The sequence below is a fragment of the Bacillus sp. PK3-037 genome (genome assembly GCF_054161355.1).
Map to the genome: position 1 here is coordinate 3,672,464 of NZ_CP096408.1, position 115,343 is coordinate 3,787,806.

89 protein-coding genes and 4 pseudogenes (2 of these 93 running past the window's edge) are annotated in these 115,343 nt (G+C 46.3%); 38 read left to right on the forward strand and 55 right to left on the reverse strand.

Annotated features, from left to right (window positions below):
• Nucleotides 1–786, forward strand: the 3' portion of a protein-coding gene (locus tag M1D69_RS18980) for a TetR/AcrR family transcriptional regulator (protein WP_458105195.1). Its footprint begins 93 nt before the window's first position; 786 of the gene's 879 nt are visible here — the last part of the coding sequence; its start codon lies beyond the left edge, outside the window; the stop codon is at nucleotides 784–786.
• An 18-nt stretch (nucleotides 787–804) separates the two neighbouring features.
• Nucleotides 805–2,223: an MDR family MFS transporter gene (locus M1D69_RS18985; RefSeq protein WP_458105194.1), complete on the forward strand. Its 1,419-nt coding sequence runs from the start codon at nucleotides 805–807 to the stop codon at nucleotides 2,221–2,223.
• Between the two features lie 48 nt (nucleotides 2,224–2,271).
• Here the strand turns inward: M1D69_RS18985 and M1D69_RS18990 are convergent, their stop codons facing one another.
• From M1D69_RS18990 to yclN, 4 genes are read right to left on the reverse strand one after another with little or no spacing between them, the layout of a single operon-like run.
• Nucleotides 2,272–3,225, reverse strand: coding sequence for a siderophore ABC transporter substrate-binding protein (locus tag M1D69_RS18990; protein ID WP_458105193.1), 954 nt, complete (start codon nucleotides 3,223–3,225; stop codon nucleotides 2,272–2,274).
• 21 nt (nucleotides 3,226–3,246) lie between these two features.
• Nucleotides 3,247–4,005: a petrobactin ABC transporter ATP-binding protein YclP gene (gene yclP, locus M1D69_RS18995; RefSeq protein ID WP_024120218.1), complete on the reverse strand. Its 759-nt coding sequence runs from the start codon at nucleotides 4,003–4,005 to the stop codon at nucleotides 3,247–3,249.
• The gene (yclO, locus tag M1D69_RS19000) at nucleotides 3,999–4,946 is read right to left on the reverse strand and encodes a petrobactin ABC transporter permease YclO (RefSeq protein WP_458105192.1); all 948 of its coding nucleotides are present in this window, start codon (nucleotides 4,944–4,946) and stop codon (nucleotides 3,999–4,001) included. Before yclO ends, yclP begins: the two co-directional genes overlap by 7 nt.
• Nucleotides 4,939–5,889, reverse strand: coding sequence for a petrobactin ABC transporter permease YclN (yclN, locus tag M1D69_RS19005; RefSeq protein ID WP_458105191.1), 951 nt, complete (start codon nucleotides 5,887–5,889; stop codon nucleotides 4,939–4,941). Before yclN ends, yclO begins: the two co-directional genes overlap by 8 nt.
• Nucleotides 5,890–6,271: 382 nt before the next feature.
• Between yclN and M1D69_RS19010 the strand changes: the two genes are divergently transcribed.
• The 3 genes from M1D69_RS19010 (at nucleotide 6,272) to M1D69_RS19020 (ending at nucleotide 8,141) form a co-directional block, all read left to right on the forward strand.
• Nucleotides 6,272–7,636, forward strand: a complete 1,365-nt coding sequence (locus M1D69_RS19010; RefSeq protein WP_458105190.1) for an aspartate kinase — start codon at nucleotides 6,272–6,274, stop codon at nucleotides 7,634–7,636.
• 152 nt (nucleotides 7,637–7,788) lie between these two features.
• Nucleotides 7,789–7,899, forward strand: a complete 111-nt coding sequence (locus M1D69_RS19015) for a YjcZ family sporulation protein (RefSeq protein ID WP_308400107.1) — start codon at nucleotides 7,789–7,791, stop codon at nucleotides 7,897–7,899.
• A gap of 149 nt (nucleotides 7,900–8,048) precedes the next feature.
• On the forward strand, nucleotides 8,049–8,141 hold the full coding sequence (locus tag M1D69_RS19020) for a YjcZ family sporulation protein (RefSeq protein WP_024120214.1): 93 nt from the start codon (nucleotides 8,049–8,051) through the stop codon (nucleotides 8,139–8,141).
• A 104-nt stretch (nucleotides 8,142–8,245) separates the two neighbouring features.
• Here M1D69_RS19020 and M1D69_RS19025 read toward each other — a convergent pair whose 3' ends face one another.
• From M1D69_RS19025 to yclJ, 4 genes are all read right to left on the reverse strand, one after another.
• Complete coding sequence (locus M1D69_RS19025) at nucleotides 8,246–8,368, reverse strand: PhrC/PhrF family phosphatase-inhibitory pheromone (protein ID WP_024120213.1); 123 nt, start codon at nucleotides 8,366–8,368, stop codon at nucleotides 8,246–8,248.
• On the reverse strand, nucleotides 8,352–9,500 hold the full coding sequence (gene rapC / locus M1D69_RS19030; protein WP_458105189.1) for a response regulator aspartate phosphatase RapC: 1,149 nt from the start codon (nucleotides 9,498–9,500) through the stop codon (nucleotides 8,352–8,354). Before rapC ends, M1D69_RS19025 begins: the two co-directional genes overlap by 17 nt.
• Before the next feature lie 183 nt (nucleotides 9,501–9,683).
• The gene (locus M1D69_RS19035; protein ID WP_458105188.1) at nucleotides 9,684–11,093 is read right to left on the reverse strand and encodes an ATP-binding protein; all 1,410 of its coding nucleotides are present in this window, start codon (nucleotides 11,091–11,093) and stop codon (nucleotides 9,684–9,686) included.
• Complete coding sequence (gene yclJ, locus M1D69_RS19040; protein WP_227534190.1) at nucleotides 11,080–11,763, reverse strand: two-component system response regulator YclJ; 684 nt, start codon at nucleotides 11,761–11,763, stop codon at nucleotides 11,080–11,082. The genes M1D69_RS19035 and yclJ overlap by 14 nt, the downstream gene beginning before the upstream one ends.
• A 211-nt stretch (nucleotides 11,764–11,974) precedes the next feature.
• Here yclJ and M1D69_RS19045 point away from each other — a divergent pair, with 211 nt between their 5' ends.
• Nucleotides 11,975–13,429 (forward strand): ABC transporter permease, encoded by a 1,455-nt coding sequence (locus M1D69_RS19045; protein WP_458105187.1) that lies wholly within the window; start codon nucleotides 11,975–11,977, stop codon nucleotides 13,427–13,429.
• 15 nt (nucleotides 13,430–13,444) lie between these two features.
• Complete coding sequence (locus M1D69_RS19050; protein WP_458105186.1) at nucleotides 13,445–14,125, forward strand: ABC transporter ATP-binding protein; 681 nt, start codon at nucleotides 13,445–13,447, stop codon at nucleotides 14,123–14,125.
• A gap of 102 nt (nucleotides 14,126–14,227) precedes the next feature.
• Here M1D69_RS19050 and M1D69_RS19055 read toward each other — a convergent pair whose 3' ends face one another.
• Genes M1D69_RS19055 through gerKA form a run of 3 tightly spaced genes read right to left on the reverse strand, consistent with a single transcriptional unit; the run spans nucleotide 14,228 to nucleotide 18,216 of the window.
• A complete protein-coding gene (locus M1D69_RS19055; RefSeq protein WP_326057918.1) occupies nucleotides 14,228–15,352 on the reverse strand; it encodes a spore germination protein in 1,125 nt (374 codons plus the stop codon).
• 22 nt (nucleotides 15,353–15,374) lie between these two features.
• Complete coding sequence (locus M1D69_RS19060) at nucleotides 15,375–16,598, reverse strand: Ger(x)C family spore germination protein (protein WP_458105185.1); 1,224 nt, start codon at nucleotides 16,596–16,598, stop codon at nucleotides 15,375–15,377.
• Nucleotides 16,588–18,216 carry a spore germination protein GerKA gene (gerKA, locus tag M1D69_RS19065; RefSeq protein ID WP_458105184.1) on the reverse strand — a complete coding sequence of 543 codons (1,629 nt, stop codon included), beginning with the start codon at nucleotides 18,214–18,216 and terminating at the stop codon, nucleotides 16,588–16,590. The genes M1D69_RS19060 and gerKA overlap by 11 nt, the downstream gene beginning before the upstream one ends.
• Nucleotides 18,217–18,342: 126 nt before the next feature.
• On the opposite strand from gerKA, the gene M1D69_RS19070 reads away from it, so the two are divergent.
• The gene (locus tag M1D69_RS19070) at nucleotides 18,343–18,564 is read left to right on the forward strand and encodes a hypothetical protein (protein WP_458105183.1); all 222 of its coding nucleotides are present in this window, start codon (nucleotides 18,343–18,345) and stop codon (nucleotides 18,562–18,564) included.
• A gap of 16 nt (nucleotides 18,565–18,580) precedes the next feature.
• On the opposite strand, the gene M1D69_RS19075 is transcribed toward M1D69_RS19070, so the two are convergent.
• Entirely contained in the window at nucleotides 18,581–20,335 is a 1,755-nt protein-coding gene (locus M1D69_RS19075) for a right-handed parallel beta-helix repeat-containing protein (protein WP_458105182.1), read from the reverse strand.
• 279 nt (nucleotides 20,336–20,614) lie between these two features.
• Here M1D69_RS19075 and M1D69_RS19080 point away from each other — a divergent pair, with 279 nt between their 5' ends.
• The gene (locus M1D69_RS19080) at nucleotides 20,615–22,093 is read left to right on the forward strand and encodes a peptide MFS transporter (protein ID WP_044161897.1); all 1,479 of its coding nucleotides are present in this window, start codon (nucleotides 20,615–20,617) and stop codon (nucleotides 22,091–22,093) included.
• 35 nt (nucleotides 22,094–22,128) lie between these two features.
• Here M1D69_RS19080 and M1D69_RS19085 read toward each other — a convergent pair whose 3' ends face one another.
• From M1D69_RS19085 to M1D69_RS19105, 5 genes and pseudogenes are all read right to left on the reverse strand, one after another.
• Nucleotides 22,129–22,974, reverse strand: coding sequence for an alpha/beta fold hydrolase (locus M1D69_RS19085; protein ID WP_458105181.1), 846 nt, complete (start codon nucleotides 22,972–22,974; stop codon nucleotides 22,129–22,131).
• A gap of 75 nt (nucleotides 22,975–23,049) precedes the next feature.
• A complete protein-coding gene (locus M1D69_RS19090) occupies nucleotides 23,050–23,514 on the reverse strand; it encodes a pyridoxamine 5'-phosphate oxidase family protein (RefSeq protein ID WP_277852459.1) in 465 nt (154 codons plus the stop codon).
• On the reverse strand, nucleotides 23,511–23,738 hold the full coding sequence (gene bsdD / locus M1D69_RS19095; protein ID WP_044161900.1) for a phenolic acid decarboxylase subunit BsdD: 228 nt from the start codon (nucleotides 23,736–23,738) through the stop codon (nucleotides 23,511–23,513). Before bsdD ends, M1D69_RS19090 begins: the two co-directional genes overlap by 4 nt.
• Before the next feature lie 17 nt (nucleotides 23,739–23,755).
• On the reverse strand, nucleotides 23,756–25,177 hold the full coding sequence (bsdC, locus tag M1D69_RS19100) for a phenolic acid decarboxylase BsdC (RefSeq protein WP_458106114.1): 1,422 nt from the start codon (nucleotides 25,175–25,177) through the stop codon (nucleotides 23,756–23,758).
• A 2-nt stretch (nucleotides 25,178–25,179) separates the two neighbouring features.
• Nucleotides 25,180–25,795 (reverse strand): annotated as a pseudogene (locus M1D69_RS19105) (non-oxidative hydroxyarylic acid decarboxylases subunit B).
• Nucleotides 25,796–25,883: 88 nt separating this feature from the next.
• Between M1D69_RS19105 and M1D69_RS19110 the strand changes: the two are divergent.
• From M1D69_RS19110 to M1D69_RS19145, 8 genes are all read left to right on the forward strand, one after another.
• Nucleotides 25,884–26,756 (forward strand): LysR family transcriptional regulator, encoded by an 873-nt coding sequence (locus tag M1D69_RS19110; protein WP_277852450.1) that lies wholly within the window; start codon nucleotides 25,884–25,886, stop codon nucleotides 26,754–26,756.
• 115 nt (nucleotides 26,757–26,871) lie between these two features.
• A complete protein-coding gene (gene tcyA, locus M1D69_RS19115; RefSeq protein WP_044161903.1) occupies nucleotides 26,872–27,678 on the forward strand; it encodes a cystine ABC transporter substrate-binding lipoprotein TcyA in 807 nt (268 codons plus the stop codon).
• Nucleotides 27,665–28,369, forward strand: coding sequence for a cystine ABC transporter permease TcyB (tcyB, locus tag M1D69_RS19120; protein ID WP_458105180.1), 705 nt, complete (start codon nucleotides 27,665–27,667; stop codon nucleotides 28,367–28,369). Before tcyA ends, tcyB begins: the two co-directional genes overlap by 14 nt.
• A gap of 13 nt (nucleotides 28,370–28,382) precedes the next feature.
• Entirely contained in the window at nucleotides 28,383–29,126 is a 744-nt protein-coding gene (gene tcyC, locus M1D69_RS19125; protein ID WP_105991514.1) for a cystine ABC transporter ATP-binding protein TcyC, read from the forward strand.
• Nucleotides 29,127–29,249: 123 nt separating this feature from the next.
• A complete protein-coding gene (locus M1D69_RS19130) occupies nucleotides 29,250–29,897 on the forward strand; it encodes a YczE/YyaS/YitT family protein (RefSeq protein ID WP_458105179.1) in 648 nt (215 codons plus the stop codon).
• Between the two features lie 131 nt (nucleotides 29,898–30,028).
• Nucleotides 30,029–31,024, forward strand: a complete 996-nt coding sequence (locus M1D69_RS19135; RefSeq protein WP_458105178.1) for a permease — start codon at nucleotides 30,029–30,031, stop codon at nucleotides 31,022–31,024.
• 3 nt (nucleotides 31,025–31,027) lie between these two features.
• A complete protein-coding gene (locus M1D69_RS19140; RefSeq protein WP_458110418.1) occupies nucleotides 31,028–31,885 on the forward strand; it encodes a TIGR03943 family putative permease subunit in 858 nt (285 codons plus the stop codon).
• Nucleotides 31,886–31,938: 53 nt separating this feature from the next.
• Nucleotides 31,939–32,613, forward strand: coding sequence for a 4'-phosphopantetheinyl transferase family protein (locus tag M1D69_RS19145; RefSeq protein WP_458105176.1), 675 nt, complete (start codon nucleotides 31,939–31,941; stop codon nucleotides 32,611–32,613).
• Here the strand turns inward: M1D69_RS19145 and M1D69_RS19150 are convergent.
• Nucleotides 32,608–33,942, reverse strand: coding sequence for an aminotransferase-like domain-containing protein (locus tag M1D69_RS19150; RefSeq protein WP_059353091.1), 1,335 nt, complete (start codon nucleotides 33,940–33,942; stop codon nucleotides 32,608–32,610). The genes M1D69_RS19145 and M1D69_RS19150 overlap by 6 nt on opposite strands.
• A gap of 123 nt (nucleotides 33,943–34,065) precedes the next feature.
• Between M1D69_RS19150 and M1D69_RS19155 the strand changes: the two genes are divergently transcribed.
• A complete protein-coding gene (locus M1D69_RS19155; protein WP_458105175.1) occupies nucleotides 34,066–35,007 on the forward strand; it encodes a DMT family transporter in 942 nt (313 codons plus the stop codon).
• 49 nt (nucleotides 35,008–35,056) lie between these two features.
• Complete coding sequence (locus M1D69_RS19160; protein ID WP_458105174.1) at nucleotides 35,057–35,587, forward strand: YcxB family protein; 531 nt, start codon at nucleotides 35,057–35,059, stop codon at nucleotides 35,585–35,587.
• 88 nt (nucleotides 35,588–35,675) lie between these two features.
• Here M1D69_RS19160 and M1D69_RS19165 read toward each other — a convergent pair whose 3' ends face one another.
• The 6 genes from M1D69_RS19165 to hxlR all read right to left on the reverse strand — a co-directional run bounded on the left by M1D69_RS19165 (nucleotide 35,676) and on the right by hxlR (nucleotide 64,112).
• Nucleotides 35,676–36,920: an MFS transporter gene (locus M1D69_RS19165; RefSeq protein ID WP_458105173.1), complete on the reverse strand. Its 1,245-nt coding sequence runs from the start codon at nucleotides 36,918–36,920 to the stop codon at nucleotides 35,676–35,678.
• A 105-nt stretch (nucleotides 36,921–37,025) separates the two neighbouring features.
• Nucleotides 37,026–37,754, reverse strand: coding sequence for a surfactin biosynthesis thioesterase SrfAD (gene srfAD / locus M1D69_RS19170; protein WP_458105172.1), 729 nt, complete (start codon nucleotides 37,752–37,754; stop codon nucleotides 37,026–37,028).
• Nucleotides 37,755–37,781: 27 nt separating this feature from the next.
• Nucleotides 37,782–41,609 carry a surfactin non-ribosomal peptide synthetase SrfAC gene (gene srfAC / locus M1D69_RS19175; RefSeq protein ID WP_458105171.1) on the reverse strand — a complete coding sequence of 1,276 codons (3,828 nt, stop codon included), beginning with the start codon at nucleotides 41,607–41,609 and terminating at the stop codon, nucleotides 37,782–37,784.
• Nucleotides 41,610–41,645: 36 nt separating this feature from the next.
• Nucleotides 41,646–52,397: a surfactin non-ribosomal peptide synthetase SrfAB gene (gene srfAB / locus M1D69_RS19180; protein WP_458105170.1), complete on the reverse strand. Its 10,752-nt coding sequence runs from the start codon at nucleotides 52,395–52,397 to the stop codon at nucleotides 41,646–41,648.
• 12 nt (nucleotides 52,398–52,409) lie between these two features.
• Nucleotides 52,410–63,173 carry a surfactin non-ribosomal peptide synthetase SrfAA gene (gene srfAA / locus M1D69_RS19185; protein WP_458105169.1) on the reverse strand — a complete coding sequence of 3,588 codons (10,764 nt, stop codon included), beginning with the start codon at nucleotides 63,171–63,173 and terminating at the stop codon, nucleotides 52,410–52,412.
• Nucleotides 63,174–63,749: 576 nt separating this feature from the next.
• A complete protein-coding gene (gene hxlR / locus M1D69_RS19190; protein ID WP_458105168.1) occupies nucleotides 63,750–64,112 on the reverse strand; it encodes a transcriptional activator HxlR in 363 nt (120 codons plus the stop codon).
• Between the two features lie 230 nt (nucleotides 64,113–64,342).
• Here hxlR and hxlA point away from each other — a divergent pair, with 230 nt between their 5' ends.
• From hxlA to M1D69_RS19215, 5 genes are all read left to right on the forward strand, one after another.
• Entirely contained in the window at nucleotides 64,343–64,975 is a 633-nt protein-coding gene (hxlA, locus tag M1D69_RS19195) for a 3-hexulose-6-phosphate synthase (protein WP_003224929.1), read from the forward strand.
• 5 nt (nucleotides 64,976–64,980) lie between these two features.
• Nucleotides 64,981–65,538, forward strand: a complete 558-nt coding sequence (hxlB, locus tag M1D69_RS19200; protein ID WP_458105167.1) for a 6-phospho-3-hexuloisomerase — start codon at nucleotides 64,981–64,983, stop codon at nucleotides 65,536–65,538.
• A gap of 108 nt (nucleotides 65,539–65,646) precedes the next feature.
• Nucleotides 65,647–67,371: a methyl-accepting chemotaxis protein TlpC gene (gene tlpC, locus M1D69_RS19205; RefSeq protein ID WP_458105166.1), complete on the forward strand. Its 1,725-nt coding sequence runs from the start codon at nucleotides 65,647–65,649 to the stop codon at nucleotides 67,369–67,371.
• Nucleotides 67,372–67,556: 185 nt separating this feature from the next.
• Complete coding sequence (nucA, locus tag M1D69_RS19210) at nucleotides 67,557–67,994, forward strand: DNA-entry nuclease (protein ID WP_458105165.1); 438 nt, start codon at nucleotides 67,557–67,559, stop codon at nucleotides 67,992–67,994.
• Nucleotides 67,995–68,020: 26 nt separating this feature from the next.
• Nucleotides 68,021–68,419: a competence protein ComJ gene (locus M1D69_RS19215; protein WP_458105164.1), complete on the forward strand. Its 399-nt coding sequence runs from the start codon at nucleotides 68,021–68,023 to the stop codon at nucleotides 68,417–68,419.
• Between the two features lie 35 nt (nucleotides 68,420–68,454).
• Here M1D69_RS19215 and M1D69_RS19220 read toward each other — a convergent pair whose 3' ends face one another.
• The 7 genes from M1D69_RS19220 to M1D69_RS19250 form a co-directional block, all read right to left on the reverse strand.
• Nucleotides 68,455–69,888: a glycoside hydrolase family 1 protein gene (locus M1D69_RS19220; RefSeq protein ID WP_458105163.1), complete on the reverse strand. Its 1,434-nt coding sequence runs from the start codon at nucleotides 69,886–69,888 to the stop codon at nucleotides 68,455–68,457.
• 72 nt (nucleotides 69,889–69,960) lie between these two features.
• Complete coding sequence (locus M1D69_RS19225; RefSeq protein WP_458105162.1) at nucleotides 69,961–70,689, reverse strand: AAA family ATPase; 729 nt, start codon at nucleotides 70,687–70,689, stop codon at nucleotides 69,961–69,963.
• Nucleotides 70,690–70,705: 16 nt separating this feature from the next.
• Nucleotides 70,706–71,044 (reverse strand): DUF3147 family protein, encoded by a 339-nt coding sequence (locus M1D69_RS19230; protein ID WP_059291983.1) that lies wholly within the window; start codon nucleotides 71,042–71,044, stop codon nucleotides 70,706–70,708.
• Nucleotides 71,035–71,454, reverse strand: coding sequence for a MarR family winged helix-turn-helix transcriptional regulator (locus tag M1D69_RS19235; RefSeq protein ID WP_458105161.1), 420 nt, complete (start codon nucleotides 71,452–71,454; stop codon nucleotides 71,035–71,037). The genes M1D69_RS19230 and M1D69_RS19235 overlap by 10 nt, the downstream gene beginning before the upstream one ends.
• A gap of 135 nt (nucleotides 71,455–71,589) precedes the next feature.
• A complete protein-coding gene (locus M1D69_RS19240; protein ID WP_458105160.1) occupies nucleotides 71,590–71,925 on the reverse strand; it encodes a YckD family protein in 336 nt (111 codons plus the stop codon).
• Nucleotides 71,926–72,006: 81 nt separating this feature from the next.
• Nucleotides 72,007–72,462: an RDD family protein gene (locus tag M1D69_RS19245; RefSeq protein WP_458105159.1), complete on the reverse strand. Its 456-nt coding sequence runs from the start codon at nucleotides 72,460–72,462 to the stop codon at nucleotides 72,007–72,009.
• 12 nt (nucleotides 72,463–72,474) lie between these two features.
• Nucleotides 72,475–73,611, reverse strand: a complete 1,137-nt coding sequence (locus tag M1D69_RS19250) for a zinc-dependent alcohol dehydrogenase (protein WP_458105158.1) — start codon at nucleotides 73,609–73,611, stop codon at nucleotides 72,475–72,477.
• Nucleotides 73,612–73,778: 167 nt separating this feature from the next.
• On the opposite strand from M1D69_RS19250, the gene M1D69_RS19255 reads away from it, so the two are divergent.
• Both M1D69_RS19255 and M1D69_RS19260 read left to right on the forward strand, forming a co-directional pair.
• A complete protein-coding gene (locus tag M1D69_RS19255) occupies nucleotides 73,779–74,642 on the forward strand; it encodes a transporter substrate-binding domain-containing protein (RefSeq protein WP_458105157.1) in 864 nt (287 codons plus the stop codon).
• Between the two features lie 9 nt (nucleotides 74,643–74,651).
• Nucleotides 74,652–75,332 (forward strand): amino acid ABC transporter permease, encoded by a 681-nt coding sequence (locus M1D69_RS19260; protein ID WP_458105156.1) that lies wholly within the window; start codon nucleotides 74,652–74,654, stop codon nucleotides 75,330–75,332.
• Nucleotides 75,333–75,379: 47 nt separating this feature from the next.
• On the opposite strand, the gene zinU is transcribed toward M1D69_RS19260, so the two are convergent.
• The 7 genes and pseudogenes from zinU to M1D69_RS19295 all read right to left on the reverse strand — a co-directional run bounded on the left by zinU (nucleotide 75,380) and on the right by M1D69_RS19295 (nucleotide 80,656).
• Nucleotides 75,380–76,573, reverse strand: coding sequence for a zinc metallochaperone ZinU (gene zinU, locus M1D69_RS19265; protein ID WP_059353080.1), 1,194 nt, complete (start codon nucleotides 76,571–76,573; stop codon nucleotides 75,380–75,382).
• Nucleotides 76,574–76,602: 29 nt separating this feature from the next.
• Nucleotides 76,603–77,151, reverse strand: a complete 549-nt coding sequence (locus M1D69_RS19270) for a hypothetical protein (RefSeq protein WP_458105155.1) — start codon at nucleotides 77,149–77,151, stop codon at nucleotides 76,603–76,605.
• Nucleotides 77,152–77,161: 10 nt separating this feature from the next.
• Nucleotides 77,162–77,335, reverse strand: a complete 174-nt coding sequence (locus M1D69_RS19275) for a hypothetical protein (protein WP_458105154.1) — start codon at nucleotides 77,333–77,335, stop codon at nucleotides 77,162–77,164.
• Nucleotides 77,280–77,723 carry a hypothetical protein gene (locus M1D69_RS19280; protein ID WP_458110435.1) on the reverse strand — a complete coding sequence of 148 codons (444 nt, stop codon included), beginning with the start codon at nucleotides 77,721–77,723 and terminating at the stop codon, nucleotides 77,280–77,282. Before M1D69_RS19280 ends, M1D69_RS19275 begins: the two co-directional genes overlap by 56 nt.
• Nucleotides 77,724–77,834: 111 nt before the next feature.
• Nucleotides 77,835–78,316 (reverse strand): annotated as a pseudogene (locus M1D69_RS19285) (L,D-transpeptidase).
• Between the two features lie 90 nt (nucleotides 78,317–78,406).
• Complete coding sequence (folE2, locus tag M1D69_RS19290) at nucleotides 78,407–79,321, reverse strand: GTP cyclohydrolase FolE2 (RefSeq protein WP_458105153.1); 915 nt, start codon at nucleotides 79,319–79,321, stop codon at nucleotides 78,407–78,409.
• Between the two features lie 129 nt (nucleotides 79,322–79,450).
• The gene (locus tag M1D69_RS19295) at nucleotides 79,451–80,656 is read right to left on the reverse strand and encodes an MFS transporter (protein ID WP_044161947.1); all 1,206 of its coding nucleotides are present in this window, start codon (nucleotides 80,654–80,656) and stop codon (nucleotides 79,451–79,453) included.
• A 183-nt stretch (nucleotides 80,657–80,839) separates the two neighbouring features.
• On the opposite strand from M1D69_RS19295, the gene nirB reads away from it, so the two are divergent.
• The 5 genes from nirB to cobA all read left to right on the forward strand — a co-directional run bounded on the left by nirB (nucleotide 80,840) and on the right by cobA (nucleotide 89,699).
• Nucleotides 80,840–83,158 carry a nitrite reductase large subunit NirB gene (nirB, locus tag M1D69_RS19300; protein ID WP_458105152.1) on the forward strand — a complete coding sequence of 773 codons (2,319 nt, stop codon included), beginning with the start codon at nucleotides 80,840–80,842 and terminating at the stop codon, nucleotides 83,156–83,158.
• A gap of 6 nt (nucleotides 83,159–83,164) precedes the next feature.
• Entirely contained in the window at nucleotides 83,165–85,297 is a 2,133-nt protein-coding gene (nasC, locus tag M1D69_RS19305) for an assimilatory nitrate reductase catalytic subunit NasC (protein WP_458105151.1), read from the forward strand.
• 120 nt (nucleotides 85,298–85,417) lie between these two features.
• The gene (gene nasD, locus M1D69_RS19310; protein ID WP_458105150.1) at nucleotides 85,418–87,835 is read left to right on the forward strand and encodes an NADPH-nitrite reductase; all 2,418 of its coding nucleotides are present in this window, start codon (nucleotides 85,418–85,420) and stop codon (nucleotides 87,833–87,835) included.
• A gap of 32 nt (nucleotides 87,836–87,867) precedes the next feature.
• On the forward strand, nucleotides 87,868–88,188 hold the full coding sequence (gene nirD / locus M1D69_RS19315; RefSeq protein WP_024120163.1) for a nitrite reductase small subunit NirD: 321 nt from the start codon (nucleotides 87,868–87,870) through the stop codon (nucleotides 88,186–88,188).
• Between the two features lie 59 nt (nucleotides 88,189–88,247).
• On the forward strand, nucleotides 88,248–89,699 hold the full coding sequence (gene cobA / locus M1D69_RS19320; protein ID WP_458105149.1) for a uroporphyrinogen-III C-methyltransferase: 1,452 nt from the start codon (nucleotides 88,248–88,250) through the stop codon (nucleotides 89,697–89,699).
• A 28-nt stretch (nucleotides 89,700–89,727) separates the two neighbouring features.
• On the opposite strand, the gene M1D69_RS19325 is transcribed toward cobA, so the two are convergent.
• A complete protein-coding gene (locus tag M1D69_RS19325) occupies nucleotides 89,728–90,738 on the reverse strand; it encodes an NAD(P)/FAD-dependent oxidoreductase (RefSeq protein WP_458105148.1) in 1,011 nt (336 codons plus the stop codon).
• 168 nt (nucleotides 90,739–90,906) lie between these two features.
• Between M1D69_RS19325 and M1D69_RS19330 the strand changes: the two genes are divergently transcribed.
• From M1D69_RS19330 to M1D69_RS19340, 3 genes are all read left to right on the forward strand, one after another.
• Complete coding sequence (locus tag M1D69_RS19330) at nucleotides 90,907–91,761, forward strand: alpha/beta fold hydrolase (protein WP_458105147.1); 855 nt, start codon at nucleotides 90,907–90,909, stop codon at nucleotides 91,759–91,761.
• Nucleotides 91,762–91,857: 96 nt separating this feature from the next.
• Nucleotides 91,858–92,742, forward strand: coding sequence for a permease (locus M1D69_RS19335; protein WP_458106112.1), 885 nt, complete (start codon nucleotides 91,858–91,860; stop codon nucleotides 92,740–92,742).
• Between the two features lie 4 nt (nucleotides 92,743–92,746).
• The gene (locus tag M1D69_RS19340; RefSeq protein WP_458105146.1) at nucleotides 92,747–93,598 is read left to right on the forward strand and encodes a TIGR03943 family putative permease subunit; all 852 of its coding nucleotides are present in this window, start codon (nucleotides 92,747–92,749) and stop codon (nucleotides 93,596–93,598) included.
• Between the two features lie 36 nt (nucleotides 93,599–93,634).
• On the opposite strand, the gene putR is transcribed toward M1D69_RS19340, so the two are convergent.
• From putR to M1D69_RS19380, 8 genes and pseudogenes are all read right to left on the reverse strand, one after another.
• Nucleotides 93,635–94,870, reverse strand: coding sequence for a proline utilization transcriptional regulator PutR (gene putR, locus M1D69_RS19345; protein ID WP_010332961.1), 1,236 nt, complete (start codon nucleotides 94,868–94,870; stop codon nucleotides 93,635–93,637).
• 153 nt (nucleotides 94,871–95,023) lie between these two features.
• Entirely contained in the window at nucleotides 95,024–96,445 is a 1,422-nt protein-coding gene (putP, locus tag M1D69_RS19350; protein ID WP_458106111.1) for a sodium/proline symporter PutP, read from the reverse strand.
• Between the two features lie 124 nt (nucleotides 96,446–96,569).
• Nucleotides 96,570–98,117 carry an L-glutamate gamma-semialdehyde dehydrogenase gene (pruA, locus tag M1D69_RS19355; RefSeq protein WP_458105144.1) on the reverse strand — a complete coding sequence of 516 codons (1,548 nt, stop codon included), beginning with the start codon at nucleotides 98,115–98,117 and terminating at the stop codon, nucleotides 96,570–96,572.
• Between the two features lie 16 nt (nucleotides 98,118–98,133).
• Nucleotides 98,134–99,045, reverse strand: coding sequence for a proline dehydrogenase PutB (gene putB, locus M1D69_RS19360; protein WP_458106110.1), 912 nt, complete (start codon nucleotides 99,043–99,045; stop codon nucleotides 98,134–98,136).
• Between the two features lie 188 nt (nucleotides 99,046–99,233).
• Nucleotides 99,234–100,016, reverse strand: a complete 783-nt coding sequence (locus M1D69_RS19365; RefSeq protein ID WP_458105143.1) for a nucleotidyltransferase domain-containing protein — start codon at nucleotides 100,014–100,016, stop codon at nucleotides 99,234–99,236.
• Nucleotides 100,017–100,097: 81 nt separating this feature from the next.
• Nucleotides 100,098–101,054 (reverse strand): cephalosporin C deacetylase, encoded by a 957-nt coding sequence (cah, locus tag M1D69_RS19370; RefSeq protein ID WP_458105142.1) that lies wholly within the window; start codon nucleotides 101,052–101,054, stop codon nucleotides 100,098–100,100.
• Between the two features lie 132 nt (nucleotides 101,055–101,186).
• A pseudogene (locus M1D69_RS19375) lies at nucleotides 101,187–101,459 on the reverse strand (LysR family transcriptional regulator substrate-binding protein); the annotation flags it as partial.
• 109 nt (nucleotides 101,460–101,568) lie between these two features.
• Nucleotides 101,569–102,129 (reverse strand): shikimate kinase, encoded by a 561-nt coding sequence (locus tag M1D69_RS19380; RefSeq protein WP_024120152.1) that lies wholly within the window; start codon nucleotides 102,127–102,129, stop codon nucleotides 101,569–101,571.
• A 408-nt stretch (nucleotides 102,130–102,537) separates the two neighbouring features.
• Here M1D69_RS19380 and M1D69_RS19385 point away from each other — a divergent pair, with 408 nt between their 5' ends.
• Nucleotides 102,538–103,326, forward strand: coding sequence for a sugar phosphate isomerase/epimerase family protein (locus M1D69_RS19385; protein WP_458105141.1), 789 nt, complete (start codon nucleotides 102,538–102,540; stop codon nucleotides 103,324–103,326).
• A gap of 54 nt (nucleotides 103,327–103,380) precedes the next feature.
• A complete protein-coding gene (tmrB, locus tag M1D69_RS19390) occupies nucleotides 103,381–103,974 on the forward strand; it encodes a tunicamycin resistance ATP-binding TmrB (protein WP_458106109.1) in 594 nt (197 codons plus the stop codon).
• Between the two features lie 83 nt (nucleotides 103,975–104,057).
• Here the strand turns inward: tmrB and nadE are convergent, their stop codons facing one another.
• Nucleotides 104,058–104,876, reverse strand: coding sequence for an ammonia-dependent NAD(+) synthetase (nadE, locus tag M1D69_RS19395; protein WP_101860186.1), 819 nt, complete (start codon nucleotides 104,874–104,876; stop codon nucleotides 104,058–104,060).
• Nucleotides 104,877–105,009: 133 nt separating this feature from the next.
• Nucleotides 105,010–105,606 carry a DUF1989 domain-containing protein gene (locus M1D69_RS19400; protein WP_044161986.1) on the reverse strand — a complete coding sequence of 199 codons (597 nt, stop codon included), beginning with the start codon at nucleotides 105,604–105,606 and terminating at the stop codon, nucleotides 105,010–105,012.
• A gap of 129 nt (nucleotides 105,607–105,735) precedes the next feature.
• On the opposite strand from M1D69_RS19400, the gene M1D69_RS19405 reads away from it, so the two are divergent.
• Nucleotides 105,736–107,076: an amino acid permease gene (locus M1D69_RS19405; RefSeq protein ID WP_458105140.1), complete on the forward strand. Its 1,341-nt coding sequence runs from the start codon at nucleotides 105,736–105,738 to the stop codon at nucleotides 107,074–107,076.
• 1 nt (nucleotide 107,077) lies between these two features.
• Here M1D69_RS19405 and M1D69_RS19410 read toward each other — a convergent pair whose 3' ends face one another.
• The 3 genes from M1D69_RS19410 to M1D69_RS19420 all read right to left on the reverse strand — a co-directional run bounded on the left by M1D69_RS19410 (nucleotide 107,078) and on the right by M1D69_RS19420 (nucleotide 109,076).
• A complete protein-coding gene (locus M1D69_RS19410; protein ID WP_458105139.1) occupies nucleotides 107,078–107,839 on the reverse strand; it encodes a YqcI/YcgG family protein in 762 nt (253 codons plus the stop codon).
• Nucleotides 107,840–107,908: 69 nt separating this feature from the next.
• On the reverse strand, nucleotides 107,909–108,538 hold the full coding sequence (locus M1D69_RS19415) for a LysE family translocator (RefSeq protein ID WP_458105138.1): 630 nt from the start codon (nucleotides 108,536–108,538) through the stop codon (nucleotides 107,909–107,911).
• A gap of 73 nt (nucleotides 108,539–108,611) precedes the next feature.
• Nucleotides 108,612–109,076: a MarR family transcriptional regulator gene (locus M1D69_RS19420; RefSeq protein WP_458105137.1), complete on the reverse strand. Its 465-nt coding sequence runs from the start codon at nucleotides 109,074–109,076 to the stop codon at nucleotides 108,612–108,614.
• A 112-nt stretch (nucleotides 109,077–109,188) separates the two neighbouring features.
• Here M1D69_RS19420 and bmr3 point away from each other — a divergent pair, with 112 nt between their 5' ends.
• On the forward strand, nucleotides 109,189–110,727 hold the full coding sequence (gene bmr3, locus M1D69_RS19425) for a multidrug efflux MFS transporter Bmr3 (RefSeq protein ID WP_019257408.1): 1,539 nt from the start codon (nucleotides 109,189–109,191) through the stop codon (nucleotides 110,725–110,727).
• 41 nt (nucleotides 110,728–110,768) lie between these two features.
• Here bmr3 and M1D69_RS19430 read toward each other — a convergent pair whose 3' ends face one another.
• The 3 genes and pseudogenes from M1D69_RS19430 to amyE form a co-directional block, all read right to left on the reverse strand.
• Nucleotides 110,769–112,394: an L-lactate permease gene (locus M1D69_RS19430; protein WP_458105136.1), complete on the reverse strand. Its 1,626-nt coding sequence runs from the start codon at nucleotides 112,392–112,394 to the stop codon at nucleotides 110,769–110,771.
• Nucleotides 112,395–112,425: 31 nt separating this feature from the next.
• A complete protein-coding gene (locus M1D69_RS19435) occupies nucleotides 112,426–113,391 on the reverse strand; it encodes an L-lactate dehydrogenase (protein ID WP_458105135.1) in 966 nt (321 codons plus the stop codon).
• 176 nt (nucleotides 113,392–113,567) lie between these two features.
• Nucleotides 113,568–115,343, reverse strand: a pseudogene (amyE, locus tag M1D69_RS19440) (alpha-amylase); it runs 206 nt beyond the window's last position.

A 115,343-nucleotide genomic window follows, 5' to 3' on the forward strand; every position in this document is an offset into this window, starting at 1 on the left:
GAATGTAAGATATCAAAAGCTTCGATATATAAGCTGTTTCAATCGAAGGAAGATTTGCTTTTGGAGCTGCTGACGTTTAACCAGAAGCAAATGGTGGCCGCGGCATCAAGACTGCAGGAAAATACCGCGCTGACACCGGAGGAGCGTTTGATTCAAAAGGTCAAAATGGAGCTGGAAGGATTCAGGCGGAATCAGCAGTTTTTTAATATGCTGACCTACGGAAACCCCAAGCTGCACAATGACCGTGTAAAACAGCATATCCATCAGACCAGATCGACGATTATCTGTTGGCACCGCGATTCGCTGATCCAGGCGTATGGAGAAACCATTCTCCCGTTTGTATGGGATTTGGTGATCATTCTTCACGGCATGATGCGTGAGTTTTTAATGCTGATCAAAATAGAAGAAAAACCGCTTGAGTTTGACCCGATCGCATCGTTTATCATCAGCACCCTCAATCAGATTGTCAAAAACAGAGAAACACGGCACTCCCTGCTTCCGCCTGAGACCATCGAGCTTTATATCCAATCGGCGTCCTCCTACCAGCCAAAGGATAAATCTCTCCTGTTATCAGAAAGCCTGAAAGAATTACATAAAGGCATCTCTTCCCTGCCCGCCGCGGATTATGATATCGATGAGCTGACATCCGCTGCAGCCATGCTGGAAGAGGAAGCAAAAAAGGAAGAGCCCCGCGCCTTTTTACTGAAATCACTGATTGGCTATCTGGAACAAACCGGTGTTTTAACACAGCAAATTTCTATGTTAAAAACACTGTTAATTACTTAAAGAAAAGAAGGGATCTTATTGGACACAAGTATTGAAAAAAAACCGTATAACCGTTCTGTCATTGTCGGCATTTTGTTAGCCGGGGCGTTTGTCGCCATTTTGAACCAGACACTGTTAATTACCGCTCTCCCCCATATCATGAGGGATTTTCATATAGATGCAAACCAAGCCCAATGGCTGACGACTTCATTTATGTTAACGAACGGTATTTTAATTCCGATTACTGCGTTTTTAATTGAAAAATTCACGAGCCGTACGCTTCTCATTACGGCGATGAGTATTTTCACTGCCGGAACAATCGTCGGCACGTTTGCCCCGAACTTTCCGGTTCTGCTGGCGGCCCGTATCATTCAGGCGGCCGGAGCCGGCATTATGATGCCGCTCATGCAAACAGTATTTTTAACGATCTTTCCGATTGAAAAGCGCGGCCAGGCTATGGGTATGGTCGGATTGGTCATCTCCTTCGCGCCTGCGATCGGACCGACTCTTTCAGGATGGGCAGTAGAAGCTTTCTCATGGAGATCATTGTTTTATATCATTCTTCCGTTTGCCGTGATTGATTTGCTTCTCGCTATCATTCTTATGAAAAACGTGACGACATTAAGAAAAACACAGATTGATATTTTATCAGTTATCCTGTCGACACTTGGATTTGGCGGACTGCTCTATGGCTTCTCAAGCGTCGGCTCTTACGGATGGACCAGCTCAACGGTTCTGATTTCACTGCTAGTGGGCGTGATCGCGCTGCTCTTATTTATTACAAGACAGATGAAGCTTGAAAAACCGATGCTGGAATTCCGCGTATTTACGTTTGGTATCTTCAGCTTAACAACCCTGCTGGGAACCCTTGTCTTTGCATTATTAATTGGTACAGAAACCATTCTGCCGCTGTATACACAAAACGTCAGAGACGTCACAGCCTTTGATACAGGGCTTATGCTTCTTCCGGGAGCCATTGTGATGGGCTTCATGTCACCGATTATCGGAAGAATTTTTGACCGTGTCGGCGGAAGAGGCCTGGCGATTGCAGGTTTCTGTATCATCTTCCTGACATCACTTCCGTTTATGCAGCTGACTGACCATACGTCATTGGCTTGGATTGTCGTTTTATATACCGTTCGTCTCTTAGGGACAGCGATGATTATGATGCCTGTGACAACAGCCGGAATCAATGCGCTGCCGCGCCACCTGATTCCACACGGAACAGCGATGAACAATACGGTTCGCCAAGTCGGCGGCTCCATCGGAACTGCTCTCCTGGTATCCGTGATGAGCAACCAGGCGGCACATGCAGGAACCACAAATGTAAAACACGCCGCTCTGCACGGCATGAATGCCGCTTTTATCGTGGCAGCCTGCATCGCGCTTGCCGGTTTACTTCTATCCTTTACATTAAAGAAACCTCAGCGCCCTGCCGAACAGCAGCCGGCACGCTGATCCTGTAAAAAAAGAGCCCCGCTTTGAGAGCGGAGGCTCTTTTTGGTGTTACTTCTCTAAACCGTCTTTCACTTCTTTAATCATTTGCGTCATTGACTCAAGTCCGCCTCCTGATAAGTACCAAGTAGCTGAATCAAGGTAAACGACATGATTATTTTTCACGGCGTTTACGTTTTTCACATAGTCGTTTTCAACGACTTGTTTTGTAGATGATGTTTCTCCGATTGCTGTACCGCGGTCAATAACAAACAGGTAATCAGGGTTTGTTTTTGAAATGTACTCATATGAAACGCTTTGTCCGTGAGTAGACGCTTTGATATTTTTATCAGCCGGTGTCACGCCGAATACGTCATGGATCAGGCCGTATCTTGATTTAGAACCAAAGGCGCTGATTTTTCCGTCATTTGCAAGGATGACAAGACCGTTTTTGTTTTGCTTTTCAGCTGTTTTCTTAAGATCCGCAATTGAGTTATCAATTGTTGCGAGCTCGTCTTTTACTTCATCTTCTTTATCAAAGATTTTACCGATTGTTTCTGCATCTGATTGAAATGATTCCATGTAGTTCGCTGTATCTACGCCAAGGTAAATGGTCGGCGCGATTTCAGAGAATTCTTTGTAAGACTCGGATTGTCTTCCTGAGATAATGATCAGGTCAGGCTCTAATTCCGCCACTTTTTCAAAGTCTGGCTCTTTTAAGCTTCCGACATCAGCATATTTGTCATCTTTAAATTTGGACAGATATTTAGGAAGGGCTTGTTTCGGCAGGCCCGCTACTTTATCATCAAGACCTAATTTATCTAATGTATCTAAGCTTCCTAAATCAAATACAACGACTTTTTTAGGGTTCTTTGTCACTTTTGTGCCGTTTTTGTCCAGCTGGTGTTTCACCGTCATTTGTTCTTTCTTCGTGTCAGAACCTTTGCTGCTTGAGCTTTGGTTTCCGCAAGCGGAAATGACAACAGCCGTCACCAATGCGATGAATAGAATTGCAAACTTTTTCATGCTCTTCACCTCTTCTGTATATTAAGAAAAATAAACACCTATTCTTTGGTTATCAATCGTCTGAATCGGGATGGTCATATCGTAGATTTCTTCGAGCACAGAGGTTTCAATCATCTCCTCCGGCGGCCCCTCTTTTACGATTCGGCCGTTTTTCAAAGCAACGATATGATCGGAGTAGACGGAAGCAAAGTTGATATCGTGAATGACGATTACGATTGTTTTTCCAAGCTCCTCTACCAGCCTCTTCAGAAGCTTCATAATTTCAACTGAATGTTTCATATCCAGATTGTTCAGCGGCTCATCCAGAAAAATGTAATCCGTGTCCTGGGCAATGACCATTGCGATAAAAGCTCTTTGGCACTGTCCCCCGCTCAGCTGATCCAAGTACTTATCCTGAATCTCCTCCAGCTTCATATAACTGAGCGCCTGGTTGATATGAACCCAGTCTTCCTCTGTCAGCCGGCCCTGTGAATAAGGGAATCTGCCAAAACTGACAAGGTCTTTGATGGTCAGTCTGATATTGATTTGGTTCGCCTGCTTTAAAATACTCATTTTTTTGGCAAGCTCTTTGCTGTCGCAGGTTCCGATCTCTTCTCCGTCTATGAAAATCTCACCGGAATCCTTTTTGGTCAGTCGGCTCATAATAGACAGCAGCGTACTTTTGCCGGCGCCGTTAGGACCGATAAACGAGGTAATTTTGCCTTTTTGAATCGTGACTGACGTCTCTTCAAGGACAACTTTCCCTCCATATTGTTTGCTTACATTTTTGACCTCTACCATGATTTATTCTCCTTTAACAGCAAGTAGATAAAATAAATCCCGCCGGCAAAATTAATAATAACGCTCAGCGTCGTTGAGAAGGTAAATACTTTCTCAACCACAAACTGTCCCCCGACTAACGCAATAATGCTGATGAAAACAGAACCTGCGATTAAGTATGAATGCTTATATGTTTTCAGAAATTCTCTCGCCAGATTGACGACAAGAAGCCCCAAGAACATAATCGGGCCGACAAGCGCTGTAGAAACAGAAACAAGGATCGCGATCACGATCAGCATCTGTTTGACAACTTTGTCGTAGTTAATGCCCAAATTGACGGCGTGTTCACGGCCGAGTGACAGCACGTCAAAAAATTTCGTGAAACGCCAGACATAGATACCGGTCAGCAGGAAGATGATGACGGCGAGCCATAACAAATCAGTGTTGATGTTGTTAAAGCTGGCAAACATTTTGTCCTGCACAACCTGAAACTCATTCGGATCAATCAGCATCTGCATAAACGAAGACAGGCTGCTGAACAGCGTGCCGAACACGATTCCGATGAGCAGAAGGAAGAAGATATTTTTCCCCTCACCTTTGAACATGATCTGATAGAGAACAAAAGAAAACAGCACCATCAGCAAAACAGAGATGATGAAGTTGATGTTTTTATTCATGATTACGATATTCATAGAACCGAACAAAAAGATGATGACGGTCTGAATCAGCATATAGAGAGAATCGAGGCCTAAAATGCTGGGCGTCAGGATGCGGTTATTCGAGATGGTTTGGAAGATCATCGTCGAAAACGCAATCGCTCCCCCAGTCAGCATAATGGCAGCGACTTTTTTGATTCTTCTCGGCAGTGTGTAATCCCAATTGCCTAAGTCATAAAACAGAAACAAACCGATACATACAACGGCTATACCAACGAGCAACGCCATTTTCATCTGGTTACGCATACGCTTTTCTCCTTAACAGCATAAACAGGAAAATGCCGCTGCCGATGATTCCGACCATCAGACCAATCGAGATTTCATATGGGAAGATAATGACTCTGCCCAATATATCGCAAAACAGAACAAAAACCGCTCCCAGCAGCGCAGTGTGCGGCAGGCTGTTTTTCAGGTTGTCTCCTCTGTAAATCGATACAATGTTCGGGATGATTAAACCGAGAAACGGAAGCATACCGACAGTCAAAATGACAAGTGACGTAATCAGGGATACGATAATGAGCCCGATGTTCACAACCCGTTTATACTTGAGGCCGAGGTTGACAGAAAAGCTTTCCCCCATACCCGCCACTGTAAATTTATCCGCATAAACATAGGCAATGATGACAAGCGGAATACTCAGATAAAGAAGCTCGTATCTCCCTTTCACAACTAAGGAGAAATCCCCCTGAAGCCATGATGACACGTTCTGGATCAGGTCATATTTATACGCGATAAACGTCGCGATTGAGCTGACGATATTCCCGAGCATTAAACCGACTAGCGGAATAAAGATGGTGTCGTTAAACTTGATTCTTTCAAGAATTTTCATAAACAGAAAATTGCCGGCTAAAGCAAAGACAAAAGCAATCAGCATTTTCATTAAAGGACTTGCCGATGTAAACAAAAGCAAGGATATTAAGATTCCCAGCCTCGCCCAGTCCATCGTGCCGGCCGTTGTCGGTGACACGAATTTGTTTCTGGTGATCTGCTGCATAATCAGTCCGCAGATGCTCATGCTCATGCCCGCGATCAGAATGCTGATCAGCCGCGGCAAACGGCTGGCAAAGAGCGTTGACGCCTCTTCTTTGCTTAAATCAAAGAGATCAAGCGGCGACAGATCTTCTACGCCGATAAATACAGAAGTGACTGCTAATATGATAAGCAGAAAAAATAAGTAACGTAGCTTCATGCTGCCTCCTTACATCCTCACAAAAAAGAACGTATCTCCTACTCCGCAAGGACTCAAAACAATATGGCCATATAGTAATTGATTATCATTATCATTTACATATTACCATTTTTCTAGTGTTAGTCAATATTCTTTAAAAATATTCACTTCGTTATCTATTCAATTTTACTAATCATTCAAACCCTTTTCCATCACAAATCGTTAGTCTGTTTACCATATTTATCTTCACTATGCTACAGGTTCGTCATCAGACCTGACATAATTCCTCTCTATAAATACAAATGTTCATTCCACAAAGAAATTTCTCCTTGATTTACAGAACTGAAAGAGGGATAATAAATACTAAATTTGTGTGAAAATTTTAACATTAGGAGATGTAAACATGAAGGTCGTTAAATTCGGAGGCAGCTCACTCGCTTCAGGCGCACAGCTTGAAAAGGTATTTCAAATCGTAACCTCAGATCCCGCGCGCAAAGCTGTAGTGGTTTCGGCTCCGGGCAAACGCTATTCCGAGGATACGAAAGTGACTGATCTCTTAATCGCATGTGCTGAACAGTATTTATCATCCGGCAGCGCCCCTGAGCTGGCGGAAGCGGTCATTGAACGGTATGCTCTGATCGCAAATGAGCTTCAGCTTGAGCCGTGTATTATAGAAAAGATCCGTGATGATTTGTTTACGCTTTTAGAAGGAGATAAAAGCAATCCCGTACAATATCTGGACGCAGTCAAAGCAAGCGGTGAGGATAACAACGCCAAGCTGATTGCCGCTTATTTCCGCCACAAAGGCGTGAAAGCGGAATATGTGAACCCGAAGGATGCCGGCCTTTTTGTGACAAACGAACCCGGCAACGCGCAAGTTCTTCCTGAATCGTATCAAAATCTCTTTCAGCTGAGAGAGCGTGAAGGCCTTATCATATTCCCCGGCTTTTTCGGTTTCAGCAAGGATGGCGATGTGATGACATTCTCACGGAGCGGTTCTGATATTACAGGCTCGATTCTTGCTAACGGACTTCAAGCCGATTTGTACGAAAACTTTACGGACGTGGATGCTGTGTACTCTGTCAATCCGTCTTTTGTTGAGAATCCAAAGGAAATCAGCGAGCTGACATACAGAGAGATGCGGGAGCTGTCCTACGCGGGTTTTTCGGTATTTCATGATGAAGCGCTCATTCCGGCATTCAGAGCGGGGATTCCTGTTCAAATCAAAAATACGAACAACCCGGCAGCACAAGGGACCCGCGTCGTCAGCAAACGCGATAACACAAACGGTCCTGTCGTCGGCATTGCCAGCGATACCGGCTTTTGCAGCATTTATATCAGCAAGTATTTAATGAACAGAGAAATCGGATTTGGCCGCAGAGCCCTTCAAATCCTCGAGGAACACGGTTTGACGTATGAGCATGTTCCATCGGGAATTGATGACATGACGATCATCTTAAGACAGGGCCAAATGGATGCTTCGGCCGAACGAAGCGTAATGAAGCAGATTAAAGAGAACCTTCATGCCGATGAAGTCATTGTCGAGCACAATCTGGCGCTGATTATGGTTGTAGGAGAAGCAATGCGCCATAATGTCGGCACAACGGCAAGAGCAGCCAAAGCCTTATCAGAGGCGAAAGTGAATATCGAAATGATTAACCAAGGATCTTCTGAAGTGAGCATGATGTTCGGCGTAAAGGAAGCCGAAGAAAGAAAAGCCGTCCAAGCATTATACCGGGAGTTTTTCGCGGGTGTGCTGGTCTCTTAATCTATAAAATAAAAGCGGGCGGCAGGGCCCGCTTTTTATATTGCCCGCCTTGATAGCCGAATTGTTCATTTTTTGCCTTGTCCACTATTATCCCTATCAATCCGGCCGTGTCCGCATATTTTGCAGTATCCATCTTAGGGAGGTGAAGCCTTATGTCAGGATACGCTAACGGCGGCGGTTACGGCATCGGTTCTTTCGCTTTGATCGTTGTATTGTTTATTCTATTAATTATCGTAGGTGCTGCATTTACAAGAGGCTTCTAAGTAGTATGCAGTACAGCGCCGTAAGACAATATCATTGTCATGCGGCGTTTTTTAGTTGTTTTCTTTATTTTTCAATCTATATTCTGAAAGCCCTGTCCGCCGCGTTTATGCAGCATATCATAAAGTAATCTCACAAGGAGGTGGCACAGATGTCTGGGTACGGAAACTCTTTTGCTTTGATTGTTGTGTTATTTATCCTCTTAATTATCGTGGGAACTGCGTTTTTTAACGGAGGCTACTAAGAAAAAGGAATCTCCATGAATCAGGCGGCGCCGTAAGATCCATATCCTGCGTTGCTGTTTCTTTAAAAGAAAACCCCTTCTCTTATTGAGAAGGGGCCTGGTTCTTACGTCATTCCTCTTTCTGTGACATGAAAGTCGGATGCTTCAGCATGTTCAGAGACGCCAACCGCTGTAAAAACAGCTGCTGCAGCCAAACAAATAACAAATAACTTAGATTTCAATTTCATACAAACCTTCACTCCTTTGTATTTGTTTTCTTGCCTCTTCAACTCTAAGAAAGTAGGAAGCAGACAGTTCAAACCATTTTTGTTCATAGTAATATTTTGCTACTTCTAGGCCTAAATCCTCTATATCAGCATACATATTTTTATTTTTTAAATATCGGAAACATCGCTCGATTCCTTCTGTATTGGGCTGTGCCTGATATAGGGATTGTAAAAACTCAAATTTTACCGCGTAGTCTGCATCGTCTGTTTCTTTAGCATATTCATAGCCCCTCTTGTGATATTCCGAGGCCTTCTCCTGTTTTCCGCGTTTATAATAAATAAGTGTTATTAAAAAGTATGCTTGAGGCAGAGAATTGGTGATTCTGCTGTTTTCAAAAGTGGAAACCGCTTTCTCAAAATGTTCAATGGCAGGGTCGAGAAGGTCTTGATTGTAATAACACAGCCCTAAATTATAAAGTGCTCTTCCGACCAATTGGGCTTTTTGTTCCGCTTCCGCCATCTCCAGCGCCAATCTGAAATGCCGTGCGGCTTGCTCAAAATTTCTCTCATCCATGAGGTTAACCCCGAACACAAAATGGCATTGGATAATCCGAACATTATAGGTTTCCTGCTCTACATAAATTTCGTATGCATTTTTGATATGAATCAATGAAAAGTACGTTTGCTTCATATAATAATAAGCTTCCGCGATTTTAAAATAAAATTCAGCCCGTTCAATATGATCGGAAACAAAAGAAAGTTTTTTCTCCGCCTGTTTGTAATATGTAATAGCTGAAATAAATTCCCGCTTATCAAACTCATACATTCCGCGGAAAAAATTCACATAGTAATCGAGAAGCCCTTTCAGATCAGCTTGGTTGCTGTCTATATTTCGTGATAATTCAGACAGGCTTGGCTGGTCTTCGATATTTAATTTCTCCAGCGGCTCAAGATAATCAAGCATAAGCTGGTGGCGAAATTCCATTAGTGAGTAATATAACAGCAAGTTGGAATCATGCTGCATGTGTTTCAGTTCCTGCTGGATTTCAGCTTTGAGCACCTCGGCATCCGGCACGCTGAAGGTCCGGATATATTTGTACCACTCGTTAATTTTTTGACCGACTGCTGAAGAAGGAATTACCCCGCTCTTCATTCCTTCACCCTCTCCCATCAAAAACTGTTTATGTCATATTTTATCATGTTTACAGACTGTCCTAACCCGAAAAACACGCAATCTTTATTTCGGGAGCACGCAATAAAAAAAGGAATACCGAAGCGATGTTAGAAAGAAGAAGGCGGCAGCATCTGACGATATGCCGCCTTACATGATTGATTGCTATTTTGTAGGTAAAGGAAGGCGGATAATGAATGTTGTGCCTTTCCCTTTTTCACTCTTAATATCTATTGTGCCTTGATGCATTTCAACAAGCTGCTTGACGATGGAGAGGCCGAGGCCGTATTCTCCGTACGCCGTGTTCGTTCTTGAAATATCAGCTTTGTAGAACCGCTCCCAAATATGCTCGATATCCTCTTTTGAAATGCCGATTCCCGTATCTTCAATTTCGATAATGGTCTCTTTATATCCTTCTGTTCCCCGCAGCCAAATGTCACCGTGCTGCGTAAATTGGATGCTGTTTTTCGTAATGTTCACGAGGATTTGAATTAACCGGTCATAGTCGGCATGAACGATCACGCTGTCCTCCACCTGAATCATCAGCCTATTTTGCTTTTCTTCCGCCTGCTGTTCAAGGTGCTCTTTCATGATTTCGAATACTTCAATCAGCGGAACGTCAAGCTTGTTCAGGGTGATTTGCTGTGATCTGATTTTTTCGTAATCGAGATTTTCTTTTACGAGCCGCAGCATTCGCTTCGTTTCCTCACTGATGAGCGAGAAGCATTTTTCTTTATTCTCCTCTGGAATCGTATCGCTGTTCAGCCCTTCAACCAAACCGTTAATGGTTGTCAGCGGCGTTCTTAATTCATGGGATACATCTGCAATAAACTGCCTTCTCCGCTTCTCAAGCCGATCGATTTCATCTCTCGACTGCTTTAATTTTTTCGCCATGATATTAAAGTCAGACGCCAGCACCCCGATTTCATCCCGATAGCCGTTTTCCAAGTGGATGTCATAGTCGCCGGAAGCTACTTTATCCGTTGCTTCTCTCAGCTTTTGAATGCGTTTCACATGGAATTTGGAAAGCAGCCAGCTGACGAGAATGGTAATGACAAGCGTGCTGATTATCGCGTAAAACATATAGAGATTGACCTGATTAATCATTTGCTCTACGCCGCTGATTGGAGAAATCAGCAGTACCGCGCCTTTAAATTCATTGTTTACAAAAATCGGCTGTGCAACAAGGGAAACCTCATCGTTAAAACGGCCATCCGCTCTGTTCATGACCACCTGCCCTTTTTTCAGCTTCTCCCACTCCGCTTTCTTCAGCTTTTCCCTTGGGCGAAAGTCTTCAGGGTAAAAATAAGGCTGCTGTGCTTCATTAAAGATGATAAACTGTGTCTTTCTTGTGCTTAAAATATCCTGATATGGATACAGCCGGCGCATATCAACCTGGCCGGCTTGAAATTCGCTAGCAATCTGCACCGCATATGACGTCAGTTCCTCTACTTTATTTTGGTAGGCAAACTCTTTCACAAAGTGAGAAAAAAGAGAAATAATGATAACAAATGCTAAAATTAATATGCTGACATGGCTCAGCAGCAGCTGATATAAATATTTAATCCTCATCAAATTTATACCCTACTCCCCATACAGTGTATAGGAAAGGCTTGTCCTCACTTGCAAGCTTTTTCCGCAGCCGTTTAATATGAACATCGACAGTCCGTTCGTCTCCGTAGAACTGATAGCCCCATACCTGCTCAAGCAGCTGCTCTCTGGAAAACACCTGCCGCGGGTTCTGCACAAGGTAATAAAGCAGGTCAAATTCCTTAGGCGTGAGGTTTTCAACAGGCTCCCCATTTAAAAATACTTCTCTCGTCTTTTTATTAATTTTAAAGCATTCCGATTCAATCGTATCTTCTTCCGCTGCCGCCTTGCCCGTCGCCTGATATCTTCTGTTCACGGCTTTGATGCGGGCAACCAATGTCAGCGGGCTGAATGGCTTCGTCACATAATCATCCGCACCCATCTCAAAGCCGATCACCTGGTCTGATTCGGTGTCTCTGGCAGTCAGCATGATAATCGGAACCGTGCTTGTCTCTCTTATTTTTCTGCAGATGGTTACGCCGTCCATAGACGGAAGCATAATATCCAGAATCACCAAATCCCAATTCTCTTCCGCAAAACGCTGATACCCCTCTAAACCGTCATGAACAAATTCAGCTTCAAAGCCTTCCTTAAAAAAGAACATCTCTGTCATCGTACAAACACTAACGTTATCTTCTATCATTAAAATTTTCATTGGATCCTCCGATTATTTGATGCTTTTTTATATAATAGCACCATTTTATACAGAAGATTTAGGGTTTCACAATTGTTAGTTTTTATTTCATCTACTAGAAATAGATTGTTCATATTTTTTTCATACCTTTGGACTACTATAAATTTGTCAACAAGTAGGCCAGCCTCACAGGCGGTGTTATCCATAAAAATACCTATACGGAGGAACATAAATGAATTTTATCAAACGGGCTTTTTGGAACATGAAGGCCAAAAAAGGAAAAACGTTTTTGCAGTTATTTGTGTTTACAGTCATTTGTATATTTGTTCTGTCTGGCCTCACGATCCAGTCAGCAGCTCAAAAATCCAGCGACCTTGCCAGACAGGAGCTGGGCGGAAGCGTTACGCTTCAAGTTGACCGCCAAAAACAAATGGAGAAGCAGCAGGACAGCGGTGAAAAACGCAGCTTCGAATCTACACCGATAAAAGTGTCTGATGCCAATAAGCTGACAGCGCTTGATCATGTGAAGAGCTACAACTTCATTACGTCAGCTTCAGCCAACGCCGGAAACTTCGATGCGATTGAAAGCTCAAGCTCTACTGATTCGAGCACAGACTCAAGCTCAAGCGATACAAAAGGCGCTCCAATGCAAGGCGGAAAACAAATGGTTCAAGCCGATCTTTCGATTGAAGGCGTCATCAGCACGTCGCTGTTAGAGGAATTCTCTGACGGAGATTCAAAAATCACAGATGGGCGCGCGATTACAAAATCTGATGTCGGCCAAAACGTCACAGTGATCAATGAAACATTAGCAGAAGAAAATGATGTAAGCGTTGGGGATTCCATCACAATAGAATCAGTAACTGACGAAGATACAACAGTCAAACTGAAGGTTGTCGGTATTTATAAAACAACGTCTTCAGGCGATGATCAAGCCCGGAATTTCTCATTCTTAAATCCTTACAATAAGCTTTACACACCTTACACAGCAACAGCGGCGCTGAAAGGTGACGACTATAAAAATACGATTGACTCAGCCGTATATGATATGGATGATGCGAAAAATATCGATGCCTTCGTAAAAGCAGCGAAGAAAACATCGATTGATTTTGATACATTCACACTGAATACAAACGATCAGCTTTACCAGCAAATGGTCGGCCCGATCGAAAATGTAGCTTCTTTCTCTAAAAATGTCGTGTATCTAGTGTCTGTGGCAGGCGCTGTCATTCTTGGCCTCATTGTCATGATGTCTATCAGAGAGCGCAAATATGAGATGGGTGTGTTAATGGCGATCGGTGAAAAACGGTGGAAGCTGATTGGCCAGTTCTTAACTGAGATTCTGATCGTGGCTGTTGTGGCCATCGGCATTGCATCAGTGACTGGAAATCTGGTCGCCAACCAGCTCGGCAATCAACTGTTATCCCAGCAGATCAGTTCATCAACTGATTCAACACAAACCGCAAGCGGCCAAATGCCCGGCGGCGGTGGCGGCATGGGCCACGGAATGTTCGGCCAAAGCTCTTCAAACGCGGACGTCATTGATTCACTGAATGTGGCAGTTTCGATGAACGATATGCTTGTTCTCGGCGGAATCGGAATGTTAATCGCTGTCATTGCAACGCTGCTGCCGTCTATTTCAGTACTGCGGCTCCACCCGAAAACGATATTGACAAAACAGGAATAGAAAGAGGCGAAACGAATGAGCTTATTAGAATTTCAACAAGTCGGCTACTGGTATAACGACAAAAGCCAGCCCTTGTTTCAAGATATCAATATCAGCTTTGAAAAAGGTAAATTTCATACAATTGTCGGCACATCAGGGACAGGAAAAACGACCTTCCTGTCTCTGGCAGGCGGACTTGACGCACCTAAAGAAGGACATATCCTTTATGGCGGAAAAGCTGTTTCTAAAATCGGGTTGACGAATTTCAGAAATAAATACGTATCAATTGTCTTTCAGGCGTACAATCTGCTTCCATATATGACAGCTCTGCAAAATGTGACAACCGCCATGGAAATCACAGGTTCAAAGGAAAAGAACAAAGAAGCATATGCGTTGGAGATGCTGGAGAAGGTCGGCATCAATGAAAAACAAGCCCGGCAAAAGGTTCTGACATTAAGCGGCGGACAGCAGCAGCGTGTTTCCATTACAAGAGCGTTTTGCTGTGACACGGACTTGATCGTAGCCGATGAACCGACCGGAAACCTTGACGAGGACACGTCGAAAGAAATTGTGCGGCTCTTTCAGGATTTGGCGCACAAAGAAAATAAATGCATCATCATGGTGACGCATGATGAACAAATTGCAAGGATCTCTGACATTACCATCAGACTTTCACGAGGAAGCGTTACTGTGACGGAAAACGCCGCAGTCGTTTAACAAAAACGCGCCTCTGCCAGTGCAGACAGGGGCGCAACCTATATCCCCCTTTTATATAGAAGTGAACGTAAAAAGAGCGGCGGCTGCATCCCCCCGCTCTTTTTATTGTTTCTGTTTTTCAGCCTGCTTTGATTTCTCTCTTCTCTTCTTTTTCCAAACAGCGAGGATAAACAGAAATAATGGAAACAGCAATTGAAAGGGCAAATGAATGTACAGCGGCACTACTTTCAGCCCTTCATTTAAATGCTCTGAAAAGTTGGTGGCAATTGCGATAGAGAGGATGAGTATGCCCAGTCCCATTGGATATGCCAACTGTGAAGGATTTTTTTCCTTAAAAAGAGTGGACGCACCCACCACCACCGCATACAGATAGAGGCTGACTTTGAAGAAGCCGCCGATAATCAGTGCCAGCATAAAAAAGATATCAAGCCGATCCAGAAATTCTTCCACTTTGATTGTCTGAATCGTACTTAAAAGCGGAAACTGCGATCGCAATGTCAGATCAACATCAAGCACACTGATATTAATCGCTACGGTAAGCGCCACAATCAATCCGCTGATGACTATAGCGAGCATCCCCACTTTTTTGACATTCTTGCGATCATTGAGATTAGGGAAAATCATTACAAATAAAACAATTTCACCGAACGGAACGTACATGGTTTGTGTAAAAACAGAATGAATAACAGGGAAAATCCCGTCTGCTAAAACCGGTTTTAAATTTTTCAGATCTATGGAACCCGATACAATGATCAGCACGAGACCGAGCGCACCCAATAGATACATTGCCCCGAAGAGAAGCTCACCCGCCCGCGCCAGCACTTCAATTCCTTTTCTGACGGCATATATGCAGACCATCATTAGTAAAGCATTTACGATGATAATCGGAGTATCATGGTAAGCAAATGTCAGCAGCATTTCTCCGAAATCACGCAGCACCCGGGCGGCAATATATGCAAAATATAAGATATAAAGAAACGAAAAGATCCAGCTCAGCTTTTTGCCGAGCATATCATCCATGTATTCTTTCGGGGAGAAATCCGGATAGCATTGATAGATCCCCTGATACAAGTAAAAAAGAAACAAACCAACTGCACAGCCTAACAGCACCGCTATCCAGGCATCCCGGCCCGCCATCGTTCCCGGTGTAATCAATAAGGAGCTGCCCAGCTCAAAAATGATCATCATGACAAACAGCTGCCTAATGCTGATTTTGGCTTTTTCCATCTGTCACTTCTCCTTTCTCGACCTATTCACGATTAAGCTGGTTTCTAAGCGGATTATTTCGCAGCCCCGTTCTTCTGATATACGTCTCCGCCTTTACATCGACAGACAGATCAGGCAAATATTCTTTGTCCCATGTATCCCTCATTTTTTTCCACTGCTTCGGATACTTCCTGTATATCGTGTCTCCGAATCCGATAAAGTCGATTTTATGTTCCTTTATGTTATTTACCGCATGGCTGATTTCCTTTTCCAGCTGTTTATTGAGTGCTTTTTCAATATCGGCTAACACCTTTGGATCAGACAAATGAAATGGATACTTTACTGCGTCTATTATGCCTTCAACCGTCACGTGAACATGAATGCGGGGACGGCCGTTTCGTATCTCCGGGTTAAGCTTTGTTGTCTGATGCGTGACCTGTAAGCTTACCGCATCTTTTGTCTTCTTCCAATCGGCATTAATAAACGTATGCTGGATTTGATTCTTAAGCCAGACAACCCCAACGCTTTCCTTATCTTCAATCCAATATTTTAAATATCCTCTTTTATCGAATACCGCCAAACCGTCCGCCTGAAGGATGGCTTGCGGGTCAGTCGCCTGTGTGTTTTCCAGGCTGACTCCTTTCTTATCGTCCCCGATCATCATGTATCCGGGGATCACCGGCGCTTCTGTTGTAATAGCAAGTGTTTTTAAGACATCTTGGATACTGGTTTTAATAACCCGCCCATATTGCGCTTGCGTAAAGTCGAGTGTTTTATTGACTTTATTGGACGGAATTTTATCAATCGGCGTAAGCGTTTTGACGATATTTTCGGCTTTCGTTTTATGGGCGATGACAATCGTTGCCGTGGTCCTGAATTCCGTATCGCGGTCAAGGTTATCTAACACAAAATTCAAACCTTCCTCTTTCGCCAGCTTTTCACTGATCACAACCAGGTTGGTATGGGCAAAATAAAGCCGCCGGGATACTTTCATAGAGGCTTTTCTGAGCGCTTCCGTCATGTTGCCGCCTACTATGGAATAGACGGATACAGGCGGCCTGTCTCCCGCACCGCCGCCCTGAAGCCCTCCGGCGACGTTTCCGGGATTAATAATCTGAAAGTGCAGTACGTAATTCCCTTCATTTGTCCGATCAATGCCGATGGCCGAAATAATCGCAAGATCTGTCAGCTCACGCTTATCCCAGCAGCCGGGCAGCACAATGATGCTCAAAAGCATGATAACGGCTAGTACACGTTTACGTATCATCTTGATCTCCTTCTCTCAACTCTTTGTTCACCATTCCGCGTGAACCATCCGGCTGAGGACGCTGGTCTTTCCCCTGACGGACCTTATCTTTTTTGCTGATGGATTCGGGCCTTTTCTGATCGGCCCACCAAGGAACACGGAACAGCGTGTCCTTCACGCCTTGTGAAGAAAAGGGCGCAAGCGGCGACATATAAGGAACACCAAAGGAACGCAGACTGCATAAATGAACAAACATCATAATAATCCCTAATACCAGCCCGTAAAAACCCATTACGGCAGAAGCAATGATAAACATAAATCGAATGAGGCGGGCAGATATCGCCATGGCAAACGCCGGCGTTGCGAAGCTGGCAATAGCCGTTATGGCAACGATGATGACCATGGCCGGAGACACGATACCAGCTTGAACAGCAGCTTGGCCGATAACAAGCGCGCCTACAATGGAAACAGCCGATCCTACAACCCTCGGCAGTCTGACCCCAGCTTCCCTGAGAATCTCAAAAGCAACCTCCATTGTGATGGCTTCAACAACGGCCGGAAACGGAACAATTTCCCGCTGGGCAGCAATGACGACTAACAGCTGTGTTGGAATCATTTCCTGATGAAACGTCGTGGCTGCCACATAAACAGCCGGCGCGACAAGTGAAATAAAAAAGATAAATATCCGCAGAATCCGTATACTTGTCGCAATGTCAAAGCGTGAATAATAATCTTCAACCGACTGAAAAAATTGAATAAATAAGGCTGGGGCAATCAAAACAAACGGTGTTCCGTCCACAACGATTGCAAATCTTCCTTCTAATAGATTTCCTGCGACGACGTCAGGGCGTTCCGTGTGATACATGGTCGGAAACGTCGTAAACGTTTCGTCTTCGATCAGCTGCTCAATGTATCCGGATTCTAAAATACTGTCAATGTCTATTCTTTTCAGGCGCTGCCTCACTTCCTTCAGCACCTTTTCATCACAAATGCCGTGAATGTACATCAGCGCGATATCCGTATTTGTCACAGAACCGATTTTCATTTTTTCGACCCATACATTGGGATTTTTAATGTATCGCCGAATCATGGAAATATTGGTTTGCAAAGACTCTGTAAACCCTTGGCGCGGGCCCCGGAATGACACCTGGGTGCTCGGCTCTTGTATGGAACGGTGCTCTCCCCCCTGGGTGCTGCAGATAAGCGCCTCATCAGAACCGTCCGCAAAAACCAGCGCATTTCCATGCATCAATTCAGTGAACAGCTTGTCCCAACTCTTTTCAGCTTTTACTCCGCCCAGCGGAAGCGTTTTTTCAAGGATCTGCTTTATCGCATGGGCGTTTTGGATGGTTTGATCCTGAATCAAAGGCTCGATTAACGATTCATGTATCGTGTTATTATCGACCAAACCCGCGACATAAATAATGGCCAGGTGAACTTCATCCTGTTCCCCTGCTTTCACTTCCCGAATAATGACATCAGAGCTGCTTCCGACTTTCTTCTTCATGTCCGCCACATTTTTCGCCAAACTTGAAGAAGCCAGAATCGGCCCTTCCTCTTTCTTCTGCTGATTCTTATCTTCTTGTTTCTGGCTGTCTCTCGTTTCGGTATTTTTCTTTTGCTTAAAAAATGACGGCATACACAAAATACCTTTCCTTATCGTTTTCTCATATTCTTCCTTTCAGCCTTAAGATTATGCATGTGACTGGCGGGCGGGTATAACTCTCTCATAAAGATAGACACTAAAAGCGGAGGGTGATGAAGGATGAAAATATTAAGCGTAACGGCTGTTTTATTAATTTGTTTGTTGGTGATTTCAGTTTTCATGGACATGCTTCAAGGATTCAGTTTAGGAAAAGCCATTTATAATAATATGTCCAGCTTCAAGATGACATCGTTTGCGGAATGGATGATGCTTTTATTTTTTGTTTTGATATTGGTGAGAGAGATATTCGTGATCTATAAATCGAACAAAAAGAGCCCCTAGAGCGAGGCGCTTTTGTTCAGACGATCATATTGCCGTTTACCTTATCTCCGCTGTTGTTGGTGATGGTTCCTTTGATGATTCGATTTCCGATGATGGCGGAATTGGTTGAGGTGTCCGTTTGAATGGCCACCGCCGTGCTTGCGGAGAGGTTATTGATGGTGTTTCCTGAAATGATAGAGCCTGAGGAGCCGTTGAGATAAATCACAATCGGTCTGCCGGCTGTTCTATTGACTGAAATGGTATTATCAAAAATGTCATGAACGCCGGTGCTGATATAGATGGTCACTAGAAGAGGAGATCTTTCAAAGTGGTTTCCGATAATAGAGGTTTTTGCACTTGTCGTACAGTAAATCGGGTAATTTTTAAAGTTTTTAAATGTATTGTTTTTAATAATTGCGCCAGCATTGTTTGTGACCGAAACGGCATACGATTCAAGGGCCGCTTCAAACACGTCGGGGTTAAGCGTATTTCCTTCGATCAACGCGCTTCCTTGAGCGATCCAAATGCCGCGGCTGAATTTTCTCAGCACATTGTCTTTAATGATCATATCGCCTCCTGAAATGTTCACCCCGTCGATGACTTGAATAAGACAGTTATTCAGAAATGCGGTATCATCAGACAGCACCGCTCGAAGGCCGGTACTGCGCCTTGTTTCAGAAAGTCCGTTTTGAATCTGGTTGCCGTCTACCTTTACATCGGAAGACTGATAAACCAATATCCCTGTGTTTTCAAAATTGCTGATTTTGTTGTTCGTGACAAGAACGCTCTTTCCTCTGACATCAATTCCGGTTGAAAATCCGGTAATGAGGTTGCCGGCGATCACTGCATCACTGCTTTCTTTTCCTTGTGAAACACCCAATCCGGTAATCCCGACTCTAGGCGCCGCAGCCGCGTCTTCCGCCCTTCTGAGAATATTCCCCTTAATGACCGTTTGAGTGCCGTACCCATAGCTGATCGTATTGTCTGAGTGGTTTCCTTCTATTGAAATGCCGTACCCGTTAAAATTGGTCACAGAACTTGAAACGTTTCCATTAAAATAGTTATTTCGAATCGAGACATTGAGCGGTTCCTCATAATCAATACTTCCTTCACCATATCCTTCAATGTCAATTCCGAATTTCGGCGCTGTTCCATTTCCCGTTCCGGCATCTTCAATCACGCAGCCCTCCACCGTAACTGTGTCACATCCGGTAATCGAAATGTTATTTCTCCTCGATCGCCGAACCTTACAGCGGCGGATGGTAATGTGCTCTGATGTTCGATAATCGTTATTTGTCTTTAAACCCCGCGGACTGATAATGATCCCATCTCCAGTAAAATCAGAAATGTTGACATCATCAACGACAACATTCGAACACCCTTCAATACAAATGCCGAAGCCCCATTCATGGGTTGACCTTATCCCCGCGGACGCATACGTATGCTCGTCGCGCTCGCCGATAATTTGTCCACCGGAAATGGTTATATTCTCTTGCTTGCCTACATAAAATGCAGAATACCCCCAAGAGCTGTTCGGAATGACTTTGATGATACACTCAGGGTCCATGACGATATGAAGATTGCCGGGAACAATAATCCCTGCGTTGCGAAACACCTGGTTCGCATCCCCTCCAAGCGTCCCGTCAATTAAATATGTTCCTTTCGGGAACCAGACTGTATGGTACCCCTTTGAAACAGCCGCGCTGAGGCATTGATTAATCAGTTCTGTCGAATCCGTTTTTCCGTCCCCTGAAATACCGAAATCTGCTGCATTCAAGATGAATTCAGCCAATGATCCAACCTCCTCCCGCATGATTGTTACCATGATATTCGCGGCAGCCCGATCTGCTTGTACATTTCTCTAAAATTTTATTAAAAAAGTATAAAGAAATACTATCGTTAGAAAATGCAACAAAACGAGACATAAGAAACAGGAAAAACTCACTATTTTCTACCTTTATAGTTTTTCCATTCTGGAACTTCTTGAAATGAGTATAATTTATATTGACACAAGTATTATATAAGAATATGATTTTTATAATACACTTTTTTAAGAAAGGGTTTGGCTGACATGGCTTCGATTGATAACGAAAGTATCATTAAAAGCGTCCCGCAAAAAGGGTTCTTTGGTCACCCGCGAGGACTATTTACGCTATTTTTCACCGAATTTTGGGAGCGTTTCTCTTACTATGGAATGAGAGCAATCTTACTTTACTATTTGTATACAGAGACGGTAAACGGAGGACTTGGCTTTGACAAAGGCACTGCGGTTGCCATTATGTCGATTTACGGATCACTCGTATACATGTCCACTATTATTGGCGGGTGGCTCGCTGATCGGGTATTCGGTACCGCAAACACCGTGTTTTATGGCGGCATATTCATTATGTTCGGCCACATTGCACTCGCCTATCCGGGCAGCGCGATAGCATTCTATATCAGCATGGTGCTTATCATTATCGGAACAGGCTTATTAAAACCAAACGTTTCGAGCGTCGTTGGAGATCTTTACACGAAAGAAGACCCGCGCCGCGACTCAGGTTTCAGTATTTTCTACATGGGGATTAACCTCGGCGGTTTACTCGCGCCGTTAATTGTCGGAACACTCGGACAGAAGTACAACTATCATCTCGGCTTCGGAGCTGCCGCGGTCGGAATGCTTCTCGGACTTATCGTATTTGCTTTGACAAGAAAGAAAAACCTCGGACCTGCAGGTTCCAATGTGCCGAATCCACTGTCTAAAAAATCTGCAATTGGCACCGGAATCGGTGTTATCATTGTGGCGATCGCAGTGATGATCTCTGTACAAACAGGCGTGCTGACGATCAACCGTTTCATCGACCTTGTAAGTATTCTCGGTATTTTGATTCCTGTTATTTATTTCATTATCATGTTTACAAGCAAAAAAGCGGACAAAACAGAAAAATCTCGTCTCGCCGCTTACGTTCCTTTGTTTATCGGTGCTGTTATGTTCTGGGCCATTCAGGAACAAGGAGCGACCATTCTTGCGGTATACGCTGATGAACGCATAAGACTTTCATTGGGCGGAATAGAACTTCAGTCATCTTGGTTCCAATCATTAAACCCATTGTTTATCGTCATTTTCGCGCCAATTTTCGCTTGGCTTTGGATGAAGCTTGGCAAACGCCAGCCGTCTACACCAGTTAAATTCTCAATCGGAATTATTTTAGCCGGCTTGTCATTTATCATTATGGTATTCCCGGCTATGCAAGGAAAAGAAGCACTCGTAAGCCCGCTGTGGCTCGTTCTCAGCTTCCTGCTTGTTGTGCTTGGAGAGCTGTGCCTGTCTCCAGTCGGTTTATCCGTGACAACGAAACTGGCGCCAGCTGCATTCTCTGCACAGACAATGAGTATGTGGTTTCTGACGAACGCAGCAGCCCAAGCGATCAATGCCCAAGTAGCCGGGTTGTTTGATAAAATACCGGAAACAACGTACTTCGGCACCATCGGCTTGATTTCTATCATACTCGGCGGCATTCTGCTGCTGATCTCACCGATCATCAAACGTGCGATGAAAGGTATCTTATAATAAAGAAAATCCCGCAGATCAGTTCTGCGGGATTTTTATTTGTCTATCCATTCCATTAAGCTTTGCCCGAAGGTTTGCGGTTCCTCCAGCATCGGCTGGTGCCCGCTCTTTTCAAAGATGATCTTCTTCACATGCGGATATATACCGTCAACGGCATCCCACAAAGACACAGGAGCAACCAAATAGTCATATCTGCCTAAACCGATATAGACAGGAACATGAACGTCTGCTAACCGCTGTATGAGGTTCATCTGCGCGAATGTATGTCCCCATAATCCATCTATGATCGGCATATTGGTGTCAACACCTTCCCATAAAGCTGCCGCATCCGGGCGCTCTTTATAAAAGCTTTTCGCTTCAGCGCGAATGCACATGTGCACGAAACGCCTTTCAGGATCTTTTTCTATGTCACCTGCTAAACTTGCAATATCTTTTTCGAAACGTTTCTTTCTCTCAGGGCTGGCTGTTTCCCTAAAAAACGTTTCACTGTCCCGCTGTCTCTTTTGACTGTTATCAGGCGCTGAATTAAGGATCACGGCCTTTCGCACATGCTCAGGGTACTTTCTGGCGTATTCTAATGCCATAAACGCGTGCCCCGAATGTCCCATGATGATAAAATCCTTGAGCTGAAGATGGCGTCTTATCGCTTCAATATCGCCTAAAACTGCATCCAGGCTTTGATCTTCCGGCCGCAGCGCCCGCGCCCGCTTGGCAAAACCCCTGTGATCGGCAAATATCCATTGATATTTCCGCTTGATATCCTCATGAAATAGACGCGGGTAGTAAACCGCACTGCCGATTACGAGAATCGTCGCGCCCTCTCCTTCAATACAATAAGATAAATCAAAACCGTCTGAATGACAGATCCCCTTTGTGACCATTCCTCACGCCCCCTTTGTCTTTATATGGCTCATTATACTAATAAAAGCCTGACGCATGGCGTCAGGCTCTTTCATTTATCGTTTTAATTCCTCAAGCGTTGCTTCCCATCTGTTCAGCACCTCTTCAGCATTGTGAAGCTGTATCCTGACGCCGGAAGTTATATCAGCGTACTTTGCAACATCCTCCTTAGCTGAAGCGATACGGCAGCCAAAGCGTTCCCTGTCATAGACCGCATCGTTCAGCGGCGGGAGCGGCTCACATTGCAGTTTCACGTAATGAGCGGCTCCTTTCCACCATGCAGTAAGCTGGGCTTGTCCCGTGCGAAGGATATTTCCCGCGGTCTCTGTGTTTTTCCACAGGGCGATCCGGATATCCGTCCGATTCAGGGCGATGATTTCTCCGGCACTGATCATAGCGGCATGCGGCCATCCGTCCTCCGATACCGTTTGCAGAACGAAGGCTTCATGCTGCTTTTCTTTCAGACGTTCCCCGTCAAGCAGCTCAAAGAGACTGTTTGATAGTCGGTTCACGCCGATCAGGCCTTTCGTTCCGGAACAGCGGGAACTTCAACCGCTGTTTCTGTTTCTTTTGGATCGATTTTAAAGGCCGGATTATATTTTTCCGGATTTGTAATACTTTCCGGTTCACATGATCTCCATGTAAAAAAACATGTTTGGCATTGATAGACTTCCCATGCTCCTTCTACAGGCGATTTGCTCATGACTTCTCCTTTTTTCGAATCGCATCGAGGACATGTATGCATGTCGAATCATCCTTTCCTTATTTATTCATCAAGTCCATTAGTTTTTCTTCCCATTCTTTTGTTGTTAATGGGGAATCAAGCGGCTGTGAATAATGGCCTCTTGTTTCCGGCGCAACAGGTGTTGTGGCATCAAGAATCATTTTGTGCGTGATTCCTGATGGATTTGATCCCGGGTCAAGCGGCAGGACTGATAAATCCGGTATAATGACCGCATCGTGTTTCGGGTGCATTTTTGTAGAGAGCGCCCACATGACCTGCGGCAGGTTGAATGGATCGACATCCTCGTCGACAACGATAACCATTTTGCAGTAGCCTAGTCCGTGCGGGGTTGTGAGCGCGCGCATGCCGACCGCTTTCGCAAATCCGCCATAGCGGTTTTTTGTTGATACAATCGCGATTAAACCGTGTGTGTACATGGCGTTCACAGCCACAATTTCATTCGGATACGCTTCTTTTAGCTGCTGATACAGCGGCACACAAGTATTAATGCCGATCATGTAATCGCATTCTGTCCAAGGCATGCCTAAGTATAAATGTTCAAAAATCGGATTGTTTCTATGATACACGCGTTTAATTTTGATAATCGGCATGCTGCGTCCGCCGGAATAGTGCCCTGTAAATTCACCGAATGGCCCTTCATATTCACGTTCTCCGGCAATGATTTCTCCCTCGAGCACCACTTCTGCTCCCCATGGAATATCAAGGTCAGACAGCTTTGATTTTACGATGCGGTACGGTTCTCCTTGGATTGCTCCCGCCATTTCGTATTCGGATTGATCATAGAGAAGCGGAGTGGATGCCGCGGTTGTAATGACCGGTTCACATCCGAGCGCAATCGTGACCGGAAGATTGATGCCGCGTTCTTCAGCTTGGCGCAGATGGATCGCAATATCGTGCTGCGGCACAGGCTGAATGCCGAGGCGGTCTTTTCCCTTTACCTGCATTCTGTATATGCCGACATTTTGTTTGCCGAAGTTGTCAGGGTCCTCAAGGTCGCGGGAGATGACGCATGCTTTGTCTAAATAGTAACCGCCGTCTCCTTGGTTAATCCTGAAAAGAGGCAGGATATCGAACAAATTGATGTCCTCTGTGATTTCATTTTCATGAAATGGCGCTGTTTCTTCGCGTTTGACCGGCATCGGAAACTGTTCATATCGCTTCGCAAATTCAAAAAACTGCTCTTTCACCGGTGTATCTTTCGGCAGTCCCAGCATCATCGCGTGGTTCGGCCAAGAGCCGATGACATTCATCGCGATTTGCGCATTGTTGTAGCCGTAAATATTGTTAAATAACAGCGCTGGGCTTTTATCGCCGAGGTTGCTGGCTGCCCGTGCAGCTGCTCCCAGATCAGGCTCAGGCTTTACCTCTTCATTCACCGTTAACAATTGTCCCTCTTTTTCAAGGGCAGCGAGAAATTCTCTGAAATCTTGATAAGCCATCATCAAGCTCCTCCTTTTTGTTTTTCAATTCCATTCCAGCGCTTTGCCTCAGAAAGGCGCAGGCCGAATTGGTCCAACGTTCTGAATACAATATGGTCGACCATTTCTTCTAAGCTGCTCGGCTGATTATAAAACGCCGGCATCGGCGGAAGAATAATCGTTCCCATTTTTGTGAGCGCAAGCATATTTTCGAGATGAATCTGGTTCAAAGGTGTCTCTCTTGTTAAGAGAACGAGCTTTTTCCGCTCTTTCAGCATGACATCCGCCGAGCGAGTAAGCAGATTATCCGCCATCCCGGTGCGGATGCTCGCAAGCGATTTCATACTGCACGGCGCCACAATCATGCCATCGGTATCAAACGAGCCGCTGGAGATGGCCGCCGCCTGGTCCTTATGTGAGTATGTGTATGTGGCCAGCTTTTCAACTTCTTTTAACGTGTAGCCTGTTTCATGTTTGATGGTAACGTTAGCCCAAGGAGACACAACGAGATGGGTTTCCACTTCCGCTGCCTTCAGCCATTCTAATAGCCGGACACCGAAGATAGCCCCTGTTGCCCCTGTCATTCCGACAACGAGTTTCAAATTTTGCCCCTCCTTCACGCTTGAATTCTGTCTTCATTTCAATCATACTCCTGATATATCCATATGAAAAATATTCGTTAAATCTATAATCAATACCTAAAAGGTATATAAAAGGAGGCCCTACTTTGGACATTCGTCAGCTGCGATATTTCATTACCATTGCCCAAGAACAAAAGATCACCTCTGCCGCCAAAAAACTCCATATGGCGCAGCCGCCGCTGAGCAGGCAGCTCAAACAGCTGGAGGATGAGCTGGGTGTTGTATTGTTTGACCGCAATAAGAAAAAACAAATGACCCTTACATATGAAGGAAGCATTTTTCTCAAAAGAGCCAAAGAGATTCTGCACAGGTTTGAAGATGCGGTCATTGAGGTACAGGAGCTGAGGGAGGAGGTTGCCGGCACGCTGGCTGTGGGTTCGACGATTTATTGCGCCGCTCTTATGCTTGAGAGAGTGACGCAAATGAAAGAAAGATATCCGCACCTCACCTTTAATATTTGGGAGAACGAACCGGCAACGCTGTTAGAGCTGCTGGAAAGCCGGCAAATCGACGCCGCTGTCACGACAACCATGATCAAAAGCGATACCGTCCAATTTAAAAAGCTTGACGACATTCCATGTGTGCTCGTTCTTTCTGATGATGCCGGGTATACATGCGGAGACACCATTCAAATGGAGGATATCCCTTCTTTCCCGCTGATTCTGCTGCGGCCTGTGAACGGAAAAGGCGTTTATAACCAGGTCATGAATGAATTTCAGCGTCTTCAGCTGGAGCCGCGTATTGTTTGTGAATGCCACGACTCAGCAACACTGCTCAGTCTCGTCTCATCAGGATTTGGCGCGTCCATTCTGCCCGTCACCATGATTCCTGTTCATATGAGAAACCACATTCACACAGTTAAAATCGAAAACAATCCCTTCGTTATGACACCGGCTGTCATGTGGAGAACTGACAGTTATTTGCCAAAACCGGTACAGCAATTTTTGAATTTATTTTAAGTGTTTTTGTCTCATGAAAACCAAATACTTGACTCATACTAAAAAAAAGTTATCCTTTAGATTTGTAAGCTATTTTTTCATTTCAACAAAATTAATCAGAAAAGTGGGGAATAGAATGAAAAAAGCACTTTTAGCTTTATTCATGGTCGTAAGCATTGCAGTCCTCGCAGCTTGCGGAGCAGGAAATGACAATCAGTCAAAAGATAACGGAAAAAACGGCGATCTTTGGGCTTCGATTAAGAAAAAAGGCGTGCTGACAGTCGGTACAGAAGGAACGTACGAACCGTTCACTTATCACGACAAAGACAATGACAAGCTGACTGGCTATGACGTGGAAGTCATCACAGAAGTCGCAAAACGCCTTGGACTGAAAGCCGAATTCAAGGAAACACAGTGGGACAGTATGTTTGCCGGCCTGAATTCCAAACGGTTTGACGTCGTTGCCAACCAAGTCGGAAAAACAGATCGTGAAAACCAATATGACTTCTCAGACAAATACACAACATCAAGAGCCGTTGTCGTGACGAAAAAAGACAACAACGATATTAAGTCTGAAAAAGACGTAAAAGGAAAAACGTCAGCTCAATCACTGACAAGCAACTATAACAAACTAGCTACAAATGCCGGCGCGAAAGTAGAAGGCGTTGAAGGCATGGCGCAGTCCCTTCAAATGATCCAGCAAGGCCGCGTCGACATGACGTACAACGATAAGCTTGCCGTATTAAACTATTTAAAAACATCAGGCAACAAAAACGTAAAAATCGCGTTTGAAACAGGCGATCCGCAGGAAACGTATTTCACGTTCCGTAAAGGAAGCGGCGAGGTTGTCGACCAAGTCAACAAAGCATTAAAAGAAATGAAAGAGGACGGGACTCTTTCTAAAATCTCCAAAAAATGGTTCGGCGAAGATGTTTCTAAATAATATCCCGGCACTGACGCTTGGCACGGCGATCCCGGGGGATCTGGTGCAGCAGTCATTCTGGCCGATACTTTCAGGGGGAATCTACTATACGATTCCCCTTACGATTCTTTCCTTTATATTCGGAATGATACTGGCGCTGATTACGGCGCTTGCCAGAATGTCGAAAGTGAGACCTTTGAGATGGGTGTTCAGCGTATACGTATCCGCCGTACGCGGCACGCCACTTCTCGTTCAATTGTTCATCATTTTCTATCTGTTCCCGGCCTTTAACATTACACTAGATCCTTTTCCAAGCGCAGTCATTGCCTTTTCCTTAAACGTCGGCGCCTATGCATCCGAAATCATCAGGGCATCTATTTTATCCGTGCCGAAGGGGCAATGGGAAGCTGGCTATACCATCGGCATGACACACCAGAAGACGCTGTTCCGCGTCATTTTGCCGCAGGCGTTTCGTGTGTCGATCCCGCCATTATCCAATACCTTTATCAGCTTGATCAAAGATACATCGCTTGCATCTCAGATTCTCGTCGCTGAGCTGTTCAGAAAAGCTCAGGAAATCGGCGCGCGCAATCTCGATCAGATTTTAGTCATTTATATTGAAGCGGCCTTTATTTATTGGATGATCTGCTTCTTGCTTTCGCTCGTCCAGCATGTCATCGAACGGCGTCTTGACCGCTACGTGGCCAAATAAGGAGGTTCCGAGTATGCTTTCCGTTAAAGGATTAAACAAATCATTCGGTCAAAATGAAATTTTAAAAAAGATAGATATGAAGATAGAAAAAGGAAAAGTCATCGCTATACTTGGGCCTTCCGGTTCAGGGAAAACGACGCTGCTTCGCTGTCTGAACGCGCTGGAAATCCCGAATCGCGGGGAGCTTGCATTTGATGATTTCTCCATCGATTTTTCAAAGAAAGTGAAGCAGTCGGATATCCTTCAGCTCCGCCGGAAATCGGGAATGGTGTTTCAGGCGTATCACCTCTTCCCTCACCGCACAGCCCTTGAAAACGTGATGGAAGGCCCTGTTCAGGTGCAAAAACGAAACAAAGAGGAAGTCAGAAAAGAAGCGATTCAGCTTCTGGAAAAAGTCGGATTGAAGGACAAAATGGATTTATATCCGTTCCAGCTTTCCGGCGGACAGCAGCAGCGCGTCGGCATCGCCCGCGCACTGGCAATTCAGCCTGAGCTGATGCTGTTTGACGAACCGACCTCAGCGCTTGACCCTGAGCTTGTGGGTGACGTACTGAAGGTTATCAAGGATTTAGCCAATGAAGGCTGGACCATGGTCGTTGTTACCCACGAAATCAAATTCGCCCAGGAAGTGGCGGACGAAGTCGTCTTCATTGACGGCGGCGTCATCGTGGAGCAGGGGCCGCCGGAAGAAATCTTCTCCGCTCCAAAAGAAGAACGGACCCAACGGTTTTTGAATCGGATTTTGAACCCGTTGTAACATCCAAAACAGGGCGCCTGCGGCGGCCCTGTTTTTTTGTTGAGCCCCTTTCGCCTATTCCGCCCTTTTGTCAGATATGCTACAATGACAATCGATTGATTTTTACGAAAGAAGGGACTTCACGTGAAGCGAGAACTTGTTCTGCGCTGGACATTTTATTTTGCCGGTCTGCTTATTTTGTCTTTTGGTATATCCCTTACGATAGAAGGAAAAGCGCTGGGGATCAGTCCGTGGGATGCATTTCATTACAGCCTGTTTCAGCACTTCGGGCTTACAATCGGCCAGTGGGCCATCATTATAGGGGCGATCATCGTTGGGTTGACGTCATTGTTTACGAGAGCTTGGCCAAAAATCGGAGCGATCCTGAACATGCTGCTGATTGGTATTTTTATAGATTTTTTCAATTTTCTTCTGCCTGCCCCTTCCACCTACACAGGCTCCGTCATCGTCTTCTCTCTCGGCGTGCTGCTGATCGGCTACGGCGTCGGTGTTTATGTATCAGCGGGCCTTGGCGCGGGGCCGCGTGATTCACTGATGATGCTGATTACAGAAAAAACCGGCTGGAATGTGCAATGGGTGCGGAACGGCATGGAAATAACAATTTTGTTTGCAGCATGGGGCATGGGCGGGCCAATCGGAATCGGAACCATTTTGACCGCCATCCTCACTGGGCTTATTTTGCGTTTTTCATTGCCGCAATCCACACAATTATTACAATATGCTGCGGCGAGACGGACAGCCGCTGCCAAAGCGACTCCGCCTTTGCACTAATCTGCTGTTTTAAAAAAACCGGACCAATTACATTTGTCCGGTTTTTTGCTTTTCACTCATGTTCTGCAAGCTTGTCTCATAGATTTGTACTATCTCATATAAGAGAAATACAAGGGACGGCAGGTATCATAATGGAAGTTATCCAACAATTTGCTAGACGCTCCTTCAGCATATTGCTCTTTTTCTTGTTACTCTATTGTTTCATCCTTCTTGAACCGGACAAGCTTTCTATTTCTGTTCCGAATTCACTGCTTAACGTCAATACCATTTTTCTGAGTATTTTACTTGAGTCCATTCCTTTCATCATGCTCGGCATCTTTTTTTCATCACTGATTGACTTGTTCATATCCGATCAATGGATGTCCAAATGGATCGTGAAGAACCCATATGGCGCAATTGGCTCCGCCCTCATGATCAGCATTCTTTCTCCCGTGTGTGAATGTGCGGTGATTCCAGTGGTGCGCCGTCTTATCCAAAAAGGCATGCCTCTGCACGTCGGTACGGTCATTTTAGTCGGAGCTCCCATCTTAAATCCGATTGTCGTATTGTCCACCTACTATGCATTCAGCAAGAATCTGGAGCTTGTCTATGCGCGCATCGGGCTGGCCGCCATCATTTGTATCATCACCGGCCTTATGATGTATTGGTTATTCAGAAAGCAATCAATGCTGAAAGCATCTACATCAGACGCGCGGACAGAATACACCCCGCAGCAGCACAGAAACCGCTTGAGATCTATCGTTACCCATGCGATTGAGGAATTCTTCGACATGGGCAGATATTTAATCGCCGGCGCATTTATCGCCAGTCTTTTTCAAACCTTTTTAAATCGGGGAGCTCTCGCTGAACTGGGAACAAGTGATCTGTCAGGTTCGGCCGTCATGATGGGACTAGCATTTGTCCTTTCACTCTGCTCGCATGCGGATGCTTTTGTCGCTTCTACGTTCGCCGGCACTTATTCTCACGCTTCCCTTCTCTCCTTTTTGCTGTATGGCCCGATGCTTGATTTAAAAAATACGTTTGTGTATGCTGCATGTTTCCAAAAACGCTTTGTGATCGCATTTTTTCTGATCATTTCAGCTTCGGTGCTTGGAATCGCATGGCTCTATGGTGTCATATTCGAATAAAGGGTGGTTGAATTGAAACATACTACAATGTATTCTTTTGAAGCTGTGGTTCGCGGACTTCTATTAATCGGCTTTGCTTTTATGACCTTAAAACTTTATCTGACAGGCGACATTTTACATTTCATTTCTCCCCGTATGATTTGGTTTACAAAGTTCTTTGTCTTAACTGCTTTTACACTCGGGATATTGTCAATCATGTGGCGAAAACAAGACAATCGGCACAGCTGCTCCGTCTGTGCATGCAGTCATCAGCATCCACAGACTCACCCATGGCTGTACAGCTTTTTTCTGATACCTATCGCATCAGGTTTCCTTTTTCCAAACCATGTTCTGACAAATGATATCGCCCAAAACCGAATGTTTTCCACAAATGGTTCGAAAAGCATTGATGACATCAAATCAGAAACAAAATCTGGTGAAGAAGGAACGGCTCCTACACTTCCAAGCGGCTATGAAAAAGAACTGGCACGGCAGATGGAGCAAGAAGAAATGATTTCTGTAGTGGATAAATATTATGTTCCGGTCGTTCATCTTTTGATGGAGAATCCGGAAGCTTATGAAGGCAAGGAGATTCATATCAAAGGTTTTGTCTATTTTGACGAACAGCTGAACCGCTATATTATCGGCCGTTATGGAATATCATGCTGTATCGCCGATGCCACTGTTTACGGGCTGCCGGTTGGTTTCTCTAAAAAACCTGATATTAAGGCAGGCGATTGGGTTTACCTAACGGGAAAGCTTACAACGATCAATCAGGACGGCGAACGCCTTCCAAACATTTCTGTGACAAACACACAAAAAATCAGCACACCTAAAAGCCCTTATGTATATGAGATCATCGAGGATCTTACTCCGAAATAAATCAAAATATGATAGGATGGTTTTGACAATCTTTTGCAGACGGAGGATCTAGAATGAAAATTTACGGAATTTATATGGACCGCCCGCTTTCACTGGCAGAATCGGATCGGCTGATGTCTTTCGTTTCCGCTGAAAAACGGGAGAAATGCAGGAGATTTTATCATAAAGAAGATGCTCATCGCACCCTGCTGGGAGATGTGCTTGTTCGCTCTGTCATCAGCGAGCAGTTCCAGCTGAATAAAGCCGATATCCGATTCAGCGCGCAGGAATACGGGAAGCCTTGCATCCCTAACCTCCCCAATGCCCACTTTAACATTTCCCACTCCGGCCATTGGGTCATCGGCGCGTTTGATTCAGATCCGATCGGCGTCGATATTGAAAAAATGAAGCCAATCAGCCTCGGGATTGCCGAACGTTTCTTTTCGAAGAACGAGTACAGCGATCTTTTATCCAAACATAAAGACGAGCAAAACGATTATTTTTATCATCTATGGTCTATGAAAGAGAGCTTTATTAAGCAGGAAGGCAAAGGCCTGTCGCTGCCGCTTGACTCCTTCTCCGTGCGCCTGCATGAGGATGGCCGAGTATCCGTCGAGCTTCCGGAACACCATACGCCTTGCTTTATCAAAACGTATGAGGTAGACCCCGGCTATAAAATGGCCGTGTGCGCCGCCCGCCCTGATTTCCCGGAGGACATCACGATGATCTCGTACGAAGCGCTTTTATAAATGGCTCATCAGCAGCTTAATGCCGCGTTCAATATCTTCAGTCTTCACATTGGAAAGATTGATTTTTAATAGATTTTCTTTCGGATAATCTGATAAATAATGGCGGTCAATCGTTTCAAGAAGGACCTCTTGTTTTTTCATCTTTTGAATCACTCTTGATGCCGGCAGATCCTCAGGAAGCACCAGATGGGTATGCATGCATGGGGCCTGGCCGCTGGAAAATAGAAAGCGGCCGCGGCTCGATTGTCCGTGAGTTTGAATGGCTTCATGAAGCCTGAGGGACCGTTCCTTATAGGAATTTCTGATTTTCTCCTTGTGCCTGCCGAACATTCCGCTTTTAATGTAAATTTCTAACGCGGCTTGGGAAATCATCGAGCAGTCAATGTCGTTCAGCTTTTTGTACGTAAGAAATGTGTCAGTCAGCGCATCTGGCAAAACGGCGGCCCCCACGCGAAGGCCGGGAAATATCATTTTTGAAAAGCTTTTTAAATAAATCACATGTGAGGACAGATCATATGCGTACAGCGGGTCTGCCTTTTTATTTTCCTCGAGATCACCGAGATAGTCATCCTCAACAAGATAGACGTCATAGGCTTCCGCCAATCTTACCAGCTCTCGTTTGTCCCGTTCGGCCAGTGAGCTCCCAAGCGGGTTATGGAAGCGTGGCATCGTATAAAAAAATTTGATCGGTTCTGTTTGAAACAGCCGCTCGACTTCCGCTAAATCAAGCCCCTGCTCCGTTCTTTTTATCCCGAATGCGGGGATGCCCAGTGTCTCCACTTGTTCAATCATCAAATGATAGCCCGGCTGTTCAATGGCGATCTTCTCTTTCCCATTGGGGAACGGCATTGCACATAGCAGGGATAGTGCCTGCTGGACGCCGGATGTGATAAACATATGACGCTCGTCCGCAAATACCTGCTGATCAGCAAACAGCTTTTGCAGAACACGGATGAGCGACGGGAGGCCCTTCGGCGTTCCGTAGAGAAACAAATCATGCTTGTATGTATCAATCGCTTTGTTGATGCAATGCTGAAAATCCACATACGGAAAAATATCAGGGTCCGGCGCAGACGTTGCAAAGTCGATTGGGCCTGACTTGCCGTGATGCGGCTTTCTCGTTTTTTTCACAAGATAATAACCGCTTTTCGGAACAGAATAGATGAGATGGCGTTTTTCCAGCTCTTGCAGCGCGCGGATCACCGTGCTTTTGCTGACTTGATAGCGGGCGGACAGCTGCCTGATGGAAGGCAGCCTGTCTCCTTCTTGATAGACACTGCTTTGCATCATTTCCTCTATCTGTATTAAGAGACTGATATACTTCTCCATTCTTTCTCCCCCTGTTTTGTACCGGTACAGTTCATCGTTTTTCTCATTGTACCGTTCCTATCCTCCCCATACAATAAAAGGGAGCGGCCGGCTCTATTATTTATATAAAGGAGCACTTCCTATATGTATAAAAACCAGCAAACCTCAGCTTATCTTGCAGCTATGTTAAACGCTTTAATTATCGGCTTATCCTTTCTTTTCGTAAAAATCGCGCTGCAATCGGCAGAACCATTTGATATTCTTGCACACCGGTTCACCCTTGCGTTTGCAGCGGCTACTATCCCTGTCTTATTCGGATGGGTGAAGCTGTCCATCCGTTTAAAAGATGTAATGGCTATATTGCCGCTCGCCCTGCTGTATCCGGCGCTGTTTTTCAGCTTTCAGGCATTCGGCCTGGTGTACTCGTCATCCTCTGAAGCCGGGATCATTCAGGCATCGATTCCGATTTTTACAATGGTCTTTGCCGCATATTTTTTAAAAGAGCGATCGACGTGGGCTCAAAAAGGGTTCACCGTGTTATCAGTTGCGGGCGTCATGTTTATTTTTGTGATGAAGGGCGTGAATGTTGAATCGGCCAGCCTAAAGGGATCTGTACTCATTCTCTTGTCCGCTCTGTCTTCAGCTATGTACAATACCGCCGCAAGAAAAATGACACAGCGTTTCCGGCTGGTAGAGCTCACCTACATCATGTCAGCGATCGGATTTGTCGTCTTCAATGCCATCGCCTTGGTTCGGCACGGCGCTTCCGGAACGGTTGGCACTTACTTCCATCCATTCCGGGAACCCGGATTTATTCTCGCGATTGTGTATTTGGGCGTGTTATCTTCGCTCGTGACTTCGTTTATGTCCAACTATGCGCTGTCCCGGATTGAGGCGTTTAAAATGAGCGCCTTTAATCATTTGTCCACCATCGTGACGATGATTGCCGGAGTTGTGGTTTTGAACGAAAGCCTAGCCTGGTATCACCTTGCCGGTGCGGTTTGTATTATCATCGGCGTGCTGGGAAGCAATGCCGGTCTCCGAAAAAGAAAGCAAACCGAAAAATCCATTTCTATGAACAAATGAGATGTTATGTTAGAGTTGAAGAAAAAATGGTTTGGGGTGCAGTGTAAGAATGATTCAACACAGTGTCTTCCTAGAGGGAGCCATTTCATTACAAGATATGAGATGTTACTTTTTATCCCGGCAAAGAATATCAGCATTGTTTTATTTTATTTATATTTTTCTTCTATCTTTATTGGTGTATTCGCTTTATGGATTTCCGATTACCGTTTATAACAGCGAAACACTTGAAGTGATATATAATGGTATTTTCATAGCGATTCTATCTTTGATCTTTACATTGCTTTTGATTGTTTTTCATTATATACGGCTGCGTACCAGCTATAAGAACAATAAACGGCTAAAACGCAAAAGGACATATACCATTAACCGGCAAGGCATTCAAATTCAATCCAAAAACTACGATACATTGTTTGAATGGGATGAAATAAGGGCAGTTGCAGAATATAAACACTTTTTCTCTATCAATACTTCTAGTCACCAGGTCATCTTAGTTCCTAAACGTTTTTTTGTATTCGAAAATGAGCTCCACTCATTCAGACAGCTTGTAAAAGAACATGTACGTGCCAAAAAAATAAAATGACAAATTTAAAAAGAGGGCTTTCCCTCTTTTTTTATGTTAATGAGATATGCCGCTCCATTGAGGAACATTCTCTTCAGCTAATGGAGATTTATCCCTCGACCCTCTCTTCGTTATGAACATGATTGTGTTTTTTAATTGGCACCAGCTCCAATAATGCTGATAAACTTACAAGCACCAAACACACAACAATAACCAGCAAATAATTATGATTCATGTCAAAAAATAATCCGCCCACATACACACTGAGAGCGCCGGCGATTTGATGGATAAAGAAATTGATGCCTAGGAGCGAGCCGATAAGCCCGGTTTGAAAGCTTTCAGAAATGGACGCAGCAGTCAGCGGGATCACGCCTGTGTAGCTGAGCCCGAATAACAGCGTAAAGCACAAGTACCAGAGCTCACTGTTATGAATGCCGAGTGCGGGAATGAGCAGGCAGATCAAGCTGATGAGACGAATGAAAAACAAAATGGAGAGCATCACGCTTCTGCTGCCAAGCAAATCTGACAGCCAGCCTGCCAATAATCCCCCGATGATAATAAACGCCCCGAATGCAGCCATCATTCCGTTGATATGAGAGACATGCGCATCCTCCAGCATTGGAACAAGATGAGCATCAATGATTCCCATCGTAAATCCGCACGTAAATACGCCGAAGTACAGGATATGAATGAGGCGGGACTGCTTTAACACCTTCCAAAATCCCTGCCAGTCATAAGATTTTTTCACGGACTGCCCTTGGACATTGGGCGGGTGCTTCATTCCGAAGGCCAAAAGAGGCAGCAGGACAGCCGCTAAGAAAATGCCCAATATTGTATACGCAGTTTGCCAGCCTGCATAGTAAGGAGCCGCAGCCCAAATCGGTGACAGCAGCAGCAAACCGGCTGAATTTGCATTGGTCAAAATGGCGAGCGCCAAGCCTTTATGCGTGTCAAACCAGCGGCTGATAAAATACTGTGTCGTCACGCCAACCGCGCAGGAATAGCCGATTCCGCCGAGCACTCCGTAGATCACGGAAAATATATGGACATTCGGCGAATGCGGGAGCGCCAAAAAGCTTGCGCTGATACAAATGGCACCGATCCCCATAATCTTTCTGACGCTGAACCGGTCAATAAAAAAGCCGACAAAAAACTGAACGACACCTGTTGTGATCATAAAAATGCTGACGGAAGCCGAAATCAGCGACCGATCGGCGTGAAAGGTCTCTGCCATCGGGAGCATAAAAAATTGAAAGGAATTTCTGAATGAGTTCATTCCGATGGCGAAGACAAACGTGAACAGCAATACTAACCATTTCATCTTAGGAGACGCGCGAAGGATATGCCGAGACATGTTTTCCTGACCTGCCTTTATTTGAGTATTGCGACTATTATATCATGAAAAAATTTACATTCTATATCAAAAAAAGCGAACAGCACAGCGCTGTCCGCTTTTTCATTAGGAACTGGAAATCGGATGCTGATTCAAAATCGCAAAAATCCGTTCCGCCACTTCCTCCGTATTTGACAGCAGAAACATATGCCCGCCGTCAAATTCATGGAACGTGATGTGTTTCGCCCACTTCTTCCAGCCTTCCGCATCCCGGATGCATTTTTCGTCATTCAGTCCGTTAAAGACGTGGACCGGCGATTGGATCGGTGTCATGTCGTTAAGCTCGAATTGTTCAAGAGCCCGGTAATCCGATCTGAACGAAGGAAGAAAAAATGACATAACTTCTTTATTTTCAACGAGCTCTGCGGGCATTCCGCCTAATTTGATAATATGATCGAGAAATTGATCATCAGGCAAATGCGATACTTTTTTCCGCTGAATATGCGGCGGCTGAATCGCAGAAATAATCACAGCCTGCGGAAAAATGCCTTCACGCTCCAGTTTTTGCGCCAGCCTGAAGGTAATCATCCCGCCCATGCTGTGCCCGAATAGCACAAACGGCCGATCTGGATGCAAATGTAATTCTCGCTTGTACAAATCAGTCAGCTGCTCGAGATCCTCAATTGCTGACGTCTGATTCGTGCCGTGCCCGGGCGGTTCAGCTGCAAGCATTTCACACTCCCCCTGCAAAAAAGCATGGAGAGGGCGAAATGACGCCGAGTAGCCGCCGGCAAACGGAAAACAAATGAGCTGCGTTTTTTCCGATGCATCAAATGATTTGAAAAGTTGGCTCATTGGCCGGCTCCCCCTTTCATCGCTTCCTTAAGAAAGCGTTATAGTTTGTTTATTAAGAAATTCGCGCAAAATCCCGGCATTCCTATCAAGACATTCGCCCTGCAGCATTTCGGCGTGTGTACCGAAGCCTTTTTTCACACGATAAGCGCCCGTTGTCGCCTCTTCCCACGATGAAAGCCATTCAGGCATTTCAAAGTCAAGATCAGAGGTCAGCAAATCAATGTCCGCCTTCACTTGGCCCGAGCTGATCAGGTTGACGTAGTATGAGTAGAAGGCATGTGTTTTTTTCTTGAGCCCCTGCTTGACGGCTTCGCTATTGAGCGCTTCATTGTCCCGATTTACATTCATCAGCGCCTCGACATCGTTTTCGACCGTGCGTCCGTCCAGATCACTGACGCCTTGTTTTTTATAGGAATCCACCATGATGATCCGCTGTACGGTGCGTCCCTGCTCTTCAAGTTTTTTAGCGGCTTCAAACGCCAGACTGCATCCTGCTGAATAACCGAACAGTGTCACAGGACCTTCCGGCTGAAGCTCCTTGATCAGAGCGGCATAACGGTCAAGACGGTTTTCCTCTTCAATAAAGTCAAAAGCGCACAGCTTGTTTGACGGCAAGTGCTTCGCCAGGTTCTGATACATTAAGCCATATCCCAATACCGGCGGGAATGCGAAAATGATGTCATCCTGATCCGAATTCATGATTGTAACGTTCTGAAGTCCTTCTGAGCCTCCGTTTTTCAGATATGCTGAAATGCCGGCAATCGTCGGCGCTTCAAACAAAAGCTTCACCGGAAGGTCAATTCCGAGCTCTTTTTTGATGCGAGAAGCGGCTGTCATCGCCTTTAAGGAATGGCCGCCAAGCTCGAAGAAATCGTCATGGATGCCGACTTGCTTTCTGCCGAGAATCTCGGACCAGATTTGCGCGATTGTTTCTTCCGTTTCATTTCGAGGCCCAATCCATTCTTGCGATATCTGATCTTGCTCCGGTTTTGGCAGCAGACGTTTATTGACTTTTCCGTTTGTTGTTAAAGGAAGCTCGTCCAAGAACGTAAATGTCTGCGGCACCATATAAGCAGGAAGCTGTTTTTTCAGGTGTGCCTTAACGTCTCCTGCTGAAAGCTGTGTCCGGTTCACGAGGTAGGCGTTAATTGATGCGTCCCCAGACTCGCGGCGGTCCACCACGACGACCGCGTCTTTTACTCCGGGATATTCCTGCAGCTGCTTTTCGATTTCTTCCAGCTCGATCCGGTGTCCCCGTATTTTCACTTGATCATCAATGCGGCCGGCGTATTCAATCGTACCGTCAGGCAGCCAGCGAGCGAGATCCCCTGTGCGGTAAAGTGTTTCTCCCGGTTTGAACGGGTTGGCGGTAAATTTCTGCTTGGTCAGCTCATCACGGTTAACATAGCCTTTTGATACGCCCATTCCGCTGATGCATAGTTCCCCGACCGCTCCGAATGGCTGGAGCTGATTTGATTCATTGAGAATATAAATACTCGCATTGCTGATCGGCTTTCCGATCGGCAATGAGGAGATAGACTCCGGAATCTCGTACACGACGTGAGCCGTTGCAAACACCGTGCCCTCAGTTGGGCCGTAGCAGTTAATCAGCTTGCCCGGCCCCATGATCCGCAGCGCTTTCCTGACGTGAGGCACAGACGCGCGTTCCCCGCCGAATAACACACAGCGAAGCCCCTTCAGCCAATCCTCTCCCGCATCTGTGAGAAGATTAAATAAAGCTGTGGTCGCAAACATAACGCTGACATTCTCTTGACGGATGAAACTCGTGAGGCTGTCTGTATCAAGCAGTGTATTTTCATCTGCGATAATCAGCCTTGCTCCATTCAGAATGGAAGCGTAGAAATCAAAGGTAAATGCGTCAAAAGCGTAATTCGATACAGATAAGAACGTGTCCTTTTCAGAAAACGTCATGTAGTCAACGTGCTTCACTAATCCTTGAATATTGGCATGCGTCGTGATATTTCCCTTTGGCTTTCCGGTTGTGCCTGATGTATACATGATATACGCCGCATCATCGGGTGCAATCGCGGTTTCAGGATCGCTTGCCTCTTCTTCAAAACGGATGGGATCATCAATGATGAGTGTTTGGCCTGCAAATGGCAGCTGATTCGCTTGCTCATTCATCTCTTGGTGTGTAAGCAGACATGCCGCCCCGCTGTCGGTCAGCATATATGAGATTCGGTCATCCGGCAGCTTAGGATCAACCGGCACATAAGCCGATCCCGCTTTTAACACACCGAGAATCCCAATCACCAGTTCCAGAGAGCGCTTCGTGTACAATGCAACAACTGAGCCTTTGCCTGCCCCTTGCTTTTGCAAACGGCGTGCGAGGCGGTTCGTTTCCTCGTCTAATTCGTGATAGGACAGCGTTCGGCCTGCAAATGTGAGCGCCGGTGCACTTGGATTGATGTCCACCGCCTCCTTGAACCAATCCGTCAGAGGTTTTGGCTCACACGTTTGAGGTGCCGGATTTAAGCCGTTAAGCAAGTACTCTTTTTCTTTTTCATCAATGAAATCAATGGTGCTGACAGGCTGATCCGGATGCTGAATAAGCTGCTGAATCGCTGTGAGAAGCTGGGATTTTAAGCGCAGCATAAACGCTTCATCAAACACATTCTCATTATAGGCAAGCTTGATCAGCATTTCGTCACCCGGGGAGGCCATCAAATTGAGATCGTAATTTGACTTCTCAAATACATGGACATCCTCCATATCGAATCCGTTTTGACTGCTATCTTCATTGCTTGCATCCTGAAGCGGATAATTTTCAAACACGATGATGTGGTCAATCAATTTCGGCTGGTTGGCTTGGCTTTGGATGTCATAAAGCGGCACATATTGATGCGGTTCTGACTCAAGTGACTGCTCCTGAAGCTGCTTGAGCAAACCGTTGAACGTCATGTTTTCAGCCAATTTCACTCTTCTTGGAACAACGTTGATAAACAGGCCGACCATATGTTCAACACCTTTGATTTCCGCGGGACGTCCGGAAACGACTGTACCGAAAGCCAAATCGTCAGACCGCTGATAACGGCTGATCAGTACGCTCCAGACTGCCTGCAAAGCGGTACTCAAAGTGGTGTGCTGAGATTTCGCAAGCTCAGTAAAAGCTTTCGTTTCCGCTTCCGGCAGTGAGAAGAGAAGTTCTTTCGGTTCGTACCCTTCCTTTTGTTTCTTTCTTTGCTCCGCAAACGTCGTCTGTCCTTCAAAGTCTTCCAAGTACTCGCGCCAGTAGCGGAGCGATGCTTGTTTATCCTGCTTTTCAAGCCACTTGATGTATTCCTTATACGGTTTGACAGGCGGCAGGCTGTACGGCTTTTGTTCGCGCAAAGCATTGTATACCTTAAACAGATCCTGCACGACGATGCCGAAGCACCATCCGTCCAAAATCATGTGGTGGTAGCTCCACACCCATTCAAAGCTGTTGTCAGCTTTTTTGAAGATGGCTGCCCTCATCGGAATATCCCGCGTTAAATCAAAGCCTTTGATCTTATCCTGTGCTTTGTATTCATTGATTTTGTCCGTTTGTTCACTTTCGGATAAATGTGTCAGATCCATTTCTTCTATATGAAATTGACGTTTTTTTAATACGACTTGAACGGGCCTTTTTACTTTTTCGTGAATGAACACGGTACGAAATACATCGTACCGGTCCATGATGACATTCATGCTTTCTTCAAGGCATTTGATATTGAAGTCGCCCTTTACTTTCATCGTAATTTGTTCAAGGTAAAAGCTCTGGCCGGGATTAAGGATGGTATGAAACAGCATCCCCTCCTGCATCGGCGATAGGTAATACATATCTTGAACCTGATCTTTGCTAAATTGACTCATATGTTTCGCTCCCGCCTTCTGTAATTCCCTTGCATTTTATTTCAAATTCTCCTCAAGCATATCAAAGATATCGCCCATCTCATCCATCTCAAGGTCTCCCGCACTGAAGTCGCTCGGTGTGAATTCCTTGTCCTCTTTTTCCGTACAATGGCGGATGATCAGGAGGAGGTTTTCTTTCAACCGCTCCATTTGTGCTTCGACCGTTGCTCTTTCATATTCCTTCTCATTGTAGGAGCAAGAGAGGACAAAACGTCCGTTTCGGATCATGCCGCTGAAGCTTAAAGCGTACAGAGCTTCTGATTCTTCGCTCACTTGGCGTCCCATATCGAAAGCGGACGGTTCAAAGAAATCCGTTTTCACTTCACTGTCGAATTGGCCTAAATAGTTAAAGCTGATTTCCGGTGTGAAGCCTTGCGCTCCCGCTTGTTCCGTAAAGTAGCGGAGAATGCCGTATCCGACGCCTTTGTCCGGAACGCGGCGCAGGTTTTCTTTGACTGCTTTGATGACCGCTGAAACATCTGTTTCAGACATGTCGAGCACAACAGGATATTGTGCCGTAAACCAGCCAACCGTTCTGGAGATGTTCACATTCGGGATGATGTCTTCCCGTCCGTGACCCTCAAGATTGATGCCGATTTTGACACCGTCTGTCCATTCTTTCATCGTTAATCCAAGCGCACTGAGGAGAATATCATTGATCTCGGTTCCATATGGCTGATGAACATCTGTTAAGAGATGTTTAGTGTCTTCTTCATTTAATTCGCAGATGACGGATGATGTATGTTTGACAATCCGCTCCTCTGTTTCATCATCCTTCGGTACAGCGGAAACCTCTTCAGCGTCAATTTGCGCCCAGTATTCAGCCTGCTGCAAAAGGTGTGCTGATTGGCTGAATGCCGCCAATTCTTCCGCCCAATCCTTGAAGGAGTTCGTTTTTTGCGGGAAGACGATTTGCTCTTCTTTCTCAGCCTGCACGTAGCCTGATGCAAAGTCTTCAAGTAAAATCCGCCATGATACGCCGTCGACCACGAGATGGTGTACAGCGATGAGCAGATGATCCCCCGCTTCCGTGCGGTATAGCTCTCCTTTCAGAAGCGGACCGTTTTGCAGGTCGAGACTGCTTTGCAGACTGTCAGCGAGAACCTTAATCTGGTTTTTCAGCATATCTTCATCTGAGCCGTACAGATCAACGATTTCGAAGCTGACCTCGCATTCGTCTATCCGTTTATACGCTTGAATGATGTCACCGTTTTCTTCACGGTAGACCATGCGAAGCGCGTCATGATGTTCAACCAGTGCCTGCAATGTCTTTTCAACCCGTTCCGGATCGAAGCCCTTCGCAGAATGAAGCATAACCGACTGATTCCAATGGTGTTTGTTTGTGAAGTTCTTTTCAAAGAACCAGCGCTGGATTGGCGTCAGGATAACTTCGCCCTCCACAGGGCCTTGGTCTGCCTGTTTGCCTTCGGCACGCTCCACATATTGTGTCAGTTCTTCAATCGTCGGGTGCTGGAAGAGATCCTTCATTTCCAGCTTCCAGCCGTGCTGGTTCAAGCGGCTCGCCATCTGGATTCCTTTAATGGAATCTCCGCCGAGCGAGAAGAAATTGTCGCTGACACCGACTTCAGAAATACCGAGCACGTCCTGCCAAATGCCGGCAAGCAGCTCTTCCATGTCAGTGGACGGCGCTTTGTATTCTCCGCTTCCTGCTTCGATATCCGGCTCCGGCAGCGCTTTGCGGTCTACTTTGCCGTTTGCGGTAACCGGAAGCTCGTTTAATGTCACCCAGAACGCCGGGATCATGTAGTCCGGCAGGGTTTCCTTCAGTGCTGATTTCAGCGCTTCTATGTCAGCTGTTTCCGGTGTGACATACGCCGCGATCGCTGTATTGCCGCCTTTATCTATTACAGCTGTCACTGCCGCGTCCTGTACCTCAGAAAGCTGGGCCAGCTGCACTTCAATTTCTGACAGCTCGATTCGGTAGCCGCGGACTTTGACCTGCTGGTCGATCCGGCCGATGTATTCGATGCCGCCGCCCGTCCATTTCACCAAATCGCCTGTTTTGTACATGCGTTCACCCGGCACGAACGGATCGGGGACAAACCGCTTCGCGGTTTCGTCTTCCCTGTTCAGATAGCCGCGCGCCAGTCCGCGTCCCGCCACACAAAGCTCTCCGGCTACGCCCTCCGGCTGAACCTGATGGCTTTCGCTGAGAATGTACACTCTCGTATTGGCGATCGCGCGCCCGATGGAAAGCGAGCCTTCCTCCGGATTGATTTCTGTGCTCGTCGCAACGACAGTGTTTTCGGTCGGCCCGTAGTTGTTGACAATCGTGTACGGCTGCTTAACCGCACGCTTCAGCTTGTCCCCTCCGGTCAAGAGCACGCGGAGTGACGTGTTCTCTAGCTCCATGAACTGTTCCGCCAGCTGTGTCGGCAGGAACGTGATTGTGACGTTGTGCGTTTCGAAATAGTCATTCAGGCGGGTGATATCAAGGCGAATCGCTTCATCAATGACATGAAGCTCAGCGCCGATCGTCCAGGTCGGGAACATCTCCCAAATGGAAGCGTCGAACCCGAAGCCCGCGTACTTCGCACTGCGGTCCTCCGCCGTCATGCCGAACGCGTCATGGTGCCAGAAGCACAGGTTCACAAGCGCATGGTGCTCGATCATCACACCCTTTGGCTGTCCGGTCGTTCCTGACGTGTAAATCATGTACGCCAAGTTCTCAGCTGTTACAGCCGTCTCTGGATTTTCCTCGTCGTTTTCATCAAGCGGCAGACTCAGGATCGTGCGGTTGCCGTCAAGAAGAATGACCTCGCCCGTGTAGCTGTCCGGCACTGTGATGCCTTCCTGTTTCAAGAGAAGTTTCGCGCCGCTGTCCTGTAGGATATAGTCAATCCGCTGATCCGGATAGTCAGGATCAATCGGCACAAATGCCGCTCCTGCCTTCAGGACACCGAGCACCGCGGCGGACATTTCAAGCGACGGCTTCGTGAGAATGCCGACGCGCTCATCCGCGCCGATGCCGCAGTCAATCAAAATCCGCGCCAGACGGTTCGCCTTCGCATTCAGCTCGCCGTACGTCCATGACTGCCCGTTATACGTGACAGCCGGGCGGTCTTTGTGGCGCTGAGCCGTTTCTTCAAACAGCTGATGAACCGTTTTGTCTGTCGGCACAGGCAGTGTTTTTCCTTTCCATGCCTCCAAGAGCGTTTGTTTTTCTGTCTCGTTGACGAGTGACAGGCCGGAAAGCGGCTGGTTTGGATTTTCCGCAACAGCCTGCAATAATCGCAGAACGTATTCGCTCCATTGCTCAGCAGTTTCTCTTGAGAATAGGTCAGTCGCATATTCCAGCTGCAGACCGATGCCGTTTTCGTCAGCGAAACCGCCTAATGTGAGGTCAAACTTGGATGTTCCTTGATGTGCCTCATAAGGTGAAATCGTGAGATCTTGCAGCTCAAGCTGTTCTTTATCAGGGTTTTCTGTCGTAACCATCACGTTAAACAAAGGATTCCGGCTCATATCCCGAGGGAGGTCTAACTGGTTGACCAGGTCTTCAAACGGATACTCCTGATGCTCAAGTGCTGACAGATTTGTCTCCTTCGCTTGCTCCAGAAGCTCTGCAAATGTCTGCTTTTCCCTTGCTTCCATTCTCAGTGCGAGCGTATTGACGAACATCCCCGGCATGTTTTGCACGTCGGCATTCGTGCGGCCTGCTGTAACCGAGCCGATCACGATATCCCGCTGTCCGGAGATTTTGCTTAAAAAGACATGGAAGACGGTGTGAAGCACCATATGCAAAGTCGTTCCCGTTTCTGCGAGCAGTTTTTCAATCGCCTTTGCCGTTCCGCTTTCCGCACGGAAACGGACGGTATCCCCTTCAAAGCTTTGAACAGGCGGTCGGGTGTAATCGAGCGGAAGGTCAAGCTCCGGCAGTTCGCCTGAGAGAACTGAAAGCCAGTATTGCTCATGCTCCTTCATCCGTTCTTTCTGACCGGCTTCATTTTGCCAAACAGCGAAATCTTTATAATGAAGCTTCGGCTCCGGAAGCTGTTCGCCTTTATAAAGCAGTGCCAATTCTTTAACGAAAATACCTCTTGATACACCATCCGCGATAATGTGATGCATATCCAATAGAAGCAGATGTTTTTGGTCTGCGATTCGGAGTAATGCCGCGCGAATGAGCGGAGCGCCGCTTAAGTCGAATGGCCGGATAAATTCTTTAATCTTCTGTTCCGCCTCGCCCTCTTCTGCATCAAACAAGTGAAGATCAATTGATGCCTCCTCAACAATGCGCTGGACAGGCTCTCCGTCTGCTTCCGTAAATGACGTGCGCAATGATTCATGACGGTTTACGAGCTGGTTGAGTGATTCCCGCAGGCGCGAAATGTGAAGCTCGCCTTCCATCAGAAGAACCGATGGCATATTATAGCTGATCGTCTGCCGGTCAAGCTGATTGAGCACGTACATCCGTTTCTGCGCGGATGACAATGGATACACATCCTGTTTGTCAGCAGGCTTCAGCATGTGATAGCCGCCTGATGCTGCCGATTCATCCATATAAGCCGCCAGCTGACGTACAGTCGGCTGTTCGAACAGCGCTTTAAGCGGCACGGTTTTCTCCAATTCTGCCTGTATATTGGCGATGAGCATCATTCCTTTTAGTGAATGGCCGCCTAAATCGAAGAAGTTGTCATCGATTCCGATCGCTTCAATGCCGAGTGTTTTCTGCCAGATGCGGCAAAGGCTTTCTTCAAGCGCTGTTTCCGGAGCAGCTGACGCTTCATATCTAGATTGCGCTGCGTTCGGCTTTGGCAATGCGTTTCTGTCGGTTTTCCCGTTTGCCGTGAGCGGGATGGCGTCGACCTGCACAAAGAAGGCAGGGATCATATGAGACGGCAGTATTTGTGAAAGCTGTTTCCGGAGCTCTGCTTTTTCAATGGCTTGATCCGCCGTATAATACGCGCAAAGCTCCTGAAGCCCGCCCTCAGAAACCGTTAGCACAACCGCTTCCTGAACGTCGCTGAGGCTGAGCATGACCGTTTCAATTTCTTTCGGCTCTATGCGGTAGCCGCGGATTTTCACCTGATCATCAGCCCGGCCGATAAATTCAATCATGCCATCAGCCAGTCTCCGGACGACATCTCCGGTCTTGTACATCAGGCTGCCCGGCGCATACGGGTTTTCCACAAATTTCTCGGATGTGAGCTGAGGACGGCTGAGATATCCTCTGGCAAGCCCCTGTCCCGTGATATATAACTGGCCGCTCGCTCCCGAAGGCACAAGCTTCAATGACTCATTTAAGACAAGTGCGCCGGTATTGGCAATCGGCCGTCCGATTGTCGGCCGTTTCGCGAATGTGTCAGGTTCAGTCAGGTCAACCCGTCCGGCAATGGAGCCGATCGTTGCTTCGGTCGGACCGTAGTGATTGATAAATTCGGTATGCCGATATACCTTGCTGAACGCTAAAACATCAGCCGGGATGATCTTTTCTCCTCCCAACACAATCAAGCGCAGAGATTCAAAGTGCGGCTCCTTTGTAAAGCTGGCTGTGTTCACCATCGTATGGAACAGAGACGGTGTCAGCTTGATATACGTGATGCCGTGCTCCTTGATATAACGGCAAATCTGATCGGGCGCCGTATATGTTTCTTTCGGCACAATGTGAAGCTCACCGCCTGCTTGAAGCACAGGGAAAATGCTTGTATACCCCAAGTCGAATGCGTAAGACGAAAGCAAGACAGACTTATCCGTTTCAGCCAGTCCCGCCTCTTTGCTAAACCAAGAAACATAGTTTGTCAGATTGCGATGCTCAATCTGCACACCCTTCGGCTTCCCGGTCGTGCCGGATGTGTAAATGATATATGCAAGATTCTGAGTCCCAGAAATCGGTTCCGGACGCTCCTTGCTTTCGTTCCGCCAATCCGCTTGATCGATGTTGATGGCGGTTCCTTGATATTGCCCTATGGCAGTCATATTTCTTTCATTCACGACTGTAAATCTCGCACCGCTGTCTTCTAATGAATAGCGGATTCTTTCCTCAGGCGTATCCGGATCAATCGGAAGGAAAGCTGCTCCCGCCTTCATGACACCAAGAACAGCTGTCATTAGGTCAGCTGAACGGTCCATGACAACGGCTACGATGTCTTCACTTCCTGCCCCGTGCGCGCGCAAATGATGCGCCAGCTGGTTTGCCTGTTCATCGAGCTCACGATAGCTCAGCTGGTTTCCGCCACAAATGACAGCCGGATGATCAGGTGTTTGCTGCACCTGTTTTTCGAAAAGTGACGCAAACGTGTCATTGCCAGAATGAGTGGTTTGTTTTTTCTCTTCAAGCAAAGCTGCCGTTTCAACTGGTGAAAGAATCTCCAAATCAGACAGCCGTACGTTCGGATTAACCGCAGCTGCTTTGATCAAATTGACGAAGTGGCTGCTCCAGCGGCGGATCGTCTCGTCCTTAAACAAGGCAGTTGCGTAGTCAAAGCTTAAACCGATTTCTTCTTCCCGTTCGACAGCTTCCAAGGACAGATCAAATTTCGCCACGTGATGAAGCATGGAATAGGAAGAAATCTTCAAATCTCCTAATTTCAAAGAAGGAATCTCCATGTTCTGCATGTTGAACATGACGCTGAACAGCGGGCTTCGGCTTGTGTCCCTTGTGAGCGGCAGTTTTTCAATCAGTTCCTCAAGCGGATAGCTTTGGTGCTCGAATGCTTGCAGACTGACCGTTTTGACTTCGTCTAGGAATTGTGCAAAGGTTTTATCCCCTGCAGGCGCTGTCCGTAATGCCACCGTGTTGACAAACATACCCGGCACACCTTGCAGATCAGGATGCGTTCTGCCCGCAGTCGGTGAGCCGACGATGATGTCATCCTGTGACGCGTACTTAGAAAGCAGTACATGAAATGCGGCTAAAAGGAACATGTACATTGTTGTGTCTGTTTCTGACAGCAGCGATTTGATCTGAGCCGTGATTTGTTTATCCAGCCCGAACATGACGCGCTCCCCAGAAAAGCTCCGTTCTGAAGGACGCGGGAAATCCGCCGGAAGATCAAGCACCGGCAGCTCGCCTTTAAACGTATCCAGCCAGTATGCTTCATCCTTTTGATGATCCGCATGTTCTTTTTGCCAGACAGCGTAATCTTTATAGTGAATCTGCGGGAGCTCCAGATCTGCGCCTTGATAGATTTTGGCGAGATCGCCGATGAGAATGCCTGTCGAGCTGCCGTCCGTAATGATATGGTGCATATCAATGAGCAGCAGATGGCGTTCTTCTTCAAGCTGGACAAGCTTCGAACGGACGAGCGGCGCGCGGTTTAACTCAAACGGCTGAATAAACGATTTGATCAGCTCTTCCGCGTCTTCTTCCCGTCCCTTGGCAGCCTCCAGCTGGAACGATATGTTTTTATGAACGGTCTGTACGACTTCTCCGTCGATCATGTCAAACGATGTACGGAGGATTTCGTGCCGGTTGATTAATTGCTGAATCGCGTTTTCAAGCCGGTCTTTATCTACTTCTCCCTCCAGCAAAAGTACAGCGGGGACGTTGTAGCTTGTGTTTGCTTGTCCAAGCTGATTGAGGATATACATTCTCCGCTGGGCTGGGGATACAGGATAATGCTGCTGATAAGGTGCTTGCCTGATCGGTTCAAACGTCTGCTCCTCCTTGCTTTCGTTCTCTTCCAAATACAGCGCCAGTTCTTGAATGGTCGGCTTTTCAAAGAGCACTTTAATCGGTACTTCCTTATGAAAATGCTCCTGGATTTTCGCCGTCATCATCATCGCTTTCAGAGAATGACCGCCGATCATAAAGAAGTTATCGGTAACGCCTGCTTTGACGCCGAGTATCCCTTCCCAGATCTCCGCTAATTTCTTTTCACTCTCTGTTTTGGGTGCTGCGTATTCCGGCTGCGCGGTTTCTGATTGAGGCGCAGGCAGTTCTTTTTTGTTGATTTTTCCGTTTGGCGTGAGCGGCAGGCTGTCCATCTGGATCAAATGGGCAGGAACCATATAGTCAGGCAATGATTGAGACAGCGTTTTTCTCAGCCCGCTCACAGACACTTCGCGATCCGCCGTAAAGTACGCGCAGATTTCATTTTCATCCGCTTTGTTTTTGCGAATGATCACGGCAGCCTCTGTCACATGTTCGGCCATGTTCAGTTTTGTTTCAATTTCGCCTAGCTCAATTCGGAACCCGCGCACCTTCACCTGGTTATCAATTCTTCCTAAAAACTCGATATTCCCGTCCGGAAGCCATCTCGCCAAGTCGCCAGTTCGATACATTTTTTCACCCGGTCTGAATGGATCCTCGAGAAATTGCTTCTTCGTCAGCTCTGGGAGGTTGACGTAGCCCCGTGCCACGCCGCTTCCGCCGACACACAGTTCACCGGGCGCGCCGATCGGCTGCAGGCGCTGCTGCTCATCCATGATGTATGCAGTGGAATTTCCGATTGGCTTCCCGATTGGAATTGAGCCGCTGTACTCGCGATCAATCAGAAAGCTTGTAGAAAATGTCGTATTTTCTGTCGGTCCGTATCCGTTCCACAGAGATAGCGACGGCGAGGCCTGTTTCACTTTACTTACAATATGCGGCACGAGCGCGTCTCCGCCGATAATTAAATGGCGCAGTGTGCCGAACATGCCGGCATCCTTTGCAGCAAGCTGATTGAATAATGGTGATGTCAGCCACATCGTCGTAATTCTCTGCTCACGGAGGAACGCTGAAAACCGTGTCGCGTCAAGCAGTGTCTCTTTTTTCACCGGATAAAGCGCAGCGCCGTTCAGCAGCGCGCCAAAGACCTCAAATGTACCTGCATCAAAGCTGACCGCTCCTGTTTGCGCCATGCGGTCCTCTTCAGTAACAGGAACGTACCCGGCATTTTTGACGAGGCGCAGAATGCTTTTATGTTCGATCATGACGCCTTTCGGTTTTCCGGTCGAACCTGACGTGTACATGATGTAAGCCAGGTCAGACGAATCGGCGGGCAGATTCAGATTGTCAGCCGTTTCATTCCCTTCAAAGACGCCTTCCAGCGGGAGAACCGGTACTTGCAGCTGATTAGCCTGTTTTGTATACGCCTCTCCAGCTAAAGCGATCCGAATCGAGCTGTCCTCCGCCATGAAACGGAGCCGATCCTCCGGAAGTGCGGGATCAAGCGGCACATATGCGGCGCCTGCTTTTAAAACAGCCAGCATGGCGGCAACAGTGTCTGCCGAACGGTCATTCATAATGGCTGCTGTTTCACCCTTTTGAAGACCTTGCCCGATGAGCTTTCTCGCCAGGCGGTTCGCCGCTTCGTTCAGCTTGCGGTATGTCAGCTCGGCTCCTTCATATACGAGGGCAGTACTTGCCGGTGTCCGCTTTGCTTGTTCTTCAAATACTTGATGAACAGCCATTCCTTCAGGGAGTTCTGATGAAGTGCTGTTAAAGATCTCCACAATTTGCCGCTGCTCTTCTTCTCCCACAAGCCCGTGCTCACGCACAAAAGCGTCCGGCCGCTCGACAGCGGCTGTCATCATGCGGGTAAGGTGCTCCGCTGTCCGTTCGATAAAAGCGGAATCAAAGGCAGCGCCGTTATATTTGATTTTGACGGTCCACGTTTTGCCCGGATACACAATCAGGTTGAAATCGAAGCTTGTTTGCTCAAATGCACTTTCTACCTTGATAGAAAATCCGAGGCGGTCTTCCATGCCGTTTTCAAGCTCTTGATCAAGCGGATAATTTTCAAAAGCGACGAGATGGTTCAAAAGACTGCTGTCCAAGGCTGAACGTTTTTGAATCTCGTAAAGCGGCACGTAATCGTAGCGCTCCGCCTCCACCGCATGCTGCTGAACGTCTGTGAAAATATCAGCGAATGTAGACTGCTGATCAACCTTTACACGCACAGGAATGGTATTGATAAAGAGCCCCGCCATTGTTTCAATTCCGTTGATTTCAGACGGCCGTCCCGATACGACCGTGCCGAAGACAACGTCCTTCGTAAAGTTGTATTTACTGAGAACAATGCCCCAAACAGCCTGAAACAGGTTAGGCCCCGTCACTTGATGGCGGTTTGCGGTTTGCTGAATGCGGGTAACCAGTGTTTCATCCCATGTAAATGAATATTCTTTATTGACGTATTCATCTTTGTTCTCAGACAGACGGCCCGGGAGCACGCTCGGCTGTTCAAAATCAGCCAAGCGTTCGCTCCAGTAGCCTTCCGCTTCTTCATTGTCCTGTTTTCCAAGCCATTTAATGTAGTCGGAATATGGCTTGCCCTGCCCGTTTGCAGGTGTTCGGCCTGCTCTGAGCGCTTCGTAGTTTTGGAACAGGCTTTTCATCAGCACGCCCATGCTCCAGCCGTCCATCATAATATGGTGATTGCTCCAGACAAGATACAGCTGATCTGCCTCAAGGCGGAAAACTGCCACCTTGAACAAAATGTCTTTGGCCAGGTTAAAGCCTTGGTGCTGAACGTCTTGTTTGTAACGCTCGATGTGGTCTTTCTGGCGATCCTCATCTGCATGACTAATATCTTCATAGTGCACCTTTGTCTTGCGTTCCGCTAACACAACCTGACGCGGCTTTTGCAGCTGCTGGTGCACAAATACCGTACGGAGAATATCGTATGACCGGATCAGTTCATTGACGCTTTTCTCAAAGATTTCCAGATCAAAAACACCTTGAATGCCAAGCTCTAATTGTGTGAAGTAAGAGGAAGAATGCGGATCAAGCATCGCATGATACAGCATTCCTTCCTGCATCGGTGTAAGTGCGTACACCTTTTGAATCGATTTTTTGCTCATATGCCACCTCTATTAAAAAATTTCCATTAATTTATCAAGCTCATCCAGCGTCAAATCGTCGTCGCCAAGGTCACTCGGCGTCAGTTCCGTGCCATCTTGAGATAGGCAATGTTCAATGATTCTATGAAGATGGGCCTTAAAGCTGTCACTGAATGTCTGTATCGTTTTTTCATGAAATTCGAGAGAGTGATAGGCCAGTGACATCGTCAGTTTTCCGTTTTCAATATATCCGACAACATCAAGCGCGTTCGGCTTTTCCGTTTCCGGGCTTAATGACTGTCCTGACGGCAGCTCTGATCTCGTGAATAAACCTGCATCCGACATGTCATCGAACTGACCTAAATAGTTAAAGCTGACATCCGGCTGAATGGAGAACGCCACATCTTCTTTATGCTCCGGCGCCGTTAAATAGCGCAAAATGCCGTAGCCCACTCCCTTATTCGGGATATGTCTGATGTCTTCTTTCATTTGCTTCAGCTGATAAGCCAGATCATCCGCATGCTTCATATCCAGCACCATCGGGAACATACTCGTAAACCAGCCGACTGTCCGGGAAATGGTCAGGTCTTCTACTATATCTTCACGTCCATGCCCCTCTAAATGAACACTCACTTGCTCCTGACCTGTCCACTCCTTCATCGCCAATCCGAATGCCGTCAGCAAAATATCATTCATTTCTGTGTGATAAGCCTCATGCACCTTGGTGGTAAGCTGTTCTGTCTCTTCAGCAGTCAGCGAAAATTCGATTGTCTTTGTATGTTTCATTCGCTGATCACTAGATTCGCGATCCTTCGGAAGCTTCACCGGGACAGTCTGTTCTTCAAGCTGTTTCCAATACTCTTTTTCTTTCAAAAAGGCCTTAGAATTTGCGAAGTCTTGTAATCTCTCCGCATACTCCGCAAACGAATGGGTTTTCTGCGGAAGAACCGGCTCGTTCCCTTGCTCCAGCTGTGTATAAACCGCGGCGAAATCCTCCAGTAAAATCCGCCACGATATACCGTCAACCACTAAGTGGTGAATCACAAGCAGCAAGTGATCTCCGTCTTCTGCCTGGAACAAGCCTGCTTTTAACAAGGCGCCTTCCTTCAAATCGATGCTGCTTTGCAGACGCTCCGCTTCTCTCTCTATGCGGTCTTCATGATCTATAGCCTGCCCCTCAAGCTTGGCGATCTCCAAGTGGACATAAGCAGCATCAAGCCCTTTATTAAACTGAACGATCTCCCCTTGTTCCTCTCGGTAGACCATGCGAAGCGCGTCATGATGTTCAATAAGTGCCTGCAATGTCTTTTCAACCCGTTCCGGATCGAAGCCCTTCGCAGAATGAAGCATAACCGACTGATTCCAATGGTGTTTGTTTGTGAAGTTCTTTTCAAAGAACCAGCGCTGGATTGGCGTCAGGATGACTTCGCCCTCCACAGGGCCTTGGTCTGCCTGTTTGCCTTCGGCACGCTCCACATATTGTGTCAGTTCTTCAATCGTCGGGTGCTGGAAGAGATCCTTCATTTCCAGCTTCCAGCCGTGCTGGTTCAAGCGGCTCGCCATCTGGATGCCTTTAATGGAGTCTCCGCCGAGCGAGAAGAAATTGTCGCTGACACCGACTTCAGAAATACCGAGCACGTCCTGCCAAATGCCGGCAAGCAGCTCTTCCATGTCAGTGGACGGCGCTTTGTATTCTCCGCTTCCTGCTTCGATATCCGGCTCCGGCAGCGCTTTGCGGTCTACTTTGCCGTTTGCGGTAACCGGAAGCTCGTTTAATGTCACCCAGAACGCCGGGATCATGTAGTCCGGCAGGGTTTCCTTCAGTGCTGATTTCAGCGCTTCTATGTCAGCTGTTTCCGGTGTGACATACGCCGCGATCGCTGTATTGCCGCCTTTATCTATTACAGCTGTCACTGCCGCGTCCTGTACCTCAGAAAGCTGGGCCAGCTGCACTTCAATTTCTGACAGCTCGATTCGGTAGCCGCGGACTTTGACCTGCTGGTCGATCCGGCCGATGTATTCGATGCCGCCGCCCGTCCATTTCACCAAATCGCCTGTTTTGTACATGCGTTCACCCGGCACGAACGGATCGGGGACAAACCGCTTCGCGGTTTCGTCTTCCCTGTTCAGATAGCCGCGCGCCAGTCCGCGTCCCGCCACACAAAGCTCTCCGGCTACGCCTTCCGGCTGAACCTGATGGCTTTCGCTGAGAATGTACACTCTCGTATTGGCGATCGCGCGACCGATGGAAAGCGAGCCTTCCTCCGGATTGATTTCAGTGCTCGTCGCAACGACAGTGTTTTCGGTCGGCCCGTAGTTGTTGACAATCGTGTACGGCTGCTTAACCGCACGCTTCAGTTTGTCTCCGCCTGTCAGCAATACGCGGAGTGATGTGTTCTCTAGCTCCATAAACTGTTCCGCCAGCTGAGTCGGCAGGAACGTGATTGTGACGTTGTGCGTTTCGAAATAGTCATTCAGGCGGGTGATATCAAGGCGGATCGCTTCATCAATGACATGAAGCTCGGCGCCGATCGTCCAGGTCGGGAACATCTCCCAAATGGAAGCGTCGAACCCGAAGCCCGCGTACTTCGCACTGCGATCCTCCGCCGTCATGCCAAATGCGTCGTGGTGCCAGAAGCACAGGTTCACAAGCGCATAGTGCTCGATCATTACACCCTTCGGCTGTCCGGTCGTTCCTGACGTGTAAATCATATAAGCAAGGTGATCCGCGGTTGTGTCGGTCTGCGGATTTTCCTCGTCGTTTTCATCAAGCGGCAGACTCAGGATTGTGCGGTTGCCGTCAAGAAGAATGACCTCGCCCGTGTAGCTGTCCGGCACTGAGATGCCTTCTTGTTTCAAGAGAAGTTTCGCGCCGCTGTCCTGTAGGATATATTCAATCCGCTGATCCGGATAGTCAGGATCAATCGGCACAAATGCCGCTCCTGCCTTCAGGACACCGAGCACCGCAGCAGACATTTCAAGCGACGGCTTCGTAAGAATACCCACGCGTTCATCCGCGCCGATGCCGCAGTCAATCAGAATCCGCGCTAGACGGTTCGCCTTCGCATTCAGCTCGCCGTACGTCCATGACTGCCCGTTATACATGACAGCCGGGCGGTCTTTGTGGCGCTGAGCCGTTTCTTCAAACAGCTGATGAACCGTTTTGTCTGTCGGCACAGGCAGTGTTTTTCCTTTCCATGCCTCCAGAAGCGTTTGTTTCTCTGTCTCGTTGACGAGCGACAGGCCGGAAAGCGGCTGGTTTGGATTTTCTGTTACTGCTCCTAAAAGCTGAAGCCAGTATTGCTTCCATCGTTCAATCGTTTCCGTTGTAAACAGCGCCGTATTGTATTCAAGAACAAATGTGAGCCCTTCGCCGGTTTCGTCAGCTGTCAGCGTGATATCAAACTTGGCCGTTTTCCGCTCAAACGGATGCGGTTCAAGCTCGACCCCTTTCATCGTTAAATCTTTAATGTTCGCATTTTGCATAGAAAATACTGCGTCAAATAAAGGGTTTCTGCTTTTGTCACGGTGAACCTGAACTTTTCCGATCAGGTCCTCAAGCGGGTAATCCTGCGCTTCAAATGCGCTAAGTGCTGTTTCTTTCACTTCGCCAAGATAATCCGCAAACGTCTTATCGCCCTTCGGATACGTGCGCAGCGCCAGCGTATTGACAAACATGCCGATGACGCGGCTGATGTCTGCTTGAGAGCGTCCGGCTACCGGCGAGCCAACAATGATATCGTTTTGCCCGCTCAATTTTGATAAAAACGCGCTGTAAGACGCTAAAAGAACCATATACAATGTGGAATCCGTTTCCTTCGCAAGCCTGCGAAGAGCATCTGCTTTTCTTGCATCTAATGAAAATGCAATCCGGTCTCCCTCAAACGTTTGAACCGCAGGACGGCTGTAATCAGTTGGAAGAGTCAGCACCGGCAGCTCTCCTTCAAGCTCCTTCAGCCAATGCTCCTCTTGCTTCCGGTAAAGCTCGGACTGAATAAACTGCTGCTGCCACACGGCATAATCCTTATATTGAATATGAAGCGGCTCAAGGCTTTCTCCGTCGTACAGCTTCGAGAGTTCATCAATCAGCACGCCGACAGACGCTCCGTCAGAAATAATATGGTGCATATCAAACAGCAGTAGATGCTCAGTTTCTGAAAGCTTGATCAGCCCCATTCTGAACAGCGGCAGCCGGTCAAGTGTGAACGGACGGATAAACTCAGAAACGATCCGCTCGGTCTCTTCTTCTGGTGCTTCAAAATATGCCATATCAAACGCTGCTTCATCCCAGATTCGCTGCACCGTTTCTCCGTCTTTTATTTCAAAGGTTGTTCTGAAGGCTTCATGGCGCTCCATTAACTGATTCATTACGCATTTGAGCCTTTCAACATCCAAATGACCCTTCAGGCGCAGAACCGATGGCATGTTGTAGCTTGTGTCCGCTCCTTCAAGCTGCTGAAGCACGTACATCCGTTTTTGCGGAGAAGAAACAGGATAAGTCTCTTGTTTTTTTGCCGGTCTGATACTGATCGCTGTTCCTTTTTCAGCGACGGCAATAGTCTGCGCTAAGCTTTCAACGGTCGGTGATTGGAAAAGATCCTTCAGAGAAAGCTCGGCGCCCAGTTCCTGATGAATCACGGCAAGCATCTTCATGCCCGCTAACGAGTGTCCGCCGATATCAAAGAATTGGTCATATATGCCGATCTGTTCAACCTGAAGCACCCGTGCCCAAATGTCTGCGACTTTTTGTTCTATTTCATTGCGCGGCGCAACATATGAAACACCGTTTGAGATGTTGGCGTCAGGAAGCGGAAGCGCACGACGGTCGATTTTTCCGTTTCCGGTCAGAGGCAGCTCATCCATTTGGATAAATACCGCAGGAATCATGTAAGCCGGCAGATCCTTTGCCGTATGCTCTCTCAGCTCTTGCGCTGTAATTTCACCCTGTCCGACAAAGTACGCGCAAAGCAGTTTGTCTCCCGCACCTTGATCGACGGCAAGCACAACGCTCTCCTGCACACGATCGTGGCTTTGCAGCTGGTGCTCAATTTCTCCGAGCTCAATGCGCTGTCCTCGGATTTTCACCTGGTGGTCGATCCGTCCGATAAATTCGATATCGCCATTCGGCAGCCATCTTGCCAAGTCACCTGTTTTATACATGCGTTCGCCTTGTTTAAACGGATGCGGCACAAATTTCTCCTCAGTCAGTTCAGGTCGGTTGTAATAGCCTTTCACGAGGCCTTCCCCGCTGACACACAGTTCTCCGGCGATGCCGGCAGGCTGAACATGTCCCGCGCGGTCAAGAATGTATACTTCCGTATTGCTGACCGGTTTTCCAATCGGAACGGACATCGTGCGCTCATCCAATTCATCAACCGGATGATACGTCGCGAAAACCGTGCTTTCAGATGGGCCGTACATGTGAAGCAGCTTGCCTTTTCCAACGGTCTGCAGCGCTTTTTTCACATGATCTACAGAAGCCCGTTCTCCTCCGAACATAATCTTGCGCAAAGTCGACAAGCATGTCGGATTCAAGTCCACAAGAAGGTGGAACAGAGCTGTCGTGATCATGAGAATGCTGATGTTCTCCCGCTCAATGACGCGAGAAAGACGAGCCATGTCCAGAACTGTTTCTTTCGGAACGAGGACAAGCTTCGCGCCGTTTAAAAGAGAACCGAACACATCAAACATAAATGCGTCAAATACATAGTTTGAGAGTCCGAGTATCGTATCCTGTTCCGTAATGCTGAGATAATTCGTCTGCTTAACCGTGCGCAGAATATTGGCATGTGTCACGATATTCCCCTTTGGCGTTCCTGTCGTTCCGGATGTATACGTCAGGTTGGCCATAGCCGCCGAATCAAACGGCAGAGCGAGGTTTTGCGCATCGTCGTGATAGCTATCATCCTCATCAGCGAGCACGATGACGCCTTCGAATTCCGCTTGTTCCGCTAACGCCTTTAATTTCTTCTGGGTGAGAAGCACTTTCGCTCCGCTGTCTTGGAAGAAATGCTGCATCCGCTGAATCGGGTGTTCCGGATCAATCGGTACATAAGCCGAACCGGATTTTAATACCGCCAGGATTGACACAATCATGTCCATTGACCGTTCACATAGGACGGCCGCTGTCCTGCTTTCGCCTGCTCCCATTGAAAGAATGCCGCGCGCTAAACGGTTGGCCCGTTCATTCAGCTCACGATATGTGAGCGATTGCCCTTCGTATTGAAGTGCCGGACGATCCGGCGTTTTGGCAGCCTGCTCCTCAAACAGCTGAACAATCGTTTTGTCTTTCGGATAAGGCGTTCTTTCCGGGTTAAACTGCTGAACTTGTGAAGCGGCTTCCTGTTCAGAAAGAAGATTGTATTCAGAAATTGGTTTCTCAGGCTCAGCCGCTACATCTTCAAGCAACCGCGCAAAATGCGTGAGCAGCCTGTCTGCCGTGCTTCGTTTAAACAGTTTTGTGCTGTAGTCTAAATCAAGATCAATGCCTTGTTCCGTTTCTCTTGCCTGAACCGTTACATCAAATTTGGCAATGTTGAAATTGGTCTCATGAATCGACAATGTCAAATCACCGACAGCCGGAATGCCCGCCGTTGCGTTTTGGAGACTGAACATCGTGTCAAACAATGGATGCCTGCTGATATCACGCGGTATGTTCAGGTCTTCAACGAGCCATTCAAATGGATAATCCTGATGAGAAAAAGCATCCAAAACCTGCTGGCGCACACGTGTGAGCAGGCTGTTAAAGGTCTCATCCTGCTTCACTTCGCTGCGAATCGCGAGCGTATTGACGAACATGCCAACAATGCCCTCTGTGTCAGAATGATGTCTGCCCGCTGACGGGGTGCCGACAACGATGTCATCCTGCCCCGTATATTTAGACAGGAGCGTATAGTAGGCTGACAGCATGACCATATAAAGTGTGGCGCCATTTTTTTCAGCTAAACGATACAGGCGATTCTTTAACTCCGCATCCAGCTTGATGGAAACCCGGTCTCCTTCAAAGCTTTGGACAGGCGGTCTCGGATAATCGGATAGAAGCTGAAGCACTGGAAGCTCACCCGCAAAGGCTTCCTTCCAATACGCCTGATCCTCCTGGTATCCTTCAGCAGCCTGCGCGCTTTGCCAGACGGCGTAATCTTTATACTGAAGACGGAGCTCAGGAAGCTGTTCACCGCGGTAAATCTGTGCCAGTTCCTCCAAAATAATGCCGATGGAAACACCGTCAGAAATCAAATGGTGCATATCAAACAGAAGCATATGACGGTTTTCTTCAAGCTCCATCAATCCGATTCTCAACAGCGGCGCTTTCGATAAGTCAAATCGGCGGACAAAAGAAGTCATAACCTCCTCATTTGAGCGGCCGCTTCTTTCAATCATCTCGATGTTGAACTGAACACTGTCATGAATTTTTTGTCTCGGCGTACTGCTTTCAAGCACAAATGACGTCCTCAGCGACTCGTGGCGGCTGATTAACCCGTCAAATGCGCGTTCCAGTTTTTGAATGTCTAAAGGCCCCTCTAAAATAGCTGCCGCCGGCATGTTATATCCGACTCCCGCATCTTCGAATTGGCTGATAATATACGTCCGCTGCTGCGCCAAAGAAAGCGGGTAATGTTCCTGTTTTTCAGCTGGCTCAATTGCCGCAAACGTCCTGCCTTCTTCACGCTCGGCCGCCTCAGCAAGAGCGGCGATTGTCGGATGCTCAAACACATATTGCAGCGGGATGTCTGCGCCCGTCTCCTTATGAATCTTTGTCAAAAGCGTCATGGCCTTCAATGAATGACCGCCCGTTTCAAAGAAATTGTCAAAGACCCCGGCTTTCTCAACGTTCAGCACATCCTGCCAAATCTCTGCGATTGCTTTTTCCATTTCGTTTCGAGGTGCGGTATAAGCTGTTCCGCTTACCGCTTTTACCTCAAGCGCAAACAGCTTGCGGCGGTCAACTTTACCGCTTGGTGTGAGCGGGATTTCTGTGATTTCTGTGATATAAGCCGGCACCATGTAGTCAGGAAGCTGTTTTGCCGCGTGTTCCCGCAAACGTGATGGAGCAAATTCGCTTCCCGCTTTTTGCACAACATACGCACAAACCTCAAGATTCCCTTGGTCGTCAGGCCTCGCCAAGACGACAGCTTTGGCAACATCAGGCGCCTGCTGAAGCACGGCTTCAATTTCTCCAAGCTCAATGCGGTATCCGCGAACTTTGACCTGATCATCTTCTCTTCCTAAATATTCGATCGTTCCATCCGGAAGCCAGCGCACCACATCTCCGGTACGATACATGCTGTCACCGGGCACAAACGGGTCTTGTGAAAATTTCTCAGCTGTCAATTCCGGAAGGTTTAAGTAGCCTCGTCCTACACCGTCACCCGCGATATACAGCTCGCCCGCCACGCCTTCCGGCTGCAGACGGCCTTTTTGATCCAAAATATACAAACGGTTATTCCCAAGTGCTTTACCGATTGGCACATACGCTGATTGAACTGAACTGTCCGGGTGGACCGGATGAACGGAAGCATCCACACACGTTTCAGTCGGCCCGTACACATTGGTCAAACAAGGAACGGCACCCGCTTCTTTAAACAATGTCAGAAGCTTGTCCGCCACAACAGAAGAAAGACCTTCCCCGCCAATCAGCAGGTGTTTGAGCTTAAGGCCGGTCAAATCTCCCGCAGCAATCAGCATTTGCAGATGGGCCGGTGTTCCGTCCGTCGCCTCAATCCCATGTCTGCGGTAATACTCAGCAAGAGCAGCGCCATTTGTCACCGTTTTCTTCGGTACAATATAAAGAGTCTGTCCCAAAAGGAGCGACGCGAAAATCTGTTTCACTGACGCATCAAAATGGAACGGCGCAAGCAATGCCATCCGCAGGGTCTGGTTCTCACTCTGATAAACGGTCTGTTGCAGAGATTCAACCAAGTGATGAACCTGGCGATGCTCGATCATCACTCCTTTTGGATGTCCGGTTGTTCCCGACGTATAAATAATGTAAGCAAGATGATCGGCATTCAGATTGACATCCGAAATAGCATCTGTACCGCCTGCAATCGCCTGATCAAAGTCAATAAGCTCAGCAGATGCACTTGGAGACGCAACCTTCGATTCAGTCAAGACGAAATCCGCACCGCAGTCCTCCAAAATAAATTGGATGCGCTCCGCCGGAAACTCGGGGTCAATCGGCACATAGGCTCCGCCGGCTTTTAAAATCCCCATAATGGCCGTGATCATTCGTTCAGAGCGTTCGAGCAAAACGGCAACCGGGCTGTCTGCACGGACACCCTTCTCTTTCAGCACACTGGCAATGCGTGATGATTGTTCATGTAACGTTCGATAGGACAATGCTCGATTTTCAAACACAACCGCAGGCTGATCAGCAAGCGATTCAGCCTTTTCTTGAAACAGCGCCGGAATCGTCATGTTCTTGCGGTAATTGACCGGTTCACCCCCAGCTCGCAGTAGCAGCCGCTCTTTCTCCGCCTCAGAAATCAGCGTCAATTCATCAATCGTATGATTCGGGTGCGCAAGTGCGTTCTCAAGCAATGTCATCATGCGTTCACAAACAATTTTGATTTCTTCGCGCGTCATTAAATCAGTACGGTAGTCAAAGTCAATTGTAAGTTTCCCAGTATCCCAGCGGTCCTTCACATGAATCGAAACATCATTTAATCCGCTTCCGCTGAAAATGGGCTCAGTCAAAAAGGCAAGATTTTCTTCTTTCTGCCACTGCATCACCTGATATTCAAGAGAAACAGTAAACAGCTTTGTCACAGAGCTTTTTGTTTCACGAAGATCATTGATGAGAAGATTATACGGGTACTTTTGATGGCGAAGAGTTTTCATTACATCCTTCATCCGGTCTTTAACAAAATCAAAAAACGCTTGTCCGCCGTCAATGTTTGCCCGAAGCGGAACCGTAGAAACAAACATGCCGAGCATCTGCTTCTCTTTCGCATTTGTCCGGTTGCCCATAAATGTACCAGTTACCACATCATTCTGCCCGCTGACTCTGTACAAGTAGGCGGCAAGCACCGATTGAAATACCGATAAAACGCTGACCTTATGCTCCTCACAAAAGGATAAAATTTGCTGATGCAGCGCCTCAGGCACATCTTGAGAGAATCTCTCAGCATCTAAACTTCCGCCTGCAGGAGCATTCCGTTTCAGGGAAACGAGTTCAGGCACCGTTTCAAATTGCTTGTTCCAGAACGCTTTATCTTTTTCAAACCGCTTCGATTGAGCATAGTCCTGTTCAGACAAAACATGATCGATAAATGAATGCGAGATCCCTTTTTTTGTTTCTGATCCGCCTGCTAATTCCAAGTAAATGTGCATGATGGCGTTTCCGAGGATGTTCATGGAGATCCCGTCAGAAATCACATGATGAACATTTACGTAAAACCATACTTCATTTTCTTTGATGGTAAACAGGGAAAATCGGAATAAATCACAATCGTACAGAGGCAGAGGTTTTTTCGTTTCCTCCCGGCCCCATTGTGAAACAGATTCTATCGCATTCGGATCTCCGGTGGTGTCAGTATGTTTTATATCAACAGGCCGATACTCGCTTATATATTGAACGGGCTCTCCATTTTCATCGAGACGCAAACGAAGACGCATTGCGTCATTTCTGCGGACAAACTCTTGAATCGCTTGCTCCACAAGCTTCCAGTCAATTTTTTCAGTTGAAACCAACTTACCAATCCCCGCAAGATTTGAAATACTCGTTTGAGGATAAAATTTTTCTGTATACCAAATTCGTTTTTGAGCATCCGTTAAAGGATAAAAAGTTATTTCCATATTATCTTACCTCCCCTAATCTTCAATAATCTGTAACATGTGCAGAATTATTTCTCTTTCGTATCCTTTGACAGCTTTTGAATCTAATGAACTAACTGCTCAAAAAGCCGAAAGTACTACTTTTCAAAAGCGTTGCATCCAAACAAAAAACACAAAGCGACCTAAATAACGACAGCCGTAAGCATTGATTGCGGTGTCAGGCACAGGCAGATAAAGACCGCAAGCCCTCTTGCCCTAAAGTGAAACATTTTTGCCTATTTCTTCATTGTTTTCAATATTTTTAACCTTTCTAACGTTCACTTTAAATGAAAAAAATGTTTTTATCACCGAAAAATGGGTGAAAAGTTTCATGCGGGATACCGAAAAGATTCCAGTTTATTCACTGGGATATTTTTGCGGGATACCGCAATAATTTCCACTAAACATTATTTACAGAAAAATAAAAATGTTTAAAATACAATCTCACGCTATTTCCCATTTATTGTTGAAACCCATTTACAATCTTTACATCCCATATGTTTACCGCGCAAAAACCGAAAAACAGTCAAAAAAAAGACACCCTTAGCCAAGAGCGCCTTACAACGATTCCTTCATGACATTTTTGTCGATATCAATCAATTCCATATAGCCTTTCCCCCACTCATACATGGCATCAAGAATAGGCATCAGGCTTTCTCCTTGCGGGGTCAGAGAATATTCAACCTTCGGCGGGACAACCGGATACACTTCCCTGTGAACAATCATATCCTGCTCAAGCTCTCTCAGCTGATTCACGAGGATTTTCTGCGTAATATCTGGAATCAATGTTTTTAATTCATTGAACCGTTTTGTTCCTTCTTTCCCCAAATGCCACAAAATGAGCATTTTCCATTTACCGCCGATCACTGCAAGCGTTAATTCCTTCTCACAATTAAACCGTTTGTCGTCCATCCGGCTCAAAAGAATCCCCCCTTAGTATACTTTTTATATGTTAGATACGTATCATCACTTACTTACTTTTTGGCAGACTCCTTTTTATTATACTCACTCATAAAACCAAGCGAAAGAAATCTGATTGCCTCTCCTCACAGTATCCTCCAAGTAACTAGTTGACTTCAAAGTGCCTACTTCTCAGCTAAAGAGGGAACCTATAGAATGAAAAATAATTCGAAAAAGGGAGTGGATCAACAATGGAATTACAGCTGGCATTAGACCTCGTCAACATCCCGGAAGCCATCGAGCTTGTCAAAGAAGTGGAACAATACATCGACGTGGTTGAGATCGGAACACCGGTTGTCATTAATGAAGGCCTTAGAGCCGTTAAAGAAATAAAAGAAACATTTCCGCAATTGAAGGTCCTGGCAGACCTGAAAATCATGGATGCCGGCGGATACGAAATTATGAAAGCGTCGGAAGCTGGAGCCGACATCATCACCGTTTTAGGGGCTACAGACGATGCAACAATTAAAGGCGCAGTAGAAGAAGCCAAAAAACAGAAGAAGAAAATCTTAGTGGACATGATTAACGTGAAAGACATCGAATCCCGTGCGAAAGAAATCGACGCACTCGGTGTTGACTACATCTGCGTCCATACTGGCTATGATCTTCAAGCAGAGGGCAAAAACTCTTTCGAAGAATTAACGACCATCAAAAATACCGTAAAAAACGCAAAAACCGCAATCGCGGGCGGCATCAAACTTGATACACTGCCAGAAGTGATCAAACAAAACCCCGACCTTGTCATTGTTGGGGGTGGAATTACAAGCGCAGCCGATAAAGCAGAAACAGCTTCAAAAATGAAACAGCTGATTGCCCAAGGATAAATCATATGAAAACGACTGAATACGTAACGGAAATTCTCAATGAATTACACCGTTCAGCGGCTTGTATTTCTAATGAAGAATGTGATCAGCTTGCCGATCACATTCTTTCGTCCCATCAAATTTTCACTGCGGGCGCGGGACGGTCTGGCCTGATGGCAAAATCCTTCGCGATGAGATTGATGCACATGGGCTTTAACGCTCATATTGCCGGTGAGGTTCTCACTCCGCCGCTCCGCGAAGGAGACCTCGTCATTATCGGCTCAGGATCAGGCGAGACAAAGAGCCTGATCCATACAGCAGCAAAAGCAAAAAGCTTACACGGAATTGTTGCCGCTTTAACCATCAATCCGGATTCGAGCATTGGAAAACAATCGGATCTCATCGTCAAAATGCCTGGCTCTCCTAAAGACCAGTCAAACGGAAGCTATAAAACGATGCAACCAATGGGTTCATTATTTGAGCAAACATTGCTGCTGTTCTATGATGCAATAATTTTAAAACTCATGGAGAAAAAAGGACTCGATTCTGAAACCATGTTCACTTACCACGCAAACCTTGAATAGTGTCACACAACCGGCCTGGAGATCAGGCCGGTTTTAATATCCCCTAAAATAAAACTTTAAACCCAAAAACCCGATAAGTAATATGACCTACAAACAAAGGGAGGAATTATGTTGAAAAAACAAATCAATCTAAAACTTGGAACTAAAATTCTCGGCTTGGTCTTCGCGGTTATTCTATTGTTTTCTCTATCAGTTGGCGCCGTGATGCTTAAGGACATTACAAGCAGCATGAAAAAAATGGCCACTGAAAAGGCGAAAGGAGATCTTGCTTTAAGCAGCACGTATATTGACGACGTGATTTTAGGGAACTGGGATGTAAAAAACGATAAGCTGTATAAAGGCGAGACACAAATAAACGGAAATGAAGAAATTGTTGATCTGCTTGGCAAAAAAACAGGTGACACCGTAACGATTTTCCAAGGAGATACACGGGTCGCAACCAACGTAATGAAAGACGGCGAAAGAGCTGTCGGCACTCAAGCTTCTGCTGAGGTCACTGACGCTGTTTTAAAAAACGGGAAGCAATTCTACGGACAAGCAGATGTGGCAGGCTCGTCTTATCAAACAGCATATATGCCCTTAAAAGATAAGGAAGGCAACATTATCGGTATGCTGTATACAGGAGCCAATCAAAGCATTTTAGCATCGCTTACCCAATCGCTGTTCACTCAATTCGCTATCGTTCTTGCTGTAGTTATTATGATATCTGTCATCCTTGTTTTGCTTTTCACCAGAAGAATCAACCGGCGTCTGAACGTATTAAAATTCGCCTTTGAAAGCGCCGGAAACGGAGATATGACAATAGAAGTTTCAGACAAGTCCGCTGATGAGTTAGCAGAACTGAGTGTCTCCTATAATAAGATGAGAATGAAGCTGAATCAGACAATCCAAACGGTACAGCAATCCGCCCTTCAGCTTGCATCAGCCTCTCAGCAGCTTTCAGCCGGAGCAGAAGAAACCAATCAAGCCTCCGAAAAGATCACAGAAGCTGTTCAGCAAATTGCAAACGGTGCCAAGCATCAAATCACACGAATCGAAAACAGTGAAAAATCACTGGAGCAAACAACAGCTGACATACGGCATATTTCTTCAAATACTGCTGCCATTGCTGACAAAGGACAGCTTGCGCAATCAAAAGCAGACATTGGCCAAAATGAAATTTCAAATGTTCAGGCACAAATGGATACCATTCACCATTCGATTGAAAAAAGCGGAGAGATCATTCAGCAGCTGGACGGCCGTTCTAAACAAATTGAACAAATTTTATCCGTTATCACCCAAATTGCAGATCAGACAAACCTGCTTGCTCTTAATGCAGCAATTGAAGCTGCCCGAGCCGGAGAACACGGTAAAGGCTTTGCAGTAGTTGCTGATGAAGTTCGCAAATTAGCAGAGGAATCTCAACGGTCTGTCGGACAGATTTCCACATTAATCGCTGAGATAAAAAATGATATGACTGAATCTGCGCAGTCTGTTGAACATGTGAAAACAGAAGCTGCTGAAGGTGTAAACATGATTCACCGCACCAGAGACGCATTTAAAGAAATTGCAGCCGCAACAGATGAAATCACTGCGGAAATCAGCGATTTATCAGCATCTGTTACCAACATTTCAGCAAGTACGCAAAAAATAAATGAATCCTTTGCCGCCAATACAACAGACATTAAAGAATCAACAGAGAGTACACGGCAGGCGGCCGCTTTAACAGAAGAGCAATTTGCCGCAATGGAAGAGATTACTGCAGCCTCAGAAACGTTATCTCAATTGGCTGAAGAGCTTACGAGTATCATAAGCCAATTTAAAATGATTGATCAACCTGAAAACAGCCTATAATCTAGTATCAATTTTTCAATTTGATAACGTTATTTTTTAAAAAATGAATATTTCGATCTGCTAAAATTACGATTTCAACAATAAACCCAAGGCAAAACAAAAAATTTTAATCTTTACACCCAGCCCTTTCTGCATTACTCTTGGGGCAGTTTTAAAGTTGCTGACGCGGGAGGTGATCATCACGAATGGACATTATAAAAACTTTACTTCTCGTAATAGTCGTCATAGCAGCTGCAGCTGTTGGCCTGATTAAGGGAGACTTTTTCTCAGACGATCAAAAAACGTCTCAAACAGAAGAATATGACGAAACACTGGCCTTCCCTTCTGAGCGTTACCCTGAGACAGCAAATCATATCAAGGACGCAATAAGTGAGGGGCATTCAGATGTGTGCACCATAGACAGAGACGGAGCTGAGGAACGCCGCGAACAATCATTGAAAGCCGTACCTTCCAAAACAGGATATGACCGAGATGAATGGCCAATGGCCATGTGCAAAGAAGGCGGTGAAGGGGCTTCTGTAGAATATATTTCTCCCGCTGACAATCGCGGCGCAGGCTCCTGGGTCGGGCATCAGCTGACCGATTACCCTGACGGCACAAAGGTTTTATTTACGATTCAGTAAACAGTTAAAAGAGGAGGAACAGCACATTGATCAAATCATGGAAGCCGCAAGAACTGACGATTTCATATCATCAATTTAATGTATTGCAAAAGGGTTCCGCACCTCCTGTAATGGATTGGACTGAGGAAGCGATTGAAAAAGGTTATACTGCGGCAGACGGGGCCATTTCCTTTGAGGCGCAGCGAAATACAAAGGCCATTATTCTTTTGCGCCTGAACAGTTCAGAAACAGTAAACTCCTACGAGAAAAAAGTGACTGTTCCTTTTCACGTCACAACAGACGGAATTGAAATTGAAAGCATCATGTCCAAGAGGCTGTCCTTTGACCTTCCTAAAGGAGACTATCAATTCACATGCTACACTGTACCGGCTGAGCTGTCAGATCTGCACGCTGACACTTATATCATTGATGCTGTTTCCGTCTAATGAAAAGCCCTGAGAGGAATACTCTCAGGGACTCTTTATACATTTTCTCCATTTGTCTTAATGACATCCTGATACCAATAAAAGCTTTTTTTCTTCAATCGTTTTAAGTCATGTTCATTCTCTTCGTCACGATTCACATAAACAAAGCCGTATCTTTTTTGATAACCGTTCAGCCAGCTTAACAGATCAGTAAAGGACCAGCTGCAATATCCAATCAAATCGACTCCGTCACTAATGGCCTGTCTGCATTGCTCAAGATGCGATTGCAAATAAGTAATTCTATAATCATCATGTATAGTGCCGTCTTCAACTTTATCGAATTCTCCTAAACCGTTTTCTGTAATAAACACAGGCAGCTGATAACGTGTCGTAATACGGCGAAGCCCGATACGCAATCCTACCGGATCAATCGTCCAATCCCAGTTGCTCGTTGTTAGGTTCGGGTTTTTCTTAGTTTTAAATAGTCCCGGCATCCCTGTTTCCTGATTGGTCCCTTTTTGTCCCGTCGTATTCATTTTCCCTTCTGAAACACCGTCGAGCGGATTTCGTTCGTACGTAATCGTTTGATAATAGTTGACACCTACAAAATCCGGCTTCCCTTTGGCAAGCAGCTCCATATCACCCGGTTCGACTGTCGGCGCCCATCCTTGTTTTTCTAAATAGCGGAAAGGAATTTGCGGGTAGGTTCCCCAGCAGTACATGTCCAGCCACCAATTATTCATAAATTCTTCAGCATTTTCAAATGCCGTAATGTCCTCTGGATGACTGGTTAAAGGGTATGCGGGAGAATAAGCAAAGCTTGGTCCTATTTTGCCTTCGGGCACATATTTTCTGAAGGACTCAATGGCTTTCGCATTTGCCAGAAACGCAATATGATTAGCTTCGTAAAATCGTTTTCTGTCCTTCACGCCAGGCGGATGCATAGCTGTTAGAAAGCCGTGATTAAAATTGTAGTTTTGTTCATTTAACGTTACCCAATACTTCACTTTCTGCCCAAAGCGTTTATAAAGAGTAATGCAGTAATGATTAAAATCCTCTATGATGTTTCTCGACTCAAATCCGCCATACTCGTCCATAAGCGCCTGAGGCAAATCCCAGTGATATAAAGTCAAAACCGGTTCTATGTTATGAGAAAGCAATTCATCAATCAAGTTATCGTAAAATGCCAGACCGTCTTCATTGATTTCTCCTTTTCCTTTTGGAAAAATACGCGGCCAGCTGACAGAGAATCGATATGCCTTCAGCCCCATCTCAGCCATCAGAGCGACATCTTCCTTATAACGGTGATAATGGTCAACCGCAACATCACCATTGGTGCCCTTAAACGTTTTGCCGGGGATTTTCGTAAACACGTCCCATACAGAGGGGCCTTTGCCATCTTCGTTCCAAGCTCCTTCAACCTGGTAAGCTGCTGAAGCCGATCCCCATAAAAAATGTTTCGGAAAAGATTCTGGATGTTGATGGATCATTGTGTTAATCACTCCTGAAATATTTGATAAGCCTATCATAGGCTATGAAACGCGTTTCATAGCAACACGATGTTAATCCCGGAACAGCTCAGCTAATATTTTCTCTCTTTGTTCAAGAAAATATCTGGTTAACTGGACGTGTTCAGTGCTTTCGTATTCTGTATGATGAATACTGCCCCCGTCAAAGCTGAAAATGTCGGCATTCGGATAACCCAGCAAAATTGGAGAGTGAGTGGCAATGATGAACTGTACATTTCCGCCTTTCACTAAATCGTGTATGACTCTCAAAAAAGCTAACTGCCGTGAGGGAGAAAGAGCGGCTTCAGGCTCATCTAAAAGATAAATGGCTTTTCCTTTAAAACGATGTTGAAACAGCGACATAAAAGACTCACCATGCGATTGCTTGTGCAGCGGCCTTCCGCCATAGGAGAGATATGGCTGCGGAGCATCCCGTTCCACTTCATCAAGATGAAGAGAAAGCTGATAAAACGATTCTGCTCTTAAGAAAAAACCATTTGTGATCTTAGGAAGCCATGATAAACGTATGTAATCTCCCAAATGAGAGTCTGACTCCTGCAATTCATAAATATTATTACGGCTGCCGCCCGCTGTATTAAATTCACACTTATCAGCAATTGCTTCAAGCAACGTTGATTTCCCCGAGCCATTTTCCCCGACAAAAAAAGTCACTTCTCTGGTAAATGAAATGTCGTGTAATTGACTTACAGCAGGGATAGTGAATGGGTATCTGTCAAAGGACGGGATCTTATCTCTAAGGAGTGTTACTCTTTTTAAAAACATAGCTTCTCCTCTCGTGTTAAATGAATATATTTAAAAAAATCTTTTGCAGTAGCAAAAAAGCCATCCATCCTAAGATTCCAAAGCATAACGCTAACCAGAATGGTACATTAGCTTTCAATAAAATCACCATTATCGCGAGCAAACAAACCGTAGCAGGTAGTCCCTTGAGCACACCAGACGCAAATTGACTCAATTGTGCTGTATTTTCGCCCTGCATTTTCATCCAGAAAAGGCTTAACAAGCTGACCAAGGGCAAAGCTGCAATAATCCCTCCATAGGTTGGATGTCTTTTTGATATTTCAGTAACGAATCCAATAATCAGTGCTGAGATGATTACTTTACTGATTACCGCCATTGTTTAGCTTCCTTGCTTAAAATTTCAAATGCTTGTTGAATCAATTCCTTTTCCGATGAGCTTATTCGTTCAATTATTTCTTTTAATTTCTCTTTGTCCAGCTGTGTATGCTGTTCAAGAACAGAGCGCCCTTCCTTTGTTAAAACTACCAATACCTTTCGTTCATCTTGCTGACTTCGACGTTTAGCTGCCAATCCCTTTTGAATCAACCGTTTTGTATGTTCAGATGCTGTATTATGAGAGACAGACAAATACTCTGCTAAAGCTCCTATTGTTGCCTCACCTTGCTTTTCAATATGCTGCATGAGTCGTATCGCCTGATGAGAAATGTTATCTTTTTGCTTGTAGTGTAATGAATAGTAGATATCGGTCCACTGCTGATTTAGTTTATTTATGAAATCCAGTTTCATTTTTCACACCTCTCTTTATATCTTATAATACGATATATTCTTTTTTAACGATACAACTTTATAAAAAACTTCAATATCATATTGGATAATAACTTGAATCAAAAAAGCACCCAACCTCAATTGGATGCTTACAGCCTAATGTCTCTTTTCAAATTTATGCGGATGAGGATGAGGCTTCGGAACAAAGCCGTTTTGTTTCATCATTTCAAAGTGTTTGACCATGTGGTTTTTGATGTGATCTCCTCTTTCTTTAGGCAGAACTCCGTATTCTACATACTTTGAGATGACATCCTTGCGTTTTTTTAATATGTCTGCTTCCAGCTGTTCAATTTCTTTCTTTTGCTGTTCAGTCAGTGTAACGTTTGCAGGCGGCTGCGGATTCTGTTTTTCCGCTGCTTCAGCTGTGCCAGTTAAAGAAATAACAGCCGCGGCAATGAGCATTCCGATGATATTGACTTTCACTTTTTTCATCCAGTTTATTCCTCCTAACTTTTTTTCATATATTTTGCTTCATTCTGTTTTTTATGCATACAAAATAGAAAGAGCGAACCATTATTCGCTCTTTCTGATCTCTTCGTCCGTATATAGTTCTTCTTCTCCCGGTGATGCGTAAGTAACGTATGTTCCTGCGATAAAATCATGCAGCGTCCGTTTGTCTTCTCTCAGCCCGATCATAAACAGGCTGACAATTAAACCAAGCCCGAAGGTTATGCCGTAAACCAGTCCGGCAATGATAACTCGCATAATCATGGTTACAAGGCCGACCTGTGACCCGTCTTTTTTTACGATTCTGATTCCGCAAATCCTTTTTCCGATGAGATAGCCTTGCCAAAATACCGGCAGCAAAATAGAGTACAGCAAAACAACCAGGCTGATGAAGATGCTGTCGTTCGGGTCTTTTCCTGTGATCAGCCAATAGATCAGCAAAAGGGGCACCGAGACAATAATGTAATCCAGTAATGAAGCTCCTAGTCTGATCCAAAATCCGGCTGGTTTGTAGATGTTCATGTAACTCCCCCATTATGGTTTCAATATGACTTTGATGTTGCCGTCTTCTTTCTTATCGAATATCTCATATGCTCTAGGAGCATCAGCAAGACTTAATTTGTGCGTAATGATATCAGCAGGATCAATTTCTTGCTGCTCAACCATTTGATACAGCATCGGCATCAGATGAATGACGGGTGCCTGTCCCATTTTGACAGATACATTGCGGGTGAAGAAATCGCCGAGCGGAAAACCGTCCGCTTGAGAAATATATGCCCCTGTCAGCTGAACTGTGCCGAACTTTCTGACTGCTTCAGACGCGGTGAGGATCGGGCTGATGGTTCCGAACTGGTTCGGCTTTTCAGACGCTTTTTCTTTCGAAAGCGGGGTCCCGTCCATACCGACACAATCAATAACGACATCCGCTCCGCCGTCCGTTTCATCATAAAGAAGCTTCCCGATCTCATCATGTTCTGTAAAGTTGAACGTTTCCACGCTGTTTGTCCGTTTTGCATGCTCCAGGCGATGAGGAACTTGATCAACGGAGATGACGCGTTTCGCTCCCTTCATCCAAGCGAATTTTTGCGCCATTAATCCAATCGGCCCCGCTCCCAGAATCAAGACGGTATCGCCTTTTTTCACTCCGCTGTGCTCCACGCTCCAATATGCTGTCGGCATCACGTCGGATAGAAACAAGACCTGTTCATCCTTAAGCTCACTGTCGGCAGGAACTTTGAAGGATGAAAAATCAGCAAACGGCACCCGCAAGTATTCAGCCTGTCCTCCGGGAAAATTGCCGTTATCTTTAGAGAAACCAAATAAACCGCCGGCATCGGTATGCGGGTTTGGATTTGATTCGTCGCACTGGCTCTCCATTTGATTCTTGCAATAAAAGCATTCGCCGCACCCAATGTTAAACGGAATCACGACACGATCGCCTTTTTTTAGTGATTGAACCTCGCTTCCGGTCTCTTCAACTATTCCCATCGGTTCATGTCCGATAATATAATCCGGCGCAGCCGGAATCCCGTTTTTATACAAATGAAGATCAGAGCCGCAAATACCTGTTGCCGTAATGCGGATAATAGCATCTCTTGCATCCTGAATCCGGGGAGCTTCAACCTCTTTCACTTCCACATGCTCTTTCCCTTGGTATGTCAGTGCTTTCATCCTTGGCCAACTCCTTTTTTATGACTCCTTCCCTTCCCGGCTGCTTTTAAACTCGCAGCTTCATTTGTATACACAATTCGAACTTTTTGAAAACGCCATCAACATATTGCAACCCCTTATGTTCAATGCTATCTTTTTAGTTGATTAACAGATTGGGGGAAACATAGGTGAAATCATTGAAGCAATCCAAAGCCGTTATATTCAGTTTCACAATGGCTTTCTTTCTTATATTGGCAGCCTGTTCCGGCAAAAATGAAGCCGATTCCAAGGATACAGGCTGGGAGCAGATCAAAGAAAAAGGAAAAATCGTCGTTGCTACGTCCGGCACACTTTATCCTACGTCCTATCATGATACCGATTCAGGTAAGGATCAACTGACAGGCTATGAGGTTGAAATTGTTCGAGAAGCGGCTAAACGTCTTGGACTCAAAGTCGAGTTCAAGGAAATGGGCATCGACGGGATGCTGACAGCGGTGAACAGCGGCCAGGTTGACGCTGCCGCCAATGATATAGATGTGACAAAGGACCGCGAGATGAAGTTTGCGTTTTCTTCGCCTTATAAATATTCATATGGCACAGCAATTGTCCGAAAAGATGATTTATCAGGGATTAAAACACTGAAAGATTTAAAAGGGAAAAAAGCGGCTGGCGCAGCGACAACTGTCTATATGAACGTTGCCAGAAAATACGGCGCACAAGAAGTCATTTATGATAACGCGACCAACGAGCAGTATTTAAAAGATGTTGCCAACGGCCGCACTGATGTCATCTTAAACGACTATTACCTACAGACACTGGCACTCGCGGCATTCCCGGATCTTAACATAACGATCCATCCTGACATCAAGTACATGCCGAATGAACAGGCGCTTGTCATGAAAAAAAGCAATACTGAGCTTCAGAAACAAATGAACGAGACGCTGAAAAAGATGAGCAAGGACGGCACTTTGACAAAGCTGTCGAAACAATTCTTTAATAAAGCGGATGTATCAAAGAAACTGGATGTCGACGTTCAAGACGTTGACTTGTAATCAGACGCCATGATGTACAACATTCAGTGGGAATATATTTTCAATACACAGCTGGCGATTGAATCGTTTCCTTATGTCATAAAGGGTATAGGGTACACGTTGCTTATTTCTTTTGTCAGCATGTTTGCGGGAACGGTAATCGGGCTGTTTATATCGCTCGCCAGAATATCTAAGATTGCCCTGCTGAGATGGCCGGCGCGTCTCTACATTTCTTTTATGCGCGGCGTTCCGATTTTGGTGATCCTGTTTATCCTTTATTTTGGATTCCCTTATATCGGCATTGAATTTTCTGCCGTTACGGCCGCCTTGATCGGCTTTAGCCTCAACAGCGCCGCTTATATTGCGGAAATTAACCGTTCAGCCATTTCATCCGTTGAAAAAGGGCAGTGGGAAGCCGCATCCTCGCTCGGTCTTTCCTATTGGCAGACGATGAGGGGCATCATTTTGCCGCAATCGATCCGCATTGCGCTGCCTCCGCTTGCCAATGTATTGCTCGATTTGATCAAAGCATCCTCGCTCGCCGCGATGATTACCGTGCCGGAATTGCTCCAGCATGCGAAAATCATCGGGGGCCGAGAGTTTGATTACATGACCATGTATATTCTGACCGCACTCATTTATTGGGCCATCTGCTCCGTTGCGGCGGCTTTTCAGAATATCCTTGAGAAGAAATACGCGCATTATCTTTAAACAAACGTTTCATTAAAAAAAGCCGCTCCGCAGGAGACGGCTTTTTCCTATTGATTCAGCTTCCATTTAAATGGATCTTCAAACAGCGACCAATCGGAATCAAACTCATATTCAGTCAGCAAACATTGATCCAGCTCCTTCGTAATGGCGTCTTCATCCAAGTCTGTTCCGATAAACACCAGCTGCGTCAGACGATCGCCGAATTCCGGGTCCCAATCCTCTAATATTTCCGGCTCCTGCTGTTTGATTTGCTCCTGCTCAAGCTTCGGCATCGCCGCCACCCAATAGGATACCGGCTCAATGGTTACGGACGGACCGGCTTGGGACATCAGAAGAGCGAGGCTGTTATGCGATGCGCACCAGACGATACCTTTGGCGCGGACAACATTTTTAGGCATTTGATCCATCCATTGATAAAAGCGCGTTGAGTGAAACGGCAGCCGTCTTTTATAAACAAATGAAGAAATGCCGTATTCCTCGGTTTCCGGGGTATGGGCTGCATGACCTGCCGTCAGCTCTCTTATCCAGCCGGCAGATCCGCTCGCTTCCTCGAAGTTAAATAGCCCCGTATGTAAAATCTCCTGCGGCTTGACGTTCCCTTTGACAGCGCGAATGAATGTAGCCCTTGGCTGCAGAGTGCGAAGGACTTTCTCAAGCTGTTCAAGCTCTTGCTCGCTGACTAAATCACATTTATTTAGGATCAGAACATCGCAAAACTCAATTTGATCGATTAACAGGTCGGCGATTTCTCTTTCATCCTCTTCCCCAAGTGCTTCTTTGCGGTCCAGAAGGCTGTCACCCGACTGATAGTCATGCCAAAAACGGTTCGCATCGACCACTGTCACCATCGTATCTAACTCACAAAACTTGGTGAGATCGATTCCCAGCTCTTCGTCAATATAAGAAAATGTCTGGGCCACAGGGATCGGTTCGCTGATTCCCGTCGATTCGATGACGATATAATCAAACCGTCCGTCTTTTGCCAGCTTCTCCACTTCGACTAACAAATCCTCGCGAAGTGTGCAGCAAATGCAGCCGTTTGACATTTCCACTAGCTTTTCATCTGTTCTGGAAAGCCCGCCTTCCTGCTTGACCAACCCAGCGTCAATGTTTACCTCGCTCATGTCATTTACAATCACGGCTATTTTTAAGCCTTCGCGATTTTGCAAAATGCTGTTGAGCAGTGTTGTTTTTCCCGCGCCAAGATAGCCGCTTAGTACAGTAACCGGAATTTTTTTCATTGTGATCATATCCTCTCAAAATAGAATCATTACGATTTAAATGACGTATGTGTAATAGTGATTGCCGCTTTTCGCGCCCCGGAAATATTTCTCGCTGTCGGCCCGATTTCAATTTCCGCAAAGGCACCCATCACGTATAACCCGTTCCCCCATTGCAAATCCTTGCCGACAATCGGAAAGCCGCATCCGGCAAAAGGCAATTGCTCTGCTTGCGCTGCTTTTTGAACCCACTCGAATCGGCTGATGTCAGAGGCAAAGCCTGTTGCCAGCGCGATATGTTCGAATGTGTATGACGATTCATTTTTCTTCAGCTGTATGTGCAGCCGGCCGTCAGCTGTTTTTTGACATGACACCACTTCATCCTGAATGACCTTTATCCTGCCCTCTTCTCTATAAACAGCAAGCTTTCTTGAGATGTCCTTCGGGAAGGAGCCGCGATGTCTGGCGTTTGTGATCCATTGCCTTCTCTTTTGGCAGTCTGGCGTTTTGCTGAATCTTTTCATATACTTCGGGCCAAGCCAGCCCGGATCACTGTCAAAATCATAGGTGCGGAATGGATGCCTCGCGAACATCGTCACGTCGTGCCCGTCATCCGAGAGCTTTATGGCCGTAATGAGCCGCCGTGATCCCTCCGCCCACAACTGCCGCTTTCACGTCTTCCTGTCTTAACCCTTGCACATCCCTGTCAAACACATGATAAATGCCGTCATTCTGAAATGGCTGAGCCCACTCCGGCCAGCAAGGCTGTTGTGAAAAACTCATGGCTAGTACAACTCTTTCGCCTATGATTGTTTCGGAGGCATCTGCCCTCACTTCCCACAATCCGTTTTTTTCTTCTCAAGTCTGTCACCATGCCTGTCTTCCACGCCTGATCAATATGTATCTCATCCAATACAGTTTCACAACGCTCATTTAAAAGCGATAAAGAGGGGCGCTTATACCTCCCGAAGAATACCTCCGGCCACTGGCTTTTATCCGCATACGTTTGCAGGCTGAACGGCTCGGTATCCATGTGATGGACCGATGGAGAGCGTAAATCATTCATCCGAATGCGGGCCGTATTTCGCTTCCAGCACTCAAGGGGCTGTTCATGAGGATCAATGACCGCAAGATCCTGGATAGGCACCTTTCCGCTCTTCACCAGATGCACAGCCAAGGTCGACCCTTGAATTCCGCCGCCGATGATAAGTCATTTACCAAAACGTAATTATTACGATTTAAATCGTATGTTCTTTTTTCCTTTTTGTCAACTGCTTTCTATTCAGCTGATCACAACTTTTGTGTGTTTAGGTATGTTTTCGTATATCCATTTCGCATCTGGAATGGATAGTCTGATACAGCCATGGGATGCTTTTGCCCCTAATTTTTTCGCTTCCTTGTCAATGACTTTTTTCTCCTTTGTCATGGGTACGCTGTGAAAAAGAAATTCTCCATGGTTTTTCCATGAGACCCAGTATTCCGCCCCTTCCTGATATCCTTCAGAGAAAAACCATTCTCCCCGTTCAGGCTCGATATGAAATGTGCCTTTCGGTGTGGAATCATCATGGGTTTGATCGAGTCCTGATGAAACGATCATCGTATAGATGGTTTTGCTTCCGGCTTTGATGTAAGCCTTCTGCTGTTTACGTCTACATCAATCCAGACATTTTTCAGCTGCTTGATATCGGGGTATTCTCCGCCGGAAGGCTTTGTCCAATCAATGCTTGTTTTTTCTGCCGCTATGTGTTTGTTTGTTTTCTTCATTTGAGATCCCGCTTTCTCGTCCGCATGATAAGAGCAGGCTGACAGCAGAATTGCCGGTGCAAAAACAGCAATTAATAAGAATGGCAGTTTTCATAGACATTCTTCCTGTTTCGAAAACCTAAGCTTCGCATAGGCATCGTGCAGATGAATCGATTCTTCATTTCTGCATTCAATATCAAAGGCCGACACCCATTCAAGCTCATATAAGTCTGCGGCAATGAGACGGGCCAGATCCTCAACAAATCTGGGATTTTCATATGCGGTTTCCGTTACGGCTTTTTCATCCGGCCGCTTTAGCACCGGGTGCAGTCTCGCGCTGGCATTTGATTCTGCAACGTGAAGCAAATCGGCTTTGACATCGACTGGGAGCAGTGCCATTGGATGAATATCGGCCAAAATGCTGACCGTTCCTCTCTGATTGTGGGCGCTGTATTCACTGATTTCCTTAGAGCAAGGGCAAAGAGTCGTTACTTTCGCTGAGATACCGGCCCGCTGTTTAAACGGCTGATCTTCGTGATAGGTGACAGACATCAACATCTCAGCATGCATCAGCCCCGCTTTCCCAAGCCTTGGACTCTTTCTTTCGAAATACCACGGAAACCGCACTTCGACGGAAGCTGAGATTTGATCCATGTTTTCTGCAAGCTCTTTCGTAAATTGCTGAAGAGAAGAAAATGAGAGAATCCAGCCGTTTTGATGATAGCGTTGAAGCTGCTCTGTTAACCGACTCATATTGATGCCCTTCTGATTCCGCTGCAGGCTGGCGGTCATGGTAAAATTCGCTGCTGTCGTTTGCTGACAAGGCTTCATCGCTGAGGCTACAGTGACCGGGTGAGACACATTGGTGACACCTACTTGCTGAATACCAAAAAAATAGTCTTTTCTGGTATTCTGAAGATCCTTCATGTTCTCCTTTTCCACAGGCTTTTGTCCTTTCACGGGACTGACCGATCCAAAATATCGAAGACGCTCCGTTTTTTCCGGTAGCAGAATGTGTTGTGCCATTCAGAAAACTCCTTCCGTTTCAAATCGTAATAATTACTATTTATTCTGATCGGTTCACGAGTTAAAATCAAGAAAAAGTTGAAAACAGCAAAAAAAGACACGCGCACTCGCGTGTCTCCCATCCAAACATTAAACATCCGCCGGGCTGCTTTCCGCGCTCCAGCTTTTTCTCCAGTAATATCCTGCGGCAATCACAAGCACAAACGCCAGCAATGCGATACAGGAAAACGTGATAAATCCGATGGCATATGTGCCTGTCATCTGTTTTAATGACCCTAAAATGTTTGGCAGAAAGAACCCTCCGATGCCTCCTGCTGCGCCGACGATCCCCGTCACCATTCCAATTTCTTTCCGGAAGCGCTGCGGGACGAGCTGAAACACTGCTCCGTTGCCCATTCCGAGTCCCATCATTCCGACAAATAAAAGGATGATAACCATCGATAGAGACGGCAGACTGCTGACTCCGGCCATGCAAAGAGCCACGATGACAAACAGAACAGAAAGAACCTTCGTGCCCCCGACTCGATCGGAAATCCAGCCCCCTACAGGCCGGAAAAAACTGCCCGCTGCTACACATAATGTGACGAAATCTCCCGCGTGAATTTTTGACAGCTGGTATTGATCAACGAAGAATATCGCCAAAAAGCTGGACAGCCCGACAAATCCTCCAAAAGTGACGCTGTACAGCAGACAGAAAAACCACGTTTCCTTCTGTCCGAACACCTGCAAGTAGTTTTTTAGCGGCTGCGGCGCCGGTTGTTCAGGAGAATTCTTCGCCATGAAAACAAACAGAATAAAGACAATGATCAGAGGAAGAAGCGCAATTCCCATCACACTGTGCCAGCCGAACTGCTCTGCAAGCCGGGGGCCAAACAGTGTCGCAAACAAGGTGCCGCTGTTACCCGCACCCGCTATCCCCATCGCCAGTCCCTGCAAATGAGGCGGATACCACCGGCTCGCCATAGGAAGCGCAACAGCAAAGCTCGCACCGGCCACGCCAAGCAGAATGCCGATCCCGTAAAGCTCAGTCAGCGTACGGCCGCCAAAAGTTCCCCAGAGCAGCGGGATCATCGTCACCAGCATTCCGGTCACAGCTGTTTTTTTCGGCCCGATTCTGTCCGTTAATACGCCTAATATGATCCGAAACACAGATCCCGATAAAATCGGCACAGCCACGATAAGCCCTTTTTCAAAGGGAGACAGGCCAAAATCCTGAGAAATATAAACACCAAGCGCCCCAAGCATAACCCATATCATAAAACTTACATCAAAGTATAAAAACGAGCAGAGCAAAGTGGACGGGTGACCGCTTGTTTTCAGTTCCGACAGCTTCATAACATTCCCCTTTCTTGTTCCTATAAAAATTTCAATTTTCTGAATCAAGAATATATGACCTTATTTTTTCGGAAAAGACATGTGTAAGCTAATGTGACACGTTTAATGCGTTAACTGAGCATTGTGCCATAATTTTTGATAGGAGAAAAACTTACAAGCTGAGGCAAAGGAGAGGTCTGGCAAATGAAGAAACAAAGATTAATTGTAGCAGGGAACGGAATGGCCGGAATTCGCTGTATTGAAGAAATATTAAAGCTTCATCGTGACATGTTTGAGATTGTCATTTTCGGCAGCGAACCGCATCCCAACTATAATCGCATTCTCTTATCCTCCGTTTTACAGGGGGAGGCATCGCTCAATGACATTGTGCTGAACAGCAGTGAATGGTACGCCAAGCAAGACATAACACTTTACACAGGAGAAACAGTCGTTCAAATCAACACAGACTTGCAGCAAGTCATCACAGATCAAAAACGCAGCCTGTCCTACGACAAATTGATTCTGGCAACAGGCTCCTCCCCTCATATTCTCCCCATACCCGGGACAGACAAAGAAGGTGTTTACGGCTTTCGGACAATAGAAGACTGCCAAGCTTTTATCAGCATGGCGGAACGTTATCAAAAAGCAGCGGTCATCGGCGCCGGCTTATTAGGCCTTGAGGCGGCTGTCGGCCTGCGGCATCTGGGCATGGATGTCAGCGTCATTCACCACTCTCCCAGCATTATGCAAAAACAGCTCGATCAAACAGCCTCTCGTCTGCTTCAGTCTGAACTGGAACGAAAAGGCTTAACCTTTCTTTTAGAGAAAGACACAGCATCCATTACAGGAGGCTCACGGGCAGATGGTATCCGGTTTAGCGACGGCTCTTCGATAAAAGCAGACGTGATTGTGATGGCGGCTGGTGTAAGATCCAATATCCAATTGGCTGCATCAGCAGGAATTTCCGCAAACCGCGGCTTCATCGTCAATCAATTCATGCAGACGAGCAAACCGAATGTGTATGCCGTCGGGGAATGCGCCGAGCACAACGGAATGGTATACGGATTGGTCGCGCCTCTTTATGAACAAGGAAAAGTCCTCGCACAACACATCTGCGGCGTTCCATGTGAAGGGTATCATGGCTCTGCCCAATCTGCAGCCTTAAAAATAGCGGGAATTGATGTGTGGTCGGCAGGAAAGGTGCACGAAGACGCAGGCACGACGAGCATTAAGCTTCATGATGAACATGCCGGCTGCTACAAAAAAGCGCTCTTTGAGAACGACAAACTGGCTGGTGTGATTTTATTCGGAGACACACGTGATAAACAGAGGCTTCTCGACAGCCTGCTCAAACAAAGAGACATTTCCATTGTCAAAAAGCAGCTGATCGAACCGGATCAAAGCGGCATTTCATTTGCATCCATGCCTCCCGCTGAACCCATTTGCCAATGCAACTCGGTGACAAAAGGTTTGATTGAAGAAGCGGTGCACACGAAAGGCTTAACAACGGTCGAAGAAGTTAAGCAGTGCACAAAAGCATCCGGCTCTTGCGGAGGCTGCAAGCCGCTCATTGAAGACCTTCTGAAATACATGGAAAGCAGCGAATATACTGAACCAGCCGGTCAGCCTTCGTTTTGCGGCTGCACTGATTTGACGGAAGATGAAGTCATCGCCGAACTGCACCGATGTCATTTCCCCGATCCTGCTGAGGCAATGAATCAGCTTGGCTGGAAAACGAAAAACGGCTGCCGCGTTTGTGTTCCGGCGCTTCACTATTACATGGGATTGCTGCAGCCTGGGTATATCCAGTATCTTGACACATCGCCCGAAGATACATGCACCCTCATTCCGCAAATGTACGGCGGGCTGACAAATGCGAAGGAACTAAGAAACATCGCAAACATCATCGAGACATACGGCATCCCCAATGTTTCAATAACTCACGGCCAGAGGCTGAAGCTTTCCGGAATCCGTCCGAATGACCTTGCAAACATCAGAAAAGAACTGCACATGCCGGCTTTCTCTCATCAGCACCGCCGCTCGCTGCAAAGTGTCATAGCATGTACGTGCGGGGAAGATCGCTCTATTCAAAAGCTGGCAAGCCATATCGAAAGACATACTGACATGCTTTCCATGCCCGATCACATATCCATCAGCTTGTCGTGTGAAAAAGACTGCACCGCCGCAGCTATACAGGATATCGGCGCCATTCGAACACAAGAGGGCTGGGACATTTACACTGGCGGCATCCGGGGTGGGCATGCCCATGCCGGAATGCTGTTTTGTGTGACGGATAGCGAAGAAAATACTGCCATTATGATGAAAGGCCTTCTCCAATATTATCGCGAAACGGCTCACTACGCAGAAGCGGTTCATCAGTGGATTGACCGCCTCGGCATCATTCATATCAGAGAGGTATTATTTGAACAGGATTTGCGGACGCAGCTGCTGGAAAACCTTCAAACAGACCTGTCATTGATACAAGATCAGCCTATACAGGCTGGCGCACTTAAGAAAGGATGAGGCATTTTGACTGAACGACTGCTTAGATATTTCCGCGAAAAACAGCAAGACGTCCAATCAGAAAAAACATACGACACCCAATGTCCGTTTTGCAGCATGCAATGCAAAATGCAGCTTGTGGAACAAACCATCGTCACACGGAAAAAGTATACAGCCATCGGCATCGACAATCCCACGACACAAGGCCGTTTATGCATGAAAGGGATGAACGCCCACCAGCATGCCCTGCACTCCTCCCGCATCACCCGGCCGCTGCTCAAAAAAAACGATGAGTTTGTGCCTGTTACCTGGGCTGAAGCGCTGAACTATATAAAAGAGCAAGTCACCCTGATCCAAGACAAACACGGTCATGATGCGATTGCTGTCTACGGAAGCGCCTCGATTACGAATGAAGAGGCCTATCTGTTAGGAAAGTTCGCACGAGTCGGCTTACAGACAAAATACATCGATTACAACGGCCGGCTATGTATGTCCGCCGCAGCAACCGGAGCCAACCAAACATTCGGAGCAGACAGAGGCTTGACGAATCCCTTAGCGGAAATCCCCCACACCCGAGTGATCATTTTGGCCGGCACCAATATCGCGGAATGCCAGCCGACCATCATGCCGTATTTTGAACAAGCAAAAGAAAACGGGGCTTATCTCATTGCCATTGACCCCCGGGAAACAGCGACGACAAAAATAGCCGACCTCCATCTGAAAATCAAACCCGGAACAGACGCAGCCCTTGCCAACGGTTTAGTCAAAATCATCATAGACGAACAGCTGATAAACGAAGAATTCATTCGCACGCGCACAACCGGCTTTGATGAGCTCAAACAGCATACCGGCGCTTTAAATCTGGAAGACATCGCCGAGCAGACAAGCGTTCCTTTAGAGCAAATGCGAAAGGCCGCTGTAAAGTTTGCCAAGGAAACGTCCGGCATGCTGTTTACAGCCCGCGGGATCGAACAGCAAACCGACGGAACCGCGGCTGTGAAAGGCTTCTTAAATGTGGTGCTGATCACAGGAAAAATCGGCAAGCCTTACTCGGGCTACGGAGCGATCACCGGACAGGGCAATGGGCAAGGCGCCCGAGAGCATGGCCAAAAAGCCGATCAGCTTCCCGGCTACCGTTCCATCGAAAACGAAGAACATCGGGCTTATATTGCAAAAGTGTGGGGAGTCAATCCGGATGAGCTCCCGCGAAAAGGCGTCTCAGCCTATGAAATGATGGAAAAAATCAACGATGGAGACATTAAAGGACTGTTTCTAATGTGTTCCAATCCAGCAGTCTCCAGCCCAAATGCCAACCTTGTCAAACAGGCGCTGTCGAAACTGACATTCTTTGTTGCGATCGACTTGTTTCTATCTGAAACTGCGAAATTCGCTGATGTCATTTTGCCCGCATCCTCTTACTTAGAAGACGAAGGCACCATGACAAATGTAGAAGGCCGCGTGACATTAAGAGAAGCAAGCCGCCCCTGCCCGGGAGAAGCAAAGCATGATTGGCAGATCATTTGCGAAATCGCGTCCGCTCTCGGAAAAGGCCGTTATTTTTCCTACACGTCTGCGGAGGATATCTTTAACGAATTGAGAGAAGCAAGCCGCGGCGGAATCGCCGATTATTCCGGCATCACATATAACAGGCTCAGACAAGAAGGCGGGATTCACTGGCCGTGTCCGGAGCCTGATCATCCCGGAACCGGGCGCTTGTTTGAGGACTCATTTGCACATCCGGATCAAAAAGCGGCACTAAGTGTGATCCCAAACGAACCCGTTGTTCCAAAAGATAAGCCGACCGCCGAATATCCGTTGTTTTTAACGACCGGAAGGGTCATGTCTCATTATTTAACAGGTGTCCAAACGAGAAAAAGCGCCTCTTTGGCCGCAAGACATTTTGAATCATTTATGGAAATCCATCCGAAAACAGCAGCAGCCTACAATATCGAAGACCGCGTTCTCGTGAACATCGAATCTCCTCGCGGAAGCATCACCGTCCGCAGCAAATGGTCAGAACACATCAGAAAAGACACAGTATTTGTTCCCATCCACTGGGCGGATGCCCAAAACGTAAATGATTTGATTGGCGACAGCCTAGATCCAGCGTGTAAAATGCCCGGTTTTAAGGTATCCGCCGTCCGAGTCAGACCTATTTAAAATTTTCATAAAATTTTTAGAAATTTTCGTATTTTTTGTTACATTTTATAACATGCATCTTAAATATTTCTTTTTGCTGTGCTACGCTGGAAAAAACATTGATAAGGAGCGGATCATCTGATGGGAAAAAAACAGCTAGTTCTTGTTGGTAATGGAATGGCCGGGGTAAGGGCCATTGAAGAGATACTGAATGTTTCAAAAGACGAATTTCAAATCACAATTTTTGGTTCCGAACCGCATCCCAACTACAACCGAATCCTTTTGTCAAAAGTGCTGCAAGGCGATACAGATATCAAAGATATTACGTTAAACGATTGGAACTGGTACGAAGATAACAATATACAATTGTATACCAATGAAACAGTTATTAAAGTGGACACCGAAAACAAAACCGTCATCACCGATGCAGACAGAATACAGCCTTATGATGAACTGATCCTGGCTACGGGTTCTGTCCCTTTTATCCTGCCGATTCAGGGCGCAGACAAAAAAGGCGTCACAGCTTTCCGGGACATAAAAGATACAGACACGATGCTCGCCGCGTCAAAACAGTATAAAAAAGCAGCCGTCATTGGCGGGGGCTTGCTTGGCTTAGAAGCTGCGCGCGGCCTGCTGAATCTCGGTATGGAAGTCTCCGTTATCCATCTCGCTCCCTTCCTGATGGAACGCCAGCTTGACGCAACGGCCGGACGCCTGCTGCAAAACGAATTAGAAAAACAAGGAATGACCTTTCTGCTTGAAAAGCAAACAGAAGAAATTCTCGGAGATGACCGGGTCGAGGGCGTCAGATTCAAAGACGGCACAAGCGTTGAAGCCGATTTAGTCGTCATGGCCGTCGGCATCCGCCCGAATACAGCGCTTGGGACCGAAAGCGGAATTCCAGTCAACCGCGGCATCATTGTCAACGATTATATGCAAACCGAAATCCCGCACGTTTATGCGGTCGGTGAATGCGCTGAGCACCGAGGAATCGCATACGGACTCGTGGCGCCGCTCTATGAACAGGCGAAAGTGCTCGCTAAACATATCTGCGGTGTTGAAACGAAACCTTATGAAGGCTCCGTTCTCTCCACTCAACTGAAAGTATCAGGAGTCGAGGTCTTTTCTGCCGGTGACTTTAACGAATCAGACGAGAAAAAAGCGATCAAGGTCTTTGATGAACAGGATGGCATTTATAAAAAAGTCGTGCTGCGAGGCAATCAGATTGTCGGGGCCGTTTTATTCGGCGACAGCAGTGAGGGCAACCGCCTGTTTTCAATGATTCAAAAAGAAGCAGATATCTCTGAAACCTCTAAAATCTCAATTTTACAGCCTCTCAACCAAGAAGCCGGCACAAGTCTGACCGCTGCCATGAGCAATGATGAAATCATCTGCGGCTGTAACGGCGTGTCAAAAGGAGCAATTATTCAAGCCATCCAGGAACAGGGCTGTTCATCAACAGATGAAATCAAAGCTTGCACCGGCGCGTCCCGCTCATGCGGAGGCTGTAAGCCGCTCGTAGAAGACATCCTTCAGTATACGCTGGGATCAGACTTTGACGCATCAGCCCAAAAAGAAGCGATTTGCGGCTGCACCTCATTGTCGAGAGACGAGGTAGTCGAAGAAATCAAAGCCAAAGGGCTGTCACATACAAGAGAAGTCATGAACGTGCTCGGCTGGAAAACGCCAGAAGGCTGTTCCAAATGCCGTCCGGCTCTGAACTACTACTTAGGCATGATCAACCCGTCCAAATATGAGGATGACAGAACATCCCGCTTTGTTAATGAACGGATGCACGCCAATATTCAAAAAGACGGCACCTACTCTGTCGTACCGCGGATGTACGGCGGTGTAACCAACTCTCAAGATCTTCGCAAAATCGCTGATGTCGTCGACAAATACGAGATCCCGCTCGTCAAAATGACAGGCGGCCAGCGAATTGACTTGATCGGCGTGAAAAAAGAAGACCTGCCAAAGGTATGGGCCGATCTTGATATGCCGTCAGGCTACGCGTACGGAAAAACACTCCGCACGGTAAAAACATGTGTAGGCGAACAATTCTGCCGCTTCGGCACACAAGATTCCATGGCCTTAGGCATCGACCTTGAGAAAAAATTTGAAGGACTCAACACGCCTCATAAAGTGAAAATGGCCGTATCTGCCTGCCCGCGAAACTGTGCAGAGTCCGGCATTAAAGATCTTGGCGTTGTCGGCATCGACGGAGGCTGGGAGCTTTACGTCGGCGGAAACGGCGGAACCCATTTGCGTGCCGGCGACTTGCTGATGAAGGTGAAAACAAATGAAGAAGTCTTGGAATACGCAGGCGCTTATCTTCAATACTACCGGGAAACGGCAAACTACTTAGAACGCACGTCCGCATGGCTGGAGCGCGTCGGTTTATCCCATGTCCAAGATATTTTAAACGATCCGGAAAAACGGCAGGAGCTGAACGATCGAATGAATGAAACGCTCTCGGTCCACAAAGATCCGTGGAAGGACTTCCTGGAAGATAAACAAACCTCTAAAGAATTATTTGAAAATGTCGTGACCACATCATAATGACAGAAAAAAAACATTGAGGAGGAATGGACATGGTGAACAAAGACGTCACAAAAGTATGTATCGGAAAAATCGAAGAATTGCCTGAACAATTAGGAAAAACAGTGTATATTGAAGATAAGGAGCTTGCGGTCTTTAAGCTTTCAAACGGGAGCATCCGCGCCATTGAAAACCGCTGTCCCCATAAGGGCGGCGTCCTTGCAGAAGGTATCGTCAGCGGCGAATATGTCTTCTGTCCGATGCACGACTGGAAAATCTCCTTGGAAGACGGAATCGTTCAAGAGCCGGATCACGGCTGTGTCAAAACATACGAAACGCTGATCGAAGGAGAATACGTTTATCTCGTATATTGATCAAAGACCGGATCACTTTCAAAGTGATCCTTCATTTTTTACAGTGACGGAAGGATGACATGATCATGAAAAACGGAATCGTATATTTTGTGGGCGCCGGACCTGGAGATCCAGGGCTCATCACCATAAAAGGAAAACAGGCGCTGGAGGAAGCGGATGTCATTTTGTATGACCGGCTCGCAAACCCAAAGCTGCTCGAATACGCATCACCAGACTGCCAGTTCATTTATTGCGGAAAACTGCCGGACCGCCATTTTATGAAACAAGCAGAGATCAATGCCCTGCTGATTGAAAAAGCGTCGGAGGGATTAACTGTTGTCCGTTTGAAGGGCGGAGATCCCAGCGTGTTTGGCAGAGTCGGCGAGGAAGCAGACGCTCTCCACCAGCATGGCATCCGCTATGAAATGGTGCCGGGCATCACCTCGGGAATCGCAGCGCCGCTTTATGCGGGAATCCCCGTCACGCATCGGGATTTCGCTTCGTCTTTCGCCATGATTACCGCACATGATAAATCCTTAAAAGGAACGCCGAACCTTGACTGGGAAGGGCTTGCCCGAAGCGTTCAAACGCTTGTGTTTTACATGGGGGTCAAAAACCTTCCATTTATTTGCCAGCAGCTCATCACGTACGGAAAATCTCCTTCTGTCCCTGTCATCGTGATTCAATGGGGAACGTGGGGCCGCCAGCGGAGCGTAAAAGGAACGCTGCAGGATATCCATCAAAAAATACAGGAACAGCAAATCACAAATCCCGCCATTATCGTCATCGGTGATATTGTAAACGTTCAAACACACAGCTGGTTTGAAAGCAAACCATTCATCGGGCAGCATATGATGATAGTCACTCATGGCGAAGATGAGCATACGCTGGCAGACAAGCTGCGCGATTATGGTGCCGATGTCATCGAATGGCCGAAATGGCGGACTGAAAAAATGCCTGCCAACGAGGATATGCTAGGACAGATCAGCACCTTTGAGGATATTTTCTTCACATCACGCCGTGCGGTTTGCGAATTTTTTGAAGCGCTCGCGTCCAAACGAATCGACATTCGCCAGCTGACCGCACGCCTGAGTGCAGCGTCAGAAGCAGGAAAGGCAGAGCTTATAAAACGCGGCTTCATCATATCCGAGCACCATCACAATTCACCTAAAAAGCTGATTGTCGGCAGCCGTCATTCTGTAGAAGAAATGCAGAAATCAGAGTCCTGTTTGTGCTATATCACCCATGAAAACGTCATAGATGAGCGATTCACCAGCATGACCGAACGGACGATCAATGAGTCTCCTCTGCACATGATCATTTGCCCCGGCAAGCAGTCCGCTCAGCATTTGATCAGCGCAGGAGAAGAAATCGGCATTTCACCAGAACCGTCAGCAAGCCGCCCCCCTGTCATCTGTATAGGCGATGGCGCGCCCGCCGCTGCATATGGGTTTACTGCCGTACAAGACCAAGAGCAATTATTTGCGTTTATACAAAATGAGCAAGTGGAGAAAAAACTCCTCCACAGCTGATGATACAGCCCTTTTCCAAAGGGCTTTCTTATTTATGAACCAATTTTTTGTGGTGGGTGGAATACATCGCCATATTTTCCGCCTGAGGGTCCAGATAAGATTTCGCACTGTTGACGGCAGTCGGGCCTTCCGTAAAGCCGCCGGCAATCAATCTGAGCTTGCTTTCATAATAAGCCGCGTCCCCCGCAACAAACACGCCCGGAAGATTCGTCCGCATATGTCTGTCAGCTTTAATCCGGCCTTCTTCAATCTCGAGACCCCACTCCTTCATCGGGCCGAGATCAATTTTGAACCCATGATTAATAATGAGCTCATCAAGCTCGATTTCCTCGGTATGTCCAGACTCAGCATGAAGAACGGTGACGCTTTCGATGCGTTCTTCAGTGCCGCTGAGATGTTCCAGCCGATAAGGAGTAAGCACCCGCACAGATGACTGCTTCATTTTCGTCACGCTGCTTTCCAGTCCGCCGAATTCCTCCCTGCGGTGCACGACAGTAACAGACGCCGCAATCGGTTCCAGCTCATTAGCCCAATCGACCGCAGTATCTCCCCCGCCGGAAATCACCACTCTTTTGCCTTTAAACGCCTCAAGCCTCTCCACTTTATAATGAAGGTTTTTTCCTGCATATCGGCTCGCATCCTGGCTGTCAAACTCATTGACCTCCAGCGTGCCCATGCCGACAGCCAAAATAACGGTTCTTGTATAGTGCTTCTCCCCCTTAGAGCTAGTCAGCACCATGGTTCCGTCATCCAGACGCTCAAATCCGGTCACTCGCTGATTCAGCACAATATCAGGGTCAAACGTCGCCGCCTGCTCCTTCAGCTGTTCGATCAGCTGCTTTCCCGCAATTCCCGGTATCCCGCCGATATCGCGAATGATTTTCTCAGGAAAGAATAAAGACACCTTGCCCCCGAGCCGCGGCAAAAACTCGATCACTTTCGTTTTCAGCTCCCGCATGCCGCAGTAAAAAGCCGTAAACAGCCCGATCGGCCCCCCGCCTATAATCGTGACGTCATACACCTCTTGATTTTCAGCCATCCGTCCTGCCTCCCGTTCCAATCTATCATTAACGTTATATCATTTAATTGAGAATGAATATCAATAAAAAGTATATCATATTTTCCGTGCCTTTGTTTATTCATTTCTTCTCCTTGTGGTAAATTGTTGAAAACCCTATAATAGGCAGAAAACAAATGGGAGAAACAGATGAAAAGACGAGTCGAAACGATCACTTTCGAAGGACAGACACTAGAATATTCTGTGACAGGCAAGGGAGCCCCCATTCTTGTCATGCATGGCGGGCATTCAAATTGTTACGAGGAATTCGGCTACACGTCGCTGGTCGAGCACGGGTACTCCATCATCACGCCTTCAAGGCCCGGCTACGGACGAACGTCAAAAGAGATTGGAAAAAGTCTTGCCGACGCCTGCCGTTTCTATGTGAAGCTATTAGATCATTTACAAATCGACAGCGTCCATGTGATTGCCATCTCAGCAGGCGGCCCAAGCGGCATATGCTTTGCCTCACATTATCCAGAAAGGACAAACACTCTGACCCTGCAATCCGCGGTCACCAAAGGATGGCTCACCCCTCAAGACACAGAATACAAAGTTGGGAGAATCCTCTTCCGCCCGCCGGTGGAAAAGTGGATATGGAAGCTGACTTCTTCTCTGAATAACGCCTTCCCGCGTTTGGTGTTTCGCGCCATGAGTCCGCAATTCAGCACGCTTTCGTTTCAGCGAATCAAGTCCATGATGGATGAAAAAGACATAGACGCATTTCGAAAAATGAACAGCCGGCAGCGCTCAGGTGAAGGATTTCTGCTCGACTTGCCACAAACCGCCGCTGTCTCTTCAAAAGAGCTGCAGGCCATCACATGCCCCGTACTGATTATGCAAAGCGTTTACGATGGATTTGTCGACTTGTCACATGCACATCATGCAAAAGAACACATTCCTAACGCCGCCCTCTGTTTGCTTCACTCATGGGGGCACCTGATTTGGCTCGGAAAAGAAGCTGCAGAAACAGACAGTATCCTACTCGGCTTTTTGGAATCCTAATCAAAGTGAAACGATCCTTTCCCCTCCTCCGTCAAACAAGCAGTGCCTTTTTTCTGGTAACATAAGAGGCAGCTTAACATGAGCGGAGGTTTTATTGTGACAGCACAATCATCTTTTCTTCAGCTGAATTCTATTTTTATCAGCATTTTAATAGAAGCCATTCCGTTTATTCTGATTGGCGTCATACTTTCCGGAATCATTCAAATGTTTGTTTCTGAAGAAATGATTGCGAGGATCATGCCGAAAAACCGCTTTCTCGCCGTTTTATTCGGTGCGCTGGCCGGCGTTTTGTTTCCCGCCTGCGAATGCGGCATCATCCCGATTACGAGGCGGCTTCTGTTAAAGGGAGTTCCTCTGCATGCGGGCGTTGCTTTCATGCTGACCGCGCCTATCATTAATCCTATCGTTTTATTTTCTACTTATATTGCGTTCGGGAATAGATGGAGCGTGGTCTTTTACAGAGGCGGACTGGCTCTCGCCGTTTCGCTGATCATCGGGGTCATCTTATCCTATCAATTTAAGGATAACCAGCTGTTAAAGCCCGATGAACCCGGGCATCGCCATCATCATCACCACACCCTGCTTCAAAAGCTGGGAGGGACCTTGCGTCACGCCATTGATGAATTTTTCTCCGTGGGGAAATATTTAATCATCGGCGCCTTTATCGCAGCCGCGATGCAGACGTACGTCAAAACATCCACTCTGCTTGCGATCGGACAGAATGATGTATCTTCTTCCCTCGTGATGATGGGGCTTGCGTTTGTCTTGTCGCTTTGTTCAGAAGTGGATGCCTTTATTGCGTCTTCCTTCAGCAGCACATTTTCTTTAGGCTCGCTCATCGCCTTTCTCGTCTTTGGCGCGATGGTGGATATTAAGAATCTATTGATGATGCTTGCGGCCTTCAAAAAACGGTTTGTTTTCCTGCTGATGACGTACATTGTCGTGATTGTCTTAGCGGGATCACTACTGGTAAAGGGGTGATTGGATGTTTCGTCTATTGGTGCTGATGGGATTTACGTTTTTCTTTTATCATCTGCATACCTCAGGAAATCTAACAAAATATATCAATATGAAATATGCCTATCTTTCCTTTATTGCGATCTTCCTGCTGGCCATTTTGACAGCTGTTCAAGCATATTTGTTTATCAAATCGCCTGAAAAAGGCGGGCATCATTCTGACGATGATTGCGGCTGCGGCCATGATCATGACCATGAACAAAACAAACCATTTTATCAGCGGTATTTGATTTATCTTGTTTTTCTATTTCCTTTGGTGTCAGGCATCTTTTTTCCGATTGCGACGCTTGACTCATCCATCGTCAAAACAAAAGGGTTCTCGTTTAAGGCGATGGAGAGCGGAGATCACTACTCCCAAACACAGTATTTGCGGCCTGATGCCAGCCTGTATTACGCGCAAGACAGCTATGACAAACAAATGAAACAGCTGTTTAATAAGTATTCCAGCAAAAAAGAGATTGCTCTGACCGATGATGATTTCTTAAAAGGAATGGAAACCATTTATAACTATCCGGGTGAATTTCTCGGACGGACGATTGAGTTTCATGGATTTGCGTATAAAGGAAACGCGATTAACAAAAACCAGCTCTTCGTATTGAGGTTTGGCATTATTCACTGTATCGCTGATTCCGGCGTTTACGGGATGCTTGTGGAATTTCCGAAGGACATGGATATTAAGGATGATGAATGGATTCATATCAAAGGCACTTTGTCCTCAGAATACTATCAGCCATTCAAATCCACCCTCCCTGTCGTGAAAGTGACGGACTGGAACACCATTAAAAAACCTGATGATCCGTATGTTTACAGAGGATTTTAATTGAAGACGAAACCAGTACAAGTACTGGTTTCTTTTTTATTTCTTTTTCATTAGCATCAAATCAAGATAGAGCTGGCATCGCGTTCTGAAATCGCTTAAATCGATGGATGTCATCTCAAGAATCTGCTTGATGCGGTAATTTAATGTGTTTTGGTGAATAAACAGCTGTTCTGCGGCTGGTTTTGTTTTGCAATTGTTGAGGAGATAGATTTCCAGCGTCTTCAGCAGCTCGGTGCTGCTTTCTTGGTCTTTCGCTTTTAGTAAAGCCAAATCCTTATTCTCGTATTCCAAAAAGTCATTTTTCTGTTCAATGCTTTCTAAATAACGATAAATACCGAGCTTCTCATATTCATATGGAATGTTTTCCTGGTTGCCGGTTATTTCTGCGGCTTTAATGACTTCCAATGCTTCTGTATAGCTTTTGCCAAGTTTTAAGATGTGGTCATATTCGTTTCCGATACCGATATAAATAGGGGTAGGAATTTTTTGAAAGTGAAAATGTGTTAACAGCTTGTTAATGAATTCAGCAGCTGCTGAGGAGGCGGAGCTTTTTTGGGAAAAACTCGCTACGACGATGACAATATTTGATTCGATCGTTAAGACATGACTGACTTTATCCCGCAAATTCAGGTACGACCTGATATTTTCCTTTAAATCTTCCACCGCTTCCCCATCCCCATTCGCGGCGTGCAGGATGACAACTGAAAACACAGAAGGCAGCACAGTGTTGATTCTCTCAGCTTCGCGCCTGAGCTCCTTTTCAGAAATAAATTGCTGATAGATCGCCCGTTTGATGAGGTCCTCAGCTCTTTCTTCCTTTTCCTGTTTCAGCTTGTTCGCTTTATAAATAATTTTTCCGACATGGAAGGAGGTCTCGTACAAAAAGTCGAGCTCTTCGTCTGTCAAATCACGATCCAGTTCCTGAATCCAGATGTAGCCCATGACTTCCCCTTTATGCTTCGCACTCACGACTACTCTCTGATTTAACCCAATGCTTTCAATTTTATTGACGCGAAAAGGCTCAGGTTCTGTTTTCAGCTTTTCAATGATCCCGTCCTTCAAAAACCTCTCAAAAATCTGGACCGGACATTTTTTTGAAAAAATAGTCTGCTGGTTCGCAGAATCAAAATGGTTAATATAGTAAGAATTGTAGGCTAACAAAAAGAAATCCGCGCTTTCCAGTATCACTGGTTTTTGCAGTTCATAGCTGATAAAGTCAATCAGCTTATCAACATCTGAAAATGAAAAAACTCTCTCTAAAAGCTCTTCCATACCTTTTTTCTCCTATACTTTTTTTACTTTAATCATATCCATACGGGGTCTTTTTGTATAGAAAAAAATACGTTTGTTTCCAAAAGAAAACACAGCGGTCTTAAAAGGAGAAAAGAGGAAAAAGGGATATCCCCTTCCTCCTCCTTTCGATCTTTATTGTGACATCGTATCTTGGTAGTCTTTAAACTGGTCTGTAACATCTTGTGACGGAGCCTGCGTCAATACGCTGACGAAAAAGACCGACAACAGACTCGCAGCAAAACCAGGTATCATTTCATACAGAAAGCCCGAAAGACCGGCATTCGCCCAAATGATTACAGTCGCTGCCCCTACAATCATGCCGGCGAGTGCCCCCCATTTGGTCATTCGTTTCCAAAATAAACTGAGCAGTACAACCGGTCCGAATGATGCACCGAAGCCCGCCCACGCGTAGCTGACCAATCCAAGGATGGTATTGTTTTTCTCCCATGCCAGAACTAACGCGACAATTGAAACAGCCAGCACAGCCAGACGCCCTAAAAACACCAGTTCTTTATCAGAAGCTGAGCGCCGGAACATCGACTTATACAAATCTTCTACCAAAGAGCTTGATGTGACAAGCAGCTGGGAAGAAATCGTACTCATGATGGCCGCTAAAATCGCAGAAATCAGAAAACCTGTGATAATTGGGTGGAATAAAATGTTTCCTAATTGAATAAAAATCGTCTCCGGGTCCTTCAATGTCATGCCCCGCTGATGGTAATAAGCGATTCCGCCCAAACCTGTCAGCACTGCGCCGACCGCCGAAAGAATCATCCATCCCATTCCGATTCTGCGCGCTCTTTTTATCTCTTTGACAGACGTAATCGCCATAAAGCGCACAATGATATGCGGCTGGCCGAAGTAGCCCAAGCCCCAGGCAAACAATGAAATGATGCCAAGAACACTGGTTCCTTTAAAAATATTAAACATATCAGGGTCCACAGAGCGGATCTCAGCAGTTGTATCACCTATTCCCCCGGTGTGGGAAAACGTAACGATAGGAACGAGAATAAGTGCTGCAAACATAATGATCCCCTGAACAAAATCTGTCCAGCTGACAGCCAGAAAGCCCCCAAACAGGGTGTACGCGACAACAACACCAGTCACAACCCACAAGCCGGTGTGATAATTCATCCCCAGGATGCTGTTGAATAAGACGCCGCCGGACACCATTCCGGAAGATACATAAAATGTGAAAAAGACTAAAATGACAATTCCTGAAAACAGCCTGAGGAGCTTTGTTTGATCTCCGAAACGATTTTCAAGGAATCCGGGAATCGTAATCGAATTCCCCGCTTTTTCTGTATATGTTCTCAGCCGCGGCGCGACGTAGAGCCAGTTTGCCCATGCTCCAAGGCAAAGTCCGAACACAATCCAAACCCCGCTCAGACCTGTTGAAAACATGGCGCCCGGGAGCCCCATCAGCAGCCAGCCGCTCATATCGGCAGCGCCCGCACTGAGAGCGGTTACAGCAGGACCTAACGAACGTCCTCCCAGCATGTAATCCGTCAGATTCGACGTCCGCTTGTAAGCAAAGTAGCCGATCAGCAGCATCCCCGCCATATAAATACAAATCGAGATAATCAGCTGTGTGTTTTCTATGGCACTTCCTCCTCTTTTTTATAGTATATGGATGAAATGGACATCCCCGCAGGGAGGATGCCCATTTAGTCCCGCTTTAGAACATTTCACTGATTGTTTTTGCCTGCATGTGCAGTGCCAAATAATCCGGCCCGCCTGCTTTTGAATCCGTTCCGGACATTTTGAAGCCGCCAAACGGATGGTAGCCGACGATAGCACCTGTACAGTTGCGGTTGAAGTACAGGTTTCCGACATGGAATTCCTGTTTCGCACGCTCGATGTGCTTGCGGTTGTTTGTGATCACCGCTCCCGTTAAACCGTATTCAGTATTGTTTGCCACTTCTAAAGCTTCATCAAAGTTTGACACTTTAGAAAATGCAACGACAGGTCCGAAAATTTCTTCCTGCATGAGTCTTGCTTTCGGATCAAGGTCAGCGAAGATCGTCGGTTTGATGAAGAATCCTTTTGAATCATCACCAGTGCCGCCGCTTACTAATCGGCCTTCCTCTTTCCCGATCTCAATATAACTCATAATTTTATCATAAGAACCCTGGTCAATGACAGGTCCCATGTAAACATCTGCGCTGTCAGGGCTTGCCGTTACTTTAGACTCTGTGATTTCAATAACGCGCTCTAATACTTGATCATACACTTTTTCATGGACAACAGCACGTGAACCCGCAGAACATTTTTGGCCCGCAAAGCCGAATGCAGATGTAAAGATGGATTGAGCCGCCAATTCAATGTCCGCATCCTCATCGACTACAACTGTATCCTTACCGCCCATTTCAGCAATAACACGCTTTAAGTGCTGCTGGCCTGGCTGAACTTTTGCCGCGCGTTCGAAGATTCTCGTACCGACTTCTCTTGATCCCGTAAACGTGATAAGGCTTGTTTTTGGATGATCAACAAGGTAGTCACCGACTTCCGCTCCGCTTCCAGGAACAAAGTTGACAACGCCTTTTGGCAGACCGGATTCTTCAAGCACCTCAACGAATTTCGCAGCAATGACAGGCGTTGCGCTCGCAGGTTTAAGAACAACTGTGTTACCGGTAACGATCGGTGCTACTGTTGTTCCCGCCATAATCGCGAACAAGAAGTTCCAAGGCGGAATAACGACTGTTACGCCAGTCGGCGTGTATACATATTGGTTTTTCTCGCCTTCACGGCTGTTGACCGGTTTGCCTTTTGCCAGTTCAATCATTTGGCGTGCATAATATTCCATGAAGTCAATCGCTTCAGCAGTATCGGCATCTGCCTCGTTCCAAGGCTTCCCTGCTTCTTTTACGAGCAAAGCGGAGAATTCATGCTTTCTGTTGCGGACTTTGGCAGCCGCGCGGAACAGGACAGCCGCTCTTTCTTCCGGAGACGTGTATCTCCACTCTTCAAAGGCTTGAGCCGCAGCTTCAATGGCTTGCTCAGCGTGCTCTTGAGAAGCTTTTGAGACTCTGCCGACTACCTCTTCTTTATTAGCCGGGTTAATGGAAACGATCTTCGCTTCTGTTTCCACTCTTTCACCGTTGATGACAAGCGGGTAGTCTTTTCCTAAATATTCGTTTACTGTCGCAAGCGCTTTTTTAAACGCTTCTACGTTGTTTTGGTCTTGGAAATTTGTGAATGGTTCATGTTTGTAAGGTGTTGTCATTGTAATCTCTCCTTTTTTACTTCTTTGTCATTCCTTTGAAAGCAAATGCAATGTTTGACGGACGTTCTGCCAGGCGTCTCATAAAGTAGCCGTACCAATCCTCTCCGTAAGGCAGGTAGACTCTCATGTTATAACCTTCTTTTACGAGGCTGAGCTGGGTTTGCGATCGCATGCCGTACAGCATCTGGAATTCAAACATGTCAGTGGAAATGCCGTTTTCCCTGGCAAGCTGCTTTGTATAATCGATCATTTTATCGTCATGTGTCGCAATCGCTGTGTAGTGACCATGTAAGAGCTGCTTTCGGATGATTTTTTTGTAGTTCTCATCGACATCGCTTTTTTCCGGAAAAGCCACTTTTTCTGATTCCTTATATGCTCCTTTTACAAGACGAAGGAACGGTTTCAAAGAATCCAAATCGTCAATATCGTTTTCCGTCCGGTACAGATAGGCCTGTAACACCGTGCTTACATACTCGTATTTCCTTCTGAAATCCTTGAAAATATCAAGCGTTTTCTGGCATCTGACCTCGTCTTCCATGTCTATGGTGACCATGACTTTATGCTTCTCGGCCGTCTGGACGATTTTCGTCATATTTTCATACACCAGATCCATATCTATATCGAGACCTAAAGACGTCATCTTTAAAGAAACGTGTGAGTTCAGCTGCTGATCCGCAATGGTCTCAATGGTTTGGATGCATTCTTCCGTGCGTTCCCTTGCGACCTCGGCGCTGTTCACAAACTCGCCTAAATGATCGACAGTAACTGACAAGCCTTGGCTGTTAAGCTGTCGAATGGTCGGGATTGAACTGTTAAAATCATTCCCGCCGATAATTTTACCCGCTGCCACCCGGCTTCCCCAGTTTCTCGCCATCTTATTGAGAAAGCCGCTTTTGGATAAAAATAAGAAAAAATCTCTTGTGATCACTTCCAACCTCAACACCCCGCAATCTAAGAAGTATTTGTATGAGTTTATTGTAAATGGACAAAACCGACGTTCACAATATTCTCAAAATACAAAGATTCTGATTATTTTTGTGGGTTTCTCACAATCAGATAGTTAGAAAGTCGGGGGACTTCCTGTCGAAAAATGGAGAGAGGAAGCGACACTAACCATCAGCTTCCTCCGTCATTCCACACTTCTTCAACAGTATTCAAAAGCAGACGATTCAACTCAGGCGTGATATCTTTTTTGATGATTTTCAGCGTTTTCGCCGCTTCCATAATCCTTTCAATTTCCGTTTCAATGAATTGGTGAATCACATGAATTCTTGCTTCAAGATCCAGTTCTTCACCTTTTCTTTTGCGCTCAAGCAAGGTTTCCATCTCTGTTCTCAGTTCGGGTTCCGTAATCAGTTCATTCATCAAGACAGTAAAATCCATCGGCGGAATGGTTCCGTGCTTTTCAATCCACTTGCACGCCAGTATCGGCCGCAGCACGTAAAAATACTTTTTGATTTTCACCTCTTGCCCTTGCAGGTAATCCTTGACGTTTCTTTTTGCCATATTGATATAGTGATACACACTGGCTTCAGGCTTAAACGCTGTGCTTCGCAGCTTTCTCAGCTGCTCTGCAGTCGTAAAAGCTTCGTAATACACAATGTCTGAGGACAGCCACTCAAGCAGCGGAGGGTTTGATTTTTTGAAAAGACGCAGCGTTTTTCTCAGTTCCCAGCCGCTGATATCCAGCAAATCGTGGATCGGCTCTTCAATGACATCCCGCTCCTGCTCAATTGAAAAATACCACTCCTTTTTCGGCACATAAATAAAGCGGACATCATAATCGCTGTCTTGCGACGGGAATCCCCAAGCACGGCTCCCTGATTCAACGGCATACACGATTTTAACGCTGTATTCCTGCTCAATTCGTTTTAGTTCATCAATGATTCTTTGTTTCATATCTATTCGTCTCCCGTCTTTTCTCATTCCGGCTGTTTGCAGAAAAAAACCGCCCGATGATGCGGCGGCTCTTCACGTCTGTCAGCCTTTAAGATGCTGCTTAAAGAAGGCAAGCTTTTCCGTTTGAAAGGCAGGGATATACTCATGCCCAAAGTAGCGGTACACCTTCAGCTCTTTTTCTGTCTCCAGATGGTTATAGGCCGCAAACACAGTAGAAGGCGGCGTAACCTTATCAATCAGCCCGATCGACATCAGTACAGGCACCTTCACCCTGTCAGCCAAATTCATAATATCGAAATACGTTAGTGTATTCATGGCCCGCTCTTCTGTTTCCGGGCTGCCATTTCTTCTGAAGAAGGAATTAATTTCAAGGTACGGCTGTTCAAGCGCCACATCAATGGCCCGATCGAAATTACTTAAATAAGGATAATCAGCAACAGCGGCTTTCGGAATATCTGACAGAGCCGCTGCGGCAATCGTCAAGCCTCCGCCCTGGCTTCCGCCCGTCACGCCGATTCTCGTTTCGTCGATTTCATCAAAGCTGCTGATGACTTCAAGCGCGCGGACGGCGTCCAAATAAACTCCCCTGTAGTAGTATGTATCTTTATCAAGAATTCCTTTCGTCATCCAGCCCAGTGCGTGTCCGTGCGGAGAAACACTGGTGTCCTCGCTGCCCTGCTGGCCGCGGACAAGCATGCCAAACGCAGCGTATCCGTGCAGCGCCCAATTGACCATTTCATGAATTTCTCCGTCATAGCTTGCATTGTAGCCGTGATATTTCACGATCGCCGGATGCGGGCCTTCTTTGTCAGGCACCGCATACCATCCGGCAATGCTGGCATTTCCAACACTTTTATATGTGAGGCGGTATACCTTCACCCCATCAGCAGGATAATCAACCGGCTGTAAGTCAGGAACTGCTGGAACTTTGGCAAGCTCATTCAAAGAGGATTTCCAAAACGCAGAAAAATCTTTTTGGGCAGTTTTGTCAGGCTTATACGTTTGCAATTGGTCGAGCGGCATATCGAATAGTTGCATTTCCGATTATCCTCCTTTGTTTAATAAGATTTAGTTTATTCTATACTATCACGTTTTGAATCTATTTTCTAAATTTTTTAACATCTGTTTTGTGATTCAATCCCTCGATGTGAATTCGTTCTAACACCATACTTACTCTTCTTGGTCAAACGTTTGTTTAACCGATTCCCGGCTCAGTTCCATAAAGGCCTGAGCGGTCAGACTGACATAGCGGTTCTTTAAAAATACAAAAACCAGAGTGCGTGAAGGCGCGGATTGAAGAGATAAATAGATGACACCCGGGTCTTTGTCTCTTTTGACCATATTTGGCGCAAGTGTTACCCCCAAACCGTTTGCCACAAGGGATTGCGCGGTTTCGATGTGGCTCGTTTTAAACGCCGCGTGCGGCTTAAAGCCGCTTTCCGCTACAAAAAACACCTCCAAGCCTTATTTCGGATAACAACGATCCGTTTTCAAACATGAAGGTGTTTTTTATTTGTTTCATCTTATGGGATCAGTCCCTCCCGCACGGCTTTTACATTGGCTGATAAAGATCCCAACCGATTTTTAACGTCTCCACAATATAATCTGCAATCTCTTCAGGAGCAAGGTTGTCTGTTTCCACTTTTGAATTGTGCTTGTCATAGATGACTTTTCTCTCGTTAAACAGCTGCTCCATTTCATCCATTGACCGGTTATGCAGCACCGGGCGGCTTTCGATCAGCAAATCCGCGCGCTGCTTCCAGTTCTCCCAGGACAGATCGAGGTGAAGCACCAGACAATGTTCGAGACAGCACTTTCTGATTTCCTCTTGCTTAAAAGAGCCTCCGCCAAGTGAGACAATTTTAAATCTTGTATGGTGGCATAGATTCAGGATATATTCTTTTTCTGTTTTCCGGAAAAAGTCCTCACCTTTTTTTTCAAACATCTCAGGGATCGACATGTTGAAATCCTTTTCGATTTCTTGGTCAATATCGATAAAATCTCTATATAATTTCTTAGCGACCAATTGGCCGATTGTCGTTTTTCCTACACCCATGAATCCAATCAGGACGATATTTCTTTCTCTTACTGGGATGGCTCGTTTAGCGTTCATCTTCGGCGAAATCCTCCTAAGGAATGAAAGTTTATCTTCATTATATGCTGATTTTGCGAATATTTATATAGGTACCGGCTCGGGCAACCTCTATTTCATCGTCATCCGTTCAAGCTTTCAAACTAACAGAACCGCTCCGTTATACGAGTTTGCCGCTCCGCAATCAAGATGTTATTAGCCGTGATGCAGCATAAAAGATGTAACATGACGAAACGTCGTTTTTGAGCAGTCGGCTCCTTTTCTTTTTTGCGTTCAATCACCTTCTTGTCCGGATGACATTCATTGTACAACATTTTCAGAAACAATTTAATACTTCGACGCAAAAAAGCATTAAATGGTTAAACGCCCTTCCTCTCTCTGCGTTTATCCGTTTTTCATCAGGGAAAAAGATGACGGGAGGGATGCGAGATGAAAATAAGCTTTTGTACAACCGGATGTAAAAAGCAAAATGTAATGGACGTCATTTCCTTTGCGAAGGAGCAGTCCTTTGACGGGATTGATTTGTGGTACGGCCACATCGAACAGTATGAACAGGACTTCGGGCCGCTGGACAGCCTTTATACCCTGCTGCAGCAGCATAAACTGAAGGTGCCCGCGGTCAGCTTATACACCGATTTTGTGACACAAGGAGAAGAAGAAACAAAAGAAGCAGTGAGAAAAGGGCTTCGGGCGGCGAGACAGCTACACAGCCCGCTTATTCGCGTATTTGCCGGCAATCAGGCGTCAAACAGAACGTCACCGGAAAAATGGCTGCGTGCGGTTGAACAATTCCAGCAGGCTGCGCAAATGGCAGACGACTATGAGGTGAATATCGGTCTGGAAATTCACTATGATACGTATGCCGATACACCTGAAGCTGCTTTAAGATTTTTGAAGGATGTCGGCCATCCGAGACTCCGAACGATTTTTGACGGGTCAAATCTGCACGTGAACCGAATTGACCAGCTGCCCGCTTTAGAAAAAACCTTTCATACGATCAGCCATATCCATTTGAAAAACTACCGCTGGAACTTTGGTAACTGGTATCTGAGCGAGCCAACTCCGCTTTTTCAAGGAGATCTCGATCAAAAAGCATTTTTAAAAGAGCTGATGAACAGACAATATGATGGTTTTGTTTCTCTTGAGTATTTTGGAGAACATGCCTTTACGCATATTAAGGAATCGTTCCGCGAATATACGTCTGTTTTTTCCCGCTGACTCTTCGATCGAAGGGTCTTTTTTTGTATCATAAACAAAAAGGGGGATATCATGATGATCATTTGGATAAATGGGGCTTTCGGTTCCGGAAAGACACAAACAGCGTTTGAACTGCACAGAAGGCTGAAACCGTCTTACGTATATGATCCTGAAAAGATGGGGTTTGCGATGCGTTCGATGATACCGCCGGATATCGCTAAAGATGACTTTCAAAGCTACCCTCTGTGGCGGGAATTCAATTACAGCATGCTTTCCTATTTGTCAGATACATATCAGGGCATCATCATTGTGCCCATGACCATTACGAACGATCAATACTTCCATGACATTATCAGCAGGCTGAGACAGGACGGCCGGATCATTCACCACTTTACCCTGCTGGCTTCAAAGGAAACATTGCTGAAACGCCTGCGCACCAGAGCGGAAGGAAAAAACTCCTGGGCCGCAAAACAAATCGACCGCTGCATCAACAGCCTGTCTGATAGCCTCTTCACAGAACATCTCCATACAGACCAAATGTCTATCCAGCAGGTCACAGAAACGATCGCTGCCCAAGCAAATCTGCCGCTTGAGCCTGATTCGAGAGGCAGCCTGCGAAGATTCACCGACAGATTGATGGTGAAGCTGAATCATATCCGCATCAAATAAAAGACGTTTTGAAACCATGTCCCTGATACATGCAAATGGATCAATAAATAAAAAGCCCACTCCAAGAGTGGGCTTTTATCATATTATTTCCACCAGTCATCAAACATAGAAGCTGGGACCTGGCGCTTATGCTCCGTCACGCTGTAGCGTTTCTCCAGCGCTTCTGACGCCTTCGCCGATACTTCTTTTCCTTCGAGATAATCATCAATCTCATCGTAGGAAATGCCAAGCTCAGTTTCATCGGACTGCTGCGGCTTTTCATCCAGCAGATCGGCAGTCGGTTCTTTTAAGTATAAGCGTTCCGGGGCATCCAGCTCTTTCAGCAGGCTTCTTCCCTGACGCTTTGTTAAACCTGTCAGCGGCAGGAGATCTGCGCCTCCGTCACCGTATTTCGTAAAGAAACCAGTCACGGCTTCGGCCGCATGGTCTGTTCCAATCACAAGAAGGCCTTCTTGGCCGCCGATCGCGTATTGAGCAATCATTCTCGTTCTCGCTTTTACGTTTCCTTTATTAAAGTCTGTCAGCTTATCGCCTGTCTCTTGCTGATATTGATCCGCAAAAGCGCTGACTGTTGATTGAATGTCAAATTTCCAGGATTTATCCGGCTTGATGAATTTCAGAGCGAGCTGAGCATCATCTTCATCCTGCTGTGTGCCGTGCGGAAGACGGACCGCGATAAATTGAGCATCTCCGCCCTCCTCGCGAATGCTTTCCACCGCAAGCTGAGCAAGTCTTCCCGCAAGTGTTGAATCCTGTCCGCCGCTGATGCCAAGCACAAGTCCTTTAGCGCCGGTTTTCTTTACATATTGTTTTAAAAAATTGACTCTGTCCTCAATTTCTTGCTTTGGATCAATTGAGGGCTTCACATGTAATTCTCGCATAATCTTTTCCTGCATGCTCATCCCAATCATTCCTCCTGTACATTTTCGCTTGTTTCTTACTGTTCATTTCCCCGAATCAATGAAAATGAATCATGACTGTTATGTATCCATATTAACTATAGCACAGGTCTTATTTCATAGTGAATAAGAGAGATCAGCTGACTTCAACCCGTATGGACGTCACACTGTCGCCATTGCACTTTCCTTTTTCAATCGGGCAGGAAGAAAACGCGACAACCAAATCCATCTCCGCTCTGAGTCTGACGTAATCCCCGGCATTTGACAGCGGCGTTTCCACAGACAGGTTCCCCTTCTCATCCAGAACGGTATTCATAAAAATCGCAAACGGATAATGCATATGCGGCTTCGGCACGCCGAACTGCTCAAGCGCCCGGTTCATATTGTCATAACACGTATCCTGGAACTCGTCCTTTTGTTTTCCGTATAACAGCCTGTTCATATCAGGACGGCAGGCGGGCAGAAGCAGGTCATGCTTGCCGACTGTATCCTCAATGAGCGTCAGCATCGGTTTATACAAATTAGAGTAAATATGATCGTTGACCTTCACATGAATGGAATGATTGGCATCAATGGTCGCTCCCTGATCAAGATGCTCATAAAAATCCTTTGCGTGGTACGCCACAAAATCAGCAACCTGCTGCCCCTCTACATCAACCACCTTCAAAATCTGGCCCTTTTTCAGCTTCAGGCCGAGCCCTTTCTTCGGCTGAACGATATATTGCTGTGTCATTCGCTTCGCTCCTTTTTCTATTAGTATGAACGTTTACCATCTCCTCCATGTAAAAAGAGGCAAAAATCCGATGCATATAAGCCTTGCGCGGGTTGCAATCTAACCTTAGATAAAAGGGGTTGAATGTAAATGAGTCAAACAAAAAAAGACCAAGAAAAAGGAAATCTGGCTTGGTGGCAGCTTTCATTAATCGGGATTGGATGCACAATCGGAACAGGATTTTTTCTCGGTTCCAGCATCGCAATTGTGAAAAGCGGATTTTCCGTTCTGCTTTCATTTCTAATTGGAGCGATCGGCACGTATTTTGTATTCGAACAGCTTGCCAAGCTTTCGGCAAAACACCCTGAAAAGGGCTCGTTCTGTTCATATGCGCGAAAAGCGTTCGGCAGGTGGGCCGGCTTCAGCAACGGCTGGGTGTACTGGTCATCTGAAATGCTGATTACCGGAAGCCAGCTGACAGCCATTTCGTTATTTACGAAGCATTGGTTTCCTCAAGTGCCGCTGTGGGTATTTGCTTCCATCTATGCTGTACTGGGGCTTCTCATTATTTTTACCGGACTTTCTGTTTTTGAAAAAACAGAAAACGTGCTGGCAGTTATCAAAACAGCCGCTATCTTCATGTTTATCGTGATTGCCATTCTGGCTTTGTGCGGCATATTGTCAGGCGGAAAGCCGGAGGTGCAGATTCCGAATGAGACGAAAGAATTTTTCCCATTCGGAGCTATGGGGCTGTGGACAGGCCTGATTTATGCATTTTACGCGTTTGGCGGCATTGAAGTCATGGGGCTCATGACGGTTCATTTAAAGAAGCCGGAGGAAGCCTCAAAATCAGGAAAGCTGATGCTGGCAACGCTGGCGATTATTTATATCATTTCAATCGGGCTTGCTTTGCTACTAGTTCCTTTACACAAGTTTACAGAACAGGACAGCCCGTTTATTACGTCTTTAAAAGGATTTCATCTCGAAGTGATCCTTGATGTTTTCAACGGCATTTTTATTATCGCGGGTTTCTCGACCCTTGTCGCTTCACTCTTTGCCGTGACAACATTGCTTTGTACGATGGCCGATGACGGCGACGCGCCGAAATGCTTTACTCTAAAAGAAGGCAAAAAAATATGCTGGCCCGCGCTCGGATTAACATTTGCGGGGCTTATCGTGTCTATCGTACTGTCTTTAGTGCTGCCTAAAAATATATATGAGCACATGACAACAGCGGCCGGGCTTATGCTTTTATACACTTGGCTGTTTATCCTGTTCTCCAGCAAAAAGCTGACCGATCCGGCAGCGATGGCGAAAACGCAAATTTATTTGGCGACAATTCTGATCGCGGCGGCTGTGTCCGGCACGCTGTTTGAAAAATCAAGCCGACCCGGATTTTTTGTCAGCTTGGGATTTCTAGCTGTCATTGCCGTCGTCACCTTGATCTATCAAAAAAAGCAGGGACACAAAGACCGCCCTGCCAGTTCGTGAACTATTTCATTTTGTTAAACATGTTCTTTAAATATGAAAACGGACATTTTGATACCTGTTTTTCATCATCCCGCAGAAAATATTGTTTCCATTCCCGGTTATCCTTTCCTCCGTACCAGCCTAAATGCGGATGAACCGGAGCTTGATCATAAGCCTGTAAACGGGATCGGATCAGCCTGCTCATGTTTCGGCCAGATGCGGTTGAACCATTTAGATCTTCAAACACCCATCTTGGCTGGAACGTGATCATAAAATAAGGAAAGCTTCGGCTTCTCCTCGCATCATGAGCCGGCGTTGCACACAGAATAAAATACGGCTCGCCGTCAAAACAAAACTCCCATTTATAATGCTCTGGATCGGCCGGAATATCTGCCGGCCACTCTTTTTCATCTTGTTCGCTCAGTCTATTTAAAAAGCGCCAAAACAGCTCTTCATACGCTTCAATGGAATAATGCTCAGCCAAATCCTCCGGTGTATCAAATAACACAACCAATGACGTATACTTCCCGGTGTCTCGCGAGATATTCCCATACTCCGCAAGCAGCGGCGCCAGTTCCTCCACCGTACCGTTTTCCCTAGGATCTCCTGCAAAGGCAATGCGAAGCTGATCAGCCAGAAATGCCTGACGGCCGGGAATACACGGGAACGTATCCGCGTCATCCGCCACAGTTTCTGCTAATAGCTCAAAAGCGATTCTTTGCCATTCCGGGAACTCAGCTTGATTCCGTTCCAGAAAACTTTTGGTGTAAATCCCTTTCACCATTGATCCACCTCCAGTATCATCTGGATACTATATTAAAACGGAAGGCGGCAGGTGACTGTCCTTTTTGACTCAGCCCAATAACTGTTTGATACCCTGATAGCCGAAGTAAAAGCCAAATACAAGGAGAGATATACCGGCGATTCCGGTCAATCCTCTCAATAGCTTTTCATGAAGCAGGTTTCTGAACATGCTGGCGGTAATCGCCATGCAAAAATCCCAGATTAAAATGCCGATCATGATGCCGGAGCTATAGATAAGAAGCTGATTCATATTGTAGGCCTCTGCTGTTTTCGCAAGTATGCTTCCGTAAATCCCAAGCCAAAAAAGGATGCTCAATGGATTTGACAGTGAAATGAGAAAACCTGAAGCGAACGTTTTCCTGTATGACGCTTTTCCCCGTGTGCTTCGCACATCCATCGGTTCTCTGACATTTTTCAGTGTTTCAATTCCCGTATAAGTCAGTACAAAAAAGCCAAAGAGCCACAAAAACGTTTTCACAAACGGAGCGGTCAAAAACTGTGACAGACCGAAATAGATGAAAAGCATGTACAGTCCGTCAGCTGTCATGGCGCCTAAACCAAAAATCCACGCATGCCAAAACCCGTTTTTAATGCCTTTATCAATTTGCGCCGCATTGACAGGTCCCACAGGCGCAGACAAGGACAGCCCCAGCACAATATAACTCAAAAAAATGTTCACCGGCCCGTACTCCCCTCTCTTACTCAACTTGTACAATTTATTCGGGAACGGGCCAAGCTATGCACAATTTCGCTTACTGTTTCAGACGTTCAAGCTCTTCTTCCATAATATCGGCAGCTTTGCCTACGAAGCTGAAAATGAGTTCCAGTTCCTCTTCCGTATACTCGCGGCACAAATCCATCGTCGACTCTGACAGAGAGCGGAACAAATCCTTTACATGTTTTTTCGAAGCGGTCAAAGGGACGATCATGACTCTTCTGCGGTCGTTCGGGTCCTTTTCACGAGCCACATACCCCGCTTTTTCTAACCGATCAACAAGCGCTGTGACAGAACCTGTGCTGAGGCCTGTCTTTTTCCCCAGCTCTCCGGCCGTCATCGGTCCCGCTTCATTTAAGATGTCAGCTGATTTCAAATCGGTGGGAAACAGACCGAGAGCCTGAGCGGCTGCCTGATGAAACAGAACCGTTCTTGTGCCCAATTTCCGAAAAAGCTGAACGGCAGTCTTTTCCAACTCACTTTTGGAATTTCTTGTTGACAACTGACAGTCCTCCCTATAGAATCAAATTTATCTTGATAATCGAGATATTCAATGATCAAACTATTATCATGATATCAGAACTTACATAGAAAAGTAAGAGGAGGTAGAACAAATGGACACAACATCAGCAAAACAGGCTTCCACCAAATTTGTGGTCCTCGGTCTCCTGCTGGGCATCTTGATGTCTGCAATGGACAATACGATTGTTGCCACCGCGATGGGCAGCATCGTAGCCGATCTTGGGAGCTTTGATAAATTTGCTTGGGTGACGGCATCCTATATGGTGGCGGTCATGGCTGGAATGCCGATTTACGGCAAGCTTTCCGATATGTACGGCCGAAAACGTTTTTTCCTGTTTGGACTTATTTTTTTCTTAATCGGGTCGGCTTTATGCGGCATTGCACAGACGATGAATCAGCTGATCATCTACCGGGCCATTCAAGGGATTGGAGGCGGCGCGCTCCTGCCGATTGCCTTTACCATTATCTTTGATTTGTTTCCGCCGGAAAAACGCGGAAAAATGTCCGGCATGTTCGGTGCTGTATTCGGATTATCCAGTGTTCTTGGGCCGCTGTTAGGCGCGATCATTACAGATTCGATCAGCTGGCACTGGGTGTTTTACATCAATGTGCCAATCGGTGCATTGTCATTGTTTTTCATTATTCGCTACTACAAAGAATCTTTGGAGCACAGAAAGCAGAAAATTGACTGGGGCGGCGCGGTTACCTTAGTCGTATCCATTGTATGCCTGATGTTCGCACTTGAGCTTGGCGGCAAAACATACGATTGGAATTCCATTCAGATCATTGGTCTGTTTATTGTATTCGCTGTTTTCTTCATTGCCTTTTTTATAGTGGAGAGAAAAGCGGAAGAGCCGATTATTTCTTTCTGGATGTTTAAAAACCGTTTGTTTGCCACAGCGCAGATTCTCGCTTTCCTGTATGGCGGAACATTCATTATTTTAGCGGTATTTATTCCGATTTTCGTTCAGGCGGTATACGGCAGCTCAGCGACAAGCGCGGGCTTTATTTTGACGCCGATGATGATTGGATCAGTCATCGGAAGCATGATCGGCGGGATCTTCCAAACGAAGGTCAGCTTCCGCAATTTGATGCTGATATCTGTTATCGCTTTCTTTATCGGCATGCTGCTTCTTTCCAATATGACGCCTGACACAGCACGGGTATGGCTGACCGTCTTTATGATGATTTCAGGATTTGGGGTTGGCTTTAACTTCTCCTTGCTGCCGGCGGCATCGATGAATGATCTTGAACCCCGTTTTCGGGGAACGGCCAACTCTACAAATTCATTTTTGCGGTCATTCGGCATGACCTTGGGCGTCACCATTTTCGGAACGGTGCAAACAAACGTATTCACAAACAAGCTGAGCGAAGGCTTCAGCGGCATGAAAGGCTCAGCAGGCTCAGGCGCCGCGCAAAATATCGGCGACCCGCAGGAGATTTTTCAAGCAGGAACACGTTCCCAGATTCCTGAGGTGATCCTGAATCGCATTATTGACGCGATGTCATCAAGCATCACATATGTCTTTTTGCTCGCTTTGATTCCAATTGTCCTCGCGGCGGTCACCGTTTTGTTTATGGGAAAAGCCAGAGTGAAAACAACAGCGGAAATGGCGAAGAAAGCAAATTAACAAAAAAGCAGTACATGGCTGACATGTACTGCTTTTTTCGATTACAACCCTAATCTTGCAAGAATAAACGTCCATATACAAATGATCAATAACAGAATCAGGCTGTACACCACTGTCCGTTTAAACAGTTTAGATTCCTTGCCAGTCTGTCCGACCGCTGCGGCGGCGATGGCGATAGACTGAGGAGAAACGAGTTTCGCCATCACCCCTCCCGCCGTATTTGCAGCTAACAGCAAATCAGAACCCGCACCGATCTGCGCTCCAGTGACAACCTGCAAATGTCCGAACAAAGCGTTATTGCTGACAACAGAACCGGTAATGAACACGCCGATCCAGCCGAGAACAGGACTGACAAACGGGAACAAATCTCCTGTTTTCGCCAGTGCCAACCCAATTGAAGAGCTGAGCCCTGCGAAGTTGGCCAGATTGGCAAACGCCATCACAAAGCAGATCGTGACAATCGGCATCCACAGTTCCTTCCCTGTCTCCTTCAAGCAACTGAAGCCATCCCGATAAGAGAAGTTTTTGCTGAACAGTCCTGTCACGATGACCGCGGCTAAAATCGCTGTACCGGTCGCTGACAGCAGATCGACTTTAAAGACTGCATCTAACGGCATGGCAAGTGGCGCAATCGGCGGCATTTTCATAATTTGCTGATGCAGAAAAGGCATTTTCAATAATAGTGTTGTCTGATATAACAGCCCGCCTTCTTGGAATAGCGCTTTGAAGGCAGGAAGGCTCCAGATTGTGATCGCGGCAGTTAAAATGTAGAAAGGAGACCATGCTTTCGCAATGTCAGCGGCACTGTATGCCTTTTTCTCACCAGTCTCGCCGGCTCCTTCCTCCCGGTAAATCTCTTTCGGCTGCCATTTGCGGAGGAAGAGCGCAAGTCCGCCCATGCTGAATAAAGCCGCCAAAATGTTTGCTAATTCCGGTCCAAGCACCGCCATTGTCAGTGTCTGAACCGCTGTATACACACCGCTCACAACCAACAGGGCAGGCCATGTCTGTTTGATTCCCTTCATTCGGTCTAATAGGAATACAAGCAGAAACGGAATCAAAAATGAGATCATTGGCAGTGTCCACATCAATGTCCGTGACAGCTCAAGAGCAGACAAATCACCAATCTGTGCCCCTGTGATTACAGGAATTCCAATCGCACCAAAGGCTCCAGAGGCTGCGTTCGCAATCAAACAGAGCGCCGCCGCTTTTAACGGTTTAAAACCAAGTTCGACGAGCAGCGCCGCACTAATCGCAATCGGAACACCAAAACCGGCCGCGCCTTCCAAAAACGCGTTAAAACAAAAACCAATTAATAATAGCTGTATTCTTTGGTCAGGCGAAATGCCGGCAATGCTGGAACGAATAATGGTAAATTTCCCGGTTTTCACTGCGATTTTATACAGCCACACCGCCATCAGAACGATGTAGCCAATCGGCCACAAACCGCTCCCGATTCCTAGTAAAACAGAAGAAATTGCTTTTTCAACCGGCATATGAAATGCCAAAACGGAGACGAAGAAACTGACGGCTAGGGTAAGAAATGCCGCAAGAATGCCTTTCATTTTAAAAACAGTTAAAGCCAAGAGAAAAAAGAGGATCGGAGTGAGCGCCACAAGTGCGCTCACATACTCGTTTCCAAACGGATCATACAACTGCTCCCACATTGACAATCAGCCCTTTACTCTATAGTTGCGATTAGTTGATCTTTTGTTCTGCAAAATGCGGTTTCAAGATGTTTTTAAGGACGCCGGCGCTGTGAAGGAACTGTTCTTTTTCTTTCTCATTTAAGTTCAGCTCAGTGATGCCTGCAACACCTCCGCGGTTTACGACAGCCGGAACACCGATGTATACGTCATCTGCGCCGTATTGTCCGTCCAAATATGTGCTGACAGTTAAAATGCTGTTTTCATTATGAAGAATGGCTTTAGTAATGCGGGCAAGGCTCATCGCAACACCGTAATAAGTCGCACCTTTTTTCTCAATGATATGGTAAGCGGCGTTTTTCACGTCATCTACGATCTGGTCAAGCTCCTCTTGTTTGTACGCATCGTTATTCTCAACGAGTTCACTGACTGGCACTCCGCCGACATTTGCGTGGCTCCAGACAGGAAGCTCTGTGTCACCGTGTTCTCCGATAATATGCGCGTGCACGTTTTGAGGGGCTGCGCCAAAGTATTCGCTCAGCATGTAACGGAATCTCGCAGAATCTAGTGTTGTGCCGCTTCCGATCACCCGCTCTTTTGGCAGGCCACTGAATTTCCATGTAGCGTAAGTCAGAATATCAACCGGATTTGTCGCGATTAAGAAGATGCCGTCAAATCCGCTCGCCATGACTTCATTGACGATGCCTTTGAAAATCTTTAAGTTCTTTTCTACTAATTCTAGGCGTGTCTCACCAGGTTTTTGGTTTGCTCCGGCGCAGATGCAGACAATATCAGCATCCTTGCAGTCTTCATATGTTCCGTAAGATGTTTTGACCGGTTGCGGCGCAAACGCCTTTCCATGGTTTAAATCCATTACATCGCCCATTGCTTTTTCTTTATTTAAATCAATGACCACAAGCTCATCTGTGATCGCTTGGTTAATTAACGCAAATGCATAACTGCTTCCAACAAAACCCGCTCCGATTAAAGCTACTTTATTTACACGTTCATTCATCATTTATCCTCATCCTCCAGTGTTTGTTTATCTTTGATGTTTGTTTGTGAAGTATTTCACATTTATATTGTGCAACATTTCACAAACTTTTGCAAGAGAAAAGATTTGTCTGATTTATGAACAAAAAAGAAACCATCTATGATGGTTTCTTTTGGGATTTTTCCGCTGATCGCTTGCCCTCACTGAGGAAGAGAACCGCTTAATCCAGAGTTGTTATATAAACCATTTTGCACATAATCAAAGCCAGGATGATTCTGGCCGGGCACTTGGGCACTGCTGCCATTATTAAAAATCACTTTGGCGTTGGTTGTATCCGTATCCGCAGGCAGCGTCAGTGTGTAAATTCCATCTGCATTCTTAGTCATTGCTTTACCTGGCCAAGACCCGGTCAATTCGATTGCCCGGCCTCCATCATGTTTATAGATATAAGCATTTACTTGGCCCCAATGATTCGGATTTTGATAGCCAATTGTTTTGGCCGCAGACGGGTCTCTTTTTACAAAGCTGTACTCCTGAGACCTCGTTACGCCATCACTGTTCGTTCCTGTTAACATGATGTCGTATGTTGTGCCAAATGGATCTCCTTTTCCGATTGTGAATTGGTCTCCATCCTTAAACGCTGTCTCTTGCCCATTATTGATTTGATACACGGCTTTTGCTGTATTCGCATCTGCACGCAGGGTGATCGTCAGTTGATCATTGAAAGAATGGGTTACCCCTGTTTTGACATCCTCAAGGAAGACATGAGGCGCATTTGCAATATCGTCAGGATAAAGAACAGCCACTGATCTGGCATTGATCGTGCCTGTCAGTTTACCGTCTGTTACTTGAAAGGAACCATCCCCAGCTTTATTATCATAGCTGCCATCAGGTAATTTCGTTGAAGCATTGATGCTGACAGATGAGGAACCTGCATTTGCCAACACAACACCTTTTGAGCCGCGCTGATTCATAAGTATTTGATTGTTTCCATTCGGATTCGATAGCTCCTCAGGCTGTCCGGCCATTACATTGTGAAATTGATTGATTGCAGTGATCACCTGATCTTTAAATAAGGCACTCCCGCGATCGCCTATTTGACTTTTTCCAGGGAACCTGACACCATTTCCTCCGCCCTCAGGTCTGGAAAGAAAAGAGGCGTGCTTCCTGAGCGGGAACCAATCACTGCCCAGCCCAAACGAATATCGTCATCACTCATCCATGTGGACTCTTCATCATCATTGGCATACGTATCATGTGATTCCACCCATGTGACTAACTTGTCGGCTGACACATCAGATGCATAATGGGAAATATTCGACACGCTCAGATTACGATTCTTTAAAGCGGACCTTATGGAATGTCCATAGTTAGATGCTGTCACATTCATATAATTCGCATATGCTCCATCTCTGGAGGCACTGTCTTGCAGGATTTCTCCGTATTGGAACTCGGCAGATGTATTCGTGATATTCGGCCAAAATTGGCTGCCGTAATTCCCATCATCGGGAAGCTCTATATGCTTGGCGGCATCATAGCGGAACCCGTCTGCTCCGTCATTCAATGCTCTTTCCAAGAAACCTTTCAGGTAGGCTTGCACCTCAGTATTCTGAGTATTCCAATCATACAGCCCAAGCAATGCATTTTGAGTGATGTCCCATCGGTCCGACCAATTTTTAATTTGTGTGTTTCCATGGGTCCAGTTTGGAATACGCTTAATCTCATCAGAAATCGCGCCATAATCGCTGGTGGTATGATTGACAACCGCATCAACAATGACTTTTACGCCATACTTTTCCGCGGCTGCACACATGTCCTTAAATTCTTGTTCAGTGCCTAAGTAACGGTTGCCGATTTGGTACGATGTCGGCTGATACAGCCAGTACCAGTTCCTCATGCTTTTATCTCCTTGGTTCCCTTCCTTTACTTGGTTAATTGGAGACGTCTGTATGGCTGCATAGCCCGCATCACGAATC

Coding starts and splice junctions, on each gene's coding strand:
- M1D69_RS18990 (WP_458105193.1), bottom strand. CDS start 3,225: ATGAAAAAGTTTGCAATTCTATTCATCGCATTGGTGACGGCTGTTGTC.
- yclP (WP_024120218.1), bottom strand. CDS start 4,005: ATGGTAGAGGTCAAAAATGTAAGCAAACAATATGGAGGGAAAGTTGTC.
- yclO (WP_458105192.1), bottom strand. CDS start 4,946: ATGCGTAACCAGATGAAAATGGCGTTGCTCGTTGGTATAGCCGTTGTA.
- yclN (WP_458105191.1), bottom strand. CDS start 5,889: ATGAAGCTACGTTACTTATTTTTTCTGCTTATCATATTAGCAGTCACT.
- M1D69_RS19010 (WP_458105190.1), top strand. CDS start 6,272: ATGAAGGTCGTTAAATTCGGAGGCAGCTCACTCGCTTCAGGCGCACAG.
- M1D69_RS19015 (WP_308400107.1), top strand. CDS start 7,789: ATGTCAGGATACGCTAACGGCGGCGGTTACGGCATCGGTTCTTTCGCT.
- M1D69_RS19020 (WP_024120214.1), top strand. CDS start 8,049: ATGTCTGGGTACGGAAACTCTTTTGCTTTGATTGTTGTGTTATTTATC.
- M1D69_RS19025 (WP_024120213.1), bottom strand. CDS start 8,368: ATGAAATTGAAATCTAAGTTATTTGTTATTTGTTTGGCTGCAGCAGCT.
- rapC (WP_458105189.1), bottom strand. CDS start 9,500: ATGAAGAGCGGGGTAATTCCTTCTTCAGCAGTCGGTCAAAAAATTAAC.
- yclJ (WP_227534190.1), bottom strand. CDS start 11,763: ATGAAAATTTTAATGATAGAAGATAACGTTAGTGTTTGTACGATGACA.
- M1D69_RS19045 (WP_458105187.1), top strand. CDS start 11,975: ATGAATTTTATCAAACGGGCTTTTTGGAACATGAAGGCCAAAAAAGGA.
- M1D69_RS19050 (WP_458105186.1), top strand. CDS start 13,445: ATGAGCTTATTAGAATTTCAACAAGTCGGCTACTGGTATAACGACAAA.
- M1D69_RS19055 (WP_326057918.1), bottom strand. CDS start 15,352: ATGGAAAAAGCCAAAATCAGCATTAGGCAGCTGTTTGTCATGATGATC.
- M1D69_RS19060 (WP_458105185.1), bottom strand. CDS start 16,598: ATGATACGTAAACGTGTACTAGCCGTTATCATGCTTTTGAGCATCATT.
- gerKA (WP_458105184.1), bottom strand. CDS start 18,216: ATGCCGTCATTTTTTAAGCAAAAGAAAAATACCGAAACGAGAGACAGC.
- M1D69_RS19070 (WP_458105183.1), top strand. CDS start 18,343: ATGAAAATATTAAGCGTAACGGCTGTTTTATTAATTTGTTTGTTGGTG.
- M1D69_RS19080 (WP_044161897.1), top strand. CDS start 20,615: ATGGCTTCGATTGATAACGAAAGTATCATTAAAAGCGTCCCGCAAAAA.
- M1D69_RS19085 (WP_458105181.1), bottom strand. CDS start 22,974: ATGGTCACAAAGGGGATCTGTCATTCAGACGGTTTTGATTTATCTTAT.
- bsdD (WP_044161900.1), bottom strand. CDS start 23,738: ATGCATACATGTCCTCGATGCGATTCGAAAAAAGGAGAAGTCATGAGC.
- bsdC (WP_458106114.1), bottom strand. CDS start 25,177: ATGGCTTATCAAGATTTCAGAGAATTTCTCGCTGCCCTTGAAAAAGAG.
- tcyA (WP_044161903.1), top strand. CDS start 26,872: ATGAAAAAAGCACTTTTAGCTTTATTCATGGTCGTAAGCATTGCAGTC.
- tcyB (WP_458105180.1), top strand. CDS start 27,665: ATGTTTCTAAATAATATCCCGGCACTGACGCTTGGCACGGCGATCCCG.
- tcyC (WP_105991514.1), top strand. CDS start 28,383: ATGCTTTCCGTTAAAGGATTAAACAAATCATTCGGTCAAAATGAAATT.
- M1D69_RS19135 (WP_458105178.1), top strand. CDS start 30,029: ATGGAAGTTATCCAACAATTTGCTAGACGCTCCTTCAGCATATTGCTC.
- M1D69_RS19145 (WP_458105176.1), top strand. CDS start 31,939: ATGAAAATTTACGGAATTTATATGGACCGCCCGCTTTCACTGGCAGAA.
- M1D69_RS19150 (WP_059353091.1), bottom strand. CDS start 33,942: ATGGAGAAGTATATCAGTCTCTTAATACAGATAGAGGAAATGATGCAA.
- M1D69_RS19155 (WP_458105175.1), top strand. CDS start 34,066: ATGTATAAAAACCAGCAAACCTCAGCTTATCTTGCAGCTATGTTAAAC.
- M1D69_RS19160 (WP_458105174.1), top strand. CDS start 35,057: ATGATTCAACACAGTGTCTTCCTAGAGGGAGCCATTTCATTACAAGAT.
- M1D69_RS19165 (WP_458105173.1), bottom strand. CDS start 36,920: ATGTCTCGGCATATCCTTCGCGCGTCTCCTAAGATGAAATGGTTAGTA.
- srfAD (WP_458105172.1), bottom strand. CDS start 37,754: ATGAGCCAACTTTTCAAATCATTTGATGCATCGGAAAAAACGCAGCTC.
- srfAC (WP_458105171.1), bottom strand. CDS start 41,609: ATGAGTCAATTTAGCAAAGATCAGGTTCAAGATATGTATTACCTATCG.
- srfAB (WP_458105170.1), bottom strand. CDS start 52,397: ATGAGCAAAAAATCGATTCAAAAGGTGTACGCACTTACACCGATGCAG.
- srfAA (WP_458105169.1), bottom strand. CDS start 63,173: ATGGAAATAACTTTTTATCCTTTAACGGATGCTCAAAAACGAATTTGG.
- hxlA (WP_003224929.1), top strand. CDS start 64,343: ATGGAATTACAGCTGGCATTAGACCTCGTCAACATCCCGGAAGCCATC.
- hxlB (WP_458105167.1), top strand. CDS start 64,981: ATGAAAACGACTGAATACGTAACGGAAATTCTCAATGAATTACACCGT.
- tlpC (WP_458105166.1), top strand. CDS start 65,647: ATGTTGAAAAAACAAATCAATCTAAAACTTGGAACTAAAATTCTCGGC.
- nucA (WP_458105165.1), top strand. CDS start 67,557: ATGGACATTATAAAAACTTTACTTCTCGTAATAGTCGTCATAGCAGCT.
- M1D69_RS19220 (WP_458105163.1), bottom strand. CDS start 69,888: ATGATCCATCAACATCCAGAATCTTTTCCGAAACATTTTTTATGGGGA.
- M1D69_RS19225 (WP_458105162.1), bottom strand. CDS start 70,689: ATGTTTTTAAAAAGAGTAACACTCCTTAGAGATAAGATCCCGTCCTTT.
- M1D69_RS19230 (WP_059291983.1), bottom strand. CDS start 71,044: ATGGCGGTAATCAGTAAAGTAATCATCTCAGCACTGATTATTGGATTC.
- M1D69_RS19235 (WP_458105161.1), bottom strand. CDS start 71,454: ATGAAACTGGATTTCATAAATAAACTAAATCAGCAGTGGACCGATATC.
- M1D69_RS19240 (WP_458105160.1), bottom strand. CDS start 71,925: ATGAAAAAAGTGAAAGTCAATATCATCGGAATGCTCATTGCCGCGGCT.
- M1D69_RS19245 (WP_458105159.1), bottom strand. CDS start 72,462: ATGAACATCTACAAACCAGCCGGATTTTGGATCAGACTAGGAGCTTCA.
- M1D69_RS19250 (WP_458105158.1), bottom strand. CDS start 73,611: ATGAAAGCACTGACATACCAAGGGAAAGAGCATGTGGAAGTGAAAGAG.
- M1D69_RS19260 (WP_458105156.1), top strand. CDS start 74,652: ATGATGTACAACATTCAGTGGGAATATATTTTCAATACACAGCTGGCG.
- zinU (WP_059353080.1), bottom strand. CDS start 76,573: ATGAAAAAAATTCCGGTTACTGTACTAAGCGGCTATCTTGGCGCGGGA.
- M1D69_RS19275 (WP_458105154.1), bottom strand. CDS start 77,335: ATGAGTTTTTCACAACAGCCTTGCTGGCCGGAGTGGGCTCAGCCATTT.
- folE2 (WP_458105153.1), bottom strand. CDS start 79,321: ATGGCACAACACATTCTGCTACCGGAAAAAACGGAGCGTCTTCGATAT.
- M1D69_RS19295 (WP_044161947.1), bottom strand. CDS start 80,656: ATGAAGCTGTCGGAACTGAAAACAAGCGGTCACCCGTCCACTTTGCTC.
- nirB (WP_458105152.1), top strand. CDS start 80,840: ATGAAGAAACAAAGATTAATTGTAGCAGGGAACGGAATGGCCGGAATT.
- nasD (WP_458105150.1), top strand. CDS start 85,418: ATGGGAAAAAAACAGCTAGTTCTTGTTGGTAATGGAATGGCCGGGGTA.
- nirD (WP_024120163.1), top strand. CDS start 87,868: ATGGTGAACAAAGACGTCACAAAAGTATGTATCGGAAAAATCGAAGAA.
- cobA (WP_458105149.1), top strand. CDS start 88,248: ATGATCATGAAAAACGGAATCGTATATTTTGTGGGCGCCGGACCTGGA.
- M1D69_RS19325 (WP_458105148.1), bottom strand. CDS start 90,738: ATGGCTGAAAATCAAGAGGTGTATGACGTCACGATTATAGGCGGGGGG.
- M1D69_RS19330 (WP_458105147.1), top strand. CDS start 90,907: ATGAAAAGACGAGTCGAAACGATCACTTTCGAAGGACAGACACTAGAA.
- M1D69_RS19340 (WP_458105146.1), top strand. CDS start 92,747: ATGTTTCGTCTATTGGTGCTGATGGGATTTACGTTTTTCTTTTATCAT.
- putR (WP_010332961.1), bottom strand. CDS start 94,870: ATGGAAGAGCTTTTAGAGAGAGTTTTTTCATTTTCAGATGTTGATAAG.
- putP (WP_458106111.1), bottom strand. CDS start 96,445: ATGCTGCTGATCGGCTACTTTGCTTACAAGCGGACGTCGAATCTGACG.
- pruA (WP_458105144.1), bottom strand. CDS start 98,117: ATGACAACACCTTACAAACATGAACCATTCACAAATTTCCAAGACCAA.
- M1D69_RS19365 (WP_458105143.1), bottom strand. CDS start 100,016: ATGAAACAAAGAATCATTGATGAACTAAAACGAATTGAGCAGGAATAC.
- cah (WP_458105142.1), bottom strand. CDS start 101,054: ATGCAACTATTCGATATGCCGCTCGACCAATTGCAAACGTATAAGCCT.
- M1D69_RS19380 (WP_024120152.1), bottom strand. CDS start 102,129: ATGAACGCTAAACGAGCCATCCCAGTAAGAGAAAGAAATATCGTCCTG.
- M1D69_RS19385 (WP_458105141.1), top strand. CDS start 102,538: ATGAAAATAAGCTTTTGTACAACCGGATGTAAAAAGCAAAATGTAATG.
- tmrB (WP_458106109.1), top strand. CDS start 103,381: ATGATCATTTGGATAAATGGGGCTTTCGGTTCCGGAAAGACACAAACA.
- nadE (WP_101860186.1), bottom strand. CDS start 104,876: ATGAGCATGCAGGAAAAGATTATGCGAGAATTACATGTGAAGCCCTCA.
- M1D69_RS19400 (WP_044161986.1), bottom strand. CDS start 105,606: ATGACACAGCAATATATCGTTCAGCCGAAGAAAGGGCTCGGCCTGAAG.
- M1D69_RS19405 (WP_458105140.1), top strand. CDS start 105,736: ATGAGTCAAACAAAAAAAGACCAAGAAAAAGGAAATCTGGCTTGGTGG.
- M1D69_RS19410 (WP_458105139.1), bottom strand. CDS start 107,839: ATGGTGAAAGGGATTTACACCAAAAGTTTTCTGGAACGGAATCAAGCT.
- bmr3 (WP_019257408.1), top strand. CDS start 109,189: ATGGACACAACATCAGCAAAACAGGCTTCCACCAAATTTGTGGTCCTC.
- M1D69_RS19430 (WP_458105136.1), bottom strand. CDS start 112,394: ATGTGGGAGCAGTTGTATGATCCGTTTGGAAACGAGTATGTGAGCGCA.
- M1D69_RS19435 (WP_458105135.1), bottom strand. CDS start 113,391: ATGATGAATGAACGTGTAAATAAAGTAGCTTTAATCGGAGCGGGTTTT.